This is a genomic window from Vibrio sp. Makdt (assembly GCF_027587015.1).
Lineage (GTDB): Bacteria > Pseudomonadota > Gammaproteobacteria > Enterobacterales > Vibrionaceae > Vibrio > Vibrio chagasii_B.
Map to the genome: position 1 here is coordinate 230,687 of NZ_JAPPTH010000001.1, position 115,343 is coordinate 346,029.

A 115,343-nucleotide genomic window follows, 5' to 3' on the forward strand; every position below is an offset into this window, starting at 1 on the left:
ATGGTTTTCAGCCACTAGCTTTAATGCCGCTTCACCATGATATGCGCAGTCAATACCAATACCTTCTAACTCGAGATAATCAGCAATGGTTTCAGAGACACTATGGTTATCGTCAACAATCAAAACTTTCATCGATTTATTTCACCTTTCTTCACGAGTGCTTCACGTTCGAGTCTATAAGATAGCGCCTAATTAAAACAAATAAACTTAAATTAATTCTATTAAAGAGTATAAAAATGAGAAAGTTAGCGTTAATTACAGCGATTAGTTTAGTCCTAGCGGGTTGCGGTGGCGGCAGTAGTGACAGCAGCAACACAAACGAAGCTCAAACACCTTCATCTATCCAAGGCACGATCGACTCTGTTTCAGGCGATACCATTGTTGTTAATGGTTATAGCTATCAAGTAGGCAGCGCGAACTACGCAGGCGAAGAAGTCGCGATTGCTGACCTAGAAAAGAACATGATGGTTTCCATCTCCTCTAACGCTCGCAGCGCGTCCACTCATGCTAGTGGAACCCAAGTTGGTCTTGAACCGACTATCGTAGGTCTGATTGCAAATACCAACCACGCAAATGGCACATTTGAAGTCAACGGCATACCTCTAACTTTCTCAGCGCTTTCGACTGAGATTGAAGATGGCGATTGGGTGATGGTGTCTTCTCTACCGACCGCTAACGCAGGTTACAAAGTACTGTCGGTAGTGAAATTCGAACACTCTAACTTAACAGAGTTAGTTGAAGTTGAAGGCCTGATTAGCGAGTTAGACAGCAACGCAAAAACATTCAAACTCGGTGCAAATCTAAGCGTTGATTATTCAAATGCTCACATCGATAACGACGATTACAGCTCTGAGTTATCTAATGGTCTTTGGGTTGAAGTAACAGGCTCAATGACAGGCTCTGTACTAACAGCCAATGAAGTCGAAGTTGAAGACTTTGATGGAGTCAGCAATGACACGGAAATCGAAGGCATTATTACTTGGGTGGCGAACGACCAATCATCATTTGATTTAAGCTATAAAGGTCGCTTTGTTGTAAATAACAGCACTCGTTACGAAGACGGAAACAAATCGAACTTAACCGTTGGTGCAGAAGTTGAAGTCACAACGAAAAAAGCTAACGGCGACAATGTTGCAACCGAAATCGAATTTGAACGCGACGATGATGCACAAGATTGGAATGACAACGATATCGACCTAGAAGGCATTGTTCAGAGTATTGATGAATCCGCATTGAGCTTTGTTATTCAGACAACTTCTGGTAATCAAACGGTCTACGTTAACCACAACACTCGCTATGAAGATGGCTTAACGTTCGACACGCTAACCAATCAACGAGTTGAAGCAGAAACGTATAAGGTGAATAACCAATACATCGCTAGCGAAATCGAAGCTGAAGACAACGATTAATGTCATGACTTTAAAAGCCACGTATCTACGTGGCTTTTTCAGTTAATATAAATATCAGCCGCTTATGGTATGGTTTGCTTATCCAAGATTCAGGGTAAGGAAATAGAAGGAATGACTATCATATGCGGAGAACTTAGATTAGAAACCGTCTTAAGCTCCGAGTTTGAAGACCTGTTTGACTCCGTTAAGCAAGGTATCTTCGAACACGTCGACAATGTATTTGGCTGGGATGACGAGTTTCAACGCAACCGCCTCTCAAACGACTACCACCCTTCTTGGTTCCATTGGGTGTATAGAGACTCTCAAAAGGTCGGGCTTACCTGCTTCAAACCTTATGACAACGCATACCACGTTCACTTGTTGATCATTTTCCCTCAACATCAAAGCCAAAAAGTCGGCCAAAAGGTCATGATGCTGATTCATAATAAAGCTCGCCTGGAACAGCGAAACCAAGTTACCCTATCCAGCTTCAGAGACAACACTCGCGCCATCCAATTTTATGAGGCGCTTGGCTATCAAGTTGTTGATGATAGTGATGAGGATTTTGTCGGAATGACTCTCTCCCTAAATAACCATTAATGAGCCATTAGGGAGAGAATAAAACATTAACGAGCTGAAGTAATATCCAACTTATTCAACAATGAAGGGAATCCCCAACCATTCTCGCCTGCTACTACGGGTTCTCCGGTCAAGTACTCATAGAGAGTCGGTGCTAACGAACCATTGGCTTCGATCTTTAATGGTAATGAGTTCTCACCAATTGGGGAGCCCCAGAATCCGATAAATGCATCTTTCTCTAAATAGTCTTCACCAGCGTGACGCCCCGGCACTATTGTGTTGTAACCAATTCCCGCTTTAGGGAACAAATTAATGGTACCGGCTCTATCCTCAAGATAAATGTTAGCCAGTTGATTGACCGAATCAGGTCGAGGAGTCAATTGGGTTAAATCCGTCCACTCACTGCGACTACACCACGTTGAATCATCTTCTTTAACTGAACGGTTTACGCACTTTTCCACCAACCGAGAGTAAACAGAAAAATCAGCTTTACTTGGAGATGCAAGATATGGATTTAACGTTTGGATATTCAATAAGGTAGGTGCCTGATTACCCATTAATGACTCATAAAATAGTTTATCGCCGTGTCGGGTGATCAACTCGTCAACGCGCTTAAGATCACGATTGCCGATCACTCGAACAGAACAAGCTCGCTCGTCACAGGCACTCTCTCTCACCACCATATAATCGAGACTCTCAGGTAAGCGTTTTGCTATCTCGTCAATAACATTAATGCTGTCACCTTTGGTTGCTGCAATGGGCGCCCACTGTACCAACTCTTGATAAACAGGCTGTACAGTCCAACCCTGCTTTGAGTTAAAGAAATCCATCATAAAGTTGCCACCCGCGGTCGAGGCAACCACGACATCAACATGTTTAGAGCTTGGATAATTCAACGCATTCGTTATTTTAGGCCCCTCACCTTCATCCGAAGAAATTTTCTTCACCACAATTGGGTAATCAAGCTCTGTTTGTAACCCATCAAAAACTTGCTTCTCAGGATTCAATGAATAGAACACAGGTGTTAACCCGTGATCCCCTGCCATTCCCCACAACGTTCTATCGTAGACACCTGCGCTTTGGTAAGTCGCCTCAATTTGACGAATCCAATAATCCAAGCGATTTAACTCACCGGTTGGCATCAAAATCTCATCACTAAAAGGCCCTGTAAAATGGGCGAAATGATCGGGCCACGGGTTATACACCAAGGTGTAATCTGGCATCCCGTTGCCATCAAGCTCCGCCAACTGAGTGATCGACTGTTTAACTAGCGCTTTTTTAGAGAGCTTGGTGAACAAGTCAAAGCTGGAGATAGACTGGTAGGCCTCGATGTCTTCTATCAAAGCCGTTCTTTTCTCTCGTAAAGCGACTTCAACTTCAGAGCGTGCCTGAAGCTCTTTTACACAACGTTTCTCACCGTAATCGCGTAATGACTCCCCTAAGCCTAAGTTCACCAGACCATCATAACTTGTATGCGCATTCCAATCGTATTGAGCATTACAATTCAGAGTTTTAAGGTATTCGAGACGATCAAACATCGTCTGTACCTTGTTGTCTGCCATTAGTACATCAAGCTGTAGAGCATCATTCCCAAAGAAGTAATAAGCTCGGTCGATATCCCTGTCGACAAAGTGGAAGTTAGGCACGCCTGTACCACCTTCACCAGAAACCTTAGCGCCCGTTTTGATGATCGGTAGGTTACGCACGCTGATGGTTGGAGTCGACGAGATACCGACGCGGCTAATGTTGTCTCGATGATCTTGATAAAGCTTTTTAAAGAAAGGCAGATAATGTGGATCACGGTAGGTTTGTTCAGATAGAACTTCCATGAACCTCACTTGTTGCTGATGACCTGGCTCAATAACACTTTCGAACCTCGGCTTATATTGACTACGTTGTTTATGATTGTGATAAGCAACCGAAATAAAAGGGGCATTTTCATCAACCAAACCCTCAATCAACCCTTGCTGTAAGCCATCTACCGTCACTTGCACAGCAAAACGTTTATTCTGTTGGGATTCCAAAAACTGGATTAGAGAGTCAGGCTGCTCATCAAAAGCTTGCTGCATCCAATCATCAAGCGCTTCAGCTCGCTCATCTTTATAAACAAATTGTCGGTAGGCTTTGAGTAAGTTCAAGCGAACAAAATCAATAAGCGTGATAGTAAGAGCTTGTGCTTTGTTATTCGACTTATCGGCATTTTCCGGCTTACCATCCTCGGCAATTGCGAGCATTGCCGATTTCATATCACCCTCTTCCATTCCCGACGCTGCCTGAGCAATTAATTCGACAATAATCGGTTGAATCTGATTAATGATTGCTAAATCTTCAGGACTGTTAGTTAAATAGGTGTAGCTCTCTGGCAATGTGTCCATATCTTGCCAAACGCCAATCTCAAACAGCGCATCGTAGATCACAACCATGTTCGCAATGAAGTGTTCGTCGATTCGAATGCCCTCATGATGTCCGGTTGCTTCTGTGGACGTATCAGGCTCTTTGTAATCAGAATCAGGCGCAGCACCCACATAATAGAGGCTATGTTCAAAACCTCTTAATACCTCATCATCGTAGATTGTCGATAGGTATGCTTTAAATACATCTTCACTACCCAAGCCCGAATAGCGATCGTAGTAACTATAGAGAAAGTAGCCCAAAGGAATGGAATAAGTCGGGTTAGACAACTGAGCGATCACCCGCGCTTTCGTTTTAGCATCTAAAGGCAGTGCGAGAATGTACGCATCAAGCGTTACGCCCGCAATAGTAAAGATCGCTGCATCGCGAGTTAGTGTGGCCGAGTAACTCAGGCTTGAAAGCACCTGATTTTTCAAAACCTCACTTGAACTGAATACGCCACCAATGACAGGCGTTGTCGACATATCGGCAACACTAGGCGTTGATACAACCGCTAACGAAAGAGTGCTAAATAAAAAGGCACGGCCACGACTTTGGGAATAGAAACTCATCAAATATCCTTAGTTTAATGTGTTTTTATAAATGTAACTTATTGTTCCAGTTTACTTTAATAACTCAAATATGCCCAATACCGCATATCATCAGTTCCCCCTGAGTAATACTCATTAACTGGTAATAATATCAATTACAAACACCAACCATTCACTAGAGACATGACTCGCATATAAAAATATACAAATTTGATGCAACTCTAGAATAAAAACTCCTGCGGTTTCCGAGAAATCCCTATTTGATACATTCCACATCAATGGCACTCGATTTATAAATAGTCATATTTATCAATGACATTCCGCCAATTGATTCCTGAGTCAAAGACTTTTATCAATAACTTAATAAAGGAGAACTAACATGAATGGTCAACGTTCACTGTTAGCAGTGGCAATAGCCCTAGGGATAGCAGGATGTGGTAGCGACAGTTCGGATAGCTCCACAACTGATACGGGTGGTTCAACGGCAACAACAGCATCTCTTACCGCCAAAGCCGCAGATGGCTATCTGGTAGGTGCTAATGCATGCTTGGATCTAAACAGCAATAAAGTGTGTGATAAGGATGAGCCAAATGCAGTAACCGGCGACAATGGTGAATTTACCATTGAGAACTTAACTCAAGAGCAACTAGAACAGAGCACTCTGTTGATTGAAGTTGTAGCAGGACAAACCATCGACACTGATAACCCAGGAGTTGTGTTGAACAAAAGTTACCGCTTAACGGCTCCACCACAATCAGAGTTTATTAGCCCGTTAACCACACTTATACAAAATGAAATTGAAAGTGGCGCATCATTAGATGAGGCCAAAGCAACTATTCAAGAGAAGTTAGGTACAACGCTCGACTTAACTCAAGATTACATTGAGGCCAAAAATAACGACAATCTAGCAGACTCACAAAAAGCAGCTTTTGAGAACCTACACCGCGTTGCTCAAGTCACCGCATCGGTCATGGCAGAGAATACTGACGCCCTATCAGAAACTGCAGCGGGTGCTGGTATTTCTGTAGAAGCGCTCACGGCGTTGATCAATGAAGAAGTGACTCGAGTCCTAGATGAAGTCGTCAAAAATATTGAAGCAGCGGGAGAGAACTTCAACCCGAGCGACATTGCTGGCAGCATTAATCGCGATCACATCGCCATTGATGACTCTAATCTTGAAGATAAAATTAAAGAAAACGAGGCAAATAAAGGCTCTAAGAAAGCCGACCTTGCGAAGCTCATTAAAACGGATGGCATCAATTGGTTTGATGGTGCAAAAGAGTCCGGTACAGACTTAGTGATTTCATATGGGACACTAAAAGCATCTTCAGATAACTCTGTTACTGAGACTAATTTCATCTATGACTACGATACAGAGCAATTTGTTGAGTTTGAAAAAACTCCAGACGAAAGTAGTATGGTACTCGACAAAAACGGTTGGGTAGCAATTGATTATACCTTAGCTAGTATTACGTCGAATAAAGACGGCAGTGTAACCCTAAAAACTAACAGTTCAGTTTTTGATGAAATTGCTAATGCTAAGCAGTTGGATATCAGTGGTCTTAATGTTCGTTCTATCATGGATCAAACTGATGATGCGAATGTTTGGTCTAACCTTATGCCAGCAAGCTTAATGTTCCCTAATAACACCACAGCATACAAGCTGTCTGTGGAAAATGTCTACGACAACATTTATTACTACTACAAGGGGGATTGGTGTGCAGAAGATACTCCAGATCGTTATAAAGCGCTCAATAACTCGTGTAACGGAATAAGCGCTTTCAAGAATGGCGGCGTTACAGATACATGGCTTACAACTTTAGCATCGACCATTGCTGACGATGAGTCAGATCGTCATGAAACAGCGTCTAACAATCATGATGATTTAATCCCGATGGCAGGCCTAGAAAATGCTGAGGTATTTGCACAGCTTCTTTCTAACGGAACCGTTGTTTATTATTCAAGAGCATCGGAAGGAAACACTCAATTTTCAAGATATCCAACGCTCGGTTTATGGAAAGACATTTCTTTAAACGGTGAGGTTTTACGTCAGGTGACGATTCCTGAATCACTCCACTCACAAGCCACATGGTCAAACTACCAGAAGCAAGATAACTCAGCTTACCTTTCTGCCATAGATGGTTTTGTGCGTATTACTTACAAAGGGATTTCAGAAACCGGTAGCGAGGCTTATGTTTTTGACGAGGCGACGAAACAGTTCATTCTAAATAATATGCTAACACCATAGCCATTAAAGCTTTATGGATTGCCTGACTGCCTACATAGGCTCCAGTAAATCCATTAGTTAGATAATATGAACAAGCCAATATCTTATTGGCTTGTTCTTATTTGCAAAACACACTTTGCTCTCGACACAGAAACTGATTCACAAAATGTGGTGTAAAGACCTCTACAAACGCTTGCCGCTACCGTCTTCCCACATCACTTCACATTCTTCTTTAATAGCCGCTTTCAATAGCTCCACCAATGGAAAAGCTCGACTACCGATGTTTACTGGCGCTTCAACAACCTCATCTTCGTTGTCATCATCGATATCATCTTGATCTAGAGCTTGGCTTTGCTCCGCAGCGATCGCGGTGCGCAAATTATTCAACGCTTGAGGAACCTCTGAAGCATCAATCGCTCCCGGGATCGCACCACTATGTCCAAGCATTTTGATAAACTGAAGGCCGACTTCACCAAACATCGTGACGCTAGCGTGTGCCTTACAACTGAACGTAATTAACATAAATGGTCTCTCTTTAATCTGATGGCAAAAGAACTATGTGGAGTAAATCTTTGGAAAGCAAGCACATAATCGTCCGCTTGCTTTTGGCGAGCTGCACCATTAGTGATATCTATCACCATTTAGAATGCGTTAATTAACCTTTCATATGAAATCTTGATAATAGTCACATTAAATGGTCAGCTAAGGCTCTTCGTAGCCCATTATTTAATCTAGTATTAATACCATTATCAAAATTAGTGGCACAAATCACATGAACAGGCTTGTAGGAAGGCACCTTGAAGAGATGGCGGATATCCGCTCTACCCGAAAACAAAAAATCGTCTACTCCTTTTCAATGACTGCAGCCGCACTCTTTATCTTTTACACATGGGCTTACTTTCAGGGGCAGCACTACACCCTATCAATGTTCGAGCTATGTTTTGCTTTTATCGCTATCGCCAATGCGATTTATGTAAGAAAGGTCTTCAATCCTGAGTATTCAGAGTTAATTCTTAGCTGTGTACTGCTTGTGCAAGGTGTCATCCTGTTTTTATACAGCTATGCCATTCCCGATCGCATACTTTGGCTTTACCCGATTTTAGCAGCCGTAATCTTCATCAACGATTTTAGAATTGGCGTCATCCTAAGCACCTCTTTTTGCCTATTCATAAGCACGCTAATCACTGCATTACCCAATAATTTTTCTCTACCTTTTAACAGCACACATCGCTTTATTCTTAGCTTGTTTACCATGAGCTTGGTGTGTCATACCTCCGCTTACTACTACACCAAAGCAGTAAGCTACATTCAGCGTTTGTATAAAGAAGGGATTGAGGACTTAGCTTATCGAGACCAACTCACAGGGCTTGCCAACCGATGGAGCTTTGAACGTTGGGCTATCGAAAAGCTTGCCACTGTCGATAGTGAGCGATCACTTACCGCCTTGGTCTTCTTAGATATTGATGATTTCAAAGGCATCAACGACAGTTATGGTCACGATGTCGGCGATAGTGTCCTGCAGCACTTTGCGAATCGCTTGAGCAACAATATTCGAACTCGAGATCGAAAAAGTCACGAATACGACTATTCAATTGCGCGTTTTGCAGGCGATGAGTTTGTGCTGATGCTCTACGATATTCCCACCCAAAAAGATCTCGATGGTATTCTAGACAGGATCTGTGGATTGTTTGAGAGCGGTTGCCAGACCAACGAGAGAATAAAAGAGCTGACTCTCAGCGTCGGTGTATCACTGTATCCGCAAGATGCTCAAGATTTACATGAATTGACAAGATGTGCCGACAAAGCCATGTATATAGCGAAACATTCAGGCAAGAACCGTTACGCTTATTATCATGACAACCCTGTTTCTACGTTAATAGAGGAGTGTCCGATGGATAAACCTGACTCGACTAAAATTGAACAGGGGCTTGAAGCAGGAATAAAGGGAAACAATGTTACTTTGTTAAAGACTCGCCAACGTTAGCCAACCATATACATCGCCCATAGGCTGACAAGACCAATAACAATAATCCAAACCACTTGCCTAACTCGGCTTCGGTTTTCCCACTTAGATCTTGTGACGGTTTTCAGCGCAGATTCCTTTGCCGAATGCACAAAAGGCGCTTCCACTTCGCGCTTTTTGATGCGACGTTTCACCGCGTTATTCGCAACCTCAGTAAAGCGCTGACCTTGTTCTGTCGTAAAGTCATTCTCAAAGCCCATTCGACCATGCCTTTCGCCATGTTTTTGTTGTACTGCCATAGCGGCCTCCTTGGCGGTCTAACTTATATTGAGTATAGACTTAATTTCATATTGTTACCTGTTCAAAATTTTCGAATAAGTCACTCAACGCAGCACCATCTTCTTTATAAATTTAATTCCATACACTAGCCCTATTCAAACTTATGAGGGTTTCAATATGTCGAATGTAAGAACCGTAGATCATGTAATCTCAGCCCATGCCACGTCTGATGGCGATGGAGTTAAAATCCAAAGAGTTGCTGGTTTTAACAACAAACGCTTCTCTCCATTTTTAATGATTGATGAACTCAAATCGGATGAAAGCAAAGACTATGTTGGCGGCTTTCCTCCTCACCCTCACCGTGGGATAGAGACGCTAACCTATATGCTGCAAGGTCACTTCCAACATAAAGATCACATGGGAAATATTGGAGAACTTCGTAGCGGTGGTGCGCAATGGATGGCGGCTGGTCGTGGGGTTATTCACAGTGAAATGCCGATGATGGAGGAAGGTGCACTTCATGGTTTTCAGATTTGGATAAACCAACCATCAACACACAAAATGCAGCCTGCGCAGTACCATGACTTCCAAAGTCAAAGTATTGCTGAGCATCAAAGTGAAAAAGGCGGTTTATTACGAGTCATTGCCGGTGGGTTTGAATTACATAAACAAGCTGACTCAGCAACTTTACGAGCACAAGGTCCACTGCAAAAGACAGGTGTGCCATTAAGCGTCGCAGACTGGCGTTCTCGTTCAGGCCAAGAAGTTTCCTTAGGCACAGAGGCTACGCACAATACCATGGTTTACGTGTACCGAGGCAGCATTCAGATCGGTGGTAAGGTCATCAACCAAGGTCAACTTGCATTACTGACCAACGCTGAACTACTTTCTTTGAGGAGCTTAGAAGATTCAGGGGTGTTGATTTTTGCTGGCCAACCGATTAATGAGCCAGTTGTACATTATGGCCCGTTCGTCATGAACTCGATGGAAGAGATTGGACAAACTATTCAGGACTACAACAGCGGCGTTTTCGACACTTACTAATGCTTGGGCTTTGGGCTTTGAAAAAAGTACTGAAGAGATTGAGCAACGGACAACGAATTTGGTCGTCCATTTGATGACTGTAAAACAAGTGACACTATCCACTGCCGGTTATTATCACTTATTCACCACGCTACTAGAGCGTGGTTTTTTCTTATTAAGCAGAAGTAAATTTCAGGCCTCTTATAGGTACTCACACAAATAAGCTGTTGCTTCTTTTACTTGCAAGTCGAAAGAAGAATCGCCCGCAACGTCAAAAGACTCACCAGATTGGTATGTAGCCCAGTCGTCATCGCCAACACGCTTTACAATCAGAGCGCCTTTAACCACGGTCATCTTTTCAGGAGCAGCCGTACCGAAGGTATATTCGCCAGCCGCCATCACACCAACACTCACATCAGCGCCAGATTGATTAAACGCTAACGATTTAACGCCACCTTCAAAGTATGTGTTTTCTTTAATCATTGTACTTCCTTGTTATCTTAAAATTGCAGTTATTGGGCTCAACGAATAAGCCTACCTGTAAACTTAGGTGATAATTGTTTTAACCAATTCGCGACTTTCCTACAAGAAATAAATACGCATAACTTAAGATTTACTGACAGCAACTTTCATTGATGACATAAATATTGATAGCAATACTCGAAAAAACATCAAAGCAAGTCTATTTATCGTAACATTGGATCTTGCTTCTAACTCTTCTAACGATCTTTGCAAACAAAGATTTTAATTTATAGACTCAAAGACGGTACAAGCAAAAAAATGAAGAGATAATGGCAAAAAAGCCCACTAAAAGCAGAGATATATTTGCCAATTCACTACTCTACGGCTTTCTATTAGCAGGTTTTATGATTGCCGTCACCGCTGGTTATTTTGCTTATCAAGCTCATCAAAAGTCCGTCAGTCCAAGCAATGTGCATGGTACTTGGATTGAGATTGGCGCCCCACCATACAATACCGATATCCTGACTCTTTCTGAAAAAGGGGTAATGATCAATCATCGCCTTATTACCACTTCGTTTGAGTTTGACGGTAAAATCGTCACGATAAATACAGGCTCTGGACCAAGGGTTTACACCATCAGTGGTACCTACGATTCACCTCGCCTAAAACGACTGGAGCCAAGCACACCTGCCCAGCAATTTATTAAAGAAGGCTTTGAACATACCGCTACCGGGGATAATCACAGCGTCATGCAACAAAGAAGAGCTTCATTAGCTGAGCAATTCAAAAGATAGCCTTCAATCGCCAAAATCACTCCACCAACACGCTTAAAGCCCCCCCCTGCCTAGCCGCCACTACTTTGTGATATTGCTTCAACTAAACAATATTTTCATGCAGCCTGCCGCAACTTTACATAACTTCATGTCGTGAAATTTCACATATGAGATTTTCATGCTAGTCGATATTTCATTTTATAAAACATGGACTCAACCTCTCACTCATTAAGCAACAAATTTGTAACAAGATACAATTTCTTAGTTGTCCATCGAAAACAGATTTATTTTCAGTTATGAAATTAAAACTCTCTCGAATACTGACGGGGAAGCTCCTTCAAAACTGATCGGAGCAACTTATGGGGCCATTTGGTTCTCGTAACATTCAAGGAATGAGAGAAATAGTATGATTCGTATAAATACCTGTGCTGCAAGCATTGCTCTAGCGCTATCTGGTACAGCGTTAGCTGCTCCGACAGCACCTAGCATCGACATGTACGGTTCCAACAACCTACAATTTTCAAAAATCGAACTCGCGATGGAAACCACCTCTGGCTATAACCAGATGGTTAAATATCACGACAAAGCAAAAGTCGACGTTAAGTTCAACCAATGGAGTGGAACGTCAGGAAACACGTACAACATCTACTTTGATGGCGTTAAAGTAGCCACAGGCCCAATCACTGGCAGCCAAACCACGGCTTCATTCGAATACGGCCAAGGCGGCTTATTCGATATGGAAATTGAAGCGTGTGACGAAACTGGTTGTAGCAAGAGCGCACCCGCTAAAATCACGATCGCTGATACCGATGGCTCCCACTTAGCGCCACTTGCGATGAATGTGGATCCAAACAACAAATCATACAACACAGACCCAAACACGGTAGTGGGTACTTACTTTGTTGAGTGGGGTATTTACGGTCGTGACTACACGGTTGATAACCTACCCGCTGATAACTTGACCCACATCCTTTACGGCTTCATCCCAATTTGTGGTCCTAACGAATCAGTAAAATCGGTAGGTGGAAACAGCTACAACGCCCTAATGACAGCTTGTCAGGGTGTTAATGATTACGAAGTGGTGATTCATGACCCATGGGCTGCTTTCCAGAAGAGTTTCCCTCAAGCGGGCCACGAATACAGCTCACCGATCAAGGGTAACTACGCAATGATGATGGCGCTCAAACAGCGTAATCCTGATTTGAAGATCATCCCATCGATTGGTGGTTGGACGCTGTCTGACCCATTCTTCGATTTCACCACCAAAGCAAACCGTGACACCTTTGTCGCATCGGTTAAGAAATTCCTTAACACATGGAAATTCTACGACGGTGTGGATATCGACTGGGAATTCCCTGGTGGTGGCGGTGCTGCACCAGATCTAGGTGACCCTGTAAATGATGGCCCGGCTTACATTGCACTAATGGCAGAACTACGCGTGATGCTAGATGAACTAGAAGCTGAAAATGGTCGTACTTACGAACTCACATCAGCGATCGGGGTTGGTCACGATAAGATTGAAGACGTGGACTACGGCGATGCTATCCAGTACATGGATTACATCTTCGCAATGACTTACGACTTCTACGGCGGTTGGAACAACGTGTTAGGTCACCAAACCGCCTTGAACTGCGGTAACTTCATGCGCCCTGGTCAATGTGATGGCACAGGACTTGATGAAAACGGCGAACCATACACAGGCCCTGCCTACACCACAGACAACGGCATCCAATTGCTTCTTGAGCAAGGTGTTCCAGCCAACAAGCTTGTTGTTGGTACCGCGATGTACGGTCGTGGTTGGGAAGGCGTATTACCATCATCACTATCAGATCCTAGCGACCCTATGACAGGGGTTGGTAACGGCAAACTGAAAGGCAGCTCTGCACAAGGTGTCTGGGAAGATGGCGTTATCGACTACAAAGGTATTAAGGCGAACATGCTTGGTGCGAATAACCAAGGTATCAATGGCTTCGAATACGGCTACGACGAAATGGCAGAAGCGCCTTACGTTTGGAACCGCACTTCAGGTCAGCTGATCACATTTGATGATGACCGCTCTGTAAAAGCAAAAGGCGCATACGTGCGTAGCCTTGGTCTTGCAGGTCTATTCTCTTGGGAAATTGATGCAGATAACGGTGATATCCTGAATGCAATGCATGAAGGCCTAGCAGGTGGCACCACCGATCCTGTAAACCGCAAACCAACTGCAGCAGCAGGTGCCGACCAATCCGTTGAAGGCCCCGCTTCTGTTTCTCTAGATGGCAGTGCTTCAAAAGACAGCGATGGTACAATCGCGAGCTACGCTTGGTCACAAGTGAGCGGTCCAGCCGTAACACTGGCTAATGCTAATGCAGCTGTCGCAAGCTTCGATGTTGTGGAAGTCGCACAGCAAGAGACTCTAACATTCAGCCTAACTGTAACAGACAACGAAGGCGCAACGTCAACAGACACAGTTGTTGTAACGGTCAACCCTAAAGACACAGGCCCAGTAAACACAGCTCCGGTAGCAGTGGTTACGGCTCCGACTGAAGTCAATGCAGGTGATGTTGTTGTGGTTGATGCGTCAGCGTCTAGCGATGCGGATCAAGACACATTAACCTTCACGTGGGATGTACCAGCAGGTATCAACGCAACAGTACAAGGTGCTTCGGTAAGCTTTGTCGCAGCGGAATACACGCAAGATACGGTACTGAACTTCTCAGTGACAGTGAATGATGGTACAGATACATCAGTCGCGGCTGCATCAGTGAAGGTTCTTAAGAAAACCACAGGTGGTGGCACATGTACTAATGCTTGGGATTCAAGTGCAGTCTACACTGGTGGCGACCAAGTGACTCAAGGCGGTAAGGTTTGGGAAGCGAAATGGTGGACAACAGGTGAAGATCCAACAACAACAGGCCAATGGGGCGTGTGGAAAGAGATTGGCCCAGCAAACTGCGCTAACTAAAAATAGGTGTAAGCTAAATACTTACTAAAATCCTAAAAGCAAAGGCCAACCAGAAATATCTGGTTGGCCTTTTTGTTGTTTTTTCTGAACCTAGCTAATCAAGGTATCAAAACTCTCAAATACCTGAGGACACTTCATCACTCGACCATGGCCCTGCCCTTGAGTAGCAATCAAGGTAACGCGATCCATTTCATTCGCTGCACGCTGTGACACATCAAACTTAGTAAACTTGTCTTGCTCATCATGCACAATGATTGTCTGAGACTGACGAAGCGCGAGCTTGCCATAGGGATCGACAGACTGGATTGGGTAATTAAACTGTTCTTCTACTTCTCCCACTACCGCCTCAAACAACTTCATTGAGTACCCTGAACGAGCAACGCTGCCGAACAGGTTATCGAGGTAATCCAATACAGGTGCAATCAGCAACAATGGTTTGTTTTCCAATTTAACGTGCTTACATTCCAACGCAGAAGCGGTACCCATGCTGTGACCAACTAAGCCTGCCACTTCACCCACCGAGTCAAGAATCGCCTCAAGGCCGTTCACAAACGCCGGAATATGACCATGCACGCCATCGCTACCGCCATGCGCCGGGTGATCGTAAGCCAAAGCGGTAAAACCTTTAGCTGCGATGTGTTCCATCAAAGGAAAGAACTGACTCGCAGTCCCTGACCAACCATGAGTTAATACCCAAACTGGCCCAGTACCTAGAGAGTAAGTTTTTAGAACGCCATCACGGCCTTTAATTTCGCTCTTGATCAACCCTTGTGGATCAGCATTTTTCTGCTCGGTACGCATTGGCGTGAGCAATAACTTACGCGCTGTTTTCTTTGCATGGCTCGGCGCTAAGATGTAGTGCAGGTTGGTTGTTGCACCAATCAGGCTGCGCTTGAAGCTGAATTTGTTCGATGTATTAAAGTAGATTTTGTCACTCATGACCATTCCTTGTATCGCCATCTTCATTGGCGGATCGAGCTCGGCCAGAAAAACGAACGACCGTGCTATTTATTGGTATAAAAAATGGGGCAAGGCTGTGTACACGTGCTTGCCGCCACTTCTCTTAAAATTGTTAGACGCGAGTTAAGCCGCTTTCCAGCTAGCGATCAAGCGCTCTACACCGCTCCAAAAATGCGTGTGGCTCGCTTGTTGGCCTCGTAACGAGTAAAACAAGTTCGCGCTCAGATAGAGACCATATAGCTCAAAAGTTGCCTGTTTTGGATCTAAGTCGGATCTGAACTGCTGACTCTCAACCGCTTTTGCTACCTGAATCGTCAAGTAGTCAATCCAAACCGAAATGGTTTTCTGGAGCGCTTTCTGAATCACAGACGTTTCACTACCAGCATCTTTCCACGCATCAATAAACATGCAGCTACCTTGAAACGAATGGTTCCAACCCAGCCAGTTATCGAGCAACTGTTTTAACTTAGCTTCAATGTCAGCATCACCAAGCTCTCTTGCTGGAATGATGACCCGCTCAGTGAATATAGCGTTGGAATATTCGAGTACAGAGAGCTGCAGGTTCTCCTTAGAGTTGAAGTGCGCAAACAGGCCACTCTTAGACATGCCACACTGTTTGGCTAATTCGCCAATCGTCAAACTCTCAAGCCCGTTTTCACTCGCAAGTGCGAATGCATGACTCAAAATATACTCTTTGGTTATCTTTCCTTTACTCATTATTCACCAAGGATAAATCTGATACGTTATTTTTAGCACGTTCGTTCTTTTTTTCAAAGATTTTTACTTATCTATTGGGATTCAATTTCTCTTCTCAAAGAATTATGGAAAAATGCGACAGTATTCAAAGGATATTGAAGTTGGCTAAATTTAAGGAAAAATAATGAACACACTTTGGGAACAGTTTGCGTTTTCGGCGTCAGTAACAGGCCCTATTTGTTTGATGTTGTTTCTTGGTGTGATGCTCAAGCGAATTGGCTTAATCAATGACAACTTCATTGATGTCGCCTCTAAAATTGTTTTTCAAATCACCTTACCTGCAATGCTGTTCTTGAGTATTGTTCAGTCCGAACATGACTTCTCTGCAAGCAGCACCTTAGTGTTATTTGCTTTAGCCGCTAATTTCGCTTTTTTCTTGATTGCTACCCTCTCGACCAAGCTGTTGTTTAGAGATTCGAAGGACCAAGGCGTCATCATCCAAGGTGGCTTTCGGGCGAATACGGGCATCATAGGTCTAGCGTATGTCGCCAATATCTATGGCAACCAAGGCGTGGCACTGGCCGCTATCTATGTTGCATCCATTACAGTGCTCTACAACATTCAAGCGGTGATTGCCCTAACTCCTAAAGGCACAGACACCGGCGATAAAGCCATTCAAGCTATCGCCAAATCGATAACCAAGAACCCTCTGATTATCGCCATTTTCCTCGGTGTTTTCTGTTACGCTTTGTCTATTCCAATCCCTAAGATGGTCACTGACGCTGGGCAATACTTGGCAAAAATGACATTACCTTTGGCTTTACTTTGTACAGGTGGTTCATTGGATATCAGCTCTCTCAAACAAGAGAAACTCGCGACTTGGTTTTCCTCAAGTTACCGGTTAATTGCCTCGCCGTTACTTATCACATTGGCGGCATTGGCCTTCGGCTTTGAAGGACTCGATCTTGGTCTGATCTTCTTGATGAGCGCAGCACCTACCGCTGCTGCAAGTTATGTAATGGCAAGAGCAATGGGCGGAAATGCAACGCTTGCTGCCAATATTATCGCGCTGACCACTATAGGTTCGCTTATCACTTGTACGCTTGGTATTTTTGCACTTACTGCAATGGATTTAATATAGCTGCGACAGGCTTCAAAAAATCAATACAAGCCGTCATATAAAGGCCGAAACCCTTGATTTAACGCTAACGGGCTCAACAGAAAGGCTGCTAGATTCTACGAAAACTTTCTTAGAGATCTGATATGTCTTCCGTTCAAAATACGCCTTCACAACGCATCGCCAGTATCGAGTTGGGTCGAGTGATTGCTATCTTGGCGATCATTGGCTTACATGGCCAAATGGCCCTTACTTATTGGCAAATCAATGACGTGCCATGGATTGGTTACATTCTTAATCAAGCCGCGCGCTTTGCAGTACCTCTGTTCTTTCTAATTTCAGGTTATCTGATTCAGCCCAAGCTGACTGCCTCCCCGTGGCAAACCGTCATTAATTACTCTAAACCACTGCTTAAGGTTTGGTTGGCATGGAGCATAATTTGCTTAGTGATGCCATTCAACCTCGCTAGAGTTGAAGAGCTCGGTTATCTAGGTGAACGTCAAGGTTACTGGGGCTTTCTGATGAGCACACCGCTCAACTCTTTCTTAGAGGGCGGATTGGTGCATTTATGGTTTATCCCAGCTTTAGTGTTCGCGGTTTTGATCATCGCTTTGATGGTTGAGATGAAGCTCGATAGACTTTTATTGCCTCTCGCAATTGCACTCTACATCTACGGTGTTTTAGCGGGAAGTTATACAAGCCTGACTGGACTGGAAGCACCTTTCTTTACCCGTAACGGCCCGTTCTTCAGCACATTGATGGTCACCTTGGGTTTCCTTATTCGTCAGCATCAATGGAAGGTGTCATCAACTAAAGCGTTGGGGTTATTAGTGTTAGGCATGTTGATTCACTTTGCTGAGGCGGCATGGCTCACCACGTTCGACGTCGGATTCAACATGAATGATTTCTTGTTTGGCACGGCGCTATGGGGGATGGGCACGTTTATGTGGCTTTTAGCAAATCCAAACATGGGTAACTACGCTTGGGTTCGCGCCATTTCAAATCGCATGCTGGGTATCTACGTCAGCCATTTGCTGATCATTATCGTGTTGTTCAATGTCTGTGGAGTTTTAGGCATTACGGAATTGGCAAAAGACGTTACGGTATTTTTTGGCACCGTATTGTTGAGCTTCGGGTTGGTTGCTGGGATCGAGAAAACACCACTGCGACGCGTGCTACTTCGCTAGGGCGTGTTTATGCCGAAAACTATCCGCTAAATCAGATTTAAAGAGCCACAAAAAATAAAGGCAAGATAACGAGTTATCTTGCCTTTATTTCATCATGTCAGTAACGAGAATCTGTCACTCTCTGGAGTGTTATCGGAACGCCATCGCGCCTTTACCTACGCCTTCATAAGCCACAATTTGTAGTGACTGGTTTTCTGCCAAACTTGGGGCAACTTGATCGGCGATATAGCCTGCCAATAGTTCCACTGTAGTATCCGTTGGCAAGATCTCTGTTTCACTCTTAGCGATCGCTAGCTCAAATTCACCTTGTGGCGCCGTATAACGGAAACCATAGTGGCTTTCGTCATTCGCGCTCTTGGCGTGCTCACTTAGGTTCAAAGAAGAAACAGAAACTTGGTCTTCTTTAGAACCTAGGTAGATGTCTTCCCAGCGCTTAGCAAACGCTAGTTCACGTTGTTCATCACGCTGGCCATCAACCACAATTTCAACCGGAGAACGGTGGCCATGCGCGATGCGCTGACAGTTACCATCGTGCTTTTTCAAACCATGGGTATAGTGGTAGAACGCACCATTAATATTCTCATGACGTAGAGTGATCTCTAGCCCTGTGACGTTACTTGGTAGGTTGTCGCGAAGAATGTCATAAACGTGTGCGGTCACGCTCTCAATGGTGATCGCTTCAGCATCAATCAAACAGTAGGCCTCATCAGGGCAGTGCAGATGTAGGCTCTTGTCACCACGCAGCACATCCACTTTAGCGTAGCCCGGTTTACTTGCTTGATGCACGATCGCAGCGTTTTTCATTGGCAGCAGTAAGCGGTGATCAACATGCTGATCAACAAGGTTTTTGATCTGTTTTTTGACTCGGCTAAAGTCCAGCACCATGCTCATTTCGTTCAGTTCACCAGACATGGTGACATCTAAAATCCAACTATCTCCTACGACCCCTCTGTGTTCACAGATGTATGAAGAATCGATAACGGTAAGGTCTCTTACAAATAGGTTCAAGTGGAACTCCTTAGTGCTTTAATGAGATACGGGAGGCTGAATAATGTTCAGCAGGCACTTCGTCTCATTGATGTCTGATAAAATAGGACGGGCAGGATGTTACAACGAGCTTATAAAGTCCACCTTTTTACACCGTCATTCGAGAAATGAACAAACTACGCTCAATTTCCGCTAAAACATAGGCCAGTCTCATGCTAATAGCCATATTGCAGGTAGGGTAGCAAGCGCTTCACGTTACATTTTGCTTTAGCCATAAACGCGGCGACATTCCGGTTACTTGCTGAAACGCACGAGAGAAGCCAGAGTAACTGTTGTACCCCACTTCATCCGCGACCCAGTTGATGGGCTTGTTTTGCAACAGCAACGATTGAGCCACAGACACACGCCACTTTTGGACATAATCACCCGGAGTTTCGCCCACCTCGCGCTTAAATGCTTCGATGAACTGAGTTCGAGACATCGCCGCCAATGAAGCCATTTTCGCTATCGAAAAGTGTCGAGCTGGCATTAGGTGAATGGCGGTCACTACTGGAGCAAGTCGTGGGTGAGCAAGCGCAGAAAATACGCCTTGATCGATTTGCTGTTGTTCAATGAGATGGCGGAAAATCAAAGCCATTAGCGCGTCACTCAACTTATCCATTAAGTATTGCTGGCCTGATGACTCTTGGTTCGATTCTCGAAACAGAACCTCAATCACCGGCATCAGGTTAGGCGCGTCTTCAAACGGAATCACGATCACGTCTGGAAGTGCAGACAATAACGGATTCATTTGCCCTGAACGATATTCCACACTCGCACACACAACTTCTGCACCGTCTCCAACCCCTTCAATCGCGTGTGGTGTGCTATTGGGTAAGTAGACGATACAAGGCTGAGAGAGCTTCCTGTGTTCCATACTAGAACTCGATAGAGTCAACTCACCGGCACTCAATACATGAAGGTGCCCTTCTTTACCCTGTTGCGCATTGAATGACGATACCCCACACAAGTTCCCAGAATAGAAAACACCGGTGCGTATCGAGAAATGTTCCATTAGTTGTGACAGCAGATCCATGCATCCTCCGAACGATTCGCTTACTTTTTAGTTCTTTTGTCCCTCTATAGACCGGACTAGTCGGCTAATTTATTTCATACAAGTTAACTAATACTGACAAGGAACTTGATATGTCACATTTAAAATCGACCAGTCAAAAAATCACTCTTACAGCCGCGTTACTAGGCGCGAGCTTTTCACTAATGGCAGCTGACCTTGATATGAGCGTTGATAGTAACGACCTCGCGATTAAAGGCTACGACCCGGTTGCTTATTTCGACAGTAAAGGGCCAGTGAAAGGCACGCCAGAGTTCACAGCTACGTACAAAAATGCCATTTATCAGTTTGTAAGCAGTGAAAACCGAGACCAATTCCGCGAAGATCCACAAGCCTATGCGCCTCAGTACGGTGGTTACTGCGCCTTTGGTGTGGCAATGGGTAAGAAGTTCGAAACCGACCCTTTAGCTTGGAAAGTAGAAGATGGAAAGTTGTACCTGAACTTAGACAAGTCAGTGCAAAAACGTTGGTTGGAGAACACACAAGAGTTCATCCAAGACGCCAACAACAACTGGACGACAATCAAAACTGTCGAAGCCTATAAGCTCTAGATAAATTGCCACTGCCCTCCCTTCTATAAACGGAAGACCCTCTGTCTTCCGTTTTTCCCAATATCATAGTAACCATATTCAATACGCAGCATCTTACGACGCGAATCCAACCTATTTTTATTCTATACTCATGGCAGATAAGCTTTTCATTTCATGGAAAAATAATGATATTACCTAGGATTTTGGTACTTGGACTCTGCCTGTTTTCAACCCTCTCTTATGCGACTCCGTGGCAATTCGTTAAAAGTGATGGGGGCATCACTATACATAAGCGTAATCACGGAAATGGTCTTGTTGAAGTTCGAGCGCAAATGCAGGTCGAAACCAGCTATTCAGGCTTTCTCTTATTGTTGGAAGACAGCGATAACGTACCGAATTGGATCGACAATGTGTCGCACAGTGAAGTGTTAATGCAAATATCTAACAATGAGAATATCGTCTACACCCAGTTCAAAGCCCCTTGGCCTGCTCGAGACCGAGATATGGTGACGTATTCGAAATATGAAGTAGAAGACGGTCAATTCACCCTAACCATTAAAGATGCATCTAATTACTTGGCTAAAGAGTCGGGGTATATTCGAATCAACGAGGTCGATGCGCTATGGGTTTTGCAGCCTCTAACCAATGGCCTGACCCACATCACCTATACGGCATATGCGAATGCGGGTGGTATTTTGCCTGACTGGTTAATGAATCGCTTATCAGCTAACAACGCATTCAGTACCTTCAAAAAGCTTAAAGACCAGCTTCCAAAGTACCAAGGGCAACAGCACCCTAACCTGGGCCAATAACTCGACATCAGGTCTGGCTTAAGGCATGCGACGGTTAATTTCGTCTCGCCAGGTCACGCGCAAGGATCAATGCTAAGCCAAAGATCTGAAGAAAGAGCGCAATATTTTTATAGAGGGTCATCTGCTCTTCAAGAGCTTGGAGGAGTTCAGATAAGGTTAGATTATCAAGGTAGAAGTCATCGATACGTGTACGTTGTGATTGCTGAGCTTGGTTAATCAACATCATGATCTGAGAAAGGTTTTCGACGGTAATCTCTGGGACTTTGCCACTGACCCACGCACCAAGCTGACCACGCATTGCTTCTTCTAATTCCGGTGTCACCGCCGAATTTGAAGAGGTACTGATATCCATGTGCAACAACATAGATTCACGCTTACGTTCTAAGGTTTCAATCGTATTCCAAGCCAACTGAATCGAGTATATATTTCCCTGTTGACGCTCTCGATACTGAGCTTGTTCAACCACCATTTTGTCGAGCACTAGGCTCGACACAACAATAGCCAGAATATTCAGCACTAACCCTGTTAATACAATCATCCATGGTGGAGGGAGGCGTAACGCCATGCGTGTCCTTATATAAGCTTATCAAAAGGAAGATAAATCAAGTTTAGAACAACTAAAGACACCATGCTGGCAAAGGTCAAATACATGCCTTGCTTTCTTCCCTTCAGACTACGAGCAAGGATGCTTTTCCCATGAATAATACGACCAGCAACAAAAGCAACACCAATAACGTGGATCAGCCATACATTGGCGCCGTTGAACTCGAGCAACGCCATCAGTATCACAGTAATCGGAATATAGTCCATAGCATTACTTTGAGCGGAACGAGCCACTTGTAACGATTCAACACCACCATCTGCGTGTGCCACTTGATTCTTTCTTCTTTGCTTAATCACTTCAATAGAAAGCCATAACATGACCAAAGTGAGCAACGAAGCATATAACGCTGTAACCATTATCATTTCCTACTGGTTAGTTTATTCGGCGGGGCTATCTCAACGTATCTGTATTCAGCAAACAAAGAGCATTCACGCCCGTACATGTGTAAGAGATCTCTCACAACAAACGTAAGAGATTACAATCAAGCTTCGCAGAAAAATCCTAGATTACAAACCCAAGCCCTTGTTTTGTATGAGTCCGCACAGTTTTTCTTAGCTTTGCCTTCAGATTATTTGCTTGAGGTAGATTGTGGGAGAAGCCTCCAGAGTGTTTAATATACGTGTCGACAGGGAGTTGGCAGGAACAGGAAAAAGCCTAATGGATTAGGTATCTTCAGGATGAAGATTTGATGACTTAGGATGAGTTATCAGCAAGGAAGTTATTGCTCTAGGATAGAGTCACTTATCAGGATGATGAGTTTGCAAGGACACCGCTAGGAAGGCGATGGATTGGATAGGTTAAAGGATTTAGCCACGTCAAGGAACGATGCAGGGAGCACCAGTTACCTATTGAAAGATAAGTAACGCGCAGTAGCAGGATGGCTACAAAAAGAATAGACCCCGTTTGGTGAAAGCCAAACGGGGTTTCCTTTTTCTAAAGCCCAAGAAACTTCAAAAGCTAGGCTACAGAATAATGTTCATTAGGAACATCGCACCAAACGCATTCAACACTGAAATAGCGATCATCACTGGAATGTAACGGCCTTCAGTACCAATTGGTCCCATGATACGACCCATGTATTGAACCTGTGAGCCCATCAAGTAAATAGCTGGCGCTAAGATCGCAATATGATTGCCATTCAAGATACCTTGGTCAAACAGCGTGATGACCACACCCACTGCACCGCCCATCGACATCCACGCACCGATCAATACTGCAGCTGCTTCACCCGGCAAACCAAACACCGCCATGATTGGAGCAAACACACTGCCCATCAGATCCAACGCACCCGTAATCTGCAATGCTTTGATGATTACAAACGCCATCAGAACGTTTGGCACTGTCGAGGTGGTCGCAATAACCCAGCCTTTCTTAGCACCTTCAACGAAAATATCAGTCACCATTGGTTTCTTTGCTTTTACTTCGCTCATTATGCTACTTCCTCTTCCAGTTTTTGTTCTTTGTCTGATTTTGGTTTGTCTTCTTTACCTTCAGTAATATTGAGGTAGATACGGAACAGGTTCGCGCCGACAAACTTAAAGATGAACATCACCGCCACAGCAAGACCAATAGATGATGTTACCGCGAGAGAACCGTCCATTGCGGTTAGAGTAAATAGCACAGCGCCAGACGAGAAGAAGTTAACGATCGCCGCACCTGCTGTGAATTGGAACATGGTAAAGACATCGGTTTCGCGCTTGGTTAGATGCCCTTCATCTTTAAGCTGACGTGTCATCGCGGCACCTGCATCGGTACTTTGTAAAGAAGCGATCAGTGCCAAGCCTGAGTTACCAGGAATACCCATAAGAGGACGAAGTAGTGGAGTAAGCAGTTTACGAGCCGCATCCAGTGCACCGTAGTGCTCAAGTACGTTGATCATACCCAAAGCAAACATCACGGTCGGAATAAGTGTCAAAGCAAAAATGAAACCGTCGCGAGCACCGCTACCGCCTTTACCACGTAAAGAAGTGGTAGCTGCTTGGATACCATCGGCGGATTCACTCACATCGTAAGCGACTTTACCAAATGAACCGTTAAGCGTCGTAAAATCGAATACGCCATACCATTCATTTGACTGCATTAAGCCGGAAAAAAACACAACCGCGAAGGCGAGTGCGATGTAACTGCCGATCGTGACTTTACGATCGGTTTTCGTTGGATTAGTCATAAGGACCTCTATACATCTAGTTTATGTGGAACAGAACACGCATAGATAGTGCAAACCAATGAGAAGAAGGTTAATGACCAAAATCAAACAGAGTATCGGTTTAAATTAAAGATGATAGGCAACATATAAAACTGTGACTATGGTTTAGATATCGAAATATAAACTGACAAAATCCTCATATTTCACATACAAAACTAAATAAATTTTGCTGCAATGGCGTAACTGAAAGCATACAGAAGAGACACAAAAATCAGCGCCCAACGGATAAGAACCTGCGTAGTCGATCTCTGATAATAATGTGAGAGATCTCTTACATAAATTTTTAGTTAAAATTTTATTTGATTATAATACAGATACTTAAATCATGACTTTTCTTCCAAAGCGCAACCGTTTTCATTCTGCTGATTGAGTTTTAATCCAAGCCGAATTCATGAGCCATTTTATAAAGGATTTGAGCTTGATTCGAAATTCCAGCTTCAAGAGGTGCTATAGACTTCGCGCAGCCAATATAGAAGGAAAATGGTGACAAAAATGGAAATGAGAACACTCAAATATCAGATAATGGGTAAAGGCATGTGGATCACTGCCACGGTATCTCGCGTAGTTGCGGACAAACTTGCGATGGAATACCAATCCTATGGCTGGCCTGTTGAGATATGTGCTGCAGAACAAACAATGACGTTTGATCGCAATGCTGCATAATATTGGCGACACAGAATAAGCTCTATCGGCCCTAAATCCGGTAGGGCTTTTTCTTTATCCGCTTCTACATGCAAGAGCATATTTCGTTTGCATCACAGTCTCTTACATCCCCTGTAATCGGTTGAATTATTAAGATATCAATCACACTCCATGTGGTTATTTAGGTCTACGCTTTTACGCGTGTTAATAACTTATTAACTTTGGAGCGTAATCCATGCTAGGTATCCAGCTTTCTGTTGTCCTCTCTTTGCTGTTTTTCTCTACGGTAGCAAGTGCCGCCACTTCTCAGTTGGGAGAACCACTCAAGCTCACTAGCTCATTTGCTGGCTACTTATCACTGACCATTTTCGTTGTCGCCTACATCGTGGTGATGATGGAAGAGTATCTAAAACTCCGAAAATCCAAACCCGTTCTGCTAGCTGCTGGTCTGATTTGGATCATCATCGGTTTCACATACCAAGAACACAATCTGACTGAGGTCGCGAAACAAGCACTCGAACACAACTTATTGGAATATGCCGAGCTGCTACTCTTCCTGCTCGTCGCCATGACCTACATCAGCGCTATGGAAGAACGAAGACTGTTTGATGCGCTGCAAGCCTGGATGGTCGGTAAAGGCTTTAATTTTCGTTCGCTGTTTTGGTTAACCGGCATTCTGGCGTTTTTTATTTCTCCCATTGCCGACAACCTCACCACCGCTCTGCTGATGTGCGCCGTGGTGCTTAAAGTAGCGGGTTCTAATCCTAAGTTCGTTAACCTTGCTTGTGTGAATATCGTTATTGCCGCCAACGCTGGCGGCGCATTCAGTCCATTTGGCGACATCACAACCCTAATGGTGTGGCAGGCTGGCTATGTTAGCTTCAGCGAATTCCTCCCGTTATTTATCCCTTCCGTAATGAACTATGTAGTCCCTGCGGTAATCATGTCTTACTTTGTACCCACCACCCAGCCCGACACGGTACATCAACACGTTGAACTCAAGCGTGGTGCAAGACGGATTGTGTTGTTATTTATCATGACTATCGCGACCGCAGTGGCTTTCCACGCTGTGCTGCACTTCCCTCCAGTGATGGGGATGATGATGGGGCTCGCTTACCTACAGTTCTTCGGATACTTCTTGCGTAAAACTCTGCCCAACTCACTGGCGAAGAAAAAAGCAGTAGCGATTGCCAATAATGACGAAGGTGCGTTAAAACGACTCGGGTCTGTGGTGCCGTTTGATGTATTTCGAAGAGTGTCTCACGCAGAGTGGGATACATTACTCTTCTTCTACGGAGTGGTAATGTGTGTGGGCGGTTTGAGCTTACTCGGGTATTTAGAGCTGGCTTCGATTTTGATGTACAGCCAGTGGGACCCAATTTTTGCCAACATTATGGTGGGCATCTTATCTGCAATTGTCGATAACATTCCAGTGATGTTTGCTGTGCTATCGATGGAGCCACAAATGTCGATGGGGAACTGGTTACTGATCACCTTAACCGCTGGAGTTGGGGGGAGCTTGTTATCGATTGGTAGTGCTGCTGGTGTGGCCTTAATGGGCGCGGCGCATGGTAAATACACCTTCTTTGGTCACTTAAAGTGGATGCCAGTCATCATGGTTGGCTACGCCGTCAGCATCGCGGCGCACTTATGGCTTAATGGTGGGTTATTCTAGTTAGATGAGCCTTCTTGCTGCGGGTTTCGACTCGTGTCCAGACATTGCTCAATTGCATCGCTGGGCATTGGTTGCAAGTGAGCACCTCTCCTTGACGTTGAATTCTCATCACCAAATCAGAATCCGTTCGGCTGCTTCCTGTATTCAGCTCAATGGTTATCAAATCGTCTTCAACGCTGTAGCTACGCGTCACTGTGTTATCCGTTGCCTGATAAGTAACTTGCCCCGACTCAAAAAGCAAATAGCTGTCGTTATCAGTACTTTCATACATACCTTTAAATAGAACTAACTGTGGAACTTCAAAAGGTTGACTGGTATCGCTTAAACAGCCTGTCAGTAACAGCGTACTACTGCAACTGAGTAAGAAAGGGATTTGACTATTCATTTGGGCATCCTTGCCTAGAGAACATGATTAAAGAATATGCAACCAAATAGGTATTTTCCAGCAAGTGACGATTTTATTGCAAAGTCACACTTTTAAGGTCCCTAGGCTAAGTTCAACATTGCGAGGCATCACTTAACCCACAAACCAATAATCAAGCGATCTATTCTTGGCCAATTCCCTCAATCGCCAACAAGCGCTGTTTACGCTCTACTCCACCCGCGTAACCCGTCAACTTGCCATTTTTACCAATAACTCGATGACACGGAATAATCACTGATACCGGGTTCTTGCCATTGGCTAACCCCACAGCACGCACCGCTTTGGGATTACCGATCGCGTCGGCTAACTGAGCATAGCTCCATGTTTCTCCGTAAGGAATAGTAGTAAGTGCGTGCCAAACCGATTGCTGAAACGGAGTGCCTTTGGCAGCGATCGGTACATCAAACTGAACAGCTTCTCCTGCAAAATAACGATCGAGCTGGTCTTTAACCGATTGGAAAATCGGAAAGCTATCTTCTTGTGTACCTAAGTCTTCCGGTTTCGTTGTGTGTGTTTCAAACCAAACTCCGAGTAAGCCTTGCTCATTCGCCTGCAGAGTCACAGTACCTAACGGGCTGTCATAATATGTAAAACGGTTCGCCATGATTGCTCCTAACTTTGTATTGCGGACGTTCGCTGGTTGCTCTTTCTATTAAGACTGATTCCAACAGTGGAACGTAGCGTAACTGCCCCACGGTGAAACACTCTCTATATTGATAGCCGGTCGGTGCTCGATAAACTTCTTCACCACTAAATCACCCACTAGCAAATGATTCGGCTCACTCAAGCCACGAAGTAATGCGTATTGTATTGTCCAAGGACCAATGCCTTTTAGGTCAATCCATTTGGAAGGGTGCTCGGCTTGGTTGTCGACCATGTATTTGGCAAAACGTTTTAGGGTTTCCTTTCGGCTTCCCGGCATTCTTAAGAAGCTTAAATCCGCTTCAGCTATTTGCTTTGGAGTCGGAAAGTATGTTTCCTCGTCTGCACCAGACAGCTCTCTAACCAACAGGTTCAGCTGACCAATCGCCGCAGTGACCGAAACTTGCTGACCGAGGATCGCCCTAACTCCGGCCTCCCAAGCACTCCACACCCCAGGGATACGAATGCCACTTCTGGCGACTAAGTTAGTATCTATCGTCGCAAAAAAGGCTTCAACTTTAGCGATGTCGACATCAAGGTCGAGCATACGTCGAATATGAGCAATCAAACTTCGCAGCTGATTGATATCATCCAACTCAAACTCAATATCCAAGCTATTATCTTTGACTAAGGTCGCCTTGAACCAGCCCTTCGAGCCATTCACCTTAACCGTTCGTTGGTAATAGTCCTCGCCGACCTCTTCTATTCCCTCAATCATTCTTCTTCGATAGAAATCCAGCAAATGACTCCAATCTAATGGGCCATGAAAAGTCAGTTGGACGTGATTACTCAAACTGTCATCAGGTTTGGCTCGTCGAATCTGACTGGGTGAAAGCTTCAGCTCTTTTTGAAAGGCATCATTGAAACGACGCGTACTGTTGAAGCCACTCGCAAAGCCTACATCCGTAATACTCATACTGCTGGTGTGCAGTAACTGCTTGGCAAACATCAACTGGCTGTACAGGCTATATTGCTTGGGCGACACACCGATATAAGTATCGAACAAGGTACGTAAGTATCGATCAGATATCCCTAAACGTGCTGCAAGATCGGTGATTGAGCCTGAACTCAATGCGCCGTTATCGATCAGCTGCATCGCTCTAAGAAAAGTGGTTTCAACCCCTTTCCATGCTGGTGAGAAAGGAGCACTGTCTGGTCGACAGCGTAAGCAAGGTCGGTAGCCTGCTTTTAATGCCTGAGCCTGATGAGAAAAATATTCGACGTTCTCTTCTTTCGGTGGTGTTGCGGGGCAGATAGGGCGACAGAAAATCCCCGTCGTTTTTACCGCAGTGAAGAACATACCATCAAAACGCGCGTCTCGCGCATAGCGAGCTAAGTGGCACTGCTCATTAGTTAACGTACTGTTGTGATGGATATTTTTCGACATACTCTATTCTTCCCTTTGGCCATAATTTTGGCTCCGATAACAAAAAGTTTACCGTGAATAACCACTGTCGCTAGCCACTTTCGGAACTGAAGGTTAGATAAATCACAAAAAAGGGTTTTCTTTTTATCCAATTCGACTAAATTTAATCAAGAGAAGTCAATCTTCTCACAACGTCAAACGATAGGTACTTAGCACGCCAAAGATGCAGAGACCTATCGAATATAAAAAGGAAAAGGCTATGGTTCTTCACACGTGTCGTATTGTTTTATCAAACCAACAGGTTCTCACCAGTCAATCAGTCGAGCAATCACTCGGCTTTCTTGAAGAAAAAGCGGATCATGGGATTACTAAAATTGAGATAGACGCAACGGACGGACACACCATCCATTCGTACATGTCACACTCTCTTGAAGAGTCTATTGAAAACCTAATGAACCTATAAGTGTCCTGATAAATCTCTACGTGTTCTCACGCGATAGAAATAGGGTTACGCGTACCAGGCTTAAACAGTTTTCCGACTTAGAGCTTTCTCTAAATTGGGCAATATGAATATATCTGGTTTAAACAAAAAAATGGCTCCCCAACTGGGAGCCATTTTTTATCTCATCAACACTATAAGTTGGTGGCAGATTGAAACTTTATTCTGGCGCTTGCTCAGCTGCTTGTTGCAATGTGTACGCTGTCGATGGGTCGATCTCATTAACCAACTTCTCGACCTGCATGATCGCATCGACCGAGGTGCTGTTTTTACGGTAGCTCAGATAAACCGGGCGATACCAATCTTCCACCCCTTTCACCTTATGCAACTGACCCGACTCGATAAACGGTTCAACAAGAGAAACAGGTAAATAAGCACTACCGCCTTTCTCTAAAATGAAATCAAGGGCGATACGAGCGGTAGAAGTGCGTAAGTACGGTGCTGGTACTTTTGGATGACGCTCTGCGTGCTCAGAACCAAAACGCGTTCCCCAATCGACATAAACGTATTTATGTTGGAACACCGATTCCAGATCATCAGGCTGTGTCGACACCAAAACGAGTACTAAGTCAGCGACTTTTTTACAGTTCAGCTCTTCTGCTTTGATCTGGTCAAAAGCGAAAGCCATATCTAAGGTACGTTCTAGCAAGTTTCGGTTCAGTTGCTCACGCCCCATCACCTCTGCCATAAAGCCGTAACCACCAAAAGAATCGGTCACGACGCTCAAACAGTTTTGCAAATACGCATCCCAAATATTCGGCGTGCCACCCAGTGTTAACTGCAAGGCTTTTCCGCTCTCTAATGACAGCTCAAACTTGGCCTGCTGTAAGGTTGAAACCATCACCTCAGCGTAACCAATCAAACGCTCACCGGAAGAAGTGAGCTTTATGTTATTGCGGTCACGAATGAACAACTGAGTATCAAAATAGCCTTCCAGCTGTTTGATTCGCGCACTCACCGCCGCTTGTGTTAAATACAAGTTTTCAGCAGCACGCCCAAAGTGGCGCACCCTTGCAACCTCAAGAAAGGTTCTAAAGACTTTCACATCCATCAAATACATCTCTGTAATAAATCTGCTAACAAGCGGATCTAGGATTGTTTATCGTAAAGGCAAAAACGTTTTGTTTCCTATTTTAGCCTTTTAACAATATTTTCGCGTGAGCAATAAACACTAATTTCTATCTAACCACATTACTGAGGCTGATATGTCTGAGACCGAATTCCGTCACGGAAAAAAACGTTTTTATGACACCATTAAATTCCCACGAGGGTTCGCTAAGTCGGGTGATTTTACTCTTTCAGAAGAGGAAATCCTAACCTTGTTTGGTGACACTATGCTTGCACTTGAGACTGGCGAACTTACGCCAACCAATGCAGAAGAAAAGCACTTCATTAAAGTGTTGTCTCACCCTCATAAGGCAAAGTCCAAGTTAGAGCGTGTTTGGTTGAAGTACATTCAACTGGCTCGTGGACGCCGTCGCTTTCATACCCTAAACGGCTGCAAACGCGGCGAAGTGCCTAGGGAAGAATACGACAGTGAGTTAGTGTTAGAAGATTAGTAAAATCGCTCAAAGTGATACCTCATCACTTTGGGCTTTTTTTTACCTTCAAGGTTTACACTTCAAACTCGCCTTTTCTCCGTAATTGGTAAGTTTAGCTAACCTAGTCAGTTTTACCAATATTTATAGATAATTCATAACGATAGCGTGAACAAAACGCTCATATTACTCAATCGAGTGAGTTTCTAACCCAACCCAGTTTATCGTTCACCATCTGAATCTTCCTTTTATCACGATAGTGTCACGTTGCCATCATTATTTTTCTGGGCTCAACTATACTCACAAGGCTCGCCAATAGACCGACTGTTTCAGAGCCTGAATTGAATCAACATCGCTGTATATGACAAGCGTATTAATCTTGTTTAACGCCACCAAATATCCATACAATTATTGTGCAATTTTGAGAGTTCTAGTCACAGATACGATGAAAAAAGTAAAAACTTGACCTAAAACAATAGCAGAACTCGATAACTTATTTTATAATGCGAATTAATGTTTCAGAACACTATAAAATTTAATTTCTAGGGGCAAAATCAATGAGACTTATTCCATTAAGCAACAAAGCTAAAGTAGGTAAATGGGCTGCTCGTCATATCGCAGATTCAATCAACAAGTTCGCTCCAACGGCTGAGCGTCCATTTGTACTAGGTCTTCCTACTGGTAGCACACCTCTAACTACTTACGCTGAGCTAATTGAACTTTACAAAGCTGGCGAAGTTAGCTTCAAGCACGTTGTAACATTCAACATGGATGAGTACGTTGGCATCGACCCTAACCACCCAGAGTCTTACCGCACATTCATGCACGAGAACTTCTTCAACCACGTTGATATCCAAGCAGAAAACATTAACCTGCTAGACGGTCAAGCTGAAGACATCGATGCTCACTGTGCAGCATACGAAGAGAAAATCCGTTCATACGGCAAAATCAACCTATTCATGGGCGGCGTAGGCATCGACGGTCACATCGCATTCAACGAACCAGGTTCTTCTCTATCTTCACGCACTCGTATCAAAACGTTGACTGAAGACACTCGTATCGCGAACTCTCGTTTCTTCGATGGCGACATCAACCAAGTTCCTAAATACGCACTAACTATCGGTGTTGCGACTCTTCTAGATTCTGAAGAAGTAATGATCCTTTCTCTAGGCCACAACAAAGCACAAGCGCTTCAAATGGCTATCGAAGGTTCTGTAAACCACATGTGGACTGTTACTGCTCTACAGATGCACCGTAAAGCTATCATCGTTGCTGATGAGCCAGCTCAACAAGAGCTAAAAGTTAAGACTCTACGCTACTTCCAAGAGCTAGAAGCTGAGAACATCCAAGACCTATAATTCCTATAGTCTTGAATAGCAGGGCGTTTTTAATAAACAGAGCGTCTTGAATAGAAAAAGCCACTGAATGTGGCTTTTTTTGTGCCTGCTGCTTTTGTATTTAATGGGAAGATATTTCGGATATTTTTTAGAGGCATAAAAACAACAAAGCGATTTCTCCAACGAGAGAAACCGCCATCATTTTAAACTTTATATTGAAACGAACAGCTACAAGATGTGTAGGGTGTGAAACAAGAATAAGCAGGGCTGCAAACTAGAGCTAAGAGCTCAGCGCGTTATCTCGGCACAAGGTAGTGATAATGTCAGTGATAGCCAATACGATCGTCGACTTCACCTTTTGATTATGTCGACCCAAGAACATTTCAAGCATTGGGCCAGACATGGTTTCCACCATCTCCGCGTCATATTCGATAGGCATAATACGCTGAATCGCGTTCACCTTGTTGAGCTCAAATATCACATCAACTTCTGTGAAGCTGGTGTCTTCACCCTGTATTTTCGCCCACTCTTTCAAGGTAACGAAAACCTCTAGATCGTCGTAGAGTTCTTTACTGATCACGCCAAGTCCGAGTAGCAACTTAGCACGAATCATAATCTCGCCTAACGGCCCACCACTGTTGAGAAGTGGCTCGACAACGAACTTAATTGCAGTGTCGTCTTTCTTAAAGATGTTTTTTAATACGGCATCTACCGTGTCGTCCAATGCATCATAAGCAGCCATTAGGCAGGCGCCAGCACTCTCAGCTTCCGAAAGGGCTTCGAGTAATTCAGTTTCATGGCTTGTTTGTATTGGCATAACGGCTCGACAATAAGAAAGTGCCACTGGTGTGGCACTTTGATGGTTTATCATTTCAATGCTAGATAAGCTTCTTCCGCTAGTTTAACAACTTCTGAGTCACTATTCAGCTCAGAATAATGCGCTAATGTCTCAGCAAAGCCTTTTTCTGCGAACATTGCTTGAAGTTCAACCGCTTGTGGGTCGTCTTCGTTCTTGTAATGGAACGCAGCAGCGATTGCTTTTACTAGGTGAGCATTCGGTAGGCCGTACTCTAATGTACCGTTTAGAGGCTTAACTAGGCGGTCTTGCGGGCTCAGTTTACGAATTGGCTGACGACCAACGCGGTCTACTTCATCACGTAGGAACGGGTTAGCAAAACGACCTAGAATCTTTTGGATGTAGGCAGCGTGTGCTTCTGGATCAAAGCCGTAACGCTTAATCAGAACCGCACCACTCTCTTCCATCGTTGCTGTTACTTCAGCGCGGATTACGTCATCTTCGATAGAGTCTTTAATAGTCTCATGACCTGCAAGCACACCAAGGTATGCCGTTACCAAGTGACCCGTGTTTAGCGTGAACAATTTACGCTCAACGAAAGCCATTAGGTTGTCAGTACATTCCATTCCTGGGATGTTTGGAATCTCACCTTTGAATTGTGTTTGGTCTACGATCCACTCGCTGAACGTTTCAACGGTTACCGCTAGAGGGTCTGTTTCGCCCGCTTCTGCCGGTGGAACAATACGGTCAACCGCAGAATCAACAAAGCCAATGTGCTCTTCAGTGAAGGCTTTCATTTCATCTGAAAGGTGCTCTAACACGGCTGCTTTTAATTGGCTAGTACCGCGAACCATATTCTCTGCCGCGATGATGTTCATTGGTGCAGTGTTGTTTGCTGCTGCACGCTTTTCAATGCCTTGAGCGATAGACTTAGAGATGATTTTAAGAACCGTAGGGCCCACTGCAGTCGTCACAAGATCAGACTCAGCAATGCAATCTACTACTGCGCATGTCGCTGAGTTTACTGCTGTCACGTTCTTAACAACTTCGACAACACACTCTTCGCCAACAATCTTAACTGGGTATTCTTGGCGTTCAATTAACGCATTTACAACCGTTTCATTTACGTCAGCAAACGTAACCTTCATACCAGCATCAGAAAGAAGCTTACCAATGAAACCACGACCGATATTACCTGCACCAAAATGTAACGCTTTCATAATTTTGACCTTATAAATATTTGAATCTAGATAGCTAACTGCTCAACAACATGCCTTGACGATGTGCCCTCGGCATTAAGCAGTAAGCTATTCAGACTGAATCTTGTTAGAAAGATTAAGACCGAAAATGAGGCCAGTAGGGGGATACCGGCCTCCTTCACTCAGGAGCTTGACTAGAGCTTTTTAGTTTCCGTTGAGAATACGTAGAACATCAGCAGGGTTTGTTGTGTTCTGTAGGCATTCCACAGCTTCTTCATCATCGAGTGAATTGGTAATAGCCATCAGCACCATGTTGTGCTCATCGCCTTGTGCGGCAATACCGATAACCATCTTCGCGATATCATCTTCATCTTCGCCCCACTGAATACCTTCAGGGTACTGACAGAAAACGATGCCGGTTTTTTGTACGTACTGTTTCGCTTCGATTGTGCCGTGTGGTACTGCGATAGACTCACCTAGGTAAGTAGACACAAGCTCTTCACGAGCAAACATGCCGTCTACGTATTCTGGTGATACGTTGCCAAGTTTTACTAATTGTTCGCCAGCAAACTTGATTGCGTCTTCTTTTTGAGTCGCTTTAAGGCCAAGGAAGATGCTGTCGTCAGTAAGTGCAAGCTTGTTGCCTTCTTGTGCTGGAGCTGCTGCAGGAGCCGGAGCTTCTACTTTCGCTTCACCACTTTGAGCATCGACAAGCTCAGCAACTAGTTGGTCGTATACGCCGCCGTCTAGGAAGTTGCTTAGAGACATATGCATCGCACCTGGCACAGTGCTACGAGCACGGTCTGTTAGGTCTTTATGCGTAATAACGATTTGCGAATCAGCCGGTAGGTTGTTGATTGCGTAGTTGGTCACTTCAATGTCTAGGCCTGCTGTTGCTACTTTCTTACGTAGTAGACCTGCCCCCATTGCACTTGAACCCATACCCGCATCACACGCTACATAAACTGCTTTTACATCCGCTAGGTTTACGTTTGCTTCTGCTGCTGCACCTTTAGAAGACGCTTTCATGTCTTTCATTTGTGCAGAAGCTTTTTCTAGAGACTCTTCGTCGTCATCTTGAGCTGAAGTCTTAAGCAGAATTGAAGCCACTAAGAAAGATACGGCTGTTGCTGCGATAACCGATAGAATCACGCCGATGTAAGAGCCTTTTGGCGTCATCAGTAAGACTGCGAAGATAGAACCTGGAGATGCTGGAGAGATAAGGCCAGAATCGAACATTACGTTAGTGAATACACCCGCCATACCACCTGCGATCACCGCAAGAATTAGACGTGGGTTCATTAGAACGTAAGGGAAGTAAATTTCGTGGATACCACCTAGGAAGTGGATGATAGATGCACCAGCAGCAGATTGCTTCGCGCTACCTTTACCAAACACCATGTAAGCAAGTAGAAGACCAAAACCAGGACCTGGGTTTGCTTCGATTAGGAAGAAGATAGAGCGACCCATCTCTTCAGATTGCTGAATACCTAGTGGAGAGAAGATACCGTGGTTGATTGCGTTATTTAGGAATAGGATTTTCGCAGGTTCAACAAAGATAGATGCTAGAGGTAGTGCACCCGCTTCTACCATTGCGTTTACACCAGCCGCAAGTCCGCCAGACAGAATCTTAACCGCAGGACCAATCACGATGAACGCGATGATCGCACAGATCATGCCGATGATACCCGCAGAGAAGTTGTTCACTAGCATTTCGAAACCACTCTTCACTTTACCGTGAACAGCTTCATCGAATTTCTTAATTGCGATACCACCTAGTGGACCTACAATCATTGCACCCATGAACATTGGGATATCAGTACCAACGATAACACCCATTGTTGTGATAGCGCCCACTACCGCACCGCGGTCACCACCAACCATTTTACCACCGGTGTAACCAATCAATAGTGGCAGTAGGTATGTAATCATAGGACCAACCATTGATGCTAACGTTTCGTTAGGCCACCAACCCGTTGGGATGAATAGTGCAGTAATGAAACCCCACGCAATAAATGCGCCGATGTTTGGCATTACCATATTGGATAAGAAACGACCAAAGTTTTGAACCTTAATCTTTGCTTCTGGTGATAACATAGGTAGAACCCCGTAATGTATTGGTTGGTCAAATGACCGAAAGTGTGTACTCAAAAGTCGATTAAAATGTATCACAACATTTCCAAAATGCACCTTAGCCCAACTTTCGTGATAGCCATCACACACGAAAAACACTTTCGGGTTAACAAGCACACCTTAGATCACAAAAACACTATGAATTTAAATTACAAAGCCAATTTAATGAGAATGGATATCATTAACACGCGATATAGATCACATTTTATTTTGTAATACTTAAAAATAAATAGTGACCAAAATCACACTTAATAAAATATAGCATCTAAGATCTATATAAACCGTATAAAAGAACATCGTGTCACGTATATAAAATATGCACCCAGATGAACAAAATCGCTACGCCTGTAATTTAATTACATATTGAGCTACATTTTGCTAAACATACAAAACGAGACCTAACGCTCTACTAAAAACATAGACCACTGAACTGCAGTTAGCATTGATAGATGTGATATGGTATTTACCAACGCTATCGCATCATATATCTCCAATACCTAACAGCTGATCACTCCGCTATTTGAGAAAAGACTATGTCAGACAAAATTTCCACATCCGCACTCGCTAAACAAAAAGGCATAGAAGCTAAAGCTTTATTTAGCGATCTAAAAACAGCAGGCTATATAGTGCGTTCACAAGAGCGTTGGATTCTCACAGAACGGGGAGAAAGCTTTGGTGGGGAATATGTCGAACACAAGAAGTTTGGTGTCTTTATTGTCTGGCCAGAGAAACTGCTTATCGATTTGGACTCATTCTCAGGGAAAACACTCACCGCCACCCAGCTTGGTAGTGCCTTTCAACTCAGCGCAAAGAAAATCAACTTACTGCTCAACGAGCTTGGTTGGATAACAAAAGAAGAAGACGGTTGGCATGTCACCTCTACAGGCTTAAAAGCCGGAGGTGAACAAAGAGAAGACAAAGCGACTCAAAACTTATTCGTGGTATGGCACGACTCACTGGTTCGCAATAAACGTTTGAAGCAGTCTGTTATTGAATTCCTAGGGCATGATGCTGAAAGCCACTCGACCGATGTGTCATTCTCCAGTTTTCGTCAGAAATTTGAGGCGAAGCACCGAAGCTTAGATGGGCATTATGTTCGTTCAAAGGGAGAGCTGATCATCGATAACTGGCTTTATATGGCAGGAGTGGTTCATGCGTACGAGCGTCCATTGCCGATATCAAAAGAAGTGATCAGCGATTTTTATCTACCGAGTGGCAAAGTATACATCCAGTTCTGGGGAACCGATTCTGCGCCAATCACCGAAGATAAACGTGAAACGACGAGAAAAATCTATGAAGAGCATGGTTTTGGTTTAATCGAAATCACGCCAGAAGAAATCCCCAACCTAGACAGCGTACTTCCGCCATTATTGCGCCAATATGGTATCAAGGCGTACTAAGCTACTGAATCTAGAGATTTCATCTCCATTAAGATCACATTTATCGAATCATTATGGACATTATTAACCATAGTGATTTGATATGTTCGCTATTTTTCCCGAGTCATTCTTCTATTATCTTACACCCATCGACTTGAGCTACCGCAGATACTCGATTTATTGGGGCATGTTCGATAACCATTTAGACGTTCAATCTATAGAGATTCGTTTAAATTCGTTATCCGTTTATTGTTGACGTGACTGAACATAAAACCCTACAACATTTATTATTGATAGATATTAGGACTCAACATGACTCATCCAATCATTACTGATCTAAACACTCGTTACACAGCTAAAAAATACGATGCAGAAAAACGCATCTCTGCGGAAGACATGGAAGTAATCAAAGAAGCACTTCGCTTGTCAGCTTCTTCTATAAACTCTCAGCCTTGGAAATTCATCATCATTGAGAGTGACGCAGCAAAACAACGCTTCCACAATACTTTCGAAAACATGTTCCAGTTTAACCAACCACATGCGAAAGAAGCATCACACACGATCCTGTTTGCTCACGATCCTAAGTACACTAAAGAGAAATTCGCGAAGCGTGCTGATACAGAAGTAAGCTCTGGTCACCTACCAGCTGAAATGTACGAGCAATTCCTAGGTGCATACGCATTCGCAGAAATGAACACTGACGAAACAGGTTTCAACGGTAACTGGACTAAGTCTCAAGTTTACATCGCACTAGGTAACACACTGCACACACTAGCTCGTCTAGGTATCGCTTCAACACCTATGGAAGGTGTAGACGCAGCTATGATCAGCGAAGAGTTTGCTGACGAACTAGAAGGTCACATTGTTGATGTAGCGCTGGCTATTGGCTACCACAAAGACGGTGAAGACTACAACTACGGCAAACCAAAAGCGCGCCTAGCTCTTGATGAAGTCATTACTACGCTGTAATAGACACTGATCTGTAATAGCTGAAACAAACAAATCGCACTGCTTTATTTGGCCAGACGTTCGTCTGGCCTTTTTTATATCTGTTATTTATCCAAGCCACCACCAAGTCATTAAGACACATTAATTTCAATATGATTACAGAAACCAACAAGTCATAAAGACACAAAGAGGAGTTCAAAAAGCAAACAAACACAATTAAAACAACAACTTAAAAATATGGCACGACTAGTGCAATGAGAGCCTTAGATATTTCAATAAGGTATTATCATTATGACTATTCACGTTAAATCAAATGTTCATTGGGTCGGCGTCCACGATTGGGAAACCGAGCACTTCCACGGTAAGGAATACCACATGAACAAAGGTACGAGCTATAACTCATACCTGATCCGTGAAGAGAAGACAGTGCTTGTCGATACTGTCGATCATCGCTTTACTGAGCAATTCCTTGCAAACCTAGAGATGGAAATCGATATCAATGAGATCGACTACATCATTTGCCAACACGCTGAAGAAGACCACTCAGGCGCGCTCTCTGCGCTGCTTGCTAAAATTCCGAACACGCCGGTTTATTGCACTGAAGCGGGTGTAAACTCCATTGTTGGTCACCACCACCAACCAGACTGGAATTTCAGAACCGTCAAAACTGGCGATACGCTCGATGTGGGTAACGGAAAGCAACTTATCTTCGTAGAGATGAAAATGCTGCACTGGCCGGACTCAATGGCAACTTACTTAACCGGTGATGAAGTCCTGTTTAGTAACGACGCTTTCGGCCAACACTACTGCGACGAAAACCTATTCAATGACCAGCTAGACCAAGTTGAGCTGCATGAACAGTGTCTGCGTTACTTCTCGAATATCCTGACGCCGTTTGCGCCGCTGGTTAAAGCAAAGATTGAAGAAGTGCTGAGCTTAGGCGTGCCGATTGATGTTATCGCAACCTCTCACGGCTGTATTTGGCGTGACAATGCGACTCAAATCGTTGAGCAATATTACGAGTGGTCGAAAGCCTACAAAGAAGATCGTATCACCATTGTCTACGACACCATGTCGAACAACACTCGCATGATGGCTGACGCGATCGCTAAGGGTATCCGCAAAGGCAGCCCAGAAACGGCAATCAAGGTGTTCAATATTTCTAAGCACGACAAGAATGACATCCTTGCCAATGTCTTCCGCTCAAAGGGTGTGCTTGTTGGCTCATCGACCATGAACAACGTGATGATGCCGCAAATAGCCGCGCTACTTGAAGAAATACACGGCCTGCGCTTTGCAGGAAAAAGAGCCGCAGCATTTGGATCTTCAGGTTGGACTGGCGGCGCAGTAAAACGCATCGATGCTCGCCTACGTGAAGCGAATTTCGAAGTCAGTGCACCACAACACATCCATTGGAAACCAGACACAGATGCCCTTCGTCAATGCATCGATTACGGCATGACATTGGCTGAGGTTTGGCGCGCCGATGAAACCGAGGTTAGCCAACCTAAGCAAGTGGAGCGCAACGTTCAGCCCATAGAATCAGCACCAACAATCTCCCCAATAGAGCTAAAAGACACAGCAGAACAGAACCTAGAACAAACGCAAGATAAGCCTGTCCACAGTGCAGACTGCACATGCTGGCGTTGCACGGTTTGTGAATGGGTATACGACCCACAATTAGGTGAACCGTACCAAGGTGTTGAACCAGGGACACCTTGGGCAAAAGTACCTGATGACTTCCTTTGCCCTGAGTGCCATTTAGGCAAAGAAGTATTTGTGGAGAAGTAACATGTCGAACATTGTGATTGTGGGTGGCGGTTTCGCTGCCCTACAAACTATCAAGATGGTACGTAAACTCGACCAAGATATCGCGATCACCATGATCACGGCAGATTCGGGGGTTGAGTACAGTAAGCCAAATCTTTCGCATGCGTTTAGTCAGGCGCAAACGCCAGAGACACTCTCAATGCATAACGCTCAACAGTTGGCTGAGCAGTACAACTTGGTTATCAAGACCAAAGCACTGGTCAGAGAAATCGATATTGAGCAACAATGTGTTCATGTCGGCGATGACACCATTCACTATTCGAAGTTGGTATTAGCAACGGGAGCAACACCATTTATTCCACCAGCAAAAGGGCTAAAACACGATGCGACTATTACGCTCAATAGTCTGGAGGAGTTTGAAAAGCACAAAGCGAAGATCGATGATGCTCATCGTGTCACTGTGATTGGTGGCGGCCTAATCGGAGTCGAGCTTGCCTTTGACCTCCAAGTCGCAGGAAAAGATGTCACGATCATCGAGCCTGCCAGCTATCTATTGAGCAGTTTAGTGCCGCCTTTCGTTTCTCTAGAATTGGAGCAAGTGTTACGAAAAGCAGGTGTGACCGTTGAAACAGACTCTGCCGTTTGTCGAGCAACTTACCTCAAAGAGGACATAAGGTTACAAACCACCTCTTCTCGATTGTTACGAACGGATGCAGTGATTGCAGCAGCAGGGCTGAAACCGAACACGACATTGGCGACACAAGCCGGAGTCACCGTCAACAAGGGGATCGTTGTCGACCAAACCATGAAAACCAGTGCTAACAATGTGTATGCGATTGGTGATTGCGCCGAAATTGAAGGGCGTATCATGGCTTATCTCCAGCCCGCGATCTTGTCTGCTAATGTGTTGGCAAAGCAGCTCATTACGAGTGATGACATGCCCGAGGAAGCTGGCATCAAACTCAAGTTGCCTCATATCATTACAAAGGTGAAGACCCCAAGCTACCCGATTCAGCTTGCAGGCCGAGATCTGCACACAGCTCAAAGCTGGGAGACTCGCTTTGACCCGAAAGGCATTATCGCAAAAGGCTTCAATGTAGATAATCAATTGGTTGGATTTATCGTCACCGGAGAGCACACTAAAGCTGCATTCCCTTTGCTTAAAGAGCTGCAAGCCAGCTCACCCGTATAAATACTGCTGCCAATAAAACGAAAACAGCCAGTCAATAGACTGGCTGTTTTATGCGTTAAGCGAGGTGTTCACATTAACCGATAAACGAGATGTAACCTTGCAGGATAATCAGGTTAACGATATCAATGAAGAATGCGCCGACGATTGGCACCACCATGAACGCCTGTGGTGATGGACCGAATCGGTTCACCAAAGAGCCCATGTTCATTACCGCTGTAGGTGTTGCGCCTAGGCCGAAACCACAGTGACCGCCCGACATAACCGCTGCATCGTAGTTTGAGCCCATCACCTTGAAGGTCACAAAGTAAGAGAACAGACCAAGCACCACTGCTTGAACACTCAAGATCACCAAGAATGGGATCGCAAGGTCGAAGATGTTCCACAGTTTCAGGCTCATTAACGCCATAGCTAAGAATAGAGACAATGACACAGTACCCAAAATATCAACGGTTTCGCTGTCGGTTTTATGCAGCTTCGTCACTTCAAAAACGTTCGTGATGAACACACCGATAAACAGAGCATAAACAAAGTCAGGAATCATCAACCAAGAAATTTCAAAGGTTGATACCCACTCTTCAAGATATCTTGCACCCGTAATACAGATAAGAAGAATGAACAAAACTTCAATTACCTTCTTGGCTGTCACTTTATCTTCTTCGTACTCGTTATAAGTCACCAGTTCAGGGAAGCGCTCGTGCGTTTGTGTGCCCGTGCCGTACTCTGATTCAAGATTGTTTTTGTCGATCAGTTTTTGCGCTACAGGGCTACCAATGATACCGCCAATGATCAAACCAAAGGTTGCCGAAGCCATCGCGATTTCTAGTGTATTGGCAATGCCGTAGGTATCAGCAAAGGTTTGCGACCAAGCCGCTCCTGTACCGTGACCACCAGACAGCGTAATAGAACCTGCGATCAGACCCATTAGTGGCTCTAGGCCAAGCGTCGTTGCCAGCGTCACACCCACTCCATTCTGGATAATGATGTAAACGGAAGCGACCGCTAAGAACAAAAACACCTTTGCGCCGCCTTTTATTAGCTGAGTGTAGTTAGCCGCAAGGCCTACAGTCGCGAAGAACATCAACATGAATGTGTTCTGCAAAGGCAAGGAGAACTCAAGATCAACGCCGTTAAAGTGCAGGGCTGTAATAGCAAAAGCGACAATCAAGCCACCCACAATGGGCTCTGGGATATTGTACTTTTTGAGAATCGGTAGCTTTGCGTTTACAAAATGACCTAGAAACAAAACGCTGATCGCGATTAAGAAAGATTCTAGTGGCCCTATTGAAATTAATTGATTCATATAACCTCTATTGTTTTACGTTCTCATCTTCCCTAATGAGTCTAGTTTTATCTGTAAATATTTGTGTTGCTCTGCCTATATTTGTGCAAATTGGTGAGAAATTGTGGATTAGAAAACCAAACACACTAGCGTGTCAGCTGAATGTCATGTTAGCAACAAGTTAACTTTAGTAGGAGATGAATGGTTTTGTGACCAGAATCAACACCTATCCATTTACTTCACCGCTAATGCGATCGCCGATTTAACCCTTTCTATATGCCTAAAAAAGCAAAAAGGAGCTATTACTAGCTCCTCTTTTATTACCATCGCTGGTAATTAGAATTTTTTCGGGGCATAACCCGTCATAACCTCAATGCGAAGCTCTTTACCAATCTTCGTCATTGGGTGCACAACGACTAATCCTTTTACAGACTTTTTCAGTTTACCCATATCCGCTTGCTCAGCTTTAGTAATTTCGCGGCTAAATGGCATATCAAGCAACGACTTACGTTCTTGATTCACATCGTAGCTTTGTTTGTGCTTAAGCTGGGCAATCTTCTTTGTTAGCTTTTTGATTTCTTCTTCAAATTGACGAACAACAGGACGATCATTACGAGCTTTAGCAGCCGCTAACTTATGGCGACACTTGTCTAAACGGTTGTTAATTTGTTGAAGTTCGTTTTTAGCACTCATAATAATTTCCTAAGATTAAGCAAGCCAATTCGGATTGGGGCGCGGAGTATAGCACAAGGGTTTACCTGAACCGAAATTTATCTGATAAATAGCCTTTGGAATAAAAAACAGCCTAAACTGTCTATCAGCCCATCGATACAAAGATGCCACTAATCCGCCGATCAGACATCAACCACAAGGACGTGTAATGACATCACCGAAACAAAGAGTATTGACCTACAGCCTAGTCCTTGGCTCTGTATTTGCCACAAGTTATGCATCCAGCGAAGCCTCCAATGAAAGCATGCTCGACAACAATCTGATTATTGAATATTCAGCGCCTCAAGACGAATCAGAGAGACAGCTTAAGCAAGAGATTAAGCAGAGTGGCGTTAATGACACCGTGGTCGACCTATCAAACCAACTCTTCTTGTTTGAGAAGCCATTAACCATTCAATATGGCGGGGAAGAAGGACCACTCTACGATCCACAAAACCATCAGGTGCTGATCCCTTATAGCTTTTACGCTGAGTCACTCCATTATTTCGAGAAGAACCAATACGAAAAAGAGTATGGGAAATCTGCGCAAACCGGCGCTATTGATACCTTGCTGCACACTCTGCTACACGAAGCTGGGCATGCGTATATCGAAGATCAGAACATTGCCATATTGGGTAAAGAAGAAGATGCGGTTGATAACCTAGCAACCGTGCTACTGCTTAACTACGTAGAGCATGGGGCTGATGCCGCTATCAGCGCTGCTGACATGTTCGCTTTCGAGTCAGAAGACCGCCCAGAGTATTACGATTTAGGTGAATACATCGATGAGCACAGCTTCGACCTACAGCGCTACTTCTCGACGTTATGTTTGGTCTATGGCAGCGACCCTGAGGCCTACAAAAACTTACTTGATGAAGTAGAAAACGACTACCTGAAAGACAGAAAAGAGTTCTGCGTTGAGCACTTTGATGTGATCAATGAAAATTGGCATCAGTATTTGAAAGAGAGTGACGGTGCTTAGATGCTTAGATGCTTAAAAGTTAGTGTCGAGAACGAGACAAAACGGCTTTGGTATCAAATACCAAAGCCATCACTCGATAGGTGTGGTTAAGTCTTACGTGTTAGGAGTTAGGAGTTAGGAGCTTGAACCCTAGACCTTCACTTTATACTTCAGATCTTGAGCTTCATCGCCGGTCATGCCTCGAAATCCCCAGCAGTGCGATGGCTGTTCCTTAATGGTGATTTCAATATCAATCGGAGAGATAGAGAGCTGCTTTTCAATCTCAGAAAAAATCTTCTTAATTAGGCGCTTTTTGGTGTTCACCGCTCGACCTTCCATCATGTTGATCTCAATAACGGTGTATGCCTCTGTCCGTCCTTCAGGGTAAAAGAAATCGTCTCTTTCTAAAGGCACAAACCTATGTGCGCGCTTGTCATCAGGTAAACCCATCTCACTGTTTAAACACTGTTGCAACACGTTCGAGAGTTGCAACTTAATTGGATTTAAGCACTCTTTGATACCATAGATAACAATCATGACCATTCCTTTGATGCGATGTCAGGTAAAGAAGAACGTTAGATAGCAGCATCGTCTAGCCACTACCCATTCGCTTACTATTTGTACATATAGTACCTAATACCGTCGATGAAAGAAGGTTAACACAATGAATTTATGAACAGGTGCAACAAAAAACATATCCTCACCAAATAGCAGCAAACAATTACAGCCACAGCGAATTGATCGAACCCTAGCCACTGACCGTATATCTCCTTGAATCACATCTGAACTAAGGAGTGCTATGTGCCTAATACACCTAGGAAGACCACACGGACAAAAGCCGAACCAGAAACACCCGTAGAGTCTTCTCTAGAACTCGCTGTGTTTCCCCTCCCCGTCTTCCTGTTACCTGGAGGAAGACAGAGATTACGCATTTTCGAACCCAAATACCTTGCGATGGTCGCGCACGCAGCGCAGGGCGATGGCTTTATTATTGCCACTCAAGACAACGTAAACTCAGAACATCTCAGCTCATGGGGAACCAAGGTATCCATCGTCGACTTTAATATGTCCGATGATCAGATATTGGAGATCGATGTGGAAGGTCAGCAACTTGTGCACCTTCACACCTCTCATAGAGATACCGTTGACCTAATCAAAAGTAAATTCAGACCACTGCCCCATTGGCCAGTTCTCGAATACGACGTGCCTAACGTGTTTACTGCGTTTTTGGTTCAACTGTTTCGCGACCACGATTCGATAAGAGCCCTTTATCCCGCACCTGATTTCGAGAGCCCACAATGGATTTGTGCGCGACTACTCGAGATGATGCCTATTCCCTTGGAAAAGAAAACAGAGTTCACCGAGCCCGCTAGCTTTCCTTCTTTAGTTCCTTTTTTGAATCAAATCATTACGGGGCAATAAGCACTTTTCTTCGCTATAATTTTGTATAGTGGAAATTAATTTAAATTAAAGTGATCCCGGCCTTCAACTTCCACGTAGTGCCACTCAAATTCGCACGATGGTTATTTACTATGCAAGTCGAAAGTAGAAGTTCAGGGAAAGGCAAGGAGCATGTCATTATCCCAGATAAAAAAACAACGACCGAATCCAAGGTCCCAGCAGAGCTTTCAAGCTGGTTGAGCTTGGTTGGTACAGACAGAGACAAGCAGGCATTTACCTGTTTGTTCAAGTTCTTTGCTCCCAAGATAAAGCGTTTCGGAATTAGCAAGTTAGGCGGCGAAGCTGCTGCAAACGAGCTGGTTCAAGACACCATGACCAACGTTTGGAAGAAAGCCCATCTTTATAACGAAGACAAGGGCGCTGCAACGACTTGGGTCTACACCGTTATGCGAAACGCCGCTTTTGATATGTTGCGTAAGGTAAAAGCCAAAGCGGAACAGACAATCGCCGATGACATCTGGCCTATCGACGCAATGGTTGCAGAATCTCAAAGCGAAGAGTTACCGTTTGGTGACCATTTGATGAGCCGACACGTAATGACTCAAATAGAGAAGCTGCCTCTGGCTCAGAAAACTATTGTCAAAGGCGTTTACTTTCAAGAACTTTCTCAAGAGCAACTTGCCCAACAACTTGGCGTCCCACTTGGAACAGTGAAATCACGTCTAAGACTCGCTTTAGCCAAACTTAAGGTTCATATGGGGGAACAAAGCCATGATTAAACATCACCCTAACGAAGCAATTTTGAAAGACTTTGTTGACGGCACGCTTGCTGACTCAGTGTCTCTGATCGTGTCGAGCCATGTTGAGCTGTGTGAACATTGCCAGGCAAAGGTGCAGCATATAACGGCTAATGCAGCTGACAGCGTTTTTGATGAGCAGCAAACAGCAACAAATAACGAGGCGGTTAGCTTCCTTGCAGACGACATAGATTTCGATTTCGATGTTATCGATCAGATCACTGCCGATTTGTCGCAATCAATCGAGGTGGAATCAAAAGCGGAACAAGTGACTGTCGCAGATACTACCTTCACTATTCCACGTGCGTTGAGTTCAATCGCGAGAAAGGACTGGATGAACCTCGGGAAGATATCTCGGGCACGACTCGATTTTGAAGACGACGCGCACCACACTAGCTTGTTGCACATCGATAAAGACGGACAAGTTCCTTGCCACACACACAAAGGCTTCGAGATTACTCTATTGTTAGAAGGCAGTTTCGAAGACGAGATGGGTGTCTACAATAAAGGCGATTTCATTTGGTTAGATGGAAATCATACCCATCAGCCAGCAACGAAAGAAGGGTGTGTGTGCCTGACAGTATCAAGCGACGCCTTGTACTTCACCAAAGGGGTGAGCCAGCTGTTCAACCCACTGGGCAAATACATTTATTAAGTTACGTCACAAAATTTTTAAAGTCGGCTAGGAAACAACGTCAAAAACAGACTAAATTAATGTGGGATAAGCAACATCCCACATAACAAAAAACAAAATGAGCAATGAACGTAAGGAATTGACCAATGGATAAAAAAATAAAAATAGGCATTAGTGCATGTGTCGCCGGTCATAAAGTTAGGTTCGATACTGGCCACAAACGCTCTCGCTTCTGCACGGAAGACCTTGCAGATTATGTTGAGCTTGAGCCAGTGTGCCCTGAAATGGCAGTTGGATTGCCAACGCCTCGCCCAACCATTCGTCAGACACGGATGTTAGACGATATCATTCACGTTTCCCGTCCTGATGGTAGTGGCGACGTCACTGATGAGCTAATCGAATTCGGTCAAAACTACTCCAAGAGTAACCAACACATTGCTGGTTTCATTGTGTGCCAAAAGAGCCCAACTTGTGGCATGGAGCGCGTTAAGGTGTATCACCACCATGGTCGCGGCTCTGAATCAACAGGTATTGGCATGTTCACTAAGCAGGTTATGGAAGGCAATCCATTGCTGCCTGTGGAAGAGAATGGTCGCCTGAACGATCCGATTTTGCGTGAAAACTTCATGACACGTGTGTTCACGTATCAGAAGTGGCTAGACCTAGTAGATGAAGGCATTACCAAGCACAAACTTATCCAGTTCCATAGCGCCCACAAGTATCTAGTAATGTGCCACCACGTTGAGGGCTATAAAAGCCTTGGCAAGCTACTAGCGAGTACTGACCTGGATATCAATGAGCTTGCAGATAAATATATCGAAGGGCTGATGACGGCATTATCGCACCATGCAAACCGTGGTACGCACGCCAACACGCTTCAACACCTTCAAGGTTACTTTAAGAAGCAGCTCAGCAGTGCTCACAAGCAAGAGTTATCTAACCAGATTGCTTCTTTCAGAGAGGGCGTGATTCCACTGTTAGTGCCACTAACACTGATAAATCACTACTTGATGGAATACCCAAACGAGTACCTGCAGTCACAGGTTTACCTAAACCCTCACCCGCAAGAACTTAAACTGAGATACGGATATTGAGCGATATTCTATGGATAAGACGAGACCTGCGCATTCACGATAATCCAGCTCTCGTCTCAGCAATCGAAAACGGCGTTTCAATCGCCGTTTTTATTTCAACACCACAAAAGTGGCATCAGCACCACCTTGCTCCGATTAAAGCAGACTTTATCTTCCGTCATTTAAAGCAACTGGAAGCTGAACTCGCCGACTTGGGCATAACCCTGCTGCACCTCAAAGCGACCGATTTTGATGATCAAGCCAAGCAGTTGACCGAGCTGTACCAACAACTCGGTTCTCAGGTTGTTTTCGCCAATTCAGAGCCAGAAGTCGATGAACAAGCTCGTGACCAACAACTGATATCGAGCGGTATAAATCTTCAGATCAGCGACTGTGATGTGATGCTCCCTCTAGGCAGTGTGCTTAACCAGCAAGGTGAGATGTTCAAAGTTTTCACGCCATTTAAAAATGCCTGGTTAAAAGAAGTGCAAGCAAAAGGCATTCAATGCAGTCCTGCTGCGCTCACTTCTAAAAACAATGCTAAAGCCCTGTTACCTGACAACTTGCAAACGCTCCAGCTTGCCAGTGACTATGATTTCGACTTTCCGCGTGTCGACTCAAGCCGTTGGCCACTCAGCCAGGACGTACTTGGCAATGTGATACCTAACTTTCTAGCCAACAAGGTCAACGACTACGCTCACCTGAGAGACATCCCTTCAGTAAAAGGTACCTCAGGTTTATCGCCTTACTTAGCGATTGGCGCGGTAAGCCCAAGATGGTTAGCCATTCAACTGATCCAACAGCAACCCGATTTACTGTTTGATACCCAACTGCCCGCTTTTTCTTGGCTCAATGAATTGATTTGGAGAGACTTTTATAAGCACTTGATGTTCCACCATCCTAAACTGGTTAAAGGGGCTAACTTCCAGCAAAAATACAATGGCTTAGATTGGTATAAAGATCATCCGAGCTTCAAAGCGTGGTGTGAAGGAAAAACGGGGTATCCATTGGTTGATGCGGCCATGCGTCAACTGGTCGAAACCGGCTGGATGCACAACAGGTTAAGAATGGTAGTCGCTAGCTTTCTAACTAAACACTTGTTGATTGACTGGCGTTGGGGTGAGCGCTTCTTTATGGAACACCTAATTGACGGTGATTTTAGTGCCAACAATGGCGGCTGGCAGTGGGCTTCAAGTACCGGCTGTGATGCACAACCTTACTTCCGAATCTTCAATCCGATCACCCAGAGTGAAAAGTTTGATCCGAAAGGAATTTTTATCCGTAAGTACATACCAGAGCTGCAAAATATTCCGGACAAGCATGTGCATTTCCCACATGATTACATAGCAAAAAACGGAATAAACAGTGAATACTGGCAACCCATCGTTGAACATAAAGAAGCACGATTGAGAGCCTTAGCCTTTTTCAAATAATTAGAGTGAATATTATGGATAACTCTCTATGGCTTGATAACTTTCTCAACATGTATCGAGAGCTCGGAACGGACAATTTCGACGTGCTAAAGACGGTTTATCACCCTAATATCGAATTCCAAGACCCGCTGCATCATGTCAGCGGGATTGCAGCGCTAACTCACTACTTCGACAACATTTACACCCAAGTGACTAGCTGTAACTTTCACATCGAGCACACGTTTGAAGTTAACGGCGAAGCATCGGTGTATTGGACAATGCACTTTGTACACAAGCAACTTAATGGGCAGAAGCCTATCGAGGTGCAAGGCCACAGCCACCTAAAAATGCTCGATGATCAAGTGATTTACCATAGAGACTATCTCGATGTCGGCTCTATGTTGTATGAACATATTCCGGTATTAGGCTGCGCCATCAAATCCATCAAGAAAAGAGCGAGCCGATAATGCGTATTATGATCACAGGTGCGACCTCAGGTATCGGCCAATCACTCGCTCTCGATTATGCCCAGCAAGGACACCAAGTCATTGCTTGTGGTCGTAGCCAAGATAAATTAAAGGCTCTCGTCGATTCGCACGAAACTGACATTGCAGAGTCGTCTATTACACCTCTGTGCTTTGACTTAACGGATTACCACAACTTCCCGGAGCTTGACCAAGACAATCCACTTGACCTTCTCATTCTCAATGCGGGTGACTGTGAATACATCGATGACCCAGTCAACTTTGATGCAGAGCTTTTTGAGCGCGTCATCAACATTAACTTAATCTCCATTGGTTACGCTCTAAAGTCTTGGCTGAAAAACATCAAACCCGGCGGACGCTTGGTTTTAGTAAGCTCTAGCGCCAGCTTTTTGCCTCTGCCAAGAGCCGAGGCTTATGGCGCTTCAAAGGCAGCACTCACTTACTTAGGAAGAACGCTTTCGGTTGATCTTGCCAAGCACAATATTTATGTCTCAATTGTGCACCCTGGATTCGTTGAAACGCCTTTAACCGAGCGAAACACGTTCGCTATGCCTATGATTATAAGTAGTGAGGCTGCAACTCAGCGAATCGTTAACGGAATTGCTCAAGGAAAGAGCGAGATCGATTTCCCTAGACGATTCATCATGTTGATGAAGCTAATAAGAATGCTTCCAACTTCAGTTTGGCAAAAACTCGCTTCAGGGATGGTATAACAATGAAGAAAATCGCCATTATTGGTTCAGGCATTTCTGGACTCACTTGCGCGCACATATTAGATAAACACCACGACGTAACCGTATTCGAGAAAAACGACTACGTTGGGGGGCACACCGCCACCGTTGATATTGAACATCAAGGCTCGGCGTTCTCGATTGATACTGGCTTCATCGTGTTCAACGATCGAACGTACCCAAACTTCAATCAACTACTCGAACAGTTGGGCATTGAACGACAACCGACAGAAATGAGCTTTAGCGTACACAACACATCCACTCAGTTTGAATACAACGGTCACAGCATCAACTCGCTGTTCGCGCAGAGGAGCAACATCTTCAAGCCGCAGTTCTGGTCATTAATCTCTGACATTCTGAAATTCAACAAGTTGTGCAAGGCTCAATTCGAAAGCAATGTGTTTACACCTGACGTTACCCTTGGCAGTTTCCTCCGTGATAACCAATTTTCAGACTTCTTTAGCCAACACTACATCCTACCGATGGGTGCTGCGATTTGGTCAACAAGCCTTGAAGAGATGGAAGAGTTTGAACTTAAATTCTTTATCCAGTTCTTCTACAACCACGGCCTGCTAGATATCACCAACCGCCCTCAATGGTATGTGATTCCAAAAGGCTCCCGCTCGTACGTTGAAATTATCCTTTCTCGCTTGAGTAAGCCAGTTGCCTTGAACACATCGATTCAACAAGTCACTCGTCAGGAAACAGGTGTGACTATCGAATTTGCAGGCGGCACGACCGAGCAGTTTGATGAAGTGATATTTGCTTGTCACTCAGACCAAGCGTTAGCACTGATAGGCGATGCAACACCTGAGGAGAAAGAGGTATTAGGTGAGATACCATACAGCCGCAACGAAGTGGTTCTTCATACCGATACCAGCTTGTTACCAGACAGAAGACTGGCGTGGGCAAGTTGGAACTACATGCTGGATGGTAATAGCAAGCGACCAGCTTGTGTCACTTACAACATGAATATTCTGCAGGGAATAGAGAGCAAAGACACCTTCTGCGTGACCTTAAACCAGAGTGAAGCCATTGCTCCTGAAAAGATCATCCGAAGCTTTGTTTATCACCACCCAGTATTGAATTCAAACACGGTCAATGCACAACAGCAACGTGATCGAATTTGCGGTAAACAGAATACGCATTTCGCAGGCGCGTATTGGTACAACGGGTTCCACGAAGATGGCGTGCATAGTGCATTGGATGTGACCAAGCGCTTTGGTCTGGACCTCAGCACGAGCTCAGCACAATGAACACCGAGACCCTAGCATCCAACACGGAGATAGCATCCGAACACGGTGAAGAGTTCAGCGGTATCTATTGGGGAAACGTCAGACATCGCCGCTTTGGTGATATCCCTCATGAGTTTAGCTACCAGCTCTACATGATGGGGCTAGATCTCGATGAGCTGCCTAAGACCACCGCGCGAAGTGTGCTGTTTGGCACTCGCTGGTACAACCCGATTCGCTTTGTCGAATCGGACTATCTTGCTGAAAAAGAAGAAAATGCAATTGGCGATGAACCTAAACCCCTGAAACACCGTATAGCTTCCAAAGTACAACAGCTTGGTGGCGATTGGTCTGATACAAACCGTGTAACAATGCTGGCTCAATGCCGATGTTTAGGTATTTACTTTAGTCCAATCAACTGCTTTTTCTGTTACGACGAATCAGGCGAGTGTCGCTATATGTTGGCCGAGGTTAGCAACACACCTTGGCGAGAAAGGCACTATTATCTGATCGACATGCGCCAAGAGTTGAAAGTTAAAAAAGATTTTCACGTTTCGCCGTTCATGGATTTAAACATGACCTATTTTTGGAAGATTAAGCCACCAGCGAAACGAACGCTTGTCCACATCGAAAGCCGCAGAAGCGAACGAATATTCGATGCGACACTAGCTTTGACTAAGCAGTCAGTAACGAAAACAAACATTAGACGAACGGTTGTTAAAATCCCGGCAATGACGGTGAAAGTCGTGATGGGGATTTATTATCAGGCTCTCAAGTTATTCCTGAAAAAAGTACCGTTTGTGGCGCACCCAAACTCAACATCTTAAGCGCCTGACCACGACTCACCAACTATGAGTCTGCTCAAACCAACGAATATCACCCAACTTTAGTTGGCAAAAAGTTAGAATGAATTCTCAGCGAGGTTGACATGGAACAGCTTGCAAAACAAAACAACATTGAACAACAAGCCAAAGCCGTTGCTGTTTCAAGCAACTGTAAATATCGAGCTTTAATTTTTAAGGTCCTAGAGCGCCTGCAGTTTGCGTCACTAGAAATCATCGAGCGTGACCAGCATTCGGTGTTTGGTGACAGAGAAGCAGACTTGAAAGGTCGAATCGTGATTCATGATGCGACCTTTTTTAAAGATGTTGTTATCAACGGCAGTATTGGCGCATCCGAAGCCTACATTGATGGCAAATGGACCAGTCCAAATCTAACCCGCGTTATCCAGATTATGGCTCGCAACCAATCCCAATTAGATGAGCTGGACGACAAAACTCAGTGGATATCTCGAATTAAGAATCTCCTGCTTCGTCGCAAAAATGCCAACACCGAGCAAGGCTCTAAACGAAACATTTTGGCTCACTACGACATCGGTAATGAGCTGTACGAACGTTTTCTTGATAGTTCAATGCAGTACTCGTCAGCGATCTACAGTGATGAAGCGTTGACTTTATCGAAAGCGCAACAAAACAAGATGAGAACCATCTGTGAGCGTTTAGAACTTTCAGAATCGGATAGCGTGGTTGAGATAGGGACTGGCTGGGGTGGTTTAGCAATCTTCATGGCACAACATTATGGCTGCCACGTCACCACCACCACTATTTCAGATGCACAACACGAGGTAGCAGAGCAGCGCGTAAAATCGCTCGGGTTAACCGACAAAATTACTCTACTCAAAGAAGACTATCGCAACCTAACGGGTGAATACGATAAGTTGGTTTCCATCGAGATGATAGAAGCGGTAGGTCACGAATACCTGCAAACCTTCTTTGAGAAATGTTCTTCACTCTTGAAGCCTTCCGGCAAAATGTTGATTCAAGCGATTACCATCGCCGATGGGCGTTATGAAAAGTACCGCAAAGGCGTCGACTTTATCCAAAAGTACATTTTCCCTGGTGGCTGCTTACCTTCTGTATCAGTGATGACCCAGCATCTTGCGACCAGTACCGACCTTGTCGTTCAAGAGATTGACGACATTGGTCTACACTACGCGCGCACATTGAACGACTGGAACATTGCCTTTCAAAACAGCTGGGAAGAATTGCAATCACTGGGCTATTCAGAAGAGTTCAAGCGCCTGTGGACCTTCTACTTCTGCTACTGTGAAGGTGCGTTCCGCGAGCGCGTGATCAGCACTCATCATCTAGTGGCAAGAAAACCTCGTTACTTTGGAGCGAAAGATGAAACGGTTTTGGATTATTAATCTCATTCTGTTTCAAGCGACCTGGGTTTGCAGCGCGTTCTTCACCGCTCAAGCCCCGTTCGTAACACCGCTGCTGGTGATCATTCACTTCCTATTGTCACCGACTCGCCACAGCGACCTTAAAATACTCGTTCTATTACCATTGGGGCTACTACTTGATAGCCTCATGCTTCACTTCGGCGTCTTCGCCGTCGACCCTGCCATTGCCAATCAATCATGGTTCCCTGTGTGGCTCGTCTGCCTATGGATCATGTTCTTGATTAGCTTTAACCACAGCCTTAATTGGCTCTTAAAATGCTCAAAAGTGATCTTGTTCGCCATAGGGTTCGTAGCGGGTACTAGTAGCTATTGGGGAGGAATCAAAGCTGGCGCCCTCCTTGCTGCTTGGCCAGATGCATCGGTAGTTGCTGCCCTTGCGTTAAGTTGGGGGATATTTTTGCCTCTTCTTGTGGCCGCCTACTCAAACTTAATGAAACCGACAATGGCAAGGACAACGAGGTGACTTATGGCTTACTCACTCAAACGGACACAGGCGCTCCATTCAAAGAGCACCGAGAGTCACACGTGTGCCCAATCTAACACTCAAACAGCTGCAGACAATCAGTACTTAAAAGCATTTCTAGGTGGCTTCACTCTCTCTCTATTAATCGTAGCATTACTGTTTGCTGGGCAAGCGCGCGGCTCTGCTGTCGACGATTTAAACAAGCGCGGACAAGGCGAAATGAGTTACCTATTTTGGACCCTCTATTCTGCTGAATTCTACACCGCACCTTCGAGTTCAGAACGCGCATTGAAAATAGAGTACTACCGTTCAATAGACAGTAAGGATCTGCTCGAAGCGACCGAAGATCAATGGAACAAACTTGGCTACCCTAACAGCAACATCGAACGCTGGCTGAAGCCACTCTATTCGATGTGGCCCAACGTAGAGGCAGGAAGCACACTAACGATTCGCGTAGCAGAAGATAACGTCAGCCGCTTTTACTTCGATGAGCAGCCTATCGGTGTCATTCAAGACAAACAATTTGGCGATGCCTTCCTAGCGATCTGGCTCTCTGAAAACACCTCCGAACCGGGCCTACGCAAACAACTATTAGGTTTAAATAAATGAATCCAAAAACAACAATAATCAAATTTGCCCTAGCAATACTATCTCTTAGTTGGCTAACAGGGTGTGGCTCTGCCAGCCTTGATAATCATGTCGACACAACACCAGAGCTCAAACTTGAGACCTTCTTCAATGGCGAGTTAATGGCCTACGGTATGGTACTTGATCGCTCCGGCAACTTGCTACGACGTTTTGATGCCAAACTCATTGCTAAGTGGGAAGGCAATAATGGTGAAATCAAAGAGTGGTTCTCATTTGCCGATGGTGAACGCTCAACCCGAATTTGGAACCTGATAAAAACCGGCGACAACACCTACTCAGGCACCGCTAACGATGTAGTAGGAACCGCTTATGGTGAAACCCAAGGCTCTGCACTCTACTGGAAATACGATTTAGAAATCGAAGTCGATGGCAGTACCTATGAAGTCACACTAGATGATTGGATGTTCTTGATGGACGAAAAGCGATTATTCAACAAGACCGAAATGTCTAAGTTCGGCTTTAAGGTCGGAGAGGTCATCCTGTACATCGAAAAGATTTAGACAACTCGCCCTTCAATTCAATCTGAATCCCCCGCTTTAGAATCCAGCCCACTACGACGCGTTGTGGGCTGTTTCGTATAATCCCTCAAATAGCGTGCCTACATGCTCTCCCGCTGTGCTAAGATGCGCCACCAGCGTGCAAATGGCCGATTCCTCATATCGGTGAGTGACCATTTGTTTCGCCACGTGTAGACTCCCTAACAGATAAATTTAAAAGGCTTTAAAGCATGAGCAAGTTAACCTCAGCGGAGCGTAAAGCTCGCGACAACGAACGTTTCTCACAACGCGTAAACGAGCGCAGAGAAAAAGGTGAAGACGTAGTTGCTTACGCGTTAACCAACAAAAAAGCCGTTAAATTCCTGACCAAGTCAGAGAAGAAACGTCTCAATGAGATGAAAACTGCTCGCCAAGAAGAGCTTCGTCAGAAAGAACAAGAAGAGCTGAACCGAATCGAAGACGCCTTCACCATCAAACAGTTCGACGACGAATAATCACGACAAACAACTCAAAGTGCTGCCGCAGATCTTGGCTACCCAAGCAAATGAGATCTTAAATTATTTTGTAAGGGTGACCTTCAAAATGTGCGACAATGCGCGACGTAAATTCATATTCAAGGTTCATTATGAAACTTCTAGTTCGTAACCTATCTCGCTCAACAACAGAGCAAGACATCCGTGTACTATTTTCTGAGTTCGGTTCAGTAAAAGCATGCAACCTAGTATTAGACCAAGAAACTGGCTACTCAAAAGGTTTTGCTTTCGTTGAAATGCCAGAGCAAGAAGAAGCGAAAACTGCACTAGACAAGCTGCACATGACAAAGCTTGGCAAAAACACAATTCGTGTAAAAGTAGCGAACTCTTAATCGAGTCAATGCTTCATAAGGCACATGGCTTAGCTTAACGGCAACACAGATGATAAAGCCCGTAACGATATCGCGCTGAAATAACGCCATATCGTTACGGGCTTTTTGCTGCTGGGTACTTTTCTAAGCGCTCACCACGTATCTATAACCCTTCATAGTCATCAATGGCTCGTCGTGCTTCAGCCATTGAACATCCAGATTCCATCACCAATTGAGCGACCGTCATCGAAGGTGTTGCCGCTAACAGCGACGCCAAGCACACCACAGGTTTAGGCAGCACCTTGTCTATGGCTACTGTTATCCAGCCGTCTTTCTCATGAGTTAACAAAGCTTTGAATTCGATCAATTGATGCTCCTGAGCCACCAATAGCCAATTGCGTGAGCGGCGAACTCGCTTCAACTGACATCCACATTCTGCAGCGTTCGCCATTACTTGGCTCTTATCACTCACACGATGTACAAAACTATTCAGTGGGACGCTAAACATAACTCTCTGCTAACCAATCTCTATCAATCATTGAAGCGCTATGTACTCGCAACTCAGCACTTCAATCACAACTCAATAAAACCATGAGTAGGATTACACAGACACAAAAAAACCGCCAGTGATGCACTAAGCAGCCTCGCGGTTTTTCATTCTTTAGAGCCTAACGCTCGATATCAGCAGCAGCTTTTTGAATTGCCTTTGTCGCAGCAATTTGAGTTCACCACAGCACCTCGCTCAAAACCAGCAATTGCATACGCTAAAGCAGTAAATGATTGCTCAATATTGTTGCGTGACGTCGCGATGTTCATTCGCATGAAGTGAGGACTTTCAGCGCCAAACCAACCACCTGGGGTTAAGCCCATCTTAGCCTGTTCAAACACCACGTTCTTTAGCTCTTCTTCCGAGAAACCTAACTCAGAAAAATCAAACCACACTTGATAAGTGCCTTGCGGTTGGAAGACTTTCAATTGAGGAATACGCTGCTCAGCAAACTCAGTGATCCATTTAACCGTGTCTTGTAGATACACCAACATGCCGTCTAGCCACGCTTCACCCTTTTCAAAGGCAGCAATGGTCGCAAACGTGGTCAAGGCATTACCATGGTCAAGATACATCGCCTCTACGTTGACTTTAAACGCTTCAAATAGCTCATTATTGTTGGTGTACACATAGCCATTTGAGATGCTGTGCATACCAAAGGTTTTCGCCGGAGAACCAATCAGGGTAATCACCTTGTCGTAATCAAAACTGGTCAAGCTTGTGAAAGTATGGCCTTCAAAAATAATGTCGGAATGGATTTCATCGCTGATGATCAGGACATCGTGACGCTTGGCGATATCAACGACTTGCTCTATTTCTTGCGCTGTCCACACACGGCCAGTTGGGTTATGGGGATTACAGAAAATCATCGTCTTCACTTGATGGTCGACGATCTGTTGCTCCATCCCCTCGAAATCAATTTGGTAACTTTGGCCATCATTAACTAGGGGGCTTTTCACTACCTCGCGACCGGCTTTGTTCACCAAATTAGAAAACTGGTGATAGGCTGGCGTATGAATAAGCACGCCATCACCTTCGTTGGTGAATTGGCGCAGTAACAAGGCAATACCAGAGAGCACACCCGGCACCTGCACAAATTTGTCTGGTGAAAGGTTCAAACCATGACGCTTTGCATACCATTTTGAAAGGGTTTCAAACACCGCTTGCTCATGAAACTCGTAAGAATATACGCCGCGTTCGACCAAACGATTCAGCTCTTGAGTGATGGGTTCCGCTATCTGAAAATCCATATCAGCAACCCAATATGGGAATACATCTGTGGTGTTATACATATTCATAAGCATCTGCGGTTTGCTTTTAATAAACGCATTATCACCGTAGTTCGATGTACTCTTAAACGCTGTCATGGCCTGTCCTCAAATAGTTTCTCAATCATCTTTTACAAATAAGATGAATTACATAAATGCCCATAAGACGATAGCAAAGTCAAAAAGACGAAGCTTTTAGAAAAAAACTGGAAATGAGTCCCTTGCCTCTACCTTTATCTCAGTCTTAACCGAATTCGTAATAAAGCAATTCTTGTATGGTAAGTAGTGCTGATTTTTGAGAGCGATGCTGCGTCAGTGAGATGCGTATTTATCGCAGTAAGCCTAAGAAAAAAAGCCCCCACTGAATTCAGTGGGGGCTTTCCGATTACTCACACTCTTTCTTACTGCTCAGGGCAAAAGCGGATGTGCTGATTAGCTTTAATCCTGATAAGACTGGGAAGCCAAGCGAATAAAGGCGTTGGTTTCACCGTATTTCTTATACTCACCCACTCGCTGTACCACTTCAAAGAATAGGCCATTCACTTCTTTGGTGTAGAAATGGAAGAACGCCCCCGTGTCATCTTCGGTGTAAAGGATATTGTTCTTCTGTAGCTGCTCAATCGACTCATCTTCCAGATCGAATTGTGCCTGAATATCTAGGTAGTAGTTATTCGGGATCTTCAATTGATAGATAGGCGATAGGTTAGCCGCCGCTTTAAAGATATCTCGGCACTCAATCGCAATCTGATTAATGCTCGCACCATTAGAGTCATTTAAGAATCGCTGAGCTGAAGTACGCTTAGCGCTGGTACTATTAAGTGCGATCTTAATGTTCTCGTTCGGGCTCTTAATCGTGCGGCTAGTGATTAAGCCGTTGATGTCTGGCAGATCAAAGCTATCTTCAGGAACAAAGCCAAAGATCGACTTATAGAAGAACATGTTCGACAGCAAAGTCTCTGGCGACACTACCTGACCAATGTGGTCAACGCGAATCAAGTTATCGTTCACTGCCGGTTGCTGCTCTACTGGCTTGAAATCGACGTCGTAAAACTTATCTGCTTGGTTCTCATCCAAAAGATGAATCATCAAGTTACTAGAACTCTTAAGCGTTGGAATATCCAGCTCATTTTCTTGGCGAGCTTGGAAAATCGCTGGACTGTTATAGCGTTTTGCCAGTTCAACCAAACGATCTGAATCTTTGGTTAATACGCCTAGCGCACACACAGATTCACCATGACCTTCTAAGTATGCCTGAGCGTTGCTGTTTTTCTCGTAGTTAAAGACGAAGTTAATATCACCTACTTGGTATAGGTCGACATTCTTACTCTTATGACTGTGTGTTTTGCTAAAGCCCAATGACTCAATCACATCGGTAAATGGGTTATCTTCACGCTCTTTTACTGCAAATTCAATGAAGCTCAAATCAGACACGCTTGGCATCTCAAACAAGTTGTTGGTCTGATCTTCGAGCCATTTCAGTGAACGTACGCCATCAACCGCTTTTTCTCTTGGAGAAGAAGCACGGAACTCATCGTTAAACACTTCATGAGAGAGGTAATCATCGTAGCCTTTATCTTTGAGTGTTTTCACAAAGTCGATTACAGGGAAATCACCTTGACCCGGGAAGCATCGGTAGTGACGGCTGTATTGCAAAATATCCATCTGCATTTTTGGCGCATCAGCGACCTGCACCAAAGCAATCTTTTCCACTGGAATATCTTCACGCAGCGTATCGAGTGTGTTGCCACGAGCAAACATGTGGAAGGTGTCCAATACCACGCCAAGATTCGGGTGGTCTACCATCTTCACCAAGTTCCAAGCATCATCGTAATCGGCAATATGACGACCCCACGCCAGCGCTTCATAACCCAGCTCCATATTTTCACGCTTGGCCAGTTCTGCCAAGGCATGCAGATCTTCAGCGCAGCGGTCAAGATTATTGGTCGAGAGTGGATTGACATTACTGCACATCATTAGGCGTTTTGTGCCCAGCTGATGCGCTAGATCCATCTTGCGCTCCATCATCTTGTATTTCTTTTCGCGCAAGCCATTTGGCATCCCTTCCATGTCTCGGAAAGGTTGTAGAACCAAGATCTCAAGCCCCATGCTGTCAGCGATGCGTTTAACATCGGCTGCAGAACCACGGTACTGAGTTAAATCATTTTCAAAAATTTCGATGGCATGAAAACCGGCTTTTGCCGCTGCATGCATCTTCTGTTCAAGAGTGCCAGATAGACAAACGGTCGCGATTGAATACTTCATCCTAAACTCCCTTAATTAACCAGTGCAGTAACGTCTTGAACCGGAACGTATTGCTCCGTTTCTGTCGCTTTAATGATGGCGTCGATCACCAACAGATTTTGCAGGCCATCGTAAATGCTGACTTTTGGTGTCTGTTCTTTGCCACGAATTAGAGCGCAGAAGTGCTCAAGTTGACGCTTAAGTGGATCTTCACGCGTTACTGGTTCTTGGCGCTCTTCCATTGCATTCCACCAAGAAGGCGTCACACCTTCTTTAAAAGACTTAATCTGCATTGTCGGGATCGATAGCGAGCCGTTGGTGCCAGCCACGTGGTAGCAATCCTCAGTTTCGTAAGTCGCGTAGGTCTTGTTCTCTTGCGAGGTTTGTTCCCAGCTACGCGGGCTTGCTGAGGCATCTGACAACATGAATGAACCCAATGTGCCATTAGCAAATCGCAGCGAGATTGCGGTTGTATCTTCAACTTCAAACTCGCGAGTCGCACTTGAATTCATAGCTTGAACACCAACAATGTCACCAACCAAATGACGTAGGTTGCCAATCTCATGAATCATGTTAATTAAGATCGGGCCGCCGCCTTTTACTTTGCGCCACTCGCCTTCGTTGTAGTAGTAATCAGGTTTGTAAAACATCGCGCTGCCCATGATAGATACCGTCTTACCCAATTCGCCGCTGTCGATGATCGACTTAGCGGTCTCTAGCAGCGGGCTATATGCACGGTGGTGGCCAACCAGCATTTTTGCTTCTTCACGATTAGCGTGTTTAAGAAGCTCAATGGCATCTTCTATCGAATCGGTGACAGGTTTTTCAACAATGGCAGGCACCCCTGCGTTAATACACTCGTGCGCTTGAATCGCATGCAGACGATTTGGTGTCGCCAAGATCACACCGTCCGGCTTATCTTTTGCAAACAGCTCTTCTAGGCTGGCGTAGACCTTAACGCCATACTCTTCCGCAACCTCTTTAGCACCCGGAGAAGGATCAACAATCGACGCCAACTGACATTGCGCGTTTTCAGAAACCAGTTTGATGTGTGTTTTCCCGATCAGACCTGCCCCAGCGACAGCAATTTTAACTTGTTCCATGTTATGACCTTATTTTTCATTCACGCTCTACAGGCGTCTATTTTTATGATGATGTTGTGATAGCAATAACGACGGACAGCGAGAGTCCAGAGGCCACCGTCGTGATAATTAGAGTGTTTAAACAGAAGCGTTGTTGTTGATAGAGCCCACCTAAAATCGGGTAGATGGACAACATAGGAGACGCAGCAAAGATCAGTAAGACATACTTGAGGTCTCCCTCTACGGGTAGCGTCATCAGCAGTGCAACGACCACCAATGGGAAGAACACCAGCTTCATGGAAGAGACAAAAGCGATTCGTCTGAACTGCTCAAATTTCAGTGACTGCCCCAGCGCCCCACCGATAGCAAACAGCGCCAATGCGACCGATGTTTTCGCAAAAATGGATACCCCTTCAGTCACGAATTCTGGCAAGCGAATTCCTGTGATATTCACGACTAAAGCAAAGCTGATCGCCAAGATAATCGGATTGCGACCAATACGACCCGCGACAATCTTTAGCTGCTCACTGATGCTTGACGAACGACCTTGAGCAAACTCCAGTGAAATCAAACTCAGCGGGATAAACACCAGATTCTCAATAAGCACACACATTAAAAATGCTTCAATGAACTGACCGTCGTACAGCGATAGCACTACAGGAAAGCCAACGAATGCGCTGTTTGGCATACCGCTGCCCAAACCATTAATGAAGCTTTCCGTCCAAGTGGACTTGAGCAAGCCTTTGCTCACCAATATCGCCACGGTCATTGCACTCAAGCCAGCAATGGCGTACACCAACATGAAGTTGACTTGGATGACCTGCCCTAATTCAATGCTACTCAAGCTGCTGATGATCACTGCTGGCAGCGATACATACAGCACGAACTTGCTCACCTCAGCGACGAATTGATGGCTAAAAAAGCCTTTTTTGGTCGTGAGGAACCCTACTGCCACGATAAAAATCAGTGGCAGCAACACTTCAAATACAAACATTGTTTTTCTCTAGTAGCCGAATAACTTCGGTAGGAAGAGCACGCTTTGTGGTACGAAAGTGATGAAGAACAGCACCACGACTTCCAGTAGGAATAGAGGAATGACTTGCTTAGATATCGCAGCAATCCCGACCTTGGAAATGGTATTGGAGACAAACAGACAGATGCCCATTGGTGGTGTAATCAAACCAATCATTAGGTTGAAAATAACCACAATGCCAAAGTGAACAGGGTCGATACCAAAGCTCATCGCAATCGGGTGGAAGATTGGGATAAGGATTAGCATGGCTGCAATGCCTTCAAGGAACAGGCCCACCGCCAGTAGGATTAGGTTCACCATGATTAGGAACATAATCGGATCTGAGATAGTGCTAAGCACCTGTTGGCTAATGTATTGAGGTACACGTGAGAAGGTTAGTAGCCAGTTTGCTACAGAGACAACAGCAATCAGAATCAATACGATAGAAGAGTCACGCATTGAACGCATAAACACTTCAGGTAAGTCACTGACTTTGATTGATTTGTACATGAACATGCCTACCGACAGCGCATAGAATGCAGCAAAGGCAGCCGCTTCAGTTGGCGTCACGATCCCCATCAGAATTGAGCCTAGGATAAAAATAGGCATGGTGAGCGGCACAAAGGCTTTAACCAGTGCTTTGCGACGGCTTGTTCGCACGCCGGTGTTCACAATCTTGTGCTTCGTCGCGTAAAAATAAACAAACACTGACAGGGCAATTGCCGACAAGACACCCGGAACAATACCCGCTAAGAACAGAGCCGGAACCGAGACACCACTGGCAATAAGCGCGTAGATGATCACCGGAATGCTCGGTGGAATCATAGGACCAATCACCGAAGAGGCAGCGGTTAGTGCTGATGCAAATTCTTTGCTGTAGCCCTCTTTTTCCATTTGAGGGATAAACACTCGGCCAAGTGCAGAAGTGTCTGCTACCGCTGAACCTGAGATCCCGGCAAACATCACCGAAGACCAGATGTTTACTTGTGCTAAACCACCACGGAAGTGCCCCACCAAGGCGTTAGCAAAGTCGATAATGCGACTAGTAATACCACTCTTGTTCATCAGCTCACCAGCCAGAACAAACAGTGGAACAGCAAGAATAGAGTATGAGTCTAGTCCGCTAAAAATTCGTTGTGCAACAAGGCTGATTGAGATTGGAGTGCTCGTTACGTAGAACGACATAGCCAAAATAATGGCAAACACTAGCGGAACACCAAATACGAGCATACCGCCCATTAAAGCTATTGATGGCATAGTAGATCCTTATACATCGCCTTGAGTGAGAGAAGAGACTGGCGCATTGGCGCGTCGAGATAGCGTGACGTGTTGTGCTAGACGCAATAGAGCGGCCACAAACAGACAGATACCACCAACAACTAACGCAGACTGAAAGTAGTACATACTCAAGCCAATACCTGGTGATTCGATACCACCGCGTTTCATGACAAATAGGTAACCTGAGTAAGTCATGATGCCCGCTGATACTAGCACTGCGATATCAACCACAATCGCTAAAACCTTTTGGAAAATGGCCGACTTGACTGAATCTAGAACTGCAAATTTAATGTGCAGCCCCTCTAGGTAACAAAGAGACGTACCAAACATCACACCATAGATCATTGAGTACTTACATAGCTCTTCACCCCATAGGATTGAGGTATTGAAGAAATAACGCGAGATGGTGGTGACCAGCATGACTGCAAACAGTACAAACAGAGACGAACCTGCGCAGAATGCCAATAGTTTTTTATATTGTTCCATCATAGTTCCCTATCTCCTTGGGAAAGCGCAGCATTGAGACCATCAATGCTGCGAACATCAGAGTTACTTCGTTGCAGTCTCAACCGCTTGAAGTGCGCCATCGATCCATTTCGAATCTACGGTACCTTCAAGCCACTTGATTACCGCAGGCTGAGTTTTATCGCGGAATTGCTTCTGCTGCTCTGCTGTCAATGATGTAATCTTCATGCCTTTCTTACCTAGCGTTTCTAAGCCTTCTGCAGAGTTAACCTGCTGAACAGCTCGGCCAACCGTACCTGCAACTTGCGCTGCACGATCGATGATCGCACGGTCTGCGTCAGATAAACCTTGGTAGAAATCGTCGTTCATTAATAAGAAGTCGGTGCCATACACGTGACCATCCAGCGTGATGTACTCTTGCAGCTCGTAGAACTTGTTCGCGCTGATAACGCTCACTGGGTTTTCTTGACCATCAATAACACCGGTTGTTAGAGCGGCTGGTACTTCTGGGAAGGCAATAGGTGTAGGCTCGGCACCTAAAGATTTCAGCAGCTCAACATAAAGCGGGGTTGTCATTACACGAATCTTCAGACCTTTTAGATCATCAGGAGACTTGATTTCACGTTTTGAGTTAGTGAAGTGACGGAAGCCTGTCTCACCGTAAGCCAGGTTACGTAGACCTGTTTGTTTTAAACATTGCTCATTAAGTTGCTGGCCAAACTCGCCATCTAGCACTTCCCAAGCAACAGGTGCTGATGGGAAAAGATAAGGAATTTCAAGAACATTGGCTTCTTTACACAGTTTAGAATAAGCACCAGACACCATCGTCATGGTCAGCATTCCCTCTTGCGTAGACTGAAGCAGCTCTGTTTCACCACCAAGTTGACCTGATGGGTAGATGTTAACCGCGATACGACCGCCAGATTCCGCTTCTACGATATTTTTGAATACCTGTGTCGCAGCCCCTTTCTTAGAGATCGTCCAATCCTGAGAGTCGACATGACCTATTGTAATATCGATATCCGCAGCTGATGTGTTTGCAGCAAATGCCAGTGATACAGCCAGTGATAGTGTCTTTATAGTTTTCATTCTATGGAACCTCCTGTTTCATTGCCGATAAAACTAACACTAGGAATTAACAAAACAAAATTCACTTACTGAAAGCATTATTCAAAAATTAGATAACCCTCGCTCTTCAAGGGTCAGAGATAAACATAAATAATCACAAAAAATCATAAACTTAAGAATAAAAAATAAACATAATCACCATCAATAAATGGTCAAGTTTGATGTTTTACAAATTGGTTAATTTTGGAGAATTAAGTCACACTTTAGAAACAATATATCATTCGCTACTTCATAGAGTGTTCGAATTCCGTTACTAATATGTCCATTGATAAGGGAGTCGACTATTTCGAGCCAGATCATGAATAGAGTTTAAGCTCTAAAAACCCAAACTGTGATTTATTTCATATTTCGTACCGTAACCAGCATTCAGTGGTAAGGAAACCGTATGTTTAACATCCCAAATTTACGCCACCTTAGGGCGATATCTGAAGTCGTTCATACAGGAAGTATTAGTAAAGCATCTGACACGGTTTTCCTTTCTCAACCCGCAATAACACAAGCTATCTCCAAGCTTGAAAAGAATATGAACAGTGAGCTGTTTGAACGTACCAGTGATGGCATGACGCCAACAAAACAGGGTGAAGCCTTCGCTTTTCGAATTGACCGCGCACTGGAAAACATCAGCCAAGGTATCTCTAATTCGCTAAAGATTGCTACGAAGCAACGCAAAAATAGTGTGCAGCGTTATCTGTTTAATATCACCACCACACAATTAAAAGCACTAGTCGCTGTCGCCAACGGACAAAGCTTTACCGAGGCGAGCCGGTTACTTGAAGTGTCTCAATCATCGGTCTATCGAGCATCAAAAGATCTTGAAGAAATACTCGGGTTTACTCTGTTTGAAAAGACCAGTACAGGCATTGCACTATCTAAAGCAGGGGCTGCATTAGACAAAGCAAGCAAACTCGCTTTTGTTGAGATAAAACAAGGACTTGATGAGGTTAACCTTCTAAGCAACCGACACAACTCAGTGATCACAGTCGGTTGTTTACCTCTCGCGAGAACCTGCTTGCTTCCAAGTACCATTAATGAGTTTTCTAACGCCTATCCTGACTGCCAAATACACGTCATTGACGGCCCTTATAAAGACCTACTCAACCACCTAAAATATGGCGAAATTGATATTCTAATTGGCGCTCTACGCTTTCCCGTTCCTAGCACCGATATTCGTCAAGAGACCTTATTTGAATCGAAGAACACCATTTTATCGCGCGCCGACCATCCTCTAGCAAACCGAGAAAAAGTCAGTATCAAAGAGCTTCAAGAATCAAGTTGGGTTGTCTCCTCTAGTGCAACACCCGCACGTAAAATGTTCGAAGATATGTTTACCAAAGCCTCACTCGAAGTACCGAACCGCTTAATTGAGGCAAGCTCGCAAATGCTAGTTAAAGAGCTATTACTGGGCAGTGACCGATTAACCCTTCTTTCCCAACATCAAATCAGACGCGACCTCGATGAAGGGCATTTAGTTGCCCTCCCTTATGAAGGTGAAGAACAATCCAGACCCATTGGTTTGACGGTCCGCAAAAACTGGTTTGCCACTTCTGTACAGACTCACTTCTTACAATTATTGCGAACAAACGGAGTTAAAATGTCGCTGTAATAACCCTATTATTTTCAAAATTGAATACCCTTTGAATTAAATTTATTATCCGCACTCAATACCAAATGATAGTGTTTGACCATAGCCAAAGATAATTAACGAGCAAAAAGGTGGTTATGGTGAAAATCAGTAGGATTGCATTTATTGGTTTTGGCGAAGCAGCAAAAACATTTATTTCTTCTTGGAATGATCGAGCACCTGAAATAATTAATGCCTTTGACATAAAGACGAACAATATATTTACCCGAGAGAAAAAACTTCTCGAATATATTGATCAAGGTGTGCAAGGGACATTTCGTCCTGAAGAAGCAATTCACGGCGCACAACTTATTTTTTCCTTAGTCACCGCTAACCAAGCTGAACAGGCACTGCAGCAGATAGCAGGCTCTTTGACTGAAAAACAGATTGTACTCGACTGTAACTCTTGCTCTCCGCAAGCCAAGCAAAGACTTGCAAAGCTAGTTAAAGCGCAAGGCGCTGAGTACATCGACATTGCCATCATGGCGCCAGTATTGACATCACAGCCTAATATTCCGCTCTACCTGTCCGGACAAAAAGCCGACAAGGTCGGGGAATACCTAACTCTACTGGGTTTCGATATTGAGGTTATCTCGGAAAACGTAGGCGATGCATCAAGCATAAAAATGATGCGCTCAGTCATGGTCAAAGGTTTAGAGGCGCTAACCACAGAGTGCGTTTTGGCAGCACGTAAATCAGGTGTTGAACATCACGTACTCAAATCGTTAGGTCACACCTACCCGGGGTTAGATCTGAGTCACCTAAGTCGTTATCACATAGAGCGGATGCTCAACCATGGTCAAAGACGCCACGCAGAATTAAAAGAGGTTGCAGCGACCTTAGACGAGTTAGGCATGAGTCACTCGATGGTCGAAGGGGCAATGAACTGGCATCAGTCGCTAGGTGAACTCAACATCGAAGCGTCAGAGCAGACTCTCGCTCAACTGTCTGACCAGATCATAGAACAACTGCAGGTCGAGGATACTGAATCGACCGCAACGAAATTACAAAATATCCAATAGTTAAATCGCTTGAATACAAAAGGAATGATTATGAAAGTGTGTGTAGTAGGCGCTACGGGTGCATTCGGCCAAAAACATTTAGAGGCACTGCGTAATATCGACGGCGTTACCGTTACTGCGATGGTTGCCCCTGAAGCGGACAAACTTGATCAACTCATTACAGATTACAATCAAACAGCTCAAGGTTTCTCTTCACTTGAAGAGGCACTGAAATCTGACAACGTCGATGCCGTAATTCTAGCAACACCAACTCAAATGCACGCTGAGCAAGCTATCGCATGTATGGAAGCTGGCAAGCATGTTCTGGTTGAAATCCCAATGGCAGACAACATTGAAGACAGCTACAAAGTGGTTGAGACTCAAAAGAAAACTGGCGTTGTCGCTATGGCTGGTCACACTCGCCGATTCAATCCAAGTCACCAGTGGATCCACAACAAGATCGCATCTGGCGAACTAAACATTCAACAAATGGATGTTCAAACCTACTTCTTCCGCCGTACCAACACCAACGCAAAAGGTGAGCCGCGCACTTGGACTGATCACCTACTATGGCATCACGCTTGTCATACTGTTGACCTTTTCCAATACCAAACAGGTGAGAAAGCATCAAAGATTCAAGCGCTGCAAGGCCCGATTCATCCAGAGCTCAACATCGCAATGGACATGAGCATTGGTATGAAAACGCCATCTGGCGCGCTATGTACGCTATCACTCTCTTTCAATAACGATGGTCCATTTGGCACCTTCTTCCGCTACATCTGTGACGAAGGCACCTACATCGCTCGCTATGACGATCTATTCGATGGCAAAGAGAACCCGATTTCTCTGGAAGGTGTCGCGGTTTCAAACAACGGCATCGAGCTGATCGACCGTGAGTTTTTCGATGCGATTCGCACAGGCCGCGAACCAAACTCAAGTGTCGCAAGCTGTCTACCTGCAATGGAGACACTGCACGCATTAGAACAACAGCTAGAGCAAGAGTAAGGAGCCCGGCGATGATTACTATAGGTGAGCACTCACTCGCACCAGTTGCCCTTGGATGTATGAATGTATCTCACGCATACGGAACCCCCCCAAGCGAAGAGCACAGCATCAAGCTACTCAATAAGGCGCTTGATCTTGGCTACAACATGCTGGATACCGCAGCTCTTTATGGGTTTGGTAACAACGAGAAACTACTCGCCAAAGCGGTCGGTCATCGCCGTAGTGAATTCTTTCTTGCTAGCAAGTGCGGCATGTTTAAAGGCCCTGATGGTAAACGTGCTATTGATGGTCGCCCGCAAACCATTCGTCAAACCTGTGAAGATTCGCTGCAGCGTCTCAATACGGATGTGATTGACCTCTACTATCTGCACCGCTGGGATAAATCAGTGCCGATTGAAGAGAGCATTGGTGAACTTTCTAGGCTGGTTGACGAAGGCAAAATCAAACACCTCGGTCTATCTGAGGTATCGGCAGCCACGCTGGAAAAGGCACACCAGATCCACCCAATTGCAGCGGTTCAGTCGGAGTATTCATTGTGGTCACGCAACGCGGAGATCGCAGTGATTGATAAATGCCAAGAGCTGGGAAGTACCTTCGTGTCTTTCAGCCCTGTAGGGCGCGGTATTCTTAGTGGCGAGCTGCAAAGCAATCAATTCGTGGATGGTGATATTCGCAATGCGATGCCGAGATTTAATGCAGAAAATTTTGAATCTAACTTGTCGGCTGTAAACAAGTTCGCTTCTCTGCTGCCGATTTTTGCTGAAGAGAATGTATCACTACCTGCGCCAACTCTGGCTCAATTTTCCTTGGCATGGACGCTGGCTAAAGCGCCTCATTCAATAGCACTACCAGGCACCACTAACCTTAGCATCTAGAAGACAACTTAAATGCGCAGCATTACTCGGTTTCGAACGCCCTTCTAGAGCTAATTGAGCGCACTGCACCGCAAAAGGCATTTGTTGGCAGTCGCTACAACGCGCCCACCCAAGCCGAAATCGATACCGAACAATTTTAACCGAATAAAGAACATAGAAGACACGCTCATCAGAAGAGCTCAAGAGTAAATAAAGGATTAATAACATGACAACAAAGAAAACAGCTTTAGTAATCAGTGCCCATTCAGCAGATTTTGTATGGCGTTGTGGCGGTGCCATCGCCCTTCACCAAAAGCTGGGCTACGAAGTGACCATTGCATGTCTTTCATACGGTGAGCGTGGCGAGTCTGCAAAGCTATGGAAACAAGAAGGCATGACACTTGAAGACGTTAAGCGTATTCGTCATGAAGAAGCGACAGCAGCAGCGGCAGCTCTTGGCGTAAGTGACATTCGTTTCTTTGATTTCGGTGATTACCCACTGGAAATCGACAAAGAAGGTAAGTACCAAATCGTCGACTTGATCCGTGAAATTCAACCAGAATTCATCATGACGCACTCTAAATGGGACCCATACAACACAGACCACATGTACGCAACTGAGATCACTCTGCAGTGCCGCATGATCGCACAAGCTTGGGGTCATAACCCAGGTGAGAAAGTACTAGGCGCACCTCAAGTTTACCTATTCGAACCGCACCAAAGTGAGCAGATGGAATGGAAACCAAATACCTTCCTAGATATCTCTGAAGTATGGGAAAGCAAGAAAGCGGCAATTGAGTGCATGCAAGGTCAAGAACACCTATGGACCTTCTACGAGAATCTAGCAGAAAACCGTGGCAACCACTTTAGACGTAACTCAGGTGGCCAAGCGGGCGGTAGAAGCTGTCAACACGCTGAAGGCTTCCAAGCGATCTTCCCGCAATGTGTTGATTCGCTGTAAAGCCTCTCCACAACCACCTCGCCCGATAAGCCAGCCAGGTAAATAACCAAAGCCCCGCAACACTGTGGGGCTTTTTGCTATCGGTAATCATCTACTCTTCGCAAGACTTAGCAAGCACCGAATCTAAGCCTTTATCTTTCTGAAACAATCCATAGGCGTTAGGCCAAACTTGTCCTTAAAACGCTGGCTAAATCGCCCCTCTGACTGATAACCACACGCCAAGGCCAACTGAGCAACATTGCTGTAGCCACTCTGCATCAGATACAAGGCATGATCCAAACGAACTTCCGTAAGCACTTCACGAAATAGAGTGCCTTCTCGTTTTAATTTACGAATCATGGTCGCACGACTCATCACAAATTGTTACGCGACTTCGCCAGAACATGCTTACCACTGGGTAGGTAATCTAAGTAGTGACTCAGCTGCTGATATAAACCAAGCACCGAAAAACGCGGAGTCTCATGACTTATCGTTTGGGATTGAGACGAAAGCAGAGCATTAAAGGGGACCCTGTAGTGCCGTATCTGAATGGAAAATAGCTTGGTAGCGGTGTTATCAAAACAAAGAAAAAGCCCCAGAGCATGACACTCTGGGGCTTTTTAAACATTTGACGGTTAATGTAATCAGCGGTTTTCTATCAACATGGTGCCAGCACCGGTATTCGACACGGGGGCGTGATAGCTGCTTTTCAGCACATTAAGCTCGCCCGTCAATGCACCACGCATCCCAAGCCACATAATGAATTCCGCACCTTGCGCACCGCCCTGCTCGACTAAGTCGTAAATCGAAAGCTTAGTCAGCTCTTCTGGGTTGTCGATCAGCTTCTTCATACAGTAAAGGTCGAACTCTTTATTGATAAAGCCAGCACGCTCACCGTCCAACTGATGAGAAAGACCACCAGTGCCAAGCACAACAACCTTCAAGTCTTTATCGTAGCTTTCTACTGCCTTGCCAATCGCTTTACCTAAGTCGTAACAACGTTTAGGTGATGGCATTGGGTGCTGTTCTACGTTGATACATACCGGAATCACCTTCATGTGACCGTAGCTGAAGTTTGGCCACATCAGCTGCATTGGTACAGTTAGTCCGTGGTCAACTTTCATCTCTTGGCAGATGGTAATATCAAACTCGTTCTCAACCAGTTCATTACAGATGTGCCATGACAGCTCTGGGTCACCGTTGATCTCTGGAATAGTCGGAATACCCCAGCCTTCATCGGCATTCTTATAACTTTGTGCTGCACCAATCGCGAAAGTCGGTTTCTTATCTAGGAAGAACTCTAGGCCGTGATCGTTGTAAAAAACGACCGCAACATCTGGTTGAACTTCATCTAGCCAGTGGTGAATCGGTGGATACGCATCAAACAAAGGCTTCCAGTATTCAGTTTGTTGTAGGTTGTTCTCAATTGCTTTACCAATTGAAGGAATGTGGGAAGTGGTAATTCCGCCAACGATCTTTGCCATAACTATTTCCCTGCCTCTACTAACATCTGTTTAAATTCTTCAACTGTCATACCCGTTTGCATCGCACCAATGTCTTGCATGTTGAGTCCCAACATACCGACAAATTTGGCAAGGTAATAGATACTGCCACCTTCTGCGATCAACCCTAAAACATCGCGCTCTTTGATTGCCGTCTTTTGAGCTTCCGTCAGTCCATACTTGTCACAGTAGGCCATTTCATCGGCTGAAAACGCATCACGCCCCGCTTGTTCGTTAAGTGAATGACACATCTTGTTCAAGCCATAGCCTTTGCGCGCCATAGCGCCATCAAACATGGTTGTGCCGGGGATCGGCTTATTATTTAGGTAAGTCATGTTACACGCTCTCCGGCCAGTAAAGTTTCATTGGGTTAGTGACGAGTAGTGCTTGCTGCTGCTCTACCGTAGTGGTGATTTGTGGGATCACATCCACTAAGTGACCATCGTCTGGAGTGTGTGATTTCATGTTTGGATGTGGCCAGTCGGTACCCCAAAGTACGCGGTTTGGAAACAGATCAACCAAGGTTTTAGCAAACGGCACCACATCGGAGTAATCCGGTGGCGTTTGAGTCAAACGCTCTGGGCAACTCACTTTGCACCAGATATCTAGGTTACGCTCCATCAGCGAAATAAACTTGCCGAACTCTTGGCTATCAACACCTTTTGCCACATCAGGGCGACCCATGTGGTCAATCACCACCGTCATGTTGAGCTCTTCTAAAAACGGCGTTACATCATCAATATCTTGCGCTTCAAAGTAGACCACAACATGCCAGCCTAATGGGCGGATCTTTTCAGCAATTGCTTTAAGCTTTTCAGTTGGTACCGTATCAACCAAGCGCTTCACAAAGTTAAAGCGAACACCACGAACGCCAGCTTTGTCCATCGCTTGCAGCTCTTCGTCTGTCACTGTCTCGTCAACGAATGCAATGCCACGAGCTAACTCACCAGCCGTCTCTAGCGCATCAACAAGCGCGCGGTTATCTGTACTGTGGCAAGAAGCCTGAACAATCACATTACGGCTAAAGCCTAAGTGATCACGCAGGGCAAAAAGCTGCTCTTTTGAGGCATCGCAAGGAGTGTACTTACGCGCCGGAGAGTAAGGGAACTTAGCCGCAGGACCAAAAACGTGACAGTGGCTATCCACTGCGCCTTCTGGCACCACAAACTTCGGCTTGCTTGGATTTGGGTGGAACGGTAGGTAATCAGCGTCCATGTTTCTTCCTTGTTATTTTCAGCAGGCTTACAGTCCAAATACGGTGCCATCGAACAGCTTTCTTGCTGTGCGAAGGATCGCGGCGGACTTCACTTGATTTTGTTCAACGTCTAGCACCACGCTCATCTTTCCGATTGGGTGTTCAACATCGATATGTATTTGTTTTTCTATTTCGACTTCAGCAAGTCGCTTTGCTGGGGCATCATTCAAGATGCAGGCACTCGCGACACTCACCGCACCTAGCACGCCAATCGACGCATGGCAGCGATGTGGGATAAAAGTACGCGTTGAAATACCACCACCATATTGAGGTGCGCTCACCAGCGTCATTTTCGGCACGCTTAGCTCACGAACATCGCCGAGATTCATCATTGGCCCAGCTTGCAGGCGAATCGACTCCAGACGTTGCTTAAGTTCTGCGTTGTCATCCAATTGCTCGCGGGATTCGTCACCAGTAAGGCCAAAATCTTGAGCTTTTAGCACCACGACAGGCATACCGTTATCAATCAGAGTTACGCTCATGCCGTCAATCACGTCGACTTCATTCCCCGTTGGCAACAGAGCACCGCAGGTAGAGCCAGCCGTATCTTCAAAGCAAACCGCTAGCGGAGCCGCGGTATTAGGGACTCCATCAATATGGCAGTCACCAGCATAGGTCACTTGCTTGTTTGGGGTTTGCACGGTAACCGTTGCTACCTGCTGCGTGTTCTCCATGAAGATGCGAACCGAGGTTTGACCCTCTTGTGCTTCTACTAGTCCACGTTCAATCGCAAACGGTGCAACACCCGCTAAAATATTGCCACAGTTTTGTTTGCCACTAATAAGCTTTTGGTCAACAAATACCTGTTGAAATAGGTAGTCAACGTCGACGCCTTCACGTTTTGACGATTCCACTATCGCAACCTTAGAGGCGAGTGGGTCTGCACCGCCAATTCCGTCGATCTGCCTTGGGTCGGGGGTGCCCATCATCGACAACAAAAACTGCTCACATGCTTGCTCGTCCTCTGGTAAATCCTTACGCAGGAAATAGGCTCCCTTTGATGTACCAGAGCGCATCCACATGCATGGTGCATTGAAGGGATGACTAGACATATTTCAGCCCTTTCTCTTCTAGACGGCCGCGCATTTGATAGATGTCCAAACCCAACTCGCCATTCGCTAATCGAACACGCTTTGCTTCTTCACGTTCCATGCGCGCTAGTGATTCATGCAGAACCTCTTCGGCCTCCTCGCGACGCACAACCACAACGCCATCTTCATCCGCGACCATCACATCGCCTGGGTAAACCAGAGCACCAGCACAGTTCATTGGTACGTTCACCGAGCCTAGTGTCTCCTTGATGGTACCTTCACTGAAGATCGCCTTAGACCATACTGGGAAATTCATTTCACGCAGGTCACGAGTATCACGTACGCCACCTTCGATGATAAGGCCGACCACACCACGCGCTTGCGCCGATGTCGCTAGCAAGTCGCCAAAGAAGCCGTGATTAGAAGGGGAAGTCGGTGCAAAGACTAAGAAGTCACCCGCTTTTGCTTGCTCTATCGCTACGTGCATCATCCAGTTATCACCCGCTGCACCTGAGATGGTCAATGCAGAACCCGCAACCGCTTCGCCTTGGAAAATTGGGCGCATATAGTGAGCCAATAAGCCTTTACGACCCTGAGCTTCATGAATGGTTGCCACACCACATTGACGCAGGCCTTCAATAAGCTCTTTATCTGCGCGCTGAATATTTTGTACGACGACGTTGTTCTGCATTTGTGTTCCCTCTTAATACATTTCGGCAGGTGAATCCCTTCAAAGGTGGTTACTGCTCGCTGATGTATTCACTATAAAGAGGCGCTGACAAAGGCGATATTTCAATTATTTCGCAAGGTATAAGATTTTGAGATAGGGAGTGCAATTACACCAGTTACCGCTTAGGTGCTGCGCCCTGCGTTATCGGTAATCTTCAAAAATTGAATGGGTGTTAGGAAAAAACAATTATCGCGAGAAAGAGGGTTTTGCTAGCGTAGTAACAAATAACGATAAGGAGTGAATAATGATTCAATGTCGACTCATAGGGCAGAACATCCAACGTTCTCAATCGCCAGATTTTCACAATGCCCTTGCTGAAAAACTTAATATTGAACTGCACTATCAACTCGAAGAGCTGACTACTAACAGCGCAGAAGCACTCCACCAGCACACTACTGACTTGTTCGACAACGAGATTGATTCAGCTAACGTTACCTACCCCTATAAAGAACAAATACTATCGGTCGCCGATCAGCTCGCGCCCTGTGCCAAGCGAGTCGGTGCGGCTAACACCCTGGTTAAACGTGACCAACAGATCACTGCTTACAACACCGACTACAGCGGCTTTATCGCTGCATTTAACCAATTTGCTCAGCACAAGCCGGGCAAAGTGGTGTTGCTTGGTTGTGGTGGCGTCGGTAAAGCAATCTGCTTTTCTCTTGCCGATCTCGGTGCGACAGAGATCGCAATCTATGACCGGGATCTAACAAAAATGAATAGCCTGGCGAAGCTGCTTGCGGCTGAGAATATAGATACCGTATGTTTGAATGAAACGACGCTAGAAACAGCGGTACAGAAAGCAGAAGGTGTCCTCAATTGCACGCCCATCGGTCATTATCAAACACCCGGCTGCCCAATTGAGGCCTCTTGGTTGCAGGAGCAGGCTTGGTGTTTTGATGCCGTATACATCCCACGGGAGACAGAGTTTCTGAAAACCGCACAGCAGAAATCTATCAAGACGTTGAGTGGCTTTGAGCTCTTTTTCCATCAGGCGCATGACGCGTTCTCCCTGTTCACTGGTGCCCAAATTTCAACTCAACAGCTCAATACTTTTAAGCAAACACAGCTTGCGAATTTACGTTAAGGACAATGACTCAATGAAAAAAATCTTAATACTCAACGGACCAAACCTAAACCTACTTGGCACACGTGAGCCTGCACAATACGGCTACGAAACTCTGGCTGATGTAGAAGAAAACTGCCGCAAAGTCGCAGCAGAATACGGTTATGACGCTGAGTGTTTTCAAAGCAATACCGAAGGCAGCCTAATTGATGCCATCCACAAAGCGGGCCGTGAATTTACTCAAGGTGAATGCGCTGGCGTTGTGTTTAACCCAGGTGCTTACACGCACACATCGATTGCTCTTCACGATGCAATCAAAGGGGTTGAGGTACCAGTGGTTGAAGTACACATCTCTAACGTGCATGCACGCGAAGCTTTCCGCCATCACTCATACATCTCACCTGTCGCTGCAGGAACCATCATAGGTATGGGCACAAAAGGCTACAAATTAGCTTTGGATTTTTTGTTAGATAAGTAATCAAACTGAATACGTTGAGAGGCGCTTTGAAGAAGTCGTTGTAAGCAGATCGGCTTGAGCAATGCCCTATCAATCGCGGTCACTATCTAAATTAAGGGAGCATCGCTAAGTTGCTCCCTTAATCTATTTAACTAGTCTCGAAATCAGTAAACATCTAACTTCTCTGAGTACAACTGAGAAAATCGTGTGGGTTACGAGTCTATCTCTACCGTGATCTCGGTTTTTACAGAATTGGCAATGAAGCAGTTACTGTGCGCCAGATGATGCAGCTTTTCGAGCTGTTTATCCGATGGGCGCTTATCACCAACAAATTGGATTTGGGGTTTAAGCGTCACATGGCTAACCCAAGCTCGCCCCGCTTTATCCTCTTCAAGAACGCCAATCGCATCATCAACGTAAGACTCAATCACGTACTTTCGCTTAGCTGCAATGCCCAAAAACGTCAGCATATGACAACTGGCAATCGCCGCAATAAAGGCTTCTTCGGGATCAACATTTTCCTCAACGGAAAGTGGTAGTGGCACAACATGAGGCGATGACGAAGCGGGTACAATAACGCCACCATCGAACTCCCACGTATGCCCGCGACTGTATTGGTTATCGCTAAAAGCCTCACCTTCGCCTTTCTGCCAGCGAATCAGGGCACCGTAATCAGACATGTTTTCTCCTTAGCGATCCGCAGGGTGGTTCACACCATCGTTAGTTACCACATCACCAATATCAAAAGGGTTCACCCCTTCCAAACAACCAATATTGAACCCGTATTCATTTGGGCTAGAACGGCGTTGATGATGGGTATAGATACCGCAGTTCGAGCAAAAGTAGTGCTTCGCGGTGTTGGTATTGAATTGATATAACTTCAGATACTCGGCACCTTTGATGAGCTTGATACCATCCAACGCAACAGAACCAACAATCGCACCTTTTCGACGACAGATAGAGCAATCGCAGCGACGCGGCTTTTCGATTCCGTTAGGCAGGCTGAGCTCTAACTCCACCGCACCGCAGTGACAGGTGGCTTTGTGAAAAGGTTGGATCACGGTGTTACCGACTAGTTTCATGAGCACTCCTTGTACTGATTACTTTTCATCCATCATATCTTGATTTGTTATTTTGGTAAAAAAATGTGTTTTCCGACAAATATATAGCGCATGTTTTCATTACATAATTTAAGCTAAATTTCGACATCACTGACTCTATCGTCACCTAAACAGCAATAACCGAGTCATATTCAAATTATTTAATCTCTTTCTACAGAGCACACCTATATGAATCTCAATCTGATTAAACACTTTCTCGCAGCCTATGATTTCAAGAGTATTTCGAAGGCAGCAGAACATATGAATATGACTCAGCCATCGATGACCGCCGCGATCAAAAACTTTGAAGAGCAGAGCGGAAAAGTCATGTTTTATCGCACCAGCCGTTCAATTCAACCGACAGAAGATGCGCATTATCTTGCTGAGCAATGTCGAGAAATATTAGGCCGCCTCGACTCAGTATTTAAAGAAGAGAGAAAACTAAAAATCTGCTGTCCAGAAGTGATCATGCAGGCACTTCCTGGCTATGAAGGGGTCTACTTTGTTGAAACTCCCGCCATTGAATACAGTATTTTAGACAAACTAAGAACCGGAGAGGTGGATGTTGTTATCGACGATATCTCTGTTACTGATCACTCTTTTATTGTTGAATCGATCGGCTCTCAAAAGCTCGCACTCGCATGCCGTAAAGACCACCCAACGATTGGCGATACCATCTCACTTGAGCAGTTCAAAAACGCCGAGCACATCATGCTGCGCCTAAAAGACAAAAATGTAAGCGCACTAGAAACCCGAACTGAAGAAGCCTTTGATCGTAACGTGGTTCGAGAAGTGTCCGGTCAATCGAATCTACTGCTGAACGCCCGTAACTCTGACGCAGTGTGTATTGTCAGCGAATCCATGTTTGATTTAGCAGAAGAGCTAGGGCTAAAAGTCCTAGAACCGCCATTTACGCTGCGTGACTACGAAATGAAAATGATTTATCACAAACGCAGTATTCAAGATCAAAGACATGCTCAAATTCGAGAGCACATCAAAAAACATCTAACAACGCCCTCAAAAAATAAATAAAAACTATACAAAAGGTGATAAGTCGTAATTAGTGACAAAATACCCCACTTTGCATAGATAAAATCTATGCTTTTTATAGCTACTACCCAATGGTTCCCCGCTTAAGAACTGCCTAATATATCGTCATCAACGAGGCACATTACATAACCTCGTATCCTTCAACTTTTGAAGAACGACGAAACAGGATGGATTCTGAGTCTGATTCATACGAAATACAGAACCAGGGTAACACTATGAAAAAAACCATTATTGCTCTCTCAATTTTAGCGTCTTGTAATGTGATGGCTCACTCTCATCATGCATCAGAACGTTTAACTCACGGCGACCACGACCACTCATTCGATATGAGCGAGTACGATGTTGTACTTTCTAACAACTATGACCCGTTTGCTAATGGTATTGAGTTTCTCTCTCCAACCATGTCTGCTGAGCAGCAAAGTTACTTCCCTTTATCTGAAAATGCCTCGACAAAACTAGCAGGATCATTCCCAGAAATAATTTGGCGAGGTGAGCCTCTATTCACGCCTGAATACAACAAAGAAAACATGGAAAAGGCTCTACAAGAAGGCAAAATTCATCCAGAGTTAGCAGCAATGGAAGAAGCAATGACCAACCCTGTGATCTTTAAACTATCAGACCGCATGTACAACGCATTTGGTTTTGAGGGTGCTTCGATTACCTTCCTTCAAGGTGACAAAGGACTGATCATTATCGACGCTGGTTCAACAGCAGAAACCGGTGAAGCCATGCTGTCGGCTTATCGTGAAGCGACAGGGGATGAGCGTGAAGTTCATACGATTTTCTATACTCACCACCACCCAGATCAATGGGCAGGAACCGAGGGGCTAGCAACGCGAGAAGACTTCGAATCAGGCAAGATTAATGTCATCGCTCATGTTGATTTCCAAAAGAAAATGAATGAAGAGTCTGGCATTTATCTTAATCAACAGTCGATTCGAACCGCGTATGCATTTGGTGCCTTTATCCCTCATAACAATGACTACGATAAAGGGGTAAACCAAGGTGTTGGCTACCCAGCAGACATCGTGATGCAATCGCAAAACAAATCCTTCTTCGCGCCAAATATCTTAGTTGACGATCTGATGATCATGAAGGTCGATGGCCTTACATTGGAGTTTTTCCACACACCTGGTGAAGCGCCAGATGGTGTTGCACTCTACGTACATGAAACGGGAGACATGGTCGGTGGCGATACCATTCAAGGTGAAACCATTCCGAATCTCTACACCATCCGTGGTGCAGAGTACCGTGACGGCCTTGAGTGGGCAGATTCTATAGACCGCATGCGCCGCTATCAGCCAAAAACGCTTTCGCTACACCACGGCCGTTCTGCAGTCAGCCAAGAGCGTGTTGAAGATGTGATGAAAGCCTACGCGGATTCACTGCGCTACATGCAAGATCAAACGGTTCGCCATATCAACAAAGGCTATACCATGCATGAGCTTTCGGACAGTATTCGCCTTCCTGAAGAACTCAAGGATCATGACTACTTGCGCCCACTTCGTGGCTCAGAATATCAAAATGTTGCCAATATCTATGCAGGCAATGTCGGTTGGTTCAATGGTGATGCCAGTGAGTTTGCGAAGCCACCACACAAGGACATGGCGCAACTGTATGTTGATATGATGGGAGGCCCAGACGCCATTAAAAAGGCCGCGGACCGCATGATCGAAAAACAACAGTACGGTGAAGCGATGCAGATCCTAACGCATGTTATCCGCGTCGATCACAGCGATATGTATGCTCGTGGACAAAAAGCCGTTGCACTAGAGCGTTGGGGCTGGGAACAATCGACTCCGGGTTGGCGTCACTGGGCACTCACAGGTGCAGCAGAGCTTCGCGGAGAATTAGATGGTGTACTCGATACAATGAACTTCTTCGGCGATGCCAGCAAGTTCGTTGAGGCACCAACCGATGACGTGATGTCACTGATTCCAACTCGCCTTATGGCCGAGCAACTGAACACCAACGAGACGTACGTTATCAACCTTGTTGTGGATGGAAGCCCATACCTTGTGAACGTGTCTAACCGCACGATGGCTGTCGACAATGGTTTTAGCTCCGAGAGCGCCGATCTAACGGTCGAGATGTCAAAACAAGACCTTGTTCATTTGTTCCTAGTCAAAGACATCAATGTTGAAGAATCAACGGCGAAGGCAACCAAGGGCGATATCAAGCAACTTCAACGTTTAGTTGACGTAATTGATACCTTCTCTCCGTTCTACCTACACCTTCGCTAACCCAAAAACATAACCCGTGCCTCATTCATTTGAGGCACGATAAGAGGTGCCCATGATAGACAAAGATACCTTTATCCCAAGAGCGTTAGCGGTTGCCATCGTTGTATTTCTATTATTTTCGTAACTTGGAAATCAACAACTCGAGTTGACGCAATCTCCAAATCGCTCAAACAAGAAATCAAGAAACAACCGGATACGCTTCGGCTGATATTTCTTGCTGATGTACACCACATTCAAATCGGCACTCGACACCGACATCGCGGTGTTGAAGTTCTTCATGTAACCGTTTAGCAGAGTGATAAGGCGTTGGTTATTGATGTCATCTTGCACGTCCAACACTGATTTGAGCGCAATACCCTCGCCTTTTAATGCCCAGTAGCGAATCACTTCGCCGTCGTCAGAGAATCGCTTTGGCACAACGGTAATCGACTTCTTCATATCGTGATCTTGAAAATGCCATGTTTTCAGTTCTTCATTGCTGCGCAGCATTGCTAAGCAATCGTGGTCTACTAAGTCTTGCGGCGTTAGGGGCGTACCATGCTTAGCAAGATACTCAGGAGAAGCACACAGCACACGTCGGCTCGGGGATAAGCGCCTAGATATCAAGCTGCTGTCGACCAACTCTCCGTAACGAATCACCACATCCATGCCCGACTCAGCAATGTTCGACAGGTTATCGTTCAAATACAGGTAAGGGACAACGTCGGGATATTGCTGACAAAACTCCGACAAGATTGGCAGGATGTACTGCTTGCCGATGTCTTTCGGCGCGGCGATTTTGAGTGGACCTTTGACCTCTTTGACACCATTTTGAATCAGGTTTTCTGCTTCGCTAACGTTATCTAATATCTCCAAACACGCCTTGTGATACAGCTCGCCAGAGTCGGTCAAAGACACATGACGCGTACTTCGATTCAGCAACTTCACACCATATCGTTCTTCAAGTGCCTGAAGCCTTGCTGTCATGGTCGCAGGTGATAAGCCTAGCTCTCGCCCTGCTGCAGCCAACCCTTGGTGCTTCACGATACTGACGAACATCGCCATGTCTGAAAACTTATCCATGCTACTTCCCCCTCGCCATACTATTCAGATCAACCGAACAATGAATTCACATTTTAGCCAATTATCAAAATTAATCGAATAAATATAATGGCAACCATCAGCAGAACACGCAGGAATTCAGAACATGAACAACGTAGTAACGAACCAAGAAAAGAGCACTTTCGTCATCATTGGTGGCACGTCAGGTATCGGCAAAGCATTAGCGATGCAATTGAGAAACGAAGACAACACAGTACACATTGCTAGCCGACACACAGGCCTTGATATCAGCAATGAAAAGTCGATTTGCGAATACTTCGAATCCATTGGTCCCTTCGATCATTTGGTGGTCACAGCTGGCTCATCTGCTCCCGCAGGAAAGGTGACCGACGTTGCTCTTGAAGACGCAAAAACGGCATTTGATACCAAGTTTTGGGGCAGCCTAAACGTCGCAAAACATGCGGCACGTTACATCAAACCCAACGGATCGATCACGCTCACCACAGGGATGTTGTCACGCAAAGTCGTCGCTGGCACTTACGTAAAAACCGCCATCAACGCCGCGCTAGAAAGTGTGACTAAGGTGCTTGCAAAAGAACTCGCACCTATTCGCGTCAATGCCGTCAGCCCGGGCCTAACCATGACTGAAGCCTACAAAAACATGGACGATTCCACTCGTGCAAGCATGTACGACAACGCCAAAAACAACCTACCAGCAGGCAAGGTTGGCGAAGCTTCAGAGATCGCCATGGGTTACCTGTTCGCGATTAATAACCCATACGTAACTGGGTCAATCATCGACATCGATGGCGGCGCTCTACTCGGCTAACCCCTCGCAAAGACACAAAGAACAATGGCTAGGGCGTTTGTCTCACGTCCTAAAAAACAAGAATTTACATAGGTAGATCATCATGAAAAAAGAACAGATCCCATTCCAAGTTTGGATACTGACACTCGCGGCGTTCGCGATCGGCACCGCTGAGTTTGTTATCGCAGGCATTCTTCCGCAAATTGCCACATCCCTTTCGATAACCGAAGGTCAAGCAGGTTATCTAATCAGTGCTTACGCGTTAGCTATCGTTATCGGCGGTCCAATCTTAACCATCTACCTTGCACGCTTTAATAAGAAGATGGTGCTGATTGGCTTAATGGCACTGTTCATCATCGGCAATGTCTTATCAGCCCTAGCACCTAGCTACCCATTACTGCTCGCTAGCCGTGTGATTGCAGGCTTAGTTCAAGGACCTTTCTATGGCATAGGTGCGGTTGTCGCAACCAACTTAGTGTCGGAAAAAATGGCAGGCCGTGCGGTTGGTCAAATGTTCGCAGGCTTAACGCTGGCTAACGTTCTTGGCGTTCCCGCTGGTACATGGATTAGTTTGCAATTCGGTTGGCACACCACCTTCTTTACCGTGGCTGCACTTGGCACCATCGCGATGATTTCTATCCTAACGTCAATCAAATCAAGCGGTCATAGCGAAGCAAAAGACATCAAAACTCAGCTGTTAGCGTTCAAAAACCCAATGCTACTGATTAGCTTGGCAATCACTGCTTTTGCTTGGTCTGGCTTCATGACGCTTTATGGCTACCTTGCACCAATCGCTATGCACATCACCGGCTACGGTCAAGAGTCTGTTACTTGGATCTTAGTGATTGTAGGTGTCGGCTTAATCATAGGTAACACATTAGGTGGCCGCTCTTCCGATAAAGATTTAGGCAAAGCTTCCATGTTTTGGGCTGTCGCGATGATCGCTTCACTGGTTGTGGTAGGCCTTGTGGTAGACAACAAAATCCTCTTCGTTGCAGCGGCATTTGTCTTTGGTATTGCATCATTTGCGAACGTTCCTGCCATGCAACTTCGAGTAATGAACCATGGCGGCGAAGGACAAGAACTTGCTGCTACAGCCAACATTTCAGCCTTTAACCTAGCGAATGCCTTCGGTGGTTTCCTTGGTGGCATGGTTCTCGACAGCCAGTTAGGTGCAGGAATGATTCCGTTCGCAGCCGTTGTTGTTCCTGTCATTGGTTTACTGCTTATCGCCAAAGCTAACCGAGCAAACAAGCCACAAAGCAACTCTATTTTCAGCCCAGCGGAAAGCAAGTAATCCGCTCTATAACCCGAATAAAAAACTAAAAAACACAGAACTAAAGAACACCGAATTAAAACAAGGTAGATACCATGAACAAGTTATTCGAAACATCAGAACTCAAAGGCCTAGAACTGCAAAACCGTGTTGTTATGGCACCCATGACACGCGCTCGTACTAGTCAACCTGGCAATGTACCAAACGACATGATGGCGACTTATTACCAACAACGTGCAAGTGCCGGGCTTATCATCACTGAAGCGACGCAGATCTCTGATGACTCTCAAGGTTACTCATTCACTCCCGGCGTTTACACCGATGCACAAATCGAAGGTTGGAAGTCAGTTACCACAGCCGCCAAAGAGCAAGGTGCAGCAATATTTTGTCAGCTCTGGCATGTAGGCCGCGTGTCTCACCCTACCTTTCAAAAGGGCGAACTGCCGATTGCACCGTCAGCTTTGGCTCCAATAGAAACTCAGGTGTGGATTTCTGATGAGAATGGCAACGGCAACATGGTCGATTGCATCCAACCAAGAGAGATGACCCAAGCAGACATCGATCGAGTGGTTCAAGATTTTGCGAACTCAGCAAAGAAAGCCATCGAAGCAGGCTTTAATGGTGTCGAGATCCACGGCGGCAATGGCTACCTGATTGACCAGTTCCTAAGAACTAACTCAAACAAGCGCACTGACAACTACGGCGGTAGCCGCGAGAACCGACTTCGTTTTCTAATCGAAGTAGTGGATGCAGTGATTGATACGATTGGTGCCGATAAAGTAGGTGTGCGCTTGGCGCCGTTCATCACCTTCAAAGATATGAACTGCCCAGACATAGTGCCAACCATTTTAGATGCGTCAAAGGAACTGCAAGCTCGTAATATCGCTTATCTACACCTATCAGAAGCCGATTGGGATGACGCACCTATTATCCCAGAAAGCTTCCGTGTCGAACTAAGAGCCTTGTTCTCCAACACCATCATCGTCGCTGGCAGCTACACACCAGAACGCGCCGAAGAAGTATTAAGCAAAGGCTACGCGGATCTCGTCGCATTTGGTCGCCCATTTGTTGCCAACCCCGATCTGGTATCACGCCTGCAAAACGGCAGTGAGTTAGCACAACTCGATGGCGCGACTCTATTCGGCGGCAATGAAAAAGGCTATATCGATTATCCGGCGTTGTAGTGAATTTTGAAGTGATAGTGATGCCTTGAGTTTTACGACAGGCAAAAGAAAGGCTCGCGTGACTAGTGCGAGCCTAATGCAGTTTAGGGGGTAAACCACAATCTGATATTAATTTGGGCTAATTATTTAACTTATGAGCCATTATGCACTTGCGCGCATTGATATTCCATTTTTAAATGATTCACTGCAATTAATCAATCGATAAAAGTTAGCGTTTGGTCAATTTAAACCACACAAATAGCAGTGAATTAGTGAACTATGTCTACTAATCCACCAAAAAGCCCCTACATATCAGGCTTATAGACTTTTCATTTGCCAATAGCCTTCGCCATTGGTTGCAAGCTGACTATGTAAATAATCGAGCGTGTCAGCAACCGTCCCTGCAATGCCTTGTGGTGGGTTAAATAACAGTAAGCCACTGCCAATCAGGCGATCATCCCCTTTCGGGTCGCGCAGTCGCAATTCCGACTTTATCGGACTTGGCAACAAGCCATCTTTCACCGCTGTCACACAGTGGTCCAATATTAGAGAGCTTCGATCATCTGTGTATAACGGATACCAAATTAACGCAGAGACTCTCTCCGACTGCTGATAGGCCTTAACCAAAGCATCAATCACCGCGAGATATTCGGAATCCGTTTCGTAAGGTGGGTCGATAACTATCAGGTGATGGCTGTCATGTTTCGCAACATCGTCAGGCAATGCTTTAAGCCCATCGCCCGCAGTAATGGTCAGCTTGCTAGAGACATCGAGATCACGTTGCAACTTCTCAATGTTGGTTTGCAGTAAATCGGCTTCATCTTGCTGAATGTCTGAAAAATAGAAGCTATCTTGGCTGCGACCTTGTTGATAGGTAATCGCCGCCGAACCGGGGTACAGCGTGATAAGTTGATTCGGATTGTAGTATTCCAACACCGACATAAAAGAAGCGAATGACTCAGGAAGGTAAGCCTTGTTTCGCCAAAGGTACCCAACCCCTTCTGCAAATTCGCCTGCGTGATTACTTGGCGCAGTGGTTAGGTCATAACACCCAGTACCTGAGTGAGTGTCGATAACATTGAGGCGCGAATGCTGCTGCATTAATGACTGAACCAGAGCACTTAATACAGGGTGCTTCAGTGCATCACCGTGGTCGCCTACGTGACATTGATGTCGATATTCCATTCCCTTGCCTCATTTCTACTAACGTCATATAAACATACTTCATATCATTAGTACTTGCCTGCTCAATCCGTCGTTTTTTGAAATAGGCTCTCTTTTCCTAACTGTTTGACTCTTAAATAAAATAAAGCCCTTCGTTCGGTTAAAAACGAAGGGCTAAAGTGAACTCACTTACTGAGTTGCAGCATTATCAAAATAGATAACCTAAGGGTACTCACCCTCAACTTCTACAGGTGGTTTTACTTGATAGTGACAAGGCTGTAAGCCAAGTAATTTCGGAAGAGTGATACCGACCGAAATTGAAGACCATGTACCACTCGCAATGCCTACTACTAATGCGATTGCAAAGCCTTGTAGCGCCGCGCCACCAAGCAACCAAAGCGCAGATACCGTCAACAAAGTCGTACCTGAAGTCACCATGGTACGAGAGAACGTTGCTTTAACTGATTCATTAAGCAGGTTGTCAGTATCGCCGTTAGGGTTGCCACGTAGCATCTCACGGACACGGTCAGCGATAATGATCGAGTCATTGAGTGAGTAACCTAGAATCGCTAATACCGCCGCTAACACCGTTAGGTTGAACTCAAACTGAGTCAAGGCGAATAAGCCGAAGATAATCGTCACGTCGTAAATGATCGCAGCCAGAGCACCTAGAGCTAAACGCCATTCAAATCGGACACTTAGGTAAAGCATGATCATTAAGAAACACACCAATACCGCTAAGCCACCTTGGTCAACCATGTCTTGACCCACTTGAGGGCCAACCACGCTGCTGTTAAGCACTTTCACTTGGTCACTCACCGATGCCAAAGCATCAACTAAATTGATCTGCGGTGCGTCTGTTATTTGGCTGTAGCGAATGGTCCAGCGGTCTTGCTCTGCCATGCCAACCACTTGCACGTCTTGTTGGAAAGCGGCATCAAGCTGTGTTTTCAGCGCGTCTTTGGTCACTTGATCAGAAAGTTGAACCTCAGCGACCACACCACCTGTAAAATCCAAGCCCCAGTTGAACCCTTTCACGGCTACCAGCATTACTGAGCTCATGAACAACACAATAGAGATTACCGACATCACCTTACGTAGGAGAGTCATATTACTATTTGAAAAATAGCGTTCTGAAATTGTCATTTTTGTTGAAGTACTCATGCTTAAATCCTTACATCGTGGCGTTGGTCACGCCCCCAAACCAAATTGATGATCGCTCGTGAAGCAAAAATGCCCGTAAACATACTGGTTAGAAGACCTAAGCCCAGTGTCAAAGCAAAGCCTTGAATTGGTCCGTTACCAATGGTGTAAAGAGCGACAGCTACAATCATTGTGGTGAAATTAGCATCGAAGATAGATGAGAACGCGCTATCGAAACCTCGATCGATGGAGCTAGCAAAGCTTCGTCCTTCTTTCATTTTGTCTCGAATACGTTCGAAGATAAGTACGTTAGTATCCACCGCCATACCAACGGTTAATACCAAACCAGCAATACCCGGCAGTGTTAATACCGCCCCCGGTAGCAATGCGATCAGACCAAACAGCGTTACCATGTTAACGATAAGCGCACCATTCGCGACCCAACCAAGACGACGATACCATAGCGCCATAAACGTAAGAGTAAGACCAAGACCAAGCGCAAGTGCAGCAAAGCCGTTAGTCACGTTTTCTGCGCCCAAAGATGGACCAATGGTACGCTCTTCAATGATGGTCACAGGCGCGGTTAATGAGCCAGCGCGAAGCAGTAGAGCCAACTCTTGCGCTTCAGCCATAGTGCCAGCACCAGTAATTCTAAAACGGCTGCCCAATTGAGATTGGATGTTCGCTACGCTGATCACTTCACTGGTTTTCTCGCTGTTACCAGCTCTGTCGCGGCTGTACTCGCTGTACACAGTCGCCATTGGCTTACCGATATTATGACGAGAGAATTCAGACATTTTCTTACCACCCGCAGAGTCTAGGGTGATGTTTACTTCTGCGCTGCCCATTTCACCAATGCCACTACGTGCATCAATAATGTGTTCACCACTTAGTACTGCTTTACGAGCGACAACCACACGGTTGCCATCGGTATCTTTTAGCGTTTGAGTGTTGCGCGTTGGGTTGTCGTAAACCGAGTAGAATGCCAATGATGCCGTGGCACCAATCACGTCTTTTGCAGCTGCAGGATCTTGTACACCCGGCAATTCGATACGGATACGGCTTTCACCTTGGCGTTGAATTGAAGCTTCGGTGATACCAAGCTCTTCAATACGGCTGCGCATGATCTGCAGGTTTTGTTGAACCGTTAGGTTACGTAGCGTTCTTTGCTCTTCTTCAGACTGAGTTAACGTTAGCGATTTATCTGAACGGTCACGTTGCCATTGTGGGAACTCTTCACGAATCAGTTTTTGTGCTTTTTCGAAATCTGCATCTGTACGGAAGTTAAATTCAACTTGGTTGTTCACCACTTTACCGCGTGCATAACGCACTTGGCTGGTGATCTCGTCGACCACAGATTGCGCTTGTGCGTGGTAAACCGGTTCCATGTCCACTTCTAGCAGGAACTGCACACCACCACGTAAATCAAGGCCTAACTGAATCGGTGCGAAGCCCATGTCAGTCAGCCATTTTGGTGCTGCTGGCTCCATCGCTAGCGCAACAGTCGCGTTGTCCAATAGGCGCTCATTCAGCACCTCTTTAGCCTTCGCTTGTTGTTCTGCATCTTCCAATATCACAACTAAACGCTTGTCTTTCTGATAAGCCGATTTAGCTTGGATGCCTTCGCTCGCGAGGTATTGAGTCACCTGCGTCGCGTCGATGGTTTGCTCAGAGCGATTGTTAATTTGAACCGAAGCATCTTCACCATACCAAGACGGTAAAGCGCTCAGAACCATGATGATAATGGTGGTGATAAGTACCACGTATTTCCACTTCGAGTAGTGGTTGATTTGTTTTCTTGGAATGCGTTTTTTCACAGTCAAGATCTCTTATTTCTTAAGCTAATATGTTGCGAACAGGTACGAAACTGACGACAACCAGACCAAACTGATTAAACGACAGCAGAGTGCATTCGCGAATTGTTTTGAGGATTGGCTAGAACAACGGGCACAAGGGATCGTCGATGCGACCAATCAGGGGCAAACGATTAGCTAATAAGTTCTCGGAAATGTGAATATTGGATGTTGCCCTCTTTCCACCCCGACAAACGGGAAGGCGGAGAGCTAACAATACTGGTCCAGTGCTGTTTGAGATCCAACATCGGGGTTGTCGCTAACAGCGAAGCCAGTAAAGAAGGGGGAGAGAAGTCAATCAGCAAGTGATAAGCAGGCTCAAGGTCGGGCGCGCTTTCTTGCTCATTGGTTGATATACGTCGGTAAGTCGTCGCTTGGAGGCTAGATTCAGTATCGTGATAGTTGGAGCTGTCACCTACTGACGAAGCGCCTAGCTGAGCTTTATCGCACTCTAAATAGGCCGATGGGTCATCAATTGCAGCGTTCTTACACTGTTTATTGACTGAGGATTGCTGTTGAGCAGTCTCGATTTGAAACGGCTTAGAAGGAAACGAATAGCCGTTAGAATTCACTAAGCCAAAGCTCAGTAAAAATAACATTAAGACTAATCGGGTACCCAGTTTAAGCAATCTAATATCCAAACAACATTCTCGTAGATCGCCAATCTACAACACAATTGAAACGCTGTCTTGATTTAAAACATTTTTTTAGAAAATGGTTCAATGCAACCGATTAAGCTTCAGTGCTTCTAAAAAAAGAAAAAGCCAAGCAATTAGGCTTGGCTTTCCATTACGTATGCGTCCAACGCTGATCGTTATGACGTTTTATAGCTATTACACAGTATCAAAGCGATTAAGCTTCAGGACGCATGATGTTCTTAACCTTACGGCTATTCTCGCCAAATAGGTGATGGAGCAGAGCATTCATGTCTTCAACCGATATTGATTTAGCGACTCGGTCAACATCAGCCAAAGCTTCCACTCCATACCCATACAATAGATAACGAGACACAAACCACGCCTGATCGATAGAGCTTGCCTCTAGTGGCACGAAGTCAGCTTCAAACTGTTTTACTATCGAATGCAGTTCGTCTTCAGAAATACCTTGTAGGAGGTCTGAGATCACTCTATCAATCGCCATTTCAACAGTATCTACGTTCTCCGGCGCGATCATTGCTCCGATTACCCACTCATGAGTCGGTTCACCATCATTCGAAGCCGCATAAGCATAAGGTGAATAATCTAAACTCAACTCTTCACGAACATAAGAGTCTAAACGAGATGCGACTAAACGTTGCAATAAGTCTTCCATGAAAACATCTTTTGCAGTCCAGCCTCCACTTTCTATCGTCGTCGGCTCTGGAATCACTCGTAAGATATATTCCGCACTATTTACGTTGTTGATCGCGACATCAATACGTGGTTTCGCTGGTTGCTTGTACTCCACTTTGAAGTCTGGCACCGTCCCCGCTTGCAATGGAATTGAAGCTAAGTACTTACGAACTAGAGGTTTCAACTCACTTGGGTCGATATCACCAACGACCACCAACTGGTTGTGTCTTAGTTGACCAAATAATTGTTGATGAACAGCACGGACATCTTCAACAGAAACCGCTTTAACACGCTCTTTATTTACGAATAGATGGCGGCTTCCCGAGCGATAAATATTTTGATTGATCACTTGTTCAAATTGACCAACAGGCGTACTTAGGAAGGACTCTTTATCTTGCACTAGCTCTTGCTTCACAGCTTCAAGCTGATCAGAATTCACTTTAGGAGACACCATGAAGGTATATAGCGCAGCAAACGCGTCACTCATCCCATCTTTTTCGATATTAAACTCAATGCCATGTCGCGTCGAAGAAATAAAAGAATCGACTAAAATCCCTTCACGATCAAAGTAGGCTTTCAGCTCAGATCCCGTAAAGTCACCAGCACCACTTCGAGCAATAACAGGTAATGTCACATTTGCAGCTGCGTATAAATCCGGATCCAACGCCGCTTTACCGCCAAGACTCACGTACATTATTCCAACATCGTCTTTCGCGTATGAATCACGTAGGTACCACATGTCGATACCATTACTTAAAGTCCACTTTTGAATATTTGGATCGGCGTACATTTGCTCTACCAATTCAACCTCGCCGGGTACGGTAGGCGAAGCAAATGCACTGGCTGTTGCCGTTACGAATGTCTGTGTACCCTGCTGACTATAAGAAGCTTTTAATCCATCTAGAGAAGCCAGAACCGCTGTGCGATCCTCATTGTCATCCATGCCGACAATCAAAAAGTAATCACTCGAAAGGACTTCTTTGATATTTTTATTAATCGCTTCAAGGCTTAAATTAGCAAGAAAGGCTTCCATGCTGGCCTGATAGTCTTTTTGAGATTGGACAATATCGCCAGACAGTGATGCGTTCACTTTATCGTTCACGTGATCCACACTGTCCCTTTTATCCCAGTCGTGCTCAATATCATCCAGTGAGTCTTGATAATAATGGAGCTCACTCGCAATTTCTCCTTCAGAAACACCGTAATCACGTAACGACGTTAAAGTAGAAACCAACGCTTTCTGAACCGCATCACGGCTGCCTGCTGGGAAGCCAACACTTGTCGATGAATAAAGCAGAGCACCCAACCTGATGTTATCTGATGTTATCCATTGCGTCGGTAGCGCTGCATCATTAAAGTCTGCCTCTAAACGCTGCTGAATAAGAATCTGAGTGGTTTCATCCAACCAACGCTGATGTTGTTGAGCGTGGGTTTCAACAGTGTTTAAACCTCGGTTAAACGTCAAAGAAATACTCGGAGCTTCTCTGCCAGCATATTCAATGTAGTCACCTTCATTGAACGAAGTCGTATTCTGCTTTTGTGGCTTTGACGTTTTACCGCGCTCCCAGCTCGAAAATTTCTCTTCAATCATTGGGATCACTGTTTTAAGGTCCACATCACCAGAAACCACTAGCTCAACGATTTGAGGTTGATACCAAGTTTGGTAAAAGTCGGTAAGCCCTTCCGACGTGGCAGCCACAACCGAAGCTTTAGTTCCTAGCGCATCTTGCGATTCATAAGGGCTGCCTTCGAATAGGTAATCAACATATTTCTCGGGGAACGACTTATCATCGAGACGAGCCATACGAAACTCACCAAGAATCACTCCCTTTTCTTTTTCAACTTCCGAACTAGAGAGATCGAGGCCATCGCCAACGTCACGCATCCAAGTCAAGGCTTGCTCTAATTGGAGGTTATCTGGCAAATCTAATTCATACACCGTCTCTTCATAAGAGGTATAAGCATTTAAGTCCGCACCGAAACTAGAACCCGCATCTTCAAATAGACGAATAACATCGTTTTGAGAGAAGTTCTTGCTGCCATTGAATGCCATGTGCTCGACAAAGTGAGCATAGCCTTCTTGTTGAGGTGTTTCTTGAATGGAGCCCGCGTGCACAACTAAACGCACAGATACCGATGCTTCATGATCAGGATAAACATGGTAGGTAAAACCATTGTCCAGTTGAGCAGATGTCCAGGCAGGATCTGGTTGAATTAAAGTTTCATTGGTTTTTGATGTAGAACTGCAACCAACCAGGGCAAAGCATATTGCCGTCACTAAATAATATGTCTTCATAACAACCTCTTAATGTCATTCACTGACAATATACAGATTGAGCTAACGATTATTATTTAATATTGAACCGAGTGAGTATCTTTGTGATTTTGATCTACATTTTATAAATCACCATGCGATTTGCGAGATCGTTACATACTTTTAAACCACTTCTCTACATGCCTTTAAACAGAGCTTGCGAGGCACGGCTGATTGGCAACTTCTCACCGGATACATACGCCGACATCTGGCCGGATAGTCCTTTTTTGACCTTATCAATAGCCGACACTTTCACTACCACTGAACGATGGATCTGCCAAAACTCATCTGGATTAAGTTGAGCGAGTAACTCCTTTAGAGATACACGAAGAATAAACTCCTCTAATAGCCCACTCTGCCCTTTCTTGAATATCGATACGTACTTATCTTCTGCTTTGAAATACGCCACATCATCAACGGCGATCAAGTGAATGTCTTCGCCAACACTGGCTTTGAGCCACGTGAGATACTTTTTCTGCGACAGATAAGGAGGCTGCGTTTGCTGTGACGCCGATTGTGACAATTGCTGAAGTTGACTCATGAGTGCTGCGATGTCGGGTTGTTCTGGCATGTGACCGGACTGTGTTTGATTACTTGATAAGCGCGCTTGAATCTTCTGACAGGTAGCAAGCAGTCGCTCTTCATTGATTGGCTTGAGTAGGTAATCTATCGCATTGTGCTCAAAAGCTTTAACCGCATACTCGTCGTAAGCCGTTATGAAGACCACTAGCGGTGGTGATGTAAGCTTGTTCAGTTGTTTGGCTAGCGAAATACCATCAAGCTCTGGCATGCGAATATCAAGAAAGGCGACATCAGGTTGTAGCTGCTGAATACTCTGCATAGCCTCTGTCCCATTTTTTGCCTTGCTGACAATCTCTAGCTCAGGCCAAACCTCAGCAAGACTCTTATCCAAGTGGTGTCTTAACAGTGCTTCATCGTCTGCAATAATTGCCGTCACGCTGGGCTTTAGTCCTGAGTTGATCATTATTCTTCCTTTAAATTCACACTGTAAATCGTCTACTTTTGCCATTGCTCTAAGAGCCAAGGCACAGCCCCTAACGTCACGGCTTAACCATTTCTAGACATCGCCATCAGTCAACGGCAACAAGATAGTCGACACCACGCCGCCAGTCGCTTGCTCTGTGATCGTCAGGCTCGCCTTATCTCCGTATAGGGTAGCAATACGCTGACGAATATTACTCAATCCAACACCATGGCCAGCAGAAATTGACGGTGCTTTCAGCCCCACGCCACTGTCTGAGACTTCAATTTTCATCTGGTCGTCTTGCTGAACAATTCGGATATTGACTTCACCACCAGTAGCCTTAGGTTCAATTCCGTGTGTTAACGCATTCTCAACCAAAGGTTGAATCAAGAAAGGTGGAATCACTTGCTGCTCACTGATGTCGTTGGTTTCAATCGAGAACGTCAAACGCTCATCTAATCGTACCTTCTGGATGTTGAGATAAGCATCTAGCAGATCGACCTCTTGAGCTATGGTCGATTGCTCAGTACGGCTGTTCTTCAGGGTCACTCGCAACAAGTCAGTCAGTTTTTCAAGCATCAACTTAGCTTTGGCGCTGTCACTCTCGATCAATACATTGATGGTCGCAAGAGTGTTGAACAAAAAGTGCGGCTCAATTTGACTTTGCAGCTGTTTTAACTGGCTAAGTACGACCACCTTTTCTTGATCAGCTTGGCGACGCTTAGCCACCTCTAATTCATTATCGGCACGCAGCTGCTGCTCTCTTGTGTAGAAATAGTAATAACAAACGGAACAGAAGATCACACCAAGCAGCATCACCGACTTAAGATCGGAAAGGTTCGAACCGAAAAAGCCGTTCAACCAATAGTGCGCATTCAAGGTACCCACCACCATAGCAATGAGCATTGAAACACCAACTTCAAATACGCGAGACTCACGTTTAAACCACTTAACTAACACAAACGAAGAGCCAACCGCGCTGTAACCAAAACCGAAGCTGATGGCCAAATTAAGTGTTAACCCGCCTCCCCAAATCGTATTGGTTGTAATTGCAATAAGAACGCAAAATAGCGTGGTGAACGCAAAGCTTTTAATCCATGAAAAGCGACTGTTTGAAGAAGTGTCCATTAAAATCGTCCTTTGATATTTAAAAGAATCATATGACTATCCGGTAAGTTGGCGTAAGCAGAATCACTTTTACCGCCTAGAAAGCGTGCAGCAAGTTCCAATTCCAACGATGAATCGCCATTATCGAAAGCCTGATAATTGAGCCACTGCGTAGCAATAAAGCCACCATCTTCGGGAGACAGCATGACATCAAATGTTGGCGTGATATCTTCAAGCCAGCCATGTGTCGAGTCCAAAGACCAGTGAAACATGAGGTTGTGTTGAACCAAATTGGCGTGTTGATAGCCTTGAGCGTAAGAGCCCGCCAACGATGTTGTCATGGGATTAAGAGACAAATACTCCGCATTATCTAACGCGCTTTGCCACTCGGAATCACTCCAAGCGCGGCTATCAAACCAGTATTCCAGTACTACATTGTGGCCCGCCTCATTGGCCCACGTCAGTCCAACCAAGGCCTGGTATGCCTCGCCCTGCTCTTCTAGATAAACCGGTTTATGCAGTGAATTGGGCTGGTTGTAACCCAAACTTTGTCGCTGATAAACCATCGAACCATGAAACTCCCACGCGAGGTTTAATACCGACACCAAGCTCGCTCCAAGCAAACCGTGGCGTACATCGTCGTAATAAGCGACCCATTGATATTCGTGATCGCCTACTAGGTTATAACGACGTAAGCCAACCCCTTGTTGCTGATTCTGCTTTTCGAATTGATTCACCTCTTGGGAAGTCCATGATGAGTCGCTGTAAAGCAGTGTCCATTCGCCCGTCATATCGAACAGTGACGCTGAAGCCACACCTGCGCCCTCTTCTGCGACAATGCCCACTGGGTTTTGTCGGTAAGGCTTGATGATGTCTAAAGGTCGGTAGCCATAACCAACGCCCCAATCTAGGCGAACTTTTCCAAGCGTCACATCAAGATAGTGGTCACCGAACGCTGAATTCGACACCTCAACACCACCTTGCCAAAACAACTCACGCACGATGAATTCCGATTCAAAGCTCGCATCTTGTTCTTGAGGGTTATTGCTTTGAATATCGTTGGCTTTCACTGCAAACAGGCCAAGCCAATTGCCATATCCAACTTCAAGATCCAGTAAGCCATTGAGTGACTGACGATTGTCAGATGCGAAAGGGCTAAATGGCGACTCTCTCGATTCAACGCCCTCAGCACTCAGTTGCCAGTCCCACGCTAGGCTCAGATCATCCGCTTGAATCGTGTTACTCACACAAGACAAAGCAAGCAAAGTAACGGCTGAGTACTTGATGTGAAACTTGCGATTGAGAACTTTCATTCCAGCCACCTAAAGCCCAGAAACATTGTTACGCGATAAATAAGCGGGGTTGTAATACTTGTCTGCCAAGGCTTGTTCGCTTACCTCGCGGTATTCAATCACGGTTTTCTTACTTGGTTGAATCTTATCGAGTAGGGTCATCGACACCACACTTGGCAAGCCATCACGCACGCCTTCAGTAAACCACGCTTGCTTAGCTAGCTTTCCTGAACGCAGATACAGATCAGCTTTGACTGGAAATGCTCGGTCTGCCGTTAACCACAGATCGATGGATTGATAACTCGCGCCCTTAGTTTTTGCGGTGAGTTTCAAGTGATGGGTATCAAGCTGATCACCACTTGGCATCTCAACCGATTGTTCAGCAACCCACTCGCCTTGGTAGTCTTCGCTCCAAGTCAGTGTTGATATATCACCAACTGAAGCTTCACCAAGCAATTTTTGCATAGGGGTGATACGAATTGGACGGCGCGACTTCGGCATCAATAACCAATAGTTATCCTCTATCATCAACATCTTTTGACCCGCCTCGACTGCCGACTTAAACACGACCAGCGACTCTCGGTTTGGCCTTGTGTAGACGTTGTATTCGCGGGTTTTGTCTAGTTGCTCGTCTTGATATAGCGCGACCAGAGATACCACTTTTGATGCCTGTTCGCTGTTCAAACGGTAGCTGTCTGCCTTAGCAATCATCTCGGTAACTTGCTGTGAATCGATAGCCCAGCTTGATGCCGATGCTAGAGCCAAGGCCAACGCAGAACCTAAAATAGTGAGTGAACGAGTAAATTTATACATAAACCAGCGCCTCCGTGATTGGCTTATTTACGCCTTTTCGAGCAGAGAAATAAGCGGCTAGCAAACAGATCGTCAGTACACCTAAGGTGGCGTAACCAACCAATTCCAATGAGAAGTAAATATTGAGTGGGTAACCTTCAGTTCGACCCGGAGGTGGTGGCATTTGCACATCAATCACCAGCAATAACACCGACACTAAACCACTCACTAATGCGCCTATCGCACTACCAATCACAGCCAATAATCCCGCCTCTTTTAGAAAACCCGCCACGATTTCAGATGGGTAACTGCCGAGTGCCGATAAGGTGCCGATTTCACGAGTGCGTTCCGTCACCGACATGGTCATGGTGTTGAACAGAGACACAAACACTACCAATGCCATCACTGCGCCCATGATGCCGAAGATACGGTCGTAAAGGTCTTTAACCTTGGTGTAGAAAAACGCGCGATCTTGCCATGGAGTGATCTCAATACCTGAGCCCTGTTGACCAACTTGCTTGTCCAAAGCCAATTGGATGCGTTGTTGAACCGTCGAAGTCTTGTTGGTTTCAAAAAGAAATACCGACAAGGTGCTGACTTTGTCTGAAGCCAAAAGCTCTTGTGCGGTGGTGATGTGCACGTACAACTGACGTTTGTCTAGCTCAGGAACACCAGTCGAGTAGATACCCTGAACCTTAAAATCGAAAGCGTTGAGAGCGCCGTCACTGGTGGTGGCGAGCAGCGTTACCCAATCACCAACGGCCACTTTGAGGTTGCGAGCAAGGTCGGTTCCGAGCATCACTTGTGGCTCTTGGCTGTCGTATCTTGGTGATTTCACATCAGAGAGAGTTTGACCACTGCGCACATCAAGGAATGGTCCTTTCATATCGAATTCTCGCTCATTAACCCCTGTTCCCATAAAGATGGTCGACTTGCTGCCGTTAGACACCAAACCACTAAAGTAAACTCGTGGCTGAACACCACGCACATCGCTGTCGCCAATAATGCTCTTGGTGAGCGCTTGAACGTTATCCAGACCATTACTCAGCGGCATATCTTCGTCTTGTTCAAAATAGCCTGGTGTGCTGAGTGTTAAATGCCCTGTATCTCGCGCGGTCGACTCTCGTAAAGATTCATAGGTATAGAGCCCATAGCCACCCGCCGAGGTGAGTGCAAACACGGCAATCGCCACAATCAGAACAGACAATAAGCTACGGCGGCCATTTCGTAGCAAATTCAGCCACGCCAAGCGAAGCGATTGCAAAAAGCCAAACTGCATTAACTTGCCCATGAGATTGCCTCCTTGTTTGACACTGAAGAGACCAATTTGCCATCCACCAACTCAATCACACGGTCGCAACGGTTAGCCATCCTTGGATCATGGGTCGCAACAATAAAGGTGGTGCCAAACTCGTGACAAAGCTCGCGCATAATATCGATCACGTTATTAGCGGTGTGGCTGTCTAAGCTCGCTGTCGGCTCATCGGCGATTACTAAGCTTGGGTTGTGGATTAGCGCTCTGGCTATTGCGACACGTTGCTGCTGGCCACCTGAAAGATTGTCTGGGCGATGATGTACATATTCGCCTAGCCCAACACGATCCAACATGTCCTGAGCTCTGGCCTGTTGTTCTTGTTTCGAGCATTGGTTCAACATCAATGGATATGCGACGTTCTCAAGCGCGGTCATCACCGGAACAAGATTGAAGCGCTGAAACACAAAACCCAACGACTGGCGGCGAAAACGCGCAGCGGCAATTTGCTCTGTTGGGTACGCTTTGCCATCAATAGTTATCTCACCTCGATAGTCCATATCCAACAAACCTAGGATGTTCAGCAGTGTGCTTTTTCCCGATCCCGACGGGCCACACAACGCCACCATTTCACCGCGCTGGATATGTCCATCGACCCCGCTTAATGCATCAACACGTTGACCACCCGTGACATATGCTTTGCCGATATCTTTAAATTCAATCATTCCTCTGTCCTCCGCTAACCCATCATTCTTAAGCGTTCGCAGCTGTTATTTGGCTTTCGCTATTAGGGCTTTAGCCGTCATTGTCTCGATGTTTCCGGCATCGGTGCTTTCCATTTTTTCAAGCCACACCTGTGCTTGCTCGAAGTCTTCAGCACGAATCGATGCGGTAATGGCGTAGCGATAAATCCATGAGGTTGCAGAGAAGTGCTGTTGTTGAAATTCATCTTCCGCGAGTAGCGAGAGGAACAAGTCGTAACCGCGATCAAAGTGGTTAAACATGTCTGGAAGAGAGGTGTAAGTCACCGCGGCCATAGCGCGAGTCAGGTAAGAATCTGGTAACCCTTGAACACGAGGTTGTTCATGAATGGGCTGGTCTTCATCTTTCAGCAACACCAATGATTTATCTATAATCGATAAGCCCTTTTCTACATACTTCATCTTGTTCCAAGGTAAGAACGCATCACGCCCCATTAAGGTTTCTGTGCTGCCTAAATAGACCAAGGTTAGTGGTGTTGCACCGTCTTGTTGCAGTGTGTCATTGAGGCGCTCATAGGCCACCTCGACTAGGTCTTCATTGCCTTGCGCGGCTTGGTTGTAAATATCAAGCACGTCTGAACTTGGATTAGCTAGCGCCAGCGTAGGGGCGATTGAAGCTAACCCAATTAAAAGTGAACGACGAAACAGAGCAGTAAATGAGTTGTAAGTGTTTGAAGCAGTCATGATTTCTAATCCCTTTCAAATGTTGACGTTGAAAGGTTAACCACAAACTGTCACGTCGTTTTATCAATGCGACGAATGGTAATAATGAGGAGTGAATGGTTGAGTGAAGACGTGAATGAAGAAGATAAGATATAAAACAAGCGAAACGATGAAGAGCGGAGATGAATCAGAAAGCAATGGACAGATAAGACTAAAAAGCCACAATAAAATAAGCTTCATTGTGGCTCTTTGGGGGGGATTAGTTGCTAAGGTTGTAATCCTGTAATGTCGCTAAATTAAATGTCATACCTTTTCCTCGCCAGAAAAAGTTACCTCTATCCAGAGCATCAAAATAGTCGGTTTTAATTGTAAAGTCAGTCGTTCGATCGACAATCTCATCTAAGGTCAGGTTATCCTCATCCAAGTAGTCATAAGAACATGTTGCTGCGCCGTTTTCTTTAGGTTTAAACAAAGCGTGTTTCCCATCACTTTCTCTCAATGTGACACAGCGACCTACAGTTAACCCATCAGAGTCAGTACTTGTTAGATATATATTGATGTAACTGCCCGGATTTCCGACTAGGTTGTTTGTAATTAAAGAATCAATACCCTCTTTATAATCACCGATGGTTTTGCCTTCATCTCTATAGTTTATCCATACTTTTGGCTCCTCAACGTCCCATGTAATCGCCGTCGTATCACCATCAAACACAAAAGAAGTCAGTCCGCGGCTATTTTGCTGATGTACACTTGACGCCAGCGCCTCTTCTTGAATCAAGCCTACATCAAACTTACGGATATCTAAACGGACTTCATCTGTGTAAGGCGTTCCATTAACAGAGGTGCTATTTGAACGCCAAAACATATTACCGATGTGCAATTGCTCTATACCTTCAGTTTGAATTTCTGAAATCAACTCCTTCAAACACTCCTCATCAATTCGACTGAGATCACCTTGCGTCACATCTTTTATGATCGCATTACTTTCATCTTCAGCCCCCAAAACACATTGAAGGATCGATGTCATGTCTAAGTCGTTCATAACAAAAGATGAATTCACAAGGTTCTTACCATAAGTATCTACGAATTCATTCCAACTCAAAGTTGGTTTATCGGCAATGTTAGTCTTAACCTCAGAGACGACTCCCCCCTCTCCGAAGTAAACAATAAACGCCATTTTATCGGTATGCTTACTCGCATTGTCGAGATAGATATTCATCCACCCTTCTTCTGGATTGTTTATATTTTCAATATCTACGGTTGGTTCTTTATAAGCTTCTAGCGGGTATCCAGAACTTACGTGGGGTCCATGTAATGTAATGACATTGTATTCGGAATCAAGAACGCCAGAATTTGAATGAATAGAAGAGGATCCCTCTTTTGCATAGCTCGCTACGTGGTAAATAGTATTGCCTTCCTCATCAAAGGAATAGCTAATTTCATCTGCGCTTTTCACTACAAAGTCACTTAGCTCCTCACTTTCAACTGTTACACAATGATAATCCATAGCAAAATGCTCGGAAGTTGTGCTTACCGAGTTAGAACATGCATTGTTTACTTCAGACTCTGCAGACAAGTTCATCTCATAGTAATCATGCATCCCAACATCACTCGACTCTTCTATCGCTTGATAAGCTACAACACCATCAGTCATGGAAACAACCAAATCTGCAGCTTCACCTTTTTGATAAAAAGTTACGGCAGTTTTATCTTCACAGGTACCCTGCACCATCCCTAATTGAGCTGCATTCACATTGTTACAATCAACTGAAATCGCTTGCCAAGAATCATTGTTCATCGGGATTGTCACCGGTGACTCACTATTTACTGTCGTGGCGTCTGCAGCTAGCGTGTAACTCATCTGAACACTATCAATATCATTAGGGTGAGAGACGGTTAATAATGCTGAGCCTGAAAATGTAACCTCTACCGGTTCATTTAATTTAAGTTCGCTAATTTGCTGCTCTACCCCGGTGTTATCAGTAACATGTAATACGTAACCTTCAGAAGTCACATGATGATTGAACTGATCTTGTGATGATAGGTTTTCACTATTTGATAGTGTAACCGTGGTGCTCATTGTCGAAGGTTCGCTCGGAGAACTTGAGTCATCAGAGTCAGAGCATCCCATCAAAGAGATACTTCCTATTATTGCCATTGCAAGAGAGCTAAATTTTATGTTCATTTGGGGTAAGCCTAAATTTGTAATGATTAAATTCAGAGCGATCCTAAATGAACCAAATCATGTTATTTATCATTTTACGCCACTCTTAAAAATGGCTTATTCCTCAGAATGAATCGCAGAAAAAGCGAAAGGGGTGGAAGTTGAAATAGATATCAGAATAGGTAGCCCAACAAATTTACGACTCAAACATTCCCCTAACCCATACAAAAATAGCCGCTAATCAGCGGCTATTTTTAGTTATCTATACGAAGCTTCTATTTTCTATTTCTTCGATTCTTCAACCACGGCTTTCATTAACACCGAGGTATCCATGCGGCCTTCACCTTGTGCCGACAGTGCTTTGTACGCGTTGTTGGTCTTTTCAGTCAGAGGGAGTTTCACGCCTTGGCGCTCCGCTTCATCTAAGCAGAAACCTAAGTCTTTGATCATCCAATCAATGGCGAAGCCGAAATCGAACTTGTCTTGCGCCATAGTGGTCGCGCGGTTTTCCATCTGCCACGAGCCAGCCGCGCCATTTTTAAGGCAATCAACCAGCGTTGGGATATCCAAACCTGATTTTTCAGCAAGCACTAAACCTTCAGATAAGCCATTCAACACACCAGCAATGCAGATCTGGTTAACCATTTTTGCGCGTTGACCTTGGCCGACTTTACCCATCAGAACCGACGATTTTCCGTAAGCTTCGAACACAGGTTGAAGGTCGTTGAATAGCGCTTGTTCACCACCACACATGATAGTTAACACGCCGTTTTCTGCGCCCGCTTGGCCACCAGACACTGGTGCATCCATAAAGCGAACGCCTGCTTTGTTCGCGGCAACTTCAAGCTCTTCCGATAACAGTGCTGACGTCGTGGTGTGGTCGACAAGAATCGCATTTGGCTTCATCGCCGCCAATGCCCCTGTTTCGCTCGTCGTCATGCTACGAACATCATCGTCATTACCCACACAAACAAGAACAACATCCGCCTCAGCTACACACTCCGCTACGCTCTCAGCGGCTTTACCTTGATATTTATCAGCCCAATCTACTGCTTTGCTGTGAGTACGGTTAAATACCGTCACCTCGAAACCGGCCTTAACTAGGTGACCTGCCATTGGGAAACCCATAACACCCAGTCCGATAAAACTTACTTTCATTTGTTGCTCCTTTTTATGAGGCGGGCGCTTCGTTATGAAAAGATCGAATGCTCTCAATCAGTGCATCAATCAGTAGCGTCAACGCCTTAGGCTGATATTTTCTCTCTTTGTACACTAAATACGCCTGACGGTCACCTCGGTGATACTCAGGTAGCAGCTGAATGAGATCCATATTGGGCGAGATATGACGAAAAGGTAGTGAGGCTACACCTAAACCGTTTTCCACCGCTTCCGCGACTCTGTGGATGTCATTGACTACAAACTTAGGTTGAATGGTAATGTTCTGCTCTAACTTATCATCTTTATAAAGGGGGATATCAGTAACATGGTCAACACTGACCCAGTCCTGCTGCGCCAGCTGTTGTGGTGTGGTAATCGCTCCTTTACGCTGCAGATATCTCTCAGTGGTAAAGAAACCATGTTTAGCCTTAAACAGCGGGCGCGCAATCATCCCTTCAAGGTTTGAGATGTTAAATGTCACCAACAGATCCCGATCGGTTTCTGGGACTAAATGCTGCTGACTTAACACCAGATCGAGCTGTACCTTAGGGTACTGAATCAAAAAGCTCTCGATAGTATTGCTCAGAAAGCTGCCATAAAAGTTGTGCGGGACAGTCAGCTTGATCTTGCCTTGAATAACATCTTTGCCTTTGACCAAATCCAAAAAGCCCGCCTGCAGCGACTCCATACCACTACTGAGCGACTGGAATGCGGCTTCGCCATCTTTAGTCGCCACCAACTCACGTCCCTTTTTCTCAAGCAGACGAATACCGAGGCGCTCTTCTAACGCGGACAAGCGGCGGGACATGGTAGAAACAGGGAGTTGCAGCGAACGTGAAGCTGAGAGCAGAGAGCCCTTTTCCACCACAGCACAAAATAAAAACAGATCATCAATGTTTCCATATATGGAATTCATAGTTCTTTATGTGCCTATTTTTCTCATTAGTGGATACGAGTAACCTTAACTCAACAAACAGGAAAAATCATTAGGAGCAGAGATGAATAAAAAACTTCACTATGTCACTGCGATACTATCTTCACTCGTCATGGCAACGCTGATGTCAGGCATTATTTCAGGCACCAAGATGGGCTTCAGCCACGATTGGCCGCCAGTTTGGTTCAACAGCTTTTTAGTCGCGTGGCCATGCGCATTAACCTTGAGCCTAACGTTACTGCCGCAAGTGAAAAAGCTCGCAGAATGGATATGTAAACCAAGAGAGTCACAACAACCCCAAATGGAGCTATGTGATGATTAGGGCGCGATGAAAGGTTTTGTGATGAGTGGTTTTTTGTAATGATTGAAGTCTAAAAGCGCCGATTTTTTCATCGTTCCGGCGGAACAATGATCAAGGTAAATTGGCAGACATAAAAAAACCGAGCACTAGGCTCGGTTTTTTATTAACTGTTGTAACTGTAAAAATTACAGCTCAGCGTTGTGGTAAACCTGCTGAACATCATCACAGTCGTCAAGCATGTCTAAGAACTTCTGGAACTTCTCAGAATCTTCTTCCGCTACCGGCGTCATAGTTTGAGGAACGAAAGTGATTTCCTCAACATCTAGAACTAGCTCAGGGAACGCGTTAGTTAGTGCAGTCTTCGTTTTGAAGAACTCAGTTGTTGGAGCGAATACAGTGATTACACCATCTTCTAGCTCAACGTCTGTTACGTCTACGTCGTCCATCATTAGTGTTTCTAGGATGATCTCGTCGTCTTCACCTTTGAACTGGAATACAGCTTGGTGAGCGAACATGTGAGAAACAGAACCTTCAACACCGATTTTCGCGCCAGTTTTAACGAAACATTGGCGAACGTCTTGGAAAGTACGGTTGCCGTTGTCAGTTAGACAGTCAACGATTACGCTTGTACCGCCTGGGCCAAAGCCTTCGTAACGAGCTGGAGCGTAGTCTTCACCACCGCCGCCGTTTGCTTTGTCGATCGCTTTGTCGATAACGTGTGCAGGAACTTGGTCTTTCTTCGCTTTAGCAATAAGGTGCTTAAGCGACAGGTTCATGTCTGGATCTGAACCACCATTCTTCGCACACATGTAAATTTCTTTACCGTATTTGGAATAAACTTTAATTTTTGCGCCAGCAGTTTTAGCCATTGAGGCTTTGCGCACTTCAAAACTTCTTCCCATCGGGATCTTCTCTCTGATTCAATTAACGGGGCAAATTCTAGCAAATTACTGTGTCATTTCAATTCTACAGCTTTGCTGAGCAAGGTTTGTCTGCGGTTATGCGACGCCCATTACTCGTTTGTATTTTTCTACAGACTGTTCAAACCACGCCTTTTCATCTGGGTCACCGAGCTTCATTGCTTCTTCAACAATGGCTTCAGGGCCACATTTAGCCTGCTTCAATTTCCATACTAGAAACGATGCCTGCTTATCCAGTTCGATTTTGTTTTTCTCGCTGGGTGGAAGGAGTGAAAGGTTGATAGACATTAGTCGCCTTCGTCTGTAATACACTTGGCCGAGAAATATATCATAGAGCAGCCTCATAAAACCAATACTATGAGTAGCAGAAAGGATTTATGAGACAGGAAACCAGGCAAGTGCTGATGTAGGTCAAGCTAGTTTAGGAAAAGTGCGCTTGGTCGAAAGTGGCAGGGTCATTTAAGTTAAGCTTTGCTATATGGATATTGTTGAGTAATTAGGATACGTATAGAATGTTGAAACTATATTTGGGTGGATATTTCAATGAATTACGAGTCACAGATAAAGAAAACACGTTTATTATTAAAGGAGCTTTCTACAACAATCAAAAAAAATGGGCAAGGCCAGTATAGTTGGGAAATGAACTCCGATATCCTAATTGATAACATCCTTTCATATGATAAAAAACACACCTCATTGACAGCTTCAGATAAGATTCATTTTTTTCGCAATGCGTATATTTCAGCCTTGAAAGATAAGGAGTGTAAAACACAAGAAGCGACTTATAAAAAAGCATTCCATAACTACGAAAAAGAATGTGCAAAAATCCTAATGAACAAACAAAAGTTCAAAATAATTACCTCTGTTAGCATGACGTTGAAAGGTGGGATTCTAAAATCTAGGACGATTAATGAGTGTAATCTGAAGTTCTATAATGAACTTCCTAAAGCAGCAAAACGCAAACGTGATGTGGTTTTTGATAACACAAAAGAGTATAAAAACTTATACGAGAAACAAGAAGTATCTCAACATACTTATGTAATCATTACTGTAGATGCCCATAATGAACAAGCTGCGATAACAAAGGCACTAAACATACTTTCTGTTTATCGAGCATTAGTGCAACTCAGTTTAGTTAAATCCATATCGTTCCTGGCATGGAAACATGAAGACAGGTACCCATCTTCCTCAAAAATAAAAACTGGTAGATTTCACACGCTACACTCTGTTGATTTTAAACCTAATGAAAAATCAGCGTTTTGGTATGAAAAAGAGTATGAGCCATCAACAACTCGTCAAATCGATGTTAGGCCTTTAGACGATTTATTAGACACCTTTTTAAAACGATATAGAAATAGCAATATTCAAGAGCACATTAAAAAGTGCTTGATTTTATACATTGAAGCTCTGGACATAAATGATGGGGAGTTTCGTTTCACTAAACTTTGGTCTGTCTTCGAAGTATTGCTATCAGCGGACAATACAAGTGAGCTATCTAAAAGGATAAGCTCTTTCTATATAGATAAAGAGTTGACTGTAGAGAAAATGAAAGCTTCTAGGGAAGTTCGAAACAGAGCAATGCATGCTGGGATTAACGGCAACGATTACAGTATCAAGTGTTTTGAGCTGATGAATGTTTTTGAAAATTGTATCAAATTATACTTGAGCAACCCTTTCAGATTCAAAACGGTTAGCGACTTTAACGACTTTGTATCGTCTCCTAGGCAATTAGAAGATATTGACTCTCGCATCAAGACCTTACAAATTGCAAAAAAGTACTGTAATTTCAGTTAAATCTGGTCTAAAAACAATGGAGCTATCTGTACCTTCCTCCTAGAGCTAAACCACAGATACACCACACTCTAGAACCAAAAAGCTTGCCAGTATTCGGTTAGAACATTGGCAGGTTTTAAGTATAGAAATGAGTATGAGTGTATAAACCCTACTTCGGCAACAGATAGCGGGTGCTTCTGCCACCAGAACCAGATTTAACTAAGCAGCTATTCTCAGTCAAAGCGCTCAAATGACGTGTTGCTGTGGCACTACTCACCTTTGCTACCTTTTTATATTGACTAGCATTGATACCTTCTGAGAAATCACCATCAAGCATTCTATTAAGCACTTTCACTTGCTCTACAGTAAGCTTAGTTTGGTCGATGCTTCGCCAATAGTTGGCTTTATAAATGGTTTGATCGACCTCAGCGAAAACGCCTGTAAACGTCTCGTCTAATGTATCTAAGAACCACATCAACCAATCGCTGATATCGAGTCCCCCTTTCTGGGTTCGCTCCAATATCTCGTAATAATGTTTGCGATTAGCAAGTATCCCCACCGACATCGCATAGAAACGTACCGATTGCTTCTCTGCTTGTGCTAACGCCAAGTCGGTTAACAATCGAGTAATACGACCATTACCATCATCTAACGGGTGTAAGGTGATAAACCAAAGGTGAGTTATCGCAGCTCTAAGTAAGGGATCGAGTGTAGCGTCGGTAAGTGAATCATTAAACCATGTGATAAATGTATCTAGCTCAGCATCAAGAATGTCTCGGCTAGGCGCTTCAAAGTGCACGGTTGGGCGGTCAATTCTTCCTGATACCACTTGCATCGGAGCGTCACCTCGTAGCTGACCTCCAACTACAGGGTTAAACATGGTGTAGCCTTGAGGAAACAGTCTATCGTGCCAATGTAAGATCCTATCAAGCGCTAGTGGCTCTGTTAGGTTCTGCACCGCATCCAACATAATTTCAGCTAGGCCATCGGTTTGTTCTGTCGTAGGAAAAGGTCGCTCTTCACTCACGCCAAGTTTGTTGGCTAAAGAAGAACGAACAGAGAAGGCATTCAGCTTTTCTCCTTCTATCGCACTGGAGTGGACAATGTTCGCTAGCAAAGTATCGAGCATTGTTTGCGTTTGGTCTGCAGATTGAGAGGTAATCTTGCCCAATAAAATGCCCTGATTAAGCCGAACTTCTCTTAACCTCACGCCTATTCTCTGATTATCCCAAACAAAGTTTGGCCAATTATCTTGCTGCCAAATCCACATATTACGCCCCATGATGCGAAAATATTACTTATTCAAATCACATTATGAGGTGTTTAAGGTCATTATTCAAATCACAAAGTGAGCCGAATAATGGGATATTCAAATCATTGAGGCTGGAGAAGTACCTCTCCAGCCCAGAATGACTATTCACTTTCCGCGAACACATCGCAGCGTGAAGCACAGATGAAGTCATTTTTGTGTAGGCCTTTGATTGAGTGGCTCCACCAAGTGACTGTAACTTTACCCCACTCCAATAAAATAGAAGGATGATGGAACTCTTCTTCTGCCAACTCTGACACCTTATTACTGAATGCCCATGCTTGCTTGTAGTTCTTAAACTTGTATACCTTTTCAAGCTGCGGGATGCCGTCTCTTTCGATGATTTGCCAATCAGACAACTCCAACAATAGCGACTGTTGTTCATCTTTAGTCAGGGCAATCGAATCGATACTACAGGCTTCGCATTTTAGTTCATTCAACATGTGTCGGTTCCTTGGGTTCAAAAAGTGGTGGTAGTAATCCCGCATCAATCGCGAGATCTGCTTGCTGTAACAGGTTTTCTTGACTGATTTGAAATAGCTCAGCCAGATCATTAATCACATAATATTTCGGTTGCATGATGTCGATGCGATAAGGGGTTCTTAGCACCGTTTGTAAATCGAAACGCTCACGAACGGCCATATCTCCTTCCAACGCATAGTTAGTTTCTGCTGGAGAAGAGAGAATTCCGCCGCCGTAGATTTTCAATCTATCGCCCTCTTTTACTAAACCGAACTCGACCGTAAACCAATACAAACGGGCCAGATAAGCACGCTGTTTGGATGTAGCGGCTTGGCCTAGTTTTCCATAATGCTCAGTGAAAGCCGCGAAATCGGCATTAGTGAGCATGGCACAGTGACCGAAAATTTCATGAAAGAAATCAGGTTCTTGTAAGTAATCGAACTCGTCTCGCGTTCTCAGAAATGTCGCCACTGGGAATTTCTTATTGGCGAGCAAATCAAAGAATCGGTCGAAATCGATCAATGCAGGCACAGGCTGAACTTGCCAACCTGTTGTTTCCATTAGCACTTTGTTTATCTCTGGCAGCTGGGGAACTCTGTCTAATGGCAGATCCAGCAAGGTCAGACCGTGCAAATAAGCATCGCATGCGCGGTCATTAATGACGTCCAGTTGCCTTTTCACTAAGTCGTGCCAAATGGCGTCTTCTTCGAGGCTCCACTCAACCCATCCCTCTTGGCTCACGGGCTTAGAATGATATTGAGTCATTACACACCTCCTTTCGAATGTCTCACTTTAAGCCTATCTCCACTCCTTATATCCGCCAATTTGCACGATTTTTCGAAACGGATGATCGTGTAACATTTTATTTACACAATTCCGACAGCCCCTTCTTTTGCTGATCTTTTGACTTTGTAAAACCTAAATACCAGACTGAAATCGTTAACTTTTTGTTAAAGGTAAAGGAATGCACGAGAGCAATAAGCCAATTTGGCAACCCAGTGACCAGCGTATCGCACACGCCAACGTAACCCGATTTATGGATAACCTCGATCAACAGGGCGTATTCGAGCGGAAATTGAAAAACTACACGGATCTTCATCAATGGTCTGTGGAGCAGCCGGAGTCGTTTTGGCAAAACGTATGGCAGTTTTGTGGCGTGGTTGGCTCACAAGGGGATGACGTCAAAACACAAGGTGAGAGCCGCTGGCAGCAGCCTAAATCGAATCGTGATGCCGTTTGGTTTCCGAATGCGCAAGTAAACTATGCCGAGAACTTGTTGCGCTTGGCGCAAACCATGCCTGACGAGCGCGCGATTTGGTTTGAGAATGAGCATGGTGAGCAGCAGAGCTACACATGGAAAGCCCTTTGTGAAGCTGTCTCCAACGTTCAGCAATGGCTTGTTGATAGCGGCGTCGGGCAAGGTGATGTGGTTGCTGCGTATACGCCCTACCTGCCACAAACCGTGATAGCCATGCTCGCGACCACCAGCTTAGGTGCGATTTGGACGTCAACCTCGCCTGATTTTGGCGTTGAGAGTGTGGTTGAGCGGTTTGGCCAAGTGAAACCCAAGGTGCTATTCACCTGCGATGGTTACACCTTCAATGGTAAAACATTTGATATGGCAGACAAGAACAGAGCCATCATTGAGCACCTCAGTGAGCTAAAACAAGTGTGTCAGATCGGCTATTTAAAAAAGAATAATTTTGAGCATGATGTGTCGCTACAAAGCTGGCACAACATCATCAATCATTACCAGCCACAGCCTGTTCGATTTGTACGTATCGGCTTCAATGAGCCGCTGTTTGTGCTCTACTCTTCTGGAACCACAGGTAAGCCAAAGTGCATAGTGCACTCTGTTGGCGGCACCATCATCAACCACTTAAAAGAGCATCAACTGCACAACGATGTCAAACCGAAAGATCGCGTTTTCTACTACACCACATGTGGTTGGATGATGTGGAACTGGCACGTTTCTGCACTTGCCAGCGGTGCTTGCTTGGTGATCTTTGATGGCAGCCCTGTTTACCCGCAGCCTAATGTGCTGTGGGACTTGGCACAGCGCGCCGATGTGTCGCTGTTTGGTACATCTGCCAAGTATCTAGAGGCGATTGAGAAGGCTGAAGTCTCGCCTATCGACAGTCACTCTCTGCCTCATTTGAGAACACTGTGTTCAACTGGGTCAGTGCTTTACCCAGAGCAGTTTGATTTCGTTTACAAACACATCAAGCAAGACCTACATTTAGCATCCATTTCTGGCGGCACGGATATTTGCGGGTGCTTTGTGTTAGGTAACCCTATATCACCAGTGTATCGCGGTGAGTGCCAACAGGCCGGGCTTGGCGTCGACATCAAGGTATTCAATTCAACGGGCCATAAAGTCGATCACGAACGTGGTGAACTGGTCTGTACGAATTCCCTCCCCAACTTCCCTTTTGGCTTCTGGAATGACACCGGAGAGCGCTACCACAGCACTTATTGGGATAGATTCGAAAATGTATGGCACCACGGTGACGAAGTCGCACAAAGCGTGCATGGCGGTTATCTGTTCTACGGGCGAGGTGACACTACGCTCAACCCTGGAGGTGTTCGTATTGGTACTGCTGAGATCTACCAACAAGTGAACACGATTGAGGGCATCATAGATTCCATCGCCGTCGGTAAAGATGTCGACCGCAATGAGCAGATTTGGTTGTTTGTTCAACTGCAGCAAGGTGTGGTTCTCAATGAAACGCTATTGGCCGCCATTAAGCACAAGCTCAAATCCTCTTGTTCACCAAGGCATGTACCAAGCCAAATTTTTACTATCAGCGACGTGCCAAAAACACGCTCAGGAAAACTGGTGGAATTAGCGGTGAAACAGGTAGTAAATGGCAAGGATGTAGAAAACCTCGGAGCAATCGCTAACGCCGAAGTCTTAGAAGAGATAAAACGCGTTGTTTTGCTCTAGCATTGAGCCTTAGAAAGTGGCTAACTATCTCGAATTTTCACTTGGCTGCCAGATCAAACTAGGAGTAAAGGCAGCCGATTGAAACCGATGACTGAATGAAACAAGCAACAGGAGAAGTATTAAGTACTGAACACTTTAAGCAGCCCTTGATAGGCCGATAAAAAACGAATCTAAACGACTATTTAAGCTCGTGAATCCTCGCCTCAGTATGGCCCCCTGCCTTTTCTAAAGCTCTTAATGCGATCTGCTCATCATATTTAAAACAAAAATAGAAAATTAATCATTTTATAGCCTGAGATAATATTCACTAAAGACGAATCATTTATACAAAAAAAGAGTCCACCACTGGGTTGTATTCAAGCTTATGGATATTTAATCGAATTATAATAATTTCCGTTTACACAGGCCCATTTCTAGTGAAATGATAATTTGATAGCTATCACATTTAGAACGGTTATTTTCCCATACTATCTCGGCATGTTAATTACATAAGTGTAATTGAAAACCTAGTCATTTTAATTAATAAGCTTGAATTAAATTATAAATAACAAGCGGTTAATCCCTACGTAAAATAAAATCATTATTAAATGATCGGAGAAATTATCATGCGCATAGTATTAGCTTTAGGCGGTAACGCTCTTTTAGCAAGAGGCCAAGCATTAACGGCTGAGAATCAACGTGAAAATATAATAAAATCAGCGGCGAGTATTGCCGCGATCGCACGCGAGCATGAGATTGTTATCGTTCATGGTAATGGCCCACAAGTAGGTTTGTTGATGGAACAAAACGCGGCTTATAACGAATATTCACCAGAGACGACCCCGTATCCAATGGATGTACTCGGCTCTCAAACCTGTGGCATGGTGGGCTATATGTTACAGCAAGAACTAAGAAACATTGACCCTGAATTAGACGTAGCGACGCTAGTCACGCAAACTGAAGTATGCAAAAAAGACCCTGCGTTTGCTAACCCGACTAAATTTGTTGGCCCTGTATATACAGAGCAACGAGCTAAAGAGTTAATGGCTCAAAGCACAATGCAGTTTAAAGCTGATGGCGAGTACTACCGCCGCGTTGTGCCTTCTCCTATGCCAAAAAACATTGTTGAAATTCAGCAAATTGAAACTCTTCTAGATACAGAAAATCTTGTTATCGCTTGTGGCGGCGGCGGTGTTCCCGTGAGTATTGAGCATGGTAAGAGTACTGGCGTAGAGTGCGTAATTGACAAAGATCTTACGGCTGAATTACTGGCTGAAAAAATCCATGCCGACTTATTTATTATCTTAACCGATGGTTCGATTTTCCGTAACTATGGTAAAGAAGACCAAGCAGAAATGAAGCAAGCAACGCCTGCTGGTTTAACAGAATTTTCATTCCCTGCTGGTTCTATGGGGCCAAAAATTGATGCTGTTTGTAAATTCGTTGAAGCTGGATTGGGTAATGCGGCGATTGGTTCATTATTTGATTTAGATAAGATAATTACCAATGAAGCTGGTACTCTGATTACGAAAGGCGAAGGTGTTGTTTATTATTAATATTATCTAATGATAATCACCAAAAATATAAAACCTTGGGTTAAAGCCTCTTATTTAATAACGAGGCTTTTTTATTAGTTCAATATTAGTGCTAAACGGGATAAATATTCATACACTTACTGCATTTAATATATTTAATTTTGGAAACCGCTTCTTTCAAGAAACGGTTTTGGTAGCGCAATCGGCGAGTATTTGCGTTTACATCAGCGAATCTACATGGACTCGTTCGCATCCGCCTGATTCTCTGGCATCGCATCAATGAACGCGGGTAACTGG

112 protein-coding genes and 1 pseudogene (2 of these 113 running past the window's edge) are annotated in these 115,343 nt (G+C 45.0%); 52 read left to right on the forward strand and 61 right to left on the reverse strand.

Translation table 11 applies throughout. The annotated features are described in order from the left end of the window. Positions 1-132 carry the beginning of a response regulator transcription factor gene (locus OH460_RS00960; RefSeq protein ID WP_269994211.1) on the reverse strand. It extends 537 nt beyond the left edge of the window, so the window shows 132 of its 669 coding nt (coding positions 1-132); the start codon lies at positions 130-132; its stop codon lies off the left edge, out of view. Positions 133-236: 104 nt separating this feature from the next. On the opposite strand from OH460_RS00960, the gene OH460_RS00965 reads away from it, so the two are divergent. Beyond that, entirely contained in the window at positions 237-1,409 is a 1,173-nt protein-coding gene (locus OH460_RS00965; protein WP_269994213.1) for a DUF5666 domain-containing protein, read from the forward strand. 111 nt (positions 1,410-1,520) lie between these two features. Then, positions 1,521-1,988 carry a GNAT family N-acetyltransferase gene (locus OH460_RS00970; RefSeq protein ID WP_269994215.1) on the forward strand — a complete coding sequence of 156 codons (468 nt, stop codon included), beginning with the start codon at positions 1,521-1,523 and terminating at the stop codon, positions 1,986-1,988. 26 nt (positions 1,989-2,014) lie between these two features. On the opposite strand, the gene OH460_RS00975 is transcribed toward OH460_RS00970, so the two are convergent. Continuing rightward, entirely contained in the window at positions 2,015-4,930 is a 2,916-nt protein-coding gene (locus OH460_RS00975) for an alkaline phosphatase family protein (RefSeq protein ID WP_269994217.1), read from the reverse strand. A gap of 358 nt (positions 4,931-5,288) precedes the next feature. Between OH460_RS00975 and OH460_RS00980 the strand changes: the two genes are divergently transcribed. After that, on the forward strand, positions 5,289-7,157 hold the full coding sequence (locus tag OH460_RS00980; RefSeq protein WP_269994219.1) for a hypothetical protein: 1,869 nt from the start codon (positions 5,289-5,291) through the stop codon (positions 7,155-7,157). Between the two features lie 162 nt (positions 7,158-7,319). Here OH460_RS00980 and OH460_RS00985 read toward each other — a convergent pair whose 3' ends face one another. Continuing rightward, on the reverse strand, positions 7,320-7,658 hold the full coding sequence (locus tag OH460_RS00985; protein ID WP_239930874.1) for a DUF1840 domain-containing protein: 339 nt from the start codon (positions 7,656-7,658) through the stop codon (positions 7,320-7,322). A 283-nt stretch (positions 7,659-7,941) separates the two neighbouring features. On the opposite strand from OH460_RS00985, the gene OH460_RS00990 reads away from it, so the two are divergent. After that, positions 7,942-9,120 (forward strand): GGDEF domain-containing protein, encoded by a 1,179-nt coding sequence (locus OH460_RS00990; RefSeq protein ID WP_269994682.1) that lies wholly within the window; start codon positions 7,942-7,944, stop codon positions 9,118-9,120. On the opposite strand, the gene OH460_RS00995 is transcribed toward OH460_RS00990, so the two are convergent. Next, the gene (locus tag OH460_RS00995; protein WP_269994223.1) at positions 9,117-9,398 is read right to left on the reverse strand and encodes a hypothetical protein; all 282 of its coding nucleotides are present in this window, start codon (positions 9,396-9,398) and stop codon (positions 9,117-9,119) included. The two genes, OH460_RS00990 and OH460_RS00995, sit on opposite strands and share 4 nt — an antisense overlap. 157 nt (positions 9,399-9,555) lie before the next feature. On the opposite strand from OH460_RS00995, the gene OH460_RS01000 reads away from it, so the two are divergent. After that, the gene (locus OH460_RS01000) at positions 9,556-10,422 is read left to right on the forward strand and encodes a pirin family protein (RefSeq protein ID WP_269994225.1); all 867 of its coding nucleotides are present in this window, start codon (positions 9,556-9,558) and stop codon (positions 10,420-10,422) included. A 180-nt stretch (positions 10,423-10,602) separates the two neighbouring features. On the opposite strand, the gene ppnP is transcribed toward OH460_RS01000, so the two are convergent. Next, on the reverse strand, positions 10,603-10,884 hold the full coding sequence (ppnP, locus tag OH460_RS01005; protein ID WP_269994227.1) for a pyrimidine/purine nucleoside phosphorylase: 282 nt from the start codon (positions 10,882-10,884) through the stop codon (positions 10,603-10,605). A gap of 308 nt (positions 10,885-11,192) precedes the next feature. Between ppnP and OH460_RS01010 the strand changes: the two genes are divergently transcribed. Together OH460_RS01010 and OH460_RS01015 are read left to right on the forward strand one after the other, a co-directional pair. Then, positions 11,193-11,657 carry a DUF2850 domain-containing protein gene (locus tag OH460_RS01010; protein ID WP_269994229.1) on the forward strand — a complete coding sequence of 155 codons (465 nt, stop codon included), beginning with the start codon at positions 11,193-11,195 and terminating at the stop codon, positions 11,655-11,657. A gap of 385 nt (positions 11,658-12,042) precedes the next feature. Next, positions 12,043-14,583, forward strand: a complete 2,541-nt coding sequence (locus tag OH460_RS01015; protein WP_269994231.1) for a glycosyl hydrolase family 18 protein — start codon at positions 12,043-12,045, stop codon at positions 14,581-14,583. Between the two features lie 90 nt (positions 14,584-14,673). On the opposite strand, the gene OH460_RS01020 is transcribed toward OH460_RS01015, so the two are convergent. Next, positions 14,674-15,522, reverse strand: coding sequence for an alpha/beta hydrolase (locus OH460_RS01020; RefSeq protein ID WP_102424111.1), 849 nt, complete (start codon positions 15,520-15,522; stop codon positions 14,674-14,676). A 144-nt stretch (positions 15,523-15,666) separates the two neighbouring features. After that, a complete protein-coding gene (locus tag OH460_RS01025) occupies positions 15,667-16,260 on the reverse strand; it encodes a TetR/AcrR family transcriptional regulator (RefSeq protein WP_105058700.1) in 594 nt (197 codons plus the stop codon). Positions 16,261-16,423: 163 nt separating this feature from the next. Here OH460_RS01025 and OH460_RS01030 point away from each other — a divergent pair, with 163 nt between their 5' ends. Together OH460_RS01030 and OH460_RS01035 are read left to right on the forward strand one after the other, a co-directional pair. Continuing rightward, positions 16,424-17,380: an AEC family transporter gene (locus OH460_RS01030; protein WP_269994238.1), complete on the forward strand. Its 957-nt coding sequence runs from the start codon at positions 16,424-16,426 to the stop codon at positions 17,378-17,380. A 122-nt stretch (positions 17,381-17,502) separates the two neighbouring features. Next, positions 17,503-18,543, forward strand: a complete 1,041-nt coding sequence (locus OH460_RS01035; RefSeq protein ID WP_269994240.1) for an acyltransferase — start codon at positions 17,503-17,505, stop codon at positions 18,541-18,543. A gap of 129 nt (positions 18,544-18,672) precedes the next feature. Here OH460_RS01035 and OH460_RS01040 read toward each other — a convergent pair whose 3' ends face one another. Continuing rightward, positions 18,673-19,551: a 6-pyruvoyl trahydropterin synthase family protein gene (locus tag OH460_RS01040; protein WP_269994242.1), complete on the reverse strand. Its 879-nt coding sequence runs from the start codon at positions 19,549-19,551 to the stop codon at positions 18,673-18,675. A gap of 229 nt (positions 19,552-19,780) precedes the next feature. Next, positions 19,781-20,605, reverse strand: a complete 825-nt coding sequence (locus OH460_RS01045; RefSeq protein ID WP_269994244.1) for an AraC family transcriptional regulator — start codon at positions 20,603-20,605, stop codon at positions 19,781-19,783. Positions 20,606-20,715: 110 nt separating this feature from the next. On the opposite strand from OH460_RS01045, the gene OH460_RS01050 reads away from it, so the two are divergent. Then, a complete protein-coding gene (locus OH460_RS01050) occupies positions 20,716-21,192 on the forward strand; it encodes a YHS domain-containing (seleno)protein (RefSeq protein ID WP_061032918.1) in 477 nt (158 codons plus the stop codon). A gap of 164 nt (positions 21,193-21,356) precedes the next feature. Beyond that, the gene (locus OH460_RS01055; RefSeq protein WP_061032917.1) at positions 21,357-21,983 is read left to right on the forward strand and encodes an START domain-containing protein; all 627 of its coding nucleotides are present in this window, start codon (positions 21,357-21,359) and stop codon (positions 21,981-21,983) included. 34 nt (positions 21,984-22,017) lie between these two features. Here the strand turns inward: OH460_RS01055 and OH460_RS01060 are convergent, their stop codons facing one another. From OH460_RS01060 to OH460_RS01075, 4 genes are all read right to left on the reverse strand, one after another. Then, complete coding sequence (locus OH460_RS01060; RefSeq protein WP_269994248.1) at positions 22,018-22,548, reverse strand: DNA mismatch repair protein; 531 nt, start codon at positions 22,546-22,548, stop codon at positions 22,018-22,020. Positions 22,549-22,556: 8 nt separating this feature from the next. Then, on the reverse strand, positions 22,557-22,943 hold the full coding sequence (locus tag OH460_RS01065; RefSeq protein WP_061032915.1) for an MAPEG family protein: 387 nt from the start codon (positions 22,941-22,943) through the stop codon (positions 22,557-22,559). Positions 22,944-23,549: 606 nt separating this feature from the next. Continuing rightward, positions 23,550-24,017 (reverse strand): YjiG family protein, encoded by a 468-nt coding sequence (locus tag OH460_RS01070; RefSeq protein WP_004737023.1) that lies wholly within the window; start codon positions 24,015-24,017, stop codon positions 23,550-23,552. Continuing rightward, entirely contained in the window at positions 24,017-24,754 is a 738-nt protein-coding gene (locus OH460_RS01075; RefSeq protein WP_004737022.1) for a nucleoside recognition domain-containing protein, read from the reverse strand. The genes OH460_RS01070 and OH460_RS01075 overlap by 1 nt, the downstream gene beginning before the upstream one ends. A gap of 531 nt (positions 24,755-25,285) precedes the next feature. Here OH460_RS01075 and OH460_RS01080 point away from each other — a divergent pair. Next, complete coding sequence (locus tag OH460_RS01080) at positions 25,286-25,456, forward strand: hypothetical protein (RefSeq protein ID WP_269994256.1); 171 nt, start codon at positions 25,286-25,288, stop codon at positions 25,454-25,456. Positions 25,457-25,670: 214 nt separating this feature from the next. After that, positions 25,671-27,110 (forward strand): sodium:proton antiporter NhaD, encoded by a 1,440-nt coding sequence (gene nhaD / locus OH460_RS01085; RefSeq protein ID WP_061032914.1) that lies wholly within the window; start codon positions 25,671-25,673, stop codon positions 27,108-27,110. Here the strand turns inward: nhaD and OH460_RS01090 are convergent. The 3 genes from OH460_RS01090 to OH460_RS01100 form a co-directional block, all read right to left on the reverse strand. After that, on the reverse strand, positions 27,091-27,495 hold the full coding sequence (locus OH460_RS01090; protein WP_269994258.1) for a hypothetical protein: 405 nt from the start codon (positions 27,493-27,495) through the stop codon (positions 27,091-27,093). The genes nhaD and OH460_RS01090 overlap by 20 nt on opposite strands. Positions 27,496-27,655: 160 nt before the next feature. Further along, positions 27,656-28,138 carry a methylated-DNA--[protein]-cysteine S-methyltransferase gene (locus OH460_RS01095; protein ID WP_102425403.1) on the reverse strand — a complete coding sequence of 161 codons (483 nt, stop codon included), beginning with the start codon at positions 28,136-28,138 and terminating at the stop codon, positions 27,656-27,658. Between the two features lie 48 nt (positions 28,139-28,186). Then, positions 28,187-29,563, reverse strand: a complete 1,377-nt coding sequence (locus OH460_RS01100; RefSeq protein WP_269994260.1) for an AlkA N-terminal domain-containing protein — start codon at positions 29,561-29,563, stop codon at positions 28,187-28,189. Between the two features lie 238 nt (positions 29,564-29,801). Between OH460_RS01100 and OH460_RS01105 the strand changes: the two genes are divergently transcribed. After that, entirely contained in the window at positions 29,802-30,005 is a 204-nt protein-coding gene (locus tag OH460_RS01105; protein WP_008216777.1) for a hypothetical protein, read from the forward strand. A gap of 196 nt (positions 30,006-30,201) precedes the next feature. On the opposite strand, the gene OH460_RS01110 is transcribed toward OH460_RS01105, so the two are convergent. Continuing rightward, on the reverse strand, positions 30,202-31,092 hold the full coding sequence (locus tag OH460_RS01110; RefSeq protein WP_269994264.1) for a LysR family transcriptional regulator: 891 nt from the start codon (positions 31,090-31,092) through the stop codon (positions 30,202-30,204). 154 nt (positions 31,093-31,246) lie between these two features. On the opposite strand from OH460_RS01110, the gene OH460_RS01115 reads away from it, so the two are divergent. Together OH460_RS01115 and nagB are read left to right on the forward strand one after the other, a co-directional pair. Further along, positions 31,247-31,600, forward strand: coding sequence for a DUF413 domain-containing protein (locus OH460_RS01115; RefSeq protein ID WP_008216779.1), 354 nt, complete (start codon positions 31,247-31,249; stop codon positions 31,598-31,600). A 536-nt stretch (positions 31,601-32,136) separates the two neighbouring features. Continuing rightward, positions 32,137-32,937 (forward strand): glucosamine-6-phosphate deaminase, encoded by an 801-nt coding sequence (gene nagB, locus OH460_RS01120; protein WP_008216780.1) that lies wholly within the window; start codon positions 32,137-32,139, stop codon positions 32,935-32,937. A 259-nt stretch (positions 32,938-33,196) separates the two neighbouring features. Here nagB and OH460_RS01125 read toward each other — a convergent pair whose 3' ends face one another. From OH460_RS01125 to OH460_RS01135, 3 genes are all read right to left on the reverse strand, one after another. Further along, the gene (locus OH460_RS01125) at positions 33,197-33,733 is read right to left on the reverse strand and encodes an MltR family transcriptional regulator (protein WP_269994268.1); all 537 of its coding nucleotides are present in this window, start codon (positions 33,731-33,733) and stop codon (positions 33,197-33,199) included. A gap of 50 nt (positions 33,734-33,783) precedes the next feature. Continuing rightward, positions 33,784-34,932, reverse strand: coding sequence for a mannitol-1-phosphate 5-dehydrogenase (locus OH460_RS01130; RefSeq protein ID WP_269994271.1), 1,149 nt, complete (start codon positions 34,930-34,932; stop codon positions 33,784-33,786). A gap of 183 nt (positions 34,933-35,115) precedes the next feature. Next, positions 35,116-37,008 (reverse strand): PTS mannitol transporter subunit IICBA, encoded by a 1,893-nt coding sequence (locus OH460_RS01135; protein ID WP_269994272.1) that lies wholly within the window; start codon positions 37,006-37,008, stop codon positions 35,116-35,118. A 569-nt stretch (positions 37,009-37,577) separates the two neighbouring features. Between OH460_RS01135 and OH460_RS01140 the strand changes: the two genes are divergently transcribed. The 4 genes from OH460_RS01140 (at position 37,578) to norW (ending at position 42,333) form a co-directional block, all read left to right on the forward strand. Next, positions 37,578-38,444 carry a glycerol kinase gene (locus tag OH460_RS01140; protein WP_269994274.1) on the forward strand — a complete coding sequence of 289 codons (867 nt, stop codon included), beginning with the start codon at positions 37,578-37,580 and terminating at the stop codon, positions 38,442-38,444. Positions 38,445-38,735: 291 nt separating this feature from the next. Further along, positions 38,736-39,392, forward strand: coding sequence for a nitroreductase family protein (locus tag OH460_RS01145; protein ID WP_048610277.1), 657 nt, complete (start codon positions 38,736-38,738; stop codon positions 39,390-39,392). Between the two features lie 270 nt (positions 39,393-39,662). Next, the gene (gene norV / locus OH460_RS01150) at positions 39,663-41,162 is read left to right on the forward strand and encodes an anaerobic nitric oxide reductase flavorubredoxin (RefSeq protein WP_269994278.1); all 1,500 of its coding nucleotides are present in this window, start codon (positions 39,663-39,665) and stop codon (positions 41,160-41,162) included. Between the two features lies 1 nt (position 41,163). Continuing rightward, positions 41,164-42,333 (forward strand): NADH:flavorubredoxin reductase NorW, encoded by a 1,170-nt coding sequence (gene norW, locus OH460_RS01155; RefSeq protein ID WP_269994280.1) that lies wholly within the window; start codon positions 41,164-41,166, stop codon positions 42,331-42,333. Between the two features lie 73 nt (positions 42,334-42,406). Here norW and gltS read toward each other — a convergent pair whose 3' ends face one another. Both gltS and OH460_RS01165 read right to left on the reverse strand, forming a co-directional pair. After that, on the reverse strand, positions 42,407-43,633 hold the full coding sequence (gene gltS, locus OH460_RS01160) for a sodium/glutamate symporter (RefSeq protein ID WP_061032903.1): 1,227 nt from the start codon (positions 43,631-43,633) through the stop codon (positions 42,407-42,409). Positions 43,634-43,948: 315 nt separating this feature from the next. Then, the gene (locus tag OH460_RS01165; RefSeq protein ID WP_061032902.1) at positions 43,949-44,305 is read right to left on the reverse strand and encodes a YibL family ribosome-associated protein; all 357 of its coding nucleotides are present in this window, start codon (positions 44,303-44,305) and stop codon (positions 43,949-43,951) included. A 187-nt stretch (positions 44,306-44,492) separates the two neighbouring features. On the opposite strand from OH460_RS01165, the gene OH460_RS01170 reads away from it, so the two are divergent. Beyond that, entirely contained in the window at positions 44,493-45,305 is an 813-nt protein-coding gene (locus tag OH460_RS01170; RefSeq protein ID WP_269994284.1) for a DUF4344 domain-containing metallopeptidase, read from the forward strand. A gap of 129 nt (positions 45,306-45,434) precedes the next feature. Here the strand turns inward: OH460_RS01170 and OH460_RS01175 are convergent, their stop codons facing one another. Then, the gene (locus tag OH460_RS01175) at positions 45,435-45,821 is read right to left on the reverse strand and encodes a tautomerase family protein (RefSeq protein WP_009846092.1); all 387 of its coding nucleotides are present in this window, start codon (positions 45,819-45,821) and stop codon (positions 45,435-45,437) included. A gap of 264 nt (positions 45,822-46,085) precedes the next feature. On the opposite strand from OH460_RS01175, the gene OH460_RS01180 reads away from it, so the two are divergent. The 15 genes from OH460_RS01180 to OH460_RS01250 all read left to right on the forward strand — a co-directional run bounded on the left by OH460_RS01180 (position 46,086) and on the right by OH460_RS01250 (position 57,767). Next, entirely contained in the window at positions 46,086-46,706 is a 621-nt protein-coding gene (locus tag OH460_RS01180; protein WP_269994288.1) for an LON peptidase substrate-binding domain-containing protein, read from the forward strand. A 110-nt stretch (positions 46,707-46,816) separates the two neighbouring features. After that, entirely contained in the window at positions 46,817-47,464 is a 648-nt protein-coding gene (locus tag OH460_RS01185) for a sigma-70 family RNA polymerase sigma factor (RefSeq protein WP_269994290.1), read from the forward strand. Beyond that, positions 47,457-48,137, forward strand: coding sequence for a ChrR family anti-sigma-E factor (locus tag OH460_RS01190; protein ID WP_269994292.1), 681 nt, complete (start codon positions 47,457-47,459; stop codon positions 48,135-48,137). Before OH460_RS01185 ends, OH460_RS01190 begins: the two co-directional genes overlap by 8 nt. Before the next feature lie 125 nt (positions 48,138-48,262). Next, entirely contained in the window at positions 48,263-49,210 is a 948-nt protein-coding gene (locus OH460_RS01195) for a YbgA family protein (RefSeq protein ID WP_269994293.1), read from the forward strand. Then, positions 49,207-50,622, forward strand: a complete 1,416-nt coding sequence (gene phrB, locus OH460_RS01200) for a deoxyribodipyrimidine photo-lyase (RefSeq protein ID WP_269994295.1) — start codon at positions 49,207-49,209, stop codon at positions 50,620-50,622. The genes OH460_RS01195 and phrB overlap by 4 nt, the downstream gene beginning before the upstream one ends. Before the next feature lie 14 nt (positions 50,623-50,636). Continuing rightward, positions 50,637-51,068: a nuclear transport factor 2 family protein gene (locus tag OH460_RS01205; protein ID WP_004736993.1), complete on the forward strand. Its 432-nt coding sequence runs from the start codon at positions 50,637-50,639 to the stop codon at positions 51,066-51,068. Beyond that, positions 51,068-51,799, forward strand: a complete 732-nt coding sequence (locus OH460_RS01210) for an SDR family NAD(P)-dependent oxidoreductase (RefSeq protein ID WP_269994298.1) — start codon at positions 51,068-51,070, stop codon at positions 51,797-51,799. Before OH460_RS01205 ends, OH460_RS01210 begins: the two co-directional genes overlap by 1 nt. A 2-nt stretch (positions 51,800-51,801) precedes the next feature. Next, positions 51,802-53,073 carry an NAD(P)/FAD-dependent oxidoreductase gene (locus tag OH460_RS01215; protein ID WP_269994300.1) on the forward strand — a complete coding sequence of 424 codons (1,272 nt, stop codon included), beginning with the start codon at positions 51,802-51,804 and terminating at the stop codon, positions 53,071-53,073. Then, complete coding sequence (locus OH460_RS01220) at positions 53,070-53,876, forward strand: DUF1365 domain-containing protein (protein WP_269994301.1); 807 nt, start codon at positions 53,070-53,072, stop codon at positions 53,874-53,876. The genes OH460_RS01215 and OH460_RS01220 overlap by 4 nt, the downstream gene beginning before the upstream one ends. 101 nt (positions 53,877-53,977) lie before the next feature. Beyond that, positions 53,978-55,255 (forward strand): SAM-dependent methyltransferase, encoded by a 1,278-nt coding sequence (locus OH460_RS01225; protein WP_269994303.1) that lies wholly within the window; start codon positions 53,978-53,980, stop codon positions 55,253-55,255. Then, the gene (locus OH460_RS01230) at positions 55,233-55,757 is read left to right on the forward strand and encodes a DUF2878 domain-containing protein (RefSeq protein WP_269994305.1); all 525 of its coding nucleotides are present in this window, start codon (positions 55,233-55,235) and stop codon (positions 55,755-55,757) included. The genes OH460_RS01225 and OH460_RS01230 overlap by 23 nt, the downstream gene beginning before the upstream one ends. A 3-nt stretch (positions 55,758-55,760) precedes the next feature. Beyond that, positions 55,761-56,366: a chalcone isomerase family protein gene (locus OH460_RS01235; protein ID WP_269994307.1), complete on the forward strand. Its 606-nt coding sequence runs from the start codon at positions 55,761-55,763 to the stop codon at positions 56,364-56,366. Beyond that, entirely contained in the window at positions 56,363-56,905 is a 543-nt protein-coding gene (locus OH460_RS01240; protein ID WP_269994309.1) for a DUF3833 domain-containing protein, read from the forward strand. Before OH460_RS01235 ends, OH460_RS01240 begins: the two co-directional genes overlap by 4 nt. A 227-nt stretch (positions 56,906-57,132) precedes the next feature. Further along, on the forward strand, positions 57,133-57,396 hold the full coding sequence (locus OH460_RS01245; RefSeq protein WP_171761880.1) for a DNA polymerase III subunit epsilon: 264 nt from the start codon (positions 57,133-57,135) through the stop codon (positions 57,394-57,396). Between the two features lie 131 nt (positions 57,397-57,527). Further along, positions 57,528-57,767, forward strand: a complete 240-nt coding sequence (locus OH460_RS01250; protein WP_004736983.1) for an RNA recognition motif domain-containing protein — start codon at positions 57,528-57,530, stop codon at positions 57,765-57,767. A gap of 142 nt (positions 57,768-57,909) precedes the next feature. Here OH460_RS01250 and OH460_RS01255 read toward each other — a convergent pair whose 3' ends face one another. The 8 genes from OH460_RS01255 to OH460_RS01290 form a co-directional block, all read right to left on the reverse strand. Next, positions 57,910-58,254 (reverse strand): ribosome recycling factor family protein, encoded by a 345-nt coding sequence (locus OH460_RS01255; RefSeq protein WP_061032887.1) that lies wholly within the window; start codon positions 58,252-58,254, stop codon positions 57,910-57,912. 173 nt (positions 58,255-58,427) lie between these two features. After that, positions 58,428-59,660 carry a MalY/PatB family protein gene (locus OH460_RS01260; protein ID WP_269994315.1) on the reverse strand — a complete coding sequence of 411 codons (1,233 nt, stop codon included), beginning with the start codon at positions 59,658-59,660 and terminating at the stop codon, positions 58,428-58,430. A gap of 339 nt (positions 59,661-59,999) precedes the next feature. Then, positions 60,000-61,823 (reverse strand): bifunctional sugar phosphate isomerase/epimerase/4-hydroxyphenylpyruvate dioxygenase family protein, encoded by a 1,824-nt coding sequence (locus OH460_RS01265; RefSeq protein ID WP_269994317.1) that lies wholly within the window; start codon positions 61,821-61,823, stop codon positions 60,000-60,002. 11 nt (positions 61,824-61,834) lie between these two features. Continuing rightward, on the reverse strand, positions 61,835-62,905 hold the full coding sequence (locus OH460_RS01270; RefSeq protein ID WP_269994319.1) for a Gfo/Idh/MocA family protein: 1,071 nt from the start codon (positions 62,903-62,905) through the stop codon (positions 61,835-61,837). Positions 62,906-62,948: 43 nt separating this feature from the next. Continuing rightward, the gene (locus tag OH460_RS01275; RefSeq protein ID WP_269994321.1) at positions 62,949-63,878 is read right to left on the reverse strand and encodes an AEC family transporter; all 930 of its coding nucleotides are present in this window, start codon (positions 63,876-63,878) and stop codon (positions 62,949-62,951) included. A gap of 9 nt (positions 63,879-63,887) precedes the next feature. Further along, positions 63,888-65,153 (reverse strand): TRAP transporter large permease, encoded by a 1,266-nt coding sequence (locus tag OH460_RS01280; RefSeq protein ID WP_171730332.1) that lies wholly within the window; start codon positions 65,151-65,153, stop codon positions 63,888-63,890. 9 nt (positions 65,154-65,162) lie between these two features. Continuing rightward, positions 65,163-65,663, reverse strand: a complete 501-nt coding sequence (locus tag OH460_RS01285; RefSeq protein WP_050487505.1) for a TRAP transporter small permease — start codon at positions 65,661-65,663, stop codon at positions 65,163-65,165. Positions 65,664-65,723: 60 nt separating this feature from the next. Beyond that, positions 65,724-66,728: a TRAP transporter substrate-binding protein gene (locus OH460_RS01290; RefSeq protein WP_032553664.1), complete on the reverse strand. Its 1,005-nt coding sequence runs from the start codon at positions 66,726-66,728 to the stop codon at positions 65,724-65,726. Positions 66,729-67,152: 424 nt separating this feature from the next. Here OH460_RS01290 and OH460_RS01295 point away from each other — a divergent pair, with 424 nt between their 5' ends. The 5 genes from OH460_RS01295 to OH460_RS01315 all read left to right on the forward strand — a co-directional run bounded on the left by OH460_RS01295 (position 67,153) and on the right by OH460_RS01315 (position 72,209). Continuing rightward, positions 67,153-68,370, forward strand: a complete 1,218-nt coding sequence (locus tag OH460_RS01295; protein WP_269994331.1) for a LysR family transcriptional regulator — start codon at positions 67,153-67,155, stop codon at positions 68,368-68,370. A 119-nt stretch (positions 68,371-68,489) separates the two neighbouring features. Next, positions 68,490-69,410 carry a DUF1932 domain-containing protein gene (locus tag OH460_RS01300; protein ID WP_269994333.1) on the forward strand — a complete coding sequence of 307 codons (921 nt, stop codon included), beginning with the start codon at positions 68,490-68,492 and terminating at the stop codon, positions 69,408-69,410. A 30-nt stretch (positions 69,411-69,440) separates the two neighbouring features. Then, on the forward strand, positions 69,441-70,394 hold the full coding sequence (locus tag OH460_RS01305) for a Gfo/Idh/MocA family oxidoreductase (protein ID WP_269994335.1): 954 nt from the start codon (positions 69,441-69,443) through the stop codon (positions 70,392-70,394). Between the two features lie 11 nt (positions 70,395-70,405). After that, on the forward strand, positions 70,406-71,269 hold the full coding sequence (locus OH460_RS01310) for an aldo/keto reductase (RefSeq protein WP_269994337.1): 864 nt from the start codon (positions 70,406-70,408) through the stop codon (positions 71,267-71,269). A gap of 205 nt (positions 71,270-71,474) precedes the next feature. After that, positions 71,475-72,209: a PIG-L deacetylase family protein gene (locus tag OH460_RS01315; RefSeq protein ID WP_032553670.1), complete on the forward strand. Its 735-nt coding sequence runs from the start codon at positions 71,475-71,477 to the stop codon at positions 72,207-72,209. A 123-nt stretch (positions 72,210-72,332) separates the two neighbouring features. Here OH460_RS01315 and OH460_RS01320 read toward each other — a convergent pair. From OH460_RS01320 to OH460_RS01345, 6 genes and pseudogenes are all read right to left on the reverse strand, one after another. Further along, positions 72,333-72,709, reverse strand: a pseudogene (locus OH460_RS01320) (helix-turn-helix domain-containing protein); the annotation flags it as partial. Between the two features lie 123 nt (positions 72,710-72,832). Continuing rightward, positions 72,833-73,672 (reverse strand): class III extradiol dioxygenase family protein, encoded by an 840-nt coding sequence (locus OH460_RS01325; protein WP_061034043.1) that lies wholly within the window; start codon positions 73,670-73,672, stop codon positions 72,833-72,835. 2 nt (positions 73,673-73,674) lie between these two features. Further along, complete coding sequence (locus OH460_RS01330; protein ID WP_105058664.1) at positions 73,675-74,025, reverse strand: protocatechuate 4,5-dioxygenase subunit alpha; 351 nt, start codon at positions 74,023-74,025, stop codon at positions 73,675-73,677. A 1-nt stretch (position 74,026) separates the two neighbouring features. Continuing rightward, complete coding sequence (locus tag OH460_RS01335; protein WP_269994345.1) at positions 74,027-74,905, reverse strand: amidohydrolase family protein; 879 nt, start codon at positions 74,903-74,905, stop codon at positions 74,027-74,029. Between the two features lie 27 nt (positions 74,906-74,932). Next, complete coding sequence (locus OH460_RS01340) at positions 74,933-75,997, reverse strand: 4-oxalomesaconate tautomerase (protein ID WP_269994347.1); 1,065 nt, start codon at positions 75,995-75,997, stop codon at positions 74,933-74,935. Next, the gene (locus tag OH460_RS01345) at positions 75,990-76,667 is read right to left on the reverse strand and encodes a 4-carboxy-4-hydroxy-2-oxoadipate aldolase/oxaloacetate decarboxylase (protein ID WP_171762990.1); all 678 of its coding nucleotides are present in this window, start codon (positions 76,665-76,667) and stop codon (positions 75,990-75,992) included. Before OH460_RS01345 ends, OH460_RS01340 begins: the two co-directional genes overlap by 8 nt. A 283-nt stretch (positions 76,668-76,950) precedes the next feature. Here OH460_RS01345 and OH460_RS01350 point away from each other — a divergent pair, with 283 nt between their 5' ends. Further along, positions 76,951-77,790 (forward strand): shikimate dehydrogenase family protein, encoded by an 840-nt coding sequence (locus OH460_RS01350; protein WP_269994349.1) that lies wholly within the window; start codon positions 76,951-76,953, stop codon positions 77,788-77,790. A 13-nt stretch (positions 77,791-77,803) separates the two neighbouring features. Continuing rightward, positions 77,804-78,247, forward strand: a complete 444-nt coding sequence (gene aroQ, locus OH460_RS01355) for a type II 3-dehydroquinate dehydratase (protein ID WP_008216825.1) — start codon at positions 77,804-77,806, stop codon at positions 78,245-78,247. A 191-nt stretch (positions 78,248-78,438) separates the two neighbouring features. Here the strand turns inward: aroQ and OH460_RS01360 are convergent, their stop codons facing one another. Then, positions 78,439-78,906, reverse strand: coding sequence for an OsmC family protein (locus tag OH460_RS01360; protein ID WP_269994352.1), 468 nt, complete (start codon positions 78,904-78,906; stop codon positions 78,439-78,441). Between the two features lie 9 nt (positions 78,907-78,915). Continuing rightward, positions 78,916-79,308 carry a GFA family protein gene (locus tag OH460_RS01365; RefSeq protein ID WP_269994354.1) on the reverse strand — a complete coding sequence of 131 codons (393 nt, stop codon included), beginning with the start codon at positions 79,306-79,308 and terminating at the stop codon, positions 78,916-78,918. Positions 79,309-79,515: 207 nt separating this feature from the next. Here OH460_RS01365 and OH460_RS01370 point away from each other — a divergent pair, with 207 nt between their 5' ends. Then, positions 79,516-80,358 carry a LysR family transcriptional regulator gene (locus OH460_RS01370; RefSeq protein ID WP_269994356.1) on the forward strand — a complete coding sequence of 281 codons (843 nt, stop codon included), beginning with the start codon at positions 79,516-79,518 and terminating at the stop codon, positions 80,356-80,358. A gap of 233 nt (positions 80,359-80,591) precedes the next feature. Next, positions 80,592-82,619, forward strand: coding sequence for an alkyl sulfatase dimerization domain-containing protein (locus tag OH460_RS01375; protein ID WP_269994358.1), 2,028 nt, complete (start codon positions 80,592-80,594; stop codon positions 82,617-82,619). 132 nt (positions 82,620-82,751) lie between these two features. Here OH460_RS01375 and OH460_RS01380 read toward each other — a convergent pair whose 3' ends face one another. Further along, a complete protein-coding gene (locus OH460_RS01380; RefSeq protein WP_269994360.1) occupies positions 82,752-83,681 on the reverse strand; it encodes a LysR family transcriptional regulator in 930 nt (309 codons plus the stop codon). A 124-nt stretch (positions 83,682-83,805) separates the two neighbouring features. On the opposite strand from OH460_RS01380, the gene OH460_RS01385 reads away from it, so the two are divergent. From OH460_RS01385 to OH460_RS01395, 3 genes are all read left to right on the forward strand, one after another. After that, positions 83,806-84,489 carry an SDR family oxidoreductase gene (locus tag OH460_RS01385; protein ID WP_186171052.1) on the forward strand — a complete coding sequence of 228 codons (684 nt, stop codon included), beginning with the start codon at positions 83,806-83,808 and terminating at the stop codon, positions 84,487-84,489. Between the two features lie 82 nt (positions 84,490-84,571). Further along, positions 84,572-85,765: an MFS transporter gene (locus OH460_RS01390; protein WP_061034031.1), complete on the forward strand. Its 1,194-nt coding sequence runs from the start codon at positions 84,572-84,574 to the stop codon at positions 85,763-85,765. Between the two features lie 74 nt (positions 85,766-85,839). Then, positions 85,840-86,928: an alkene reductase gene (locus OH460_RS01395; RefSeq protein WP_269994367.1), complete on the forward strand. Its 1,089-nt coding sequence runs from the start codon at positions 85,840-85,842 to the stop codon at positions 86,926-86,928. 297 nt (positions 86,929-87,225) lie between these two features. Here the strand turns inward: OH460_RS01395 and rlmJ are convergent, their stop codons facing one another. From rlmJ to OH460_RS01470, 15 genes are all read right to left on the reverse strand, one after another. Next, positions 87,226-88,092, reverse strand: coding sequence for a 23S rRNA (adenine(2030)-N(6))-methyltransferase RlmJ (gene rlmJ, locus OH460_RS01400; protein ID WP_239939992.1), 867 nt, complete (start codon positions 88,090-88,092; stop codon positions 87,226-87,228). A gap of 201 nt (positions 88,093-88,293) precedes the next feature. Continuing rightward, positions 88,294-89,235, reverse strand: coding sequence for a protein translocase subunit SecF (secF, locus tag OH460_RS01405; RefSeq protein ID WP_269994371.1), 942 nt, complete (start codon positions 89,233-89,235; stop codon positions 88,294-88,296). 2 nt (positions 89,236-89,237) lie between these two features. After that, positions 89,238-91,037 carry a protein translocase subunit SecD gene (gene secD, locus OH460_RS01410; RefSeq protein ID WP_171750685.1) on the reverse strand — a complete coding sequence of 600 codons (1,800 nt, stop codon included), beginning with the start codon at positions 91,035-91,037 and terminating at the stop codon, positions 89,238-89,240. A gap of 164 nt (positions 91,038-91,201) precedes the next feature. Continuing rightward, a complete protein-coding gene (locus tag OH460_RS01415; RefSeq protein WP_239930915.1) occupies positions 91,202-91,666 on the reverse strand; it encodes a hypothetical protein in 465 nt (154 codons plus the stop codon). A gap of 253 nt (positions 91,667-91,919) precedes the next feature. Beyond that, positions 91,920-94,694 (reverse strand): insulinase family protein, encoded by a 2,775-nt coding sequence (locus tag OH460_RS01420; RefSeq protein WP_269994376.1) that lies wholly within the window; start codon positions 94,692-94,694, stop codon positions 91,920-91,922. Positions 94,695-94,848: 154 nt separating this feature from the next. Then, positions 94,849-95,697: a LytR/AlgR family response regulator transcription factor gene (locus OH460_RS01425; RefSeq protein WP_269994378.1), complete on the reverse strand. Its 849-nt coding sequence runs from the start codon at positions 95,695-95,697 to the stop codon at positions 94,849-94,851. 93 nt (positions 95,698-95,790) lie between these two features. Further along, complete coding sequence (locus tag OH460_RS01430) at positions 95,791-96,825, reverse strand: sensor histidine kinase (RefSeq protein ID WP_269994380.1); 1,035 nt, start codon at positions 96,823-96,825, stop codon at positions 95,791-95,793. Beyond that, positions 96,825-98,117: a hypothetical protein gene (locus tag OH460_RS01435; protein ID WP_269994382.1), complete on the reverse strand. Its 1,293-nt coding sequence runs from the start codon at positions 98,115-98,117 to the stop codon at positions 96,825-96,827. Before OH460_RS01435 ends, OH460_RS01430 begins: the two co-directional genes overlap by 1 nt. A 9-nt stretch (positions 98,118-98,126) precedes the next feature. Beyond that, a complete protein-coding gene (locus OH460_RS01440; protein WP_269994384.1) occupies positions 98,127-98,909 on the reverse strand; it encodes an outer membrane lipoprotein-sorting protein in 783 nt (260 codons plus the stop codon). Further along, the gene (locus OH460_RS01445) at positions 98,902-100,179 is read right to left on the reverse strand and encodes an ABC transporter permease (RefSeq protein ID WP_269994386.1); all 1,278 of its coding nucleotides are present in this window, start codon (positions 100,177-100,179) and stop codon (positions 98,902-98,904) included. Before OH460_RS01445 ends, OH460_RS01440 begins: the two co-directional genes overlap by 8 nt. Next, positions 100,167-100,865 carry an ABC transporter ATP-binding protein gene (locus OH460_RS01450; RefSeq protein ID WP_269994388.1) on the reverse strand — a complete coding sequence of 233 codons (699 nt, stop codon included), beginning with the start codon at positions 100,863-100,865 and terminating at the stop codon, positions 100,167-100,169. Before OH460_RS01450 ends, OH460_RS01445 begins: the two co-directional genes overlap by 13 nt. 45 nt (positions 100,866-100,910) lie before the next feature. Beyond that, positions 100,911-101,585: a hypothetical protein gene (locus tag OH460_RS01455; RefSeq protein WP_269994390.1), complete on the reverse strand. Its 675-nt coding sequence runs from the start codon at positions 101,583-101,585 to the stop codon at positions 100,911-100,913. Positions 101,586-101,823: 238 nt separating this feature from the next. After that, positions 101,824-103,749: a hypothetical protein gene (locus OH460_RS01460; RefSeq protein WP_269994392.1), complete on the reverse strand. Its 1,926-nt coding sequence runs from the start codon at positions 103,747-103,749 to the stop codon at positions 101,824-101,826. 261 nt (positions 103,750-104,010) lie between these two features. Then, positions 104,011-104,886 (reverse strand): NAD(P)-dependent oxidoreductase, encoded by an 876-nt coding sequence (locus OH460_RS01465; RefSeq protein WP_269994394.1) that lies wholly within the window; start codon positions 104,884-104,886, stop codon positions 104,011-104,013. 13 nt (positions 104,887-104,899) lie between these two features. Beyond that, positions 104,900-105,802: a LysR family transcriptional regulator gene (locus OH460_RS01470; RefSeq protein ID WP_269994396.1), complete on the reverse strand. Its 903-nt coding sequence runs from the start codon at positions 105,800-105,802 to the stop codon at positions 104,900-104,902. Positions 105,803-105,884: 82 nt separating this feature from the next. On the opposite strand from OH460_RS01470, the gene OH460_RS01475 reads away from it, so the two are divergent. Further along, entirely contained in the window at positions 105,885-106,142 is a 258-nt protein-coding gene (locus tag OH460_RS01475; RefSeq protein WP_269994398.1) for a DUF2798 domain-containing protein, read from the forward strand. A gap of 164 nt (positions 106,143-106,306) precedes the next feature. Here the strand turns inward: OH460_RS01475 and OH460_RS01480 are convergent, their stop codons facing one another. Continuing rightward, a complete protein-coding gene (locus OH460_RS01480) occupies positions 106,307-107,023 on the reverse strand; it encodes a YebC/PmpR family DNA-binding transcriptional regulator (RefSeq protein ID WP_017072329.1) in 717 nt (238 codons plus the stop codon). A gap of 96 nt (positions 107,024-107,119) precedes the next feature. Continuing rightward, positions 107,120-107,329, reverse strand: coding sequence for a DUF3283 family protein (locus OH460_RS01485; protein ID WP_004736949.1), 210 nt, complete (start codon positions 107,327-107,329; stop codon positions 107,120-107,122). Positions 107,330-107,584: 255 nt separating this feature from the next. Between OH460_RS01485 and OH460_RS01490 the strand changes: the two genes are divergently transcribed. After that, on the forward strand, positions 107,585-108,835 hold the full coding sequence (locus OH460_RS01490; protein WP_171761973.1) for a hypothetical protein: 1,251 nt from the start codon (positions 107,585-107,587) through the stop codon (positions 108,833-108,835). A 148-nt stretch (positions 108,836-108,983) separates the two neighbouring features. Here OH460_RS01490 and OH460_RS01495 read toward each other — a convergent pair whose 3' ends face one another. The 3 genes from OH460_RS01495 to phhA form a co-directional block, all read right to left on the reverse strand. Continuing rightward, entirely contained in the window at positions 108,984-110,084 is a 1,101-nt protein-coding gene (locus tag OH460_RS01495; RefSeq protein WP_443088670.1) for a Fic family protein, read from the reverse strand. Positions 110,085-110,227: 143 nt separating this feature from the next. Further along, on the reverse strand, positions 110,228-110,566 hold the full coding sequence (locus OH460_RS01500; protein WP_269994409.1) for a 4a-hydroxytetrahydrobiopterin dehydratase: 339 nt from the start codon (positions 110,564-110,566) through the stop codon (positions 110,228-110,230). Then, positions 110,556-111,350, reverse strand: coding sequence for a phenylalanine 4-monooxygenase (gene phhA, locus OH460_RS01505; protein WP_269994411.1), 795 nt, complete (start codon positions 111,348-111,350; stop codon positions 110,556-110,558). Before phhA ends, OH460_RS01500 begins: the two co-directional genes overlap by 11 nt. A gap of 199 nt (positions 111,351-111,549) precedes the next feature. On the opposite strand from phhA, the gene OH460_RS01510 reads away from it, so the two are divergent. Next, on the forward strand, positions 111,550-113,532 hold the full coding sequence (locus OH460_RS01510; RefSeq protein WP_269994413.1) for an acetoacetate--CoA ligase: 1,983 nt from the start codon (positions 111,550-111,552) through the stop codon (positions 113,530-113,532). Between the two features lie 605 nt (positions 113,533-114,137). Then, a complete protein-coding gene (locus OH460_RS01515) occupies positions 114,138-115,067 on the forward strand; it encodes a carbamate kinase (protein ID WP_269994415.1) in 930 nt (309 codons plus the stop codon). Between the two features lie 212 nt (positions 115,068-115,279). On the opposite strand, the gene maiA is transcribed toward OH460_RS01515, so the two are convergent. Continuing rightward, positions 115,280-115,343, reverse strand: partial view of a maleylacetoacetate isomerase gene (gene maiA, locus OH460_RS01520; RefSeq protein ID WP_269994417.1) — the 3' end only. The gene runs 626 nt beyond the window's last position; 64 of the gene's 690 nt are visible here — the last part of the coding sequence; its start codon lies beyond the right edge, outside the window; the stop codon is at positions 115,280-115,282.

What these genes read in the sequence shown, in the direction of transcription:
- OH460_RS01025 (WP_105058700.1), bottom strand. Translation starts at nt 16,260, where the DNA reads ATGAGTAAAGGAAAGATAACCAAAGAGTATATTTTGAGTCATGCATTC.
- OH460_RS01170 (WP_269994284.1), top strand. Translation starts at nt 44,493, where the DNA reads ATGACATCACCGAAACAAAGAGTATTGACCTACAGCCTAGTCCTTGGC.
- OH460_RS01065 (WP_061032915.1), bottom strand. Translation starts at nt 22,943, where the DNA reads ATGGTTACAGCGTTATATGCTTCGTTGCTCACTTTGGTCATGTTATGG.
- OH460_RS01395 (WP_269994367.1), top strand. Translation starts at nt 85,840, where the DNA reads ATGAACAAGTTATTCGAAACATCAGAACTCAAAGGCCTAGAACTGCAA.
- OH460_RS01105 (WP_008216777.1), top strand. Translation starts at nt 29,802, where the DNA reads ATGGTTCTTCACACGTGTCGTATTGTTTTATCAAACCAACAGGTTCTC.
- OH460_RS01480 (WP_017072329.1), bottom strand. Translation starts at nt 107,023, where the DNA reads ATGGGAAGAAGTTTTGAAGTGCGCAAAGCCTCAATGGCTAAAACTGCT.
- OH460_RS01070 (WP_004737023.1), bottom strand. Translation starts at nt 24,017, where the DNA reads ATGAGCGAAGTAAAAGCAAAGAAACCAATGGTGACTGATATTTTCGTT.
- OH460_RS00980 (WP_269994219.1), top strand. Translation starts at nt 5,289, where the DNA reads ATGAATGGTCAACGTTCACTGTTAGCAGTGGCAATAGCCCTAGGGATA.
- OH460_RS01340 (WP_269994347.1), bottom strand. Translation starts at nt 75,997, where the DNA reads ATGTCTAGTCATCCCTTCAATGCACCATGCATGTGGATGCGCTCTGGT.
- OH460_RS01275 (WP_269994321.1), bottom strand. Translation starts at nt 63,878, where the DNA reads ATGTTTGTATTTGAAGTGTTGCTGCCACTGATTTTTATCGTGGCAGTA.
- OH460_RS01135 (WP_269994272.1), bottom strand. Translation starts at nt 37,008, where the DNA reads ATGTTATCACCAGAAGCAAAGATTAAGGTTCAAAACTTTGGTCGTTTC.
- OH460_RS01075 (WP_004737022.1), bottom strand. Translation starts at nt 24,754, where the DNA reads ATGACTAATCCAACGAAAACCGATCGTAAAGTCACGATCGGCAGTTAC.
- OH460_RS01390 (WP_061034031.1), top strand. Translation starts at nt 84,572, where the DNA reads ATGAAAAAAGAACAGATCCCATTCCAAGTTTGGATACTGACACTCGCG.
- gltS (WP_061032903.1), bottom strand. Translation starts at nt 43,633, where the DNA reads ATGAATCAATTAATTTCAATAGGGCCACTAGAATCTTTCTTAATCGCG.
- OH460_RS01425 (WP_269994378.1), bottom strand. Translation starts at nt 95,697, where the DNA reads ATGATCAACTCAGGACTAAAGCCCAGCGTGACGGCAATTATTGCAGAC.
- OH460_RS01450 (WP_269994388.1), bottom strand. Translation starts at nt 100,865, where the DNA reads ATGATTGAATTTAAAGATATCGGCAAAGCATATGTCACGGGTGGTCAA.
- OH460_RS01415 (WP_239930915.1), bottom strand. Translation starts at nt 91,666, where the DNA reads ATGTTATTTTTACTGAGCTTTGGCTTAGTGAATTCTAACGGCTATTCG.
- OH460_RS01045 (WP_269994244.1), bottom strand. Translation starts at nt 20,605, where the DNA reads ATGGATCTGCTGTCACAACTAATGGAACATTTCTCGATACGCACCGGT.
- OH460_RS01060 (WP_269994248.1), bottom strand. Translation starts at nt 22,548, where the DNA reads ATGGCGTTACGCCTCCCTCCACCATGGATGATTGTATTAACAGGGTTA.
- OH460_RS00970 (WP_269994215.1), top strand. Translation starts at nt 1,521, where the DNA reads ATGACTATCATATGCGGAGAACTTAGATTAGAAACCGTCTTAAGCTCC.
- nagB (WP_008216780.1), top strand. Translation starts at nt 32,137, where the DNA reads ATGAGACTTATTCCATTAAGCAACAAAGCTAAAGTAGGTAAATGGGCT.
- OH460_RS01475 (WP_269994398.1), top strand. Translation starts at nt 105,885, where the DNA reads ATGAATAAAAAACTTCACTATGTCACTGCGATACTATCTTCACTCGTC.
- OH460_RS01090 (WP_269994258.1), bottom strand. Translation starts at nt 27,495, where the DNA reads ATGAATAGTCAAATCCCTTTCTTACTCAGTTGCAGTAGTACGCTGTTA.
- OH460_RS01050 (WP_061032918.1), top strand. Translation starts at nt 20,716, where the DNA reads ATGTCACATTTAAAATCGACCAGTCAAAAAATCACTCTTACAGCCGCG.
- OH460_RS01015 (WP_269994231.1), top strand. Translation starts at nt 12,043, where the DNA reads ATGATTCGTATAAATACCTGTGCTGCAAGCATTGCTCTAGCGCTATCT.
- OH460_RS01440 (WP_269994384.1), bottom strand. Translation starts at nt 98,909, where the DNA reads ATGTATAAATTTACTCGTTCACTCACTATTTTAGGTTCTGCGTTGGCC.
- OH460_RS01100 (WP_269994260.1), bottom strand. Translation starts at nt 29,563, where the DNA reads ATGTCGAAAAATATCCATCACAACAGTACGTTAACTAATGAGCAGTGC.
- OH460_RS01375 (WP_269994358.1), top strand. Translation starts at nt 80,592, where the DNA reads ATGAAAAAAACCATTATTGCTCTCTCAATTTTAGCGTCTTGTAATGTG.
- OH460_RS00965 (WP_269994213.1), top strand. Translation starts at nt 237, where the DNA reads ATGAGAAAGTTAGCGTTAATTACAGCGATTAGTTTAGTCCTAGCGGGT.
- OH460_RS00990 (WP_269994682.1), top strand. Translation starts at nt 7,942, where the DNA reads ATGGCGGATATCCGCTCTACCCGAAAACAAAAAATCGTCTACTCCTTT.
- OH460_RS01420 (WP_269994376.1), bottom strand. Translation starts at nt 94,694, where the DNA reads ATGAAGACATATTATTTAGTGACGGCAATATGCTTTGCCCTGGTTGGT.
- OH460_RS01435 (WP_269994382.1), bottom strand. Translation starts at nt 98,117, where the DNA reads ATGAAAGTTCTCAATCGCAAGTTTCACATCAAGTACTCAGCCGTTACT.
- OH460_RS01185 (WP_269994290.1), top strand. Translation starts at nt 46,817, where the DNA reads ATGCAAGTCGAAAGTAGAAGTTCAGGGAAAGGCAAGGAGCATGTCATT.
- OH460_RS01280 (WP_171730332.1), bottom strand. Translation starts at nt 65,153, where the DNA reads ATGCCATCAATAGCTTTAATGGGCGGTATGCTCGTATTTGGTGTTCCG.
- OH460_RS01335 (WP_269994345.1), bottom strand. Translation starts at nt 74,905, where the DNA reads ATGGACGCTGATTACCTACCGTTCCACCCAAATCCAAGCAAGCCGAAG.
- OH460_RS01305 (WP_269994335.1), top strand. Translation starts at nt 69,441, where the DNA reads ATGAAAGTGTGTGTAGTAGGCGCTACGGGTGCATTCGGCCAAAAACAT.
- OH460_RS01360 (WP_269994352.1), bottom strand. Translation starts at nt 78,906, where the DNA reads ATGTCTGATTACGGTGCCCTGATTCGCTGGCAGAAAGGCGAAGGTGAG.
- OH460_RS01205 (WP_004736993.1), top strand. Translation starts at nt 50,637, where the DNA reads ATGGATAACTCTCTATGGCTTGATAACTTTCTCAACATGTATCGAGAG.
- OH460_RS01220 (WP_269994301.1), top strand. Translation starts at nt 53,070, where the DNA reads ATGAACACCGAGACCCTAGCATCCAACACGGAGATAGCATCCGAACAC.
- phhA (WP_269994411.1), bottom strand. Translation starts at nt 111,350, where the DNA reads ATGACTCAATATCATTCTAAGCCCGTGAGCCAAGAGGGATGGGTTGAG.
- rlmJ (WP_239939992.1), bottom strand. Translation starts at nt 88,092, where the DNA reads ATGGAATATCGACATCAATGTCACGTAGGCGACCACGGTGATGCACTG.
- OH460_RS01495 (WP_443088670.1), bottom strand. Translation starts at nt 110,084, where the DNA reads ATGTGGATTTGGCAGCAAGATAATTGGCCAAACTTTGTTTGGGATAAT.
- OH460_RS01285 (WP_050487505.1), bottom strand. Translation starts at nt 65,663, where the DNA reads ATGATGGAACAATATAAAAAACTATTGGCATTCTGCGCAGGTTCGTCT.
- OH460_RS01310 (WP_269994337.1), top strand. Translation starts at nt 70,406, where the DNA reads ATGATTACTATAGGTGAGCACTCACTCGCACCAGTTGCCCTTGGATGT.
- ppnP (WP_269994227.1), bottom strand. Translation starts at nt 10,884, where the DNA reads ATGATTAAAGAAAACACATACTTTGAAGGTGGCGTTAAATCGTTAGCG.
- OH460_RS01080 (WP_269994256.1), top strand. Translation starts at nt 25,286, where the DNA reads ATGGAAATGAGAACACTCAAATATCAGATAATGGGTAAAGGCATGTGG.
- OH460_RS01175 (WP_009846092.1), bottom strand. Translation starts at nt 45,821, where the DNA reads ATGATTGTTATCTATGGTATCAAAGAGTGCTTAAATCCAATTAAGTTG.
- OH460_RS01515 (WP_269994415.1), top strand. Translation starts at nt 114,138, where the DNA reads ATGCGCATAGTATTAGCTTTAGGCGGTAACGCTCTTTTAGCAAGAGGC.
- OH460_RS01380 (WP_269994360.1), bottom strand. Translation starts at nt 83,681, where the DNA reads ATGGATAAGTTTTCAGACATGGCGATGTTCGTCAGTATCGTGAAGCAC.
- OH460_RS01020 (WP_102424111.1), bottom strand. Translation starts at nt 15,522, where the DNA reads ATGAGTGACAAAATCTACTTTAATACATCGAACAAATTCAGCTTCAAG.
- OH460_RS01235 (WP_269994307.1), top strand. Translation starts at nt 55,761, where the DNA reads ATGGCTTACTCACTCAAACGGACACAGGCGCTCCATTCAAAGAGCACC.
- OH460_RS01325 (WP_061034043.1), bottom strand. Translation starts at nt 73,672, where the DNA reads ATGGCAAAGATCGTTGGCGGAATTACCACTTCCCACATTCCTTCAATT.
- OH460_RS01455 (WP_269994390.1), bottom strand. Translation starts at nt 101,585, where the DNA reads ATGACTGCTTCAAACACTTACAACTCATTTACTGCTCTGTTTCGTCGT.
- OH460_RS01010 (WP_269994229.1), top strand. Translation starts at nt 11,193, where the DNA reads ATGGCAAAAAAGCCCACTAAAAGCAGAGATATATTTGCCAATTCACTA.
- OH460_RS01250 (WP_004736983.1), top strand. Translation starts at nt 57,528, where the DNA reads ATGAAACTTCTAGTTCGTAACCTATCTCGCTCAACAACAGAGCAAGAC.
- OH460_RS01095 (WP_102425403.1), bottom strand. Translation starts at nt 28,138, where the DNA reads ATGGCGAACCGTTTTACATATTATGACAGCCCGTTAGGTACTGTGACT.
- OH460_RS01350 (WP_269994349.1), top strand. Translation starts at nt 76,951, where the DNA reads ATGATTCAATGTCGACTCATAGGGCAGAACATCCAACGTTCTCAATCG.
- OH460_RS01140 (WP_269994274.1), top strand. Translation starts at nt 37,578, where the DNA reads ATGTCAGACAAAATTTCCACATCCGCACTCGCTAAACAAAAAGGCATA.
- OH460_RS01115 (WP_008216779.1), top strand. Translation starts at nt 31,247, where the DNA reads ATGTCTGAGACCGAATTCCGTCACGGAAAAAAACGTTTTTATGACACC.
- OH460_RS01210 (WP_269994298.1), top strand. Translation starts at nt 51,068, where the DNA reads ATGCGTATTATGATCACAGGTGCGACCTCAGGTATCGGCCAATCACTC.
- OH460_RS01445 (WP_269994386.1), bottom strand. Translation starts at nt 100,179, where the DNA reads ATGGGCAAGTTAATGCAGTTTGGCTTTTTGCAATCGCTTCGCTTGGCG.
- OH460_RS01465 (WP_269994394.1), bottom strand. Translation starts at nt 104,886, where the DNA reads ATGAAAGTAAGTTTTATCGGACTGGGTGTTATGGGTTTCCCAATGGCA.
- OH460_RS01145 (WP_048610277.1), top strand. Translation starts at nt 38,736, where the DNA reads ATGACTCATCCAATCATTACTGATCTAAACACTCGTTACACAGCTAAA.
- OH460_RS01365 (WP_269994354.1), bottom strand. Translation starts at nt 79,308, where the DNA reads ATGAAACTAGTCGGTAACACCGTGATCCAACCTTTTCACAAAGCCACC.
- secF (WP_269994371.1), bottom strand. Translation starts at nt 89,235, where the DNA reads ATGAGTACTTCAACAAAAATGACAATTTCAGAACGCTATTTTTCAAAT.
- OH460_RS01290 (WP_032553664.1), bottom strand. Translation starts at nt 66,728, where the DNA reads ATGAAAACTATAAAGACACTATCACTGGCTGTATCACTGGCATTTGCT.
- OH460_RS01470 (WP_269994396.1), bottom strand. Translation starts at nt 105,802, where the DNA reads ATGAATTCCATATATGGAAACATTGATGATCTGTTTTTATTTTGTGCT.
- OH460_RS00995 (WP_269994223.1), bottom strand. Translation starts at nt 9,398, where the DNA reads ATGGCAGTACAACAAAAACATGGCGAAAGGCATGGTCGAATGGGCTTT.
- OH460_RS01055 (WP_061032917.1), top strand. Translation starts at nt 21,357, where the DNA reads ATGATATTACCTAGGATTTTGGTACTTGGACTCTGCCTGTTTTCAACC.
- OH460_RS01500 (WP_269994409.1), bottom strand. Translation starts at nt 110,566, where the DNA reads ATGTTGAATGAACTAAAATGCGAAGCCTGTAGTATCGATTCGATTGCC.
- OH460_RS01030 (WP_269994238.1), top strand. Translation starts at nt 16,424, where the DNA reads ATGAACACACTTTGGGAACAGTTTGCGTTTTCGGCGTCAGTAACAGGC.
- OH460_RS01460 (WP_269994392.1), bottom strand. Translation starts at nt 103,749, where the DNA reads ATGAACATAAAATTTAGCTCTCTTGCAATGGCAATAATAGGAAGTATC.
- norW (WP_269994280.1), top strand. Translation starts at nt 41,164, where the DNA reads ATGTCGAACATTGTGATTGTGGGTGGCGGTTTCGCTGCCCTACAAACT.
- OH460_RS01485 (WP_004736949.1), bottom strand. Translation starts at nt 107,329, where the DNA reads ATGTCTATCAACCTTTCACTCCTTCCACCCAGCGAGAAAAACAAAATC.
- norV (WP_269994278.1), top strand. Translation starts at nt 39,663, where the DNA reads ATGACTATTCACGTTAAATCAAATGTTCATTGGGTCGGCGTCCACGAT.
- OH460_RS01230 (WP_269994305.1), top strand. Translation starts at nt 55,233, where the DNA reads ATGAAACGGTTTTGGATTATTAATCTCATTCTGTTTCAAGCGACCTGG.
- OH460_RS01165 (WP_061032902.1), bottom strand. Translation starts at nt 44,305, where the DNA reads ATGAGTGCTAAAAACGAACTTCAACAAATTAACAACCGTTTAGACAAG.
- OH460_RS01370 (WP_269994356.1), top strand. Translation starts at nt 79,516, where the DNA reads ATGAATCTCAATCTGATTAAACACTTTCTCGCAGCCTATGATTTCAAG.
- OH460_RS01490 (WP_171761973.1), top strand. Translation starts at nt 107,585, where the DNA reads ATGAATTACGAGTCACAGATAAAGAAAACACGTTTATTATTAAAGGAG.
- OH460_RS01255 (WP_061032887.1), bottom strand. Translation starts at nt 58,254, where the DNA reads ATGTTTAGCGTCCCACTGAATAGTTTTGTACATCGTGTGAGTGATAAG.
- OH460_RS01125 (WP_269994268.1), bottom strand. Translation starts at nt 33,733, where the DNA reads ATGCCAATACAAACAAGCCATGAAACTGAATTACTCGAAGCCCTTTCG.
- OH460_RS01430 (WP_269994380.1), bottom strand. Translation starts at nt 96,825, where the DNA reads ATGGACACTTCTTCAAACAGTCGCTTTTCATGGATTAAAAGCTTTGCG.
- OH460_RS01345 (WP_171762990.1), bottom strand. Translation starts at nt 76,667, where the DNA reads ATGCAGAACAACGTCGTCGTACAAAATATTCAGCGCGCAGATAAAGAG.
- OH460_RS01260 (WP_269994315.1), bottom strand. Translation starts at nt 59,660, where the DNA reads ATGACAGCGTTTAAGAGTACATCGAACTACGGTGATAATGCGTTTATT.
- OH460_RS01265 (WP_269994317.1), bottom strand. Translation starts at nt 61,823, where the DNA reads ATGAAGTATTCAATCGCGACCGTTTGTCTATCTGGCACTCTTGAACAG.
- OH460_RS01270 (WP_269994319.1), bottom strand. Translation starts at nt 62,905, where the DNA reads ATGGAACAAGTTAAAATTGCTGTCGCTGGGGCAGGTCTGATCGGGAAA.
- OH460_RS01510 (WP_269994413.1), top strand. Translation starts at nt 111,550, where the DNA reads ATGCACGAGAGCAATAAGCCAATTTGGCAACCCAGTGACCAGCGTATC.
- OH460_RS01245 (WP_171761880.1), top strand. Translation starts at nt 57,133, where the DNA reads ATGAGCAAGTTAACCTCAGCGGAGCGTAAAGCTCGCGACAACGAACGT.
- OH460_RS01190 (WP_269994292.1), top strand. Translation starts at nt 47,457, where the DNA reads ATGATTAAACATCACCCTAACGAAGCAATTTTGAAAGACTTTGTTGAC.
- OH460_RS01315 (WP_032553670.1), top strand. Translation starts at nt 71,475, where the DNA reads ATGACAACAAAGAAAACAGCTTTAGTAATCAGTGCCCATTCAGCAGAT.
- OH460_RS01130 (WP_269994271.1), bottom strand. Translation starts at nt 34,932, where the DNA reads ATGAAAGCGTTACATTTTGGTGCAGGTAATATCGGTCGTGGTTTCATT.
- OH460_RS00975 (WP_269994217.1), bottom strand. Translation starts at nt 4,930, where the DNA reads ATGAGTTTCTATTCCCAAAGTCGTGGCCGTGCCTTTTTATTTAGCACT.
- OH460_RS01110 (WP_269994264.1), bottom strand. Translation starts at nt 31,092, where the DNA reads ATGGATGTGAAAGTCTTTAGAACCTTTCTTGAGGTTGCAAGGGTGCGC.
- nhaD (WP_061032914.1), top strand. Translation starts at nt 25,671, where the DNA reads ATGCTAGGTATCCAGCTTTCTGTTGTCCTCTCTTTGCTGTTTTTCTCT.
- OH460_RS01000 (WP_269994225.1), top strand. Translation starts at nt 9,556, where the DNA reads ATGTCGAATGTAAGAACCGTAGATCATGTAATCTCAGCCCATGCCACG.
- OH460_RS01195 (WP_269994293.1), top strand. Translation starts at nt 48,263, where the DNA reads ATGGATAAAAAAATAAAAATAGGCATTAGTGCATGTGTCGCCGGTCAT.
- aroQ (WP_008216825.1), top strand. Translation starts at nt 77,804, where the DNA reads ATGAAAAAAATCTTAATACTCAACGGACCAAACCTAAACCTACTTGGC.
- OH460_RS01225 (WP_269994303.1), top strand. Translation starts at nt 53,978, where the DNA reads ATGGAACAGCTTGCAAAACAAAACAACATTGAACAACAAGCCAAAGCC.
- OH460_RS01240 (WP_269994309.1), top strand. Translation starts at nt 56,363, where the DNA reads ATGAATCCAAAAACAACAATAATCAAATTTGCCCTAGCAATACTATCT.
- OH460_RS01385 (WP_186171052.1), top strand. Translation starts at nt 83,806, where the DNA reads ATGAACAACGTAGTAACGAACCAAGAAAAGAGCACTTTCGTCATCATT.
- OH460_RS01330 (WP_105058664.1), bottom strand. Translation starts at nt 74,025, where the DNA reads ATGACTTACCTAAATAATAAGCCGATCCCCGGCACAACCATGTTTGAT.
- OH460_RS01295 (WP_269994331.1), top strand. Translation starts at nt 67,153, where the DNA reads ATGTTTAACATCCCAAATTTACGCCACCTTAGGGCGATATCTGAAGTC.
- OH460_RS01035 (WP_269994240.1), top strand. Translation starts at nt 17,503, where the DNA reads ATGTCTTCCGTTCAAAATACGCCTTCACAACGCATCGCCAGTATCGAG.
- OH460_RS01215 (WP_269994300.1), top strand. Translation starts at nt 51,802, where the DNA reads ATGAAGAAAATCGCCATTATTGGTTCAGGCATTTCTGGACTCACTTGC.
- OH460_RS00985 (WP_239930874.1), bottom strand. Translation starts at nt 7,658, where the DNA reads ATGTTAATTACGTTCAGTTGTAAGGCACACGCTAGCGTCACGATGTTT.